Source organism: Kitasatospora sp. NPDC056731 (genome assembly GCF_040687675.1).
GTDB lineage: Bacteria > Actinomycetota > Actinomycetes > Streptomycetales > Streptomycetaceae > Kitasatospora.
In genome coordinates this window covers 1-101081 of sequence record NZ_JBFBNR010000032.1, presented here as the reverse complement: position 1 = coordinate 101081, position 101081 = coordinate 1, and the positions used below count along the sequence as shown (strand labels likewise).

General features: G+C 72.5%; 88 protein-coding genes, 5 tRNA genes and 1 pseudogene. 76 read left to right on the top strand and 18 right to left on the bottom strand.

Annotated elements, in window-relative coordinates; all coding sequences use genetic code 11:
• Positions 1–50: 50 nt before the first annotated feature.
• From AB0R04_RS27980 to AB0R04_RS27970, 3 genes are all read right to left on the bottom strand, one after another.
• Positions 51–476: a DUF742 domain-containing protein gene (locus AB0R04_RS27980; RefSeq protein ID WP_063347718.1), complete on the bottom strand. Its 426-nt coding sequence runs from the start codon at positions 474–476 to the stop codon at positions 51–53.
• A gap of 165 nt (positions 477–641) precedes the next feature.
• Positions 642–1055, bottom strand: coding sequence for a roadblock/LC7 domain-containing protein (locus AB0R04_RS27975; protein WP_030057391.1), 414 nt, complete (start codon positions 1053–1055; stop codon positions 642–644).
• A gap of 10 nt (positions 1056–1065) precedes the next feature.
• A complete protein-coding gene (locus AB0R04_RS27970; protein WP_363375970.1) occupies positions 1066–4905 on the bottom strand; it encodes a nitrate- and nitrite sensing domain-containing protein in 3840 nt (1279 codons plus the stop codon).
• Positions 4906–5495: 590 nt separating this feature from the next.
• Here AB0R04_RS27970 and AB0R04_RS27965 point away from each other — a divergent pair.
• The 8 genes from AB0R04_RS27965 to AB0R04_RS27930 all read left to right on the top strand — a co-directional run bounded on the left by AB0R04_RS27965 (position 5496) and on the right by AB0R04_RS27930 (position 9085).
• Entirely contained in the window at positions 5496–5768 is a 273-nt protein-coding gene (locus AB0R04_RS27965; RefSeq protein ID WP_347878533.1) for a hypothetical protein, read from the top strand.
• A 243-nt stretch (positions 5769–6011) separates the two neighbouring features.
• Positions 6012–6812: a fumarylacetoacetate hydrolase family protein gene (locus AB0R04_RS27960; protein WP_063347716.1), complete on the top strand. Its 801-nt coding sequence runs from the start codon at positions 6012–6014 to the stop codon at positions 6810–6812.
• On the top strand, positions 6805–8328 hold the full coding sequence (gene gltX / locus AB0R04_RS27955; protein WP_363375967.1) for a glutamate--tRNA ligase: 1524 nt from the start codon (positions 6805–6807) through the stop codon (positions 8326–8328). Before AB0R04_RS27960 ends, gltX begins: the two co-directional genes overlap by 8 nt.
• Positions 8329–8580: 252 nt before the next feature.
• Positions 8581–8652, top strand: a tRNA-Gln gene (locus AB0R04_RS27950).
• Between the two features lie 37 nt (positions 8653–8689).
• Positions 8690–8762 (top strand) — tRNA-Glu (locus tag AB0R04_RS27945).
• 27 nt (positions 8763–8789) lie between these two features.
• Positions 8790–8862, top strand: a tRNA-Glu gene (locus AB0R04_RS27940).
• Positions 8863–8888: 26 nt separating this feature from the next.
• A tRNA-Glu gene (locus tag AB0R04_RS27935) sits at positions 8889–8961 on the top strand.
• A gap of 49 nt (positions 8962–9010) precedes the next feature.
• A tRNA-Gln gene (locus AB0R04_RS27930) sits at positions 9011–9085 on the top strand.
• Positions 9086–9190: 105 nt separating this feature from the next.
• On the opposite strand, the gene AB0R04_RS27925 is transcribed toward AB0R04_RS27930, so the two are convergent.
• On the bottom strand, positions 9191–9904 hold the full coding sequence (locus AB0R04_RS27925) for an IclR family transcriptional regulator (protein WP_063347714.1): 714 nt from the start codon (positions 9902–9904) through the stop codon (positions 9191–9193).
• Positions 9905–10136: 232 nt separating this feature from the next.
• On the opposite strand from AB0R04_RS27925, the gene leuC reads away from it, so the two are divergent.
• From leuC to AB0R04_RS27905, 4 genes are all read left to right on the top strand, one after another.
• A complete protein-coding gene (leuC, locus tag AB0R04_RS27920; protein WP_363375965.1) occupies positions 10137–11573 on the top strand; it encodes a 3-isopropylmalate dehydratase large subunit in 1437 nt (478 codons plus the stop codon).
• 5 nt (positions 11574–11578) lie between these two features.
• Entirely contained in the window at positions 11579–12175 is a 597-nt protein-coding gene (gene leuD, locus AB0R04_RS27915; protein WP_063347712.1) for a 3-isopropylmalate dehydratase small subunit, read from the top strand.
• A 340-nt stretch (positions 12176–12515) separates the two neighbouring features.
• Positions 12516–12704, top strand: coding sequence for a hypothetical protein (locus AB0R04_RS27910; protein WP_079135607.1), 189 nt, complete (start codon positions 12516–12518; stop codon positions 12702–12704).
• Positions 12705–12837: 133 nt separating this feature from the next.
• Entirely contained in the window at positions 12838–13554 is a 717-nt protein-coding gene (locus tag AB0R04_RS27905; protein WP_063347711.1) for an HU family DNA-binding protein, read from the top strand.
• 206 nt (positions 13555–13760) lie between these two features.
• Here AB0R04_RS27905 and AB0R04_RS27900 read toward each other — a convergent pair whose 3' ends face one another.
• Both AB0R04_RS27900 and cofC read right to left on the bottom strand, forming a co-directional pair.
• The gene (locus AB0R04_RS27900; RefSeq protein ID WP_063347710.1) at positions 13761–13982 is read right to left on the bottom strand and encodes a hypothetical protein; all 222 of its coding nucleotides are present in this window, start codon (positions 13980–13982) and stop codon (positions 13761–13763) included.
• Positions 13983–14038: 56 nt separating this feature from the next.
• A complete protein-coding gene (gene cofC, locus AB0R04_RS27895; protein WP_363375962.1) occupies positions 14039–14722 on the bottom strand; it encodes a 2-phospho-L-lactate guanylyltransferase in 684 nt (227 codons plus the stop codon).
• Positions 14723–14953: 231 nt separating this feature from the next.
• Here cofC and AB0R04_RS27890 point away from each other — a divergent pair, with 231 nt between their 5' ends.
• From AB0R04_RS27890 to AB0R04_RS27880, 3 genes are all read left to right on the top strand, one after another.
• Positions 14954–15778, top strand: a complete 825-nt coding sequence (locus tag AB0R04_RS27890) for a lysophospholipid acyltransferase family protein (protein WP_363375960.1) — start codon at positions 14954–14956, stop codon at positions 15776–15778.
• Between the two features lie 14 nt (positions 15779–15792).
• Positions 15793–16776 carry an NAD(P)H-dependent glycerol-3-phosphate dehydrogenase gene (locus tag AB0R04_RS27885; RefSeq protein ID WP_079135606.1) on the top strand — a complete coding sequence of 328 codons (984 nt, stop codon included), beginning with the start codon at positions 15793–15795 and terminating at the stop codon, positions 16774–16776.
• A 90-nt stretch (positions 16777–16866) separates the two neighbouring features.
• Entirely contained in the window at positions 16867–18012 is a 1146-nt protein-coding gene (locus AB0R04_RS27880; RefSeq protein ID WP_363375958.1) for a D-alanine--D-alanine ligase family protein, read from the top strand.
• 66 nt (positions 18013–18078) lie between these two features.
• Here the strand turns inward: AB0R04_RS27880 and AB0R04_RS27875 are convergent, their stop codons facing one another.
• Positions 18079–18597 (bottom strand): DUF3515 domain-containing protein, encoded by a 519-nt coding sequence (locus AB0R04_RS27875; protein ID WP_363375955.1) that lies wholly within the window; start codon positions 18595–18597, stop codon positions 18079–18081.
• A gap of 20 nt (positions 18598–18617) precedes the next feature.
• A complete protein-coding gene (locus AB0R04_RS27870) occupies positions 18618–18851 on the bottom strand; it encodes an Lrp/AsnC ligand binding domain-containing protein (protein WP_363375953.1) in 234 nt (77 codons plus the stop codon).
• 206 nt (positions 18852–19057) lie between these two features.
• On the opposite strand from AB0R04_RS27870, the gene AB0R04_RS27865 reads away from it, so the two are divergent.
• The 3 genes from AB0R04_RS27865 to thiD all read left to right on the top strand — a co-directional run bounded on the left by AB0R04_RS27865 (position 19058) and on the right by thiD (position 22066).
• The gene (locus tag AB0R04_RS27865; RefSeq protein WP_063347704.1) at positions 19058–20023 is read left to right on the top strand and encodes a thiamine-phosphate kinase; all 966 of its coding nucleotides are present in this window, start codon (positions 19058–19060) and stop codon (positions 20021–20023) included.
• Between the two features lie 196 nt (positions 20024–20219).
• Positions 20220–21245 (top strand): 6-phosphofructokinase, encoded by a 1026-nt coding sequence (locus AB0R04_RS27860; RefSeq protein WP_063347703.1) that lies wholly within the window; start codon positions 20220–20222, stop codon positions 21243–21245.
• Between the two features lie 23 nt (positions 21246–21268).
• Positions 21269–22066 (top strand): bifunctional hydroxymethylpyrimidine kinase/phosphomethylpyrimidine kinase, encoded by a 798-nt coding sequence (thiD, locus tag AB0R04_RS27855; protein ID WP_063347702.1) that lies wholly within the window; start codon positions 21269–21271, stop codon positions 22064–22066.
• Between the two features lie 181 nt (positions 22067–22247).
• Here thiD and rpmB read toward each other — a convergent pair whose 3' ends face one another.
• Positions 22248–22433, bottom strand: a complete 186-nt coding sequence (gene rpmB / locus AB0R04_RS27850; RefSeq protein ID WP_014138233.1) for a 50S ribosomal protein L28 — start codon at positions 22431–22433, stop codon at positions 22248–22250.
• Positions 22434–22732: 299 nt separating this feature from the next.
• Between rpmB and AB0R04_RS27845 the strand changes: the two genes are divergently transcribed.
• The 10 genes from AB0R04_RS27845 to mutM all read left to right on the top strand — a co-directional run bounded on the left by AB0R04_RS27845 (position 22733) and on the right by mutM (position 32698).
• A complete protein-coding gene (locus tag AB0R04_RS27845; RefSeq protein WP_363375948.1) occupies positions 22733–24364 on the top strand; it encodes a DAK2 domain-containing protein in 1632 nt (543 codons plus the stop codon).
• A gap of 51 nt (positions 24365–24415) precedes the next feature.
• Complete coding sequence (gene recG / locus AB0R04_RS27840; protein WP_363375946.1) at positions 24416–26632, top strand: ATP-dependent DNA helicase RecG; 2217 nt, start codon at positions 24416–24418, stop codon at positions 26630–26632.
• Positions 26633–26737: 105 nt separating this feature from the next.
• Entirely contained in the window at positions 26738–27271 is a 534-nt protein-coding gene (locus AB0R04_RS27835; protein ID WP_063347699.1) for a hypothetical protein, read from the top strand.
• 144 nt (positions 27272–27415) lie between these two features.
• A complete protein-coding gene (rsmD, locus tag AB0R04_RS27830) occupies positions 27416–28000 on the top strand; it encodes a 16S rRNA (guanine(966)-N(2))-methyltransferase RsmD (protein WP_063347698.1) in 585 nt (194 codons plus the stop codon).
• A 49-nt stretch (positions 28001–28049) separates the two neighbouring features.
• Entirely contained in the window at positions 28050–28541 is a 492-nt protein-coding gene (gene coaD / locus AB0R04_RS27825) for a pantetheine-phosphate adenylyltransferase (protein WP_063347697.1), read from the top strand.
• 207 nt (positions 28542–28748) lie between these two features.
• On the top strand, positions 28749–29963 hold the full coding sequence (locus tag AB0R04_RS27820; RefSeq protein ID WP_363375941.1) for an ATP synthase F0 subunit B: 1215 nt from the start codon (positions 28749–28751) through the stop codon (positions 29961–29963).
• 172 nt (positions 29964–30135) lie between these two features.
• On the top strand, positions 30136–30780 hold the full coding sequence (locus AB0R04_RS27815; RefSeq protein WP_063347695.1) for a DUF177 domain-containing protein: 645 nt from the start codon (positions 30136–30138) through the stop codon (positions 30778–30780).
• A gap of 2 nt (positions 30781–30782) precedes the next feature.
• Positions 30783–30956, top strand: a complete 174-nt coding sequence (rpmF, locus tag AB0R04_RS27810) for a 50S ribosomal protein L32 (protein ID WP_030056747.1) — start codon at positions 30783–30785, stop codon at positions 30954–30956.
• 20 nt (positions 30957–30976) lie between these two features.
• On the top strand, positions 30977–31768 hold the full coding sequence (rnc, locus tag AB0R04_RS27805) for a ribonuclease III (protein WP_079135603.1): 792 nt from the start codon (positions 30977–30979) through the stop codon (positions 31766–31768).
• A 51-nt stretch (positions 31769–31819) separates the two neighbouring features.
• Positions 31820–32698: a bifunctional DNA-formamidopyrimidine glycosylase/DNA-(apurinic or apyrimidinic site) lyase gene (mutM, locus tag AB0R04_RS27800; RefSeq protein ID WP_363375938.1), complete on the top strand. Its 879-nt coding sequence runs from the start codon at positions 31820–31822 to the stop codon at positions 32696–32698.
• 44 nt (positions 32699–32742) lie between these two features.
• Here mutM and AB0R04_RS27795 read toward each other — a convergent pair whose 3' ends face one another.
• A complete protein-coding gene (locus AB0R04_RS27795; protein ID WP_063347692.1) occupies positions 32743–33663 on the bottom strand; it encodes a hypothetical protein in 921 nt (306 codons plus the stop codon).
• A gap of 293 nt (positions 33664–33956) precedes the next feature.
• Between AB0R04_RS27795 and AB0R04_RS27790 the strand changes: the two genes are divergently transcribed.
• The 5 genes from AB0R04_RS27790 (at position 33957) to ftsY (ending at position 41476) form a co-directional block, all read left to right on the top strand.
• Complete coding sequence (locus AB0R04_RS27790) at positions 33957–35315, top strand: hypothetical protein (RefSeq protein ID WP_363375935.1); 1359 nt, start codon at positions 33957–33959, stop codon at positions 35313–35315.
• 119 nt (positions 35316–35434) lie between these two features.
• The gene (locus tag AB0R04_RS27785; RefSeq protein WP_063347690.1) at positions 35435–35734 is read left to right on the top strand and encodes an acylphosphatase; all 300 of its coding nucleotides are present in this window, start codon (positions 35435–35437) and stop codon (positions 35732–35734) included.
• A gap of 402 nt (positions 35735–36136) precedes the next feature.
• A complete protein-coding gene (locus tag AB0R04_RS27780; protein ID WP_063347689.1) occupies positions 36137–36340 on the top strand; it encodes a hypothetical protein in 204 nt (67 codons plus the stop codon).
• Between the two features lie 190 nt (positions 36341–36530).
• The gene (gene smc, locus AB0R04_RS27775; protein WP_363375931.1) at positions 36531–40178 is read left to right on the top strand and encodes a chromosome segregation protein SMC; all 3648 of its coding nucleotides are present in this window, start codon (positions 36531–36533) and stop codon (positions 40176–40178) included.
• A gap of 47 nt (positions 40179–40225) precedes the next feature.
• Complete coding sequence (ftsY, locus tag AB0R04_RS27770) at positions 40226–41476, top strand: signal recognition particle-docking protein FtsY (protein ID WP_363375928.1); 1251 nt, start codon at positions 40226–40228, stop codon at positions 41474–41476.
• Positions 41477–41688: 212 nt separating this feature from the next.
• On the opposite strand, the gene AB0R04_RS27765 is transcribed toward ftsY, so the two are convergent.
• Positions 41689–42366, bottom strand: a complete 678-nt coding sequence (locus tag AB0R04_RS27765; protein ID WP_363375925.1) for a bifunctional DNA primase/polymerase — start codon at positions 42364–42366, stop codon at positions 41689–41691.
• Between the two features lie 605 nt (positions 42367–42971).
• Between AB0R04_RS27765 and AB0R04_RS27760 the strand changes: the two genes are divergently transcribed.
• From AB0R04_RS27760 to ftsH, 7 genes are all read left to right on the top strand, one after another.
• The gene (locus AB0R04_RS27760) at positions 42972–44426 is read left to right on the top strand and encodes a hypothetical protein (protein WP_363375923.1); all 1455 of its coding nucleotides are present in this window, start codon (positions 42972–42974) and stop codon (positions 44424–44426) included.
• A gap of 309 nt (positions 44427–44735) precedes the next feature.
• The gene (locus AB0R04_RS27755; protein WP_363375921.1) at positions 44736–46160 is read left to right on the top strand and encodes an ammonium transporter; all 1425 of its coding nucleotides are present in this window, start codon (positions 44736–44738) and stop codon (positions 46158–46160) included.
• The gene (locus AB0R04_RS27750) at positions 46157–46495 is read left to right on the top strand and encodes a P-II family nitrogen regulator (RefSeq protein WP_063347683.1); all 339 of its coding nucleotides are present in this window, start codon (positions 46157–46159) and stop codon (positions 46493–46495) included. The genes AB0R04_RS27755 and AB0R04_RS27750 overlap by 4 nt, the downstream gene beginning before the upstream one ends.
• Before the next feature lie 216 nt (positions 46496–46711).
• Positions 46712–49144: a [protein-PII] uridylyltransferase gene (locus AB0R04_RS27745; RefSeq protein WP_363375918.1), complete on the top strand. Its 2433-nt coding sequence runs from the start codon at positions 46712–46714 to the stop codon at positions 49142–49144.
• Positions 49145–49344: 200 nt separating this feature from the next.
• The gene (gene ffh, locus AB0R04_RS27740) at positions 49345–50910 is read left to right on the top strand and encodes a signal recognition particle protein (protein ID WP_063351120.1); all 1566 of its coding nucleotides are present in this window, start codon (positions 49345–49347) and stop codon (positions 50908–50910) included.
• A gap of 59 nt (positions 50911–50969) precedes the next feature.
• Positions 50970–51512: a GNAT family protein gene (locus AB0R04_RS27735; RefSeq protein ID WP_363375916.1), complete on the top strand. Its 543-nt coding sequence runs from the start codon at positions 50970–50972 to the stop codon at positions 51510–51512.
• Positions 51513–51682: 170 nt separating this feature from the next.
• Positions 51683–53626, top strand: coding sequence for an ATP-dependent zinc metalloprotease FtsH (gene ftsH, locus AB0R04_RS27730; RefSeq protein WP_363375913.1), 1944 nt, complete (start codon positions 51683–51685; stop codon positions 53624–53626).
• A gap of 182 nt (positions 53627–53808) precedes the next feature.
• On the opposite strand, the gene AB0R04_RS27725 is transcribed toward ftsH, so the two are convergent.
• Positions 53809–54513, bottom strand: a complete 705-nt coding sequence (locus tag AB0R04_RS27725) for a methyltransferase domain-containing protein (RefSeq protein WP_363375910.1) — start codon at positions 54511–54513, stop codon at positions 53809–53811.
• 394 nt (positions 54514–54907) lie between these two features.
• Here AB0R04_RS27725 and proS point away from each other — a divergent pair, with 394 nt between their 5' ends.
• From proS to AB0R04_RS27635, 18 genes and pseudogenes are all read left to right on the top strand, one after another.
• Positions 54908–56320, top strand: a complete 1413-nt coding sequence (gene proS, locus AB0R04_RS27720; RefSeq protein ID WP_063347678.1) for a proline--tRNA ligase — start codon at positions 54908–54910, stop codon at positions 56318–56320.
• A gap of 398 nt (positions 56321–56718) precedes the next feature.
• On the top strand, positions 56719–57297 hold the full coding sequence (locus AB0R04_RS27715) for a hypothetical protein (protein ID WP_063347677.1): 579 nt from the start codon (positions 56719–56721) through the stop codon (positions 57295–57297).
• 656 nt (positions 57298–57953) lie between these two features.
• Positions 57954–58382, top strand: coding sequence for a 30S ribosomal protein S16 (rpsP, locus tag AB0R04_RS27710; RefSeq protein WP_063347676.1), 429 nt, complete (start codon positions 57954–57956; stop codon positions 58380–58382).
• Between the two features lie 2 nt (positions 58383–58384).
• Positions 58385–58624, top strand: coding sequence for an RNA-binding protein (locus tag AB0R04_RS27705; protein ID WP_063347675.1), 240 nt, complete (start codon positions 58385–58387; stop codon positions 58622–58624).
• Positions 58625–58754: 130 nt separating this feature from the next.
• Positions 58755–59414 carry a ribosome maturation factor RimM gene (rimM, locus tag AB0R04_RS27700; RefSeq protein ID WP_363375906.1) on the top strand — a complete coding sequence of 220 codons (660 nt, stop codon included), beginning with the start codon at positions 58755–58757 and terminating at the stop codon, positions 59412–59414.
• A 35-nt stretch (positions 59415–59449) separates the two neighbouring features.
• Positions 59450–60268, top strand: coding sequence for a tRNA (guanosine(37)-N1)-methyltransferase TrmD (gene trmD / locus AB0R04_RS27695; protein ID WP_363375977.1), 819 nt, complete (start codon positions 59450–59452; stop codon positions 60266–60268).
• Positions 60269–60422: 154 nt separating this feature from the next.
• Entirely contained in the window at positions 60423–60773 is a 351-nt protein-coding gene (gene rplS / locus AB0R04_RS27690; protein WP_063347674.1) for a 50S ribosomal protein L19, read from the top strand.
• Positions 60774–60850: 77 nt separating this feature from the next.
• A complete protein-coding gene (gene lepB, locus AB0R04_RS27685; RefSeq protein ID WP_363375904.1) occupies positions 60851–61795 on the top strand; it encodes a signal peptidase I in 945 nt (314 codons plus the stop codon).
• A gap of 166 nt (positions 61796–61961) precedes the next feature.
• Positions 61962–62819, top strand: coding sequence for a signal peptidase I (lepB, locus tag AB0R04_RS27680; protein WP_363375901.1), 858 nt, complete (start codon positions 61962–61964; stop codon positions 62817–62819).
• 240 nt (positions 62820–63059) lie between these two features.
• Positions 63060–64076, top strand: a complete 1017-nt coding sequence (lepB, locus tag AB0R04_RS27675) for a signal peptidase I (protein WP_363375898.1) — start codon at positions 63060–63062, stop codon at positions 64074–64076.
• Between the two features lie 145 nt (positions 64077–64221).
• Positions 64222–64977, top strand: coding sequence for a signal peptidase I (gene lepB, locus AB0R04_RS27670; RefSeq protein ID WP_363375895.1), 756 nt, complete (start codon positions 64222–64224; stop codon positions 64975–64977).
• 112 nt (positions 64978–65089) lie between these two features.
• Positions 65090–65563 (top strand): NUDIX domain-containing protein, encoded by a 474-nt coding sequence (locus AB0R04_RS27665; RefSeq protein ID WP_363375893.1) that lies wholly within the window; start codon positions 65090–65092, stop codon positions 65561–65563.
• A 55-nt stretch (positions 65564–65618) separates the two neighbouring features.
• On the top strand, positions 65619–65945 hold the full coding sequence (locus AB0R04_RS27660; protein WP_030056781.1) for a DUF2469 domain-containing protein: 327 nt from the start codon (positions 65619–65621) through the stop codon (positions 65943–65945).
• Between the two features lie 252 nt (positions 65946–66197).
• The gene (locus AB0R04_RS27655; protein ID WP_363375975.1) at positions 66198–66680 is read left to right on the top strand and encodes a YraN family protein; all 483 of its coding nucleotides are present in this window, start codon (positions 66198–66200) and stop codon (positions 66678–66680) included.
• 1 nt (position 66681) lies between these two features.
• Positions 66682–68274: pseudogene (locus AB0R04_RS27650) on the top strand (YifB family Mg chelatase-like AAA ATPase); the annotation flags it as partial.
• Between the two features lie 284 nt (positions 68275–68558).
• The gene (dprA, locus tag AB0R04_RS27645) at positions 68559–69725 is read left to right on the top strand and encodes a DNA-processing protein DprA (protein ID WP_363375890.1); all 1167 of its coding nucleotides are present in this window, start codon (positions 68559–68561) and stop codon (positions 69723–69725) included.
• Between the two features lie 351 nt (positions 69726–70076).
• Positions 70077–71027, top strand: coding sequence for an RNA polymerase sigma factor WhiG (gene whiG, locus AB0R04_RS27640; protein ID WP_363375887.1), 951 nt, complete (start codon positions 70077–70079; stop codon positions 71025–71027).
• A 285-nt stretch (positions 71028–71312) separates the two neighbouring features.
• Positions 71313–71897, top strand: coding sequence for a helix-turn-helix domain-containing protein (locus tag AB0R04_RS27635; protein WP_063351115.1), 585 nt, complete (start codon positions 71313–71315; stop codon positions 71895–71897).
• A gap of 48 nt (positions 71898–71945) precedes the next feature.
• On the opposite strand, the gene AB0R04_RS27630 is transcribed toward AB0R04_RS27635, so the two are convergent.
• Positions 71946–72293, bottom strand: coding sequence for a M23 family metallopeptidase (locus AB0R04_RS27630; RefSeq protein WP_363375884.1), 348 nt, complete (start codon positions 72291–72293; stop codon positions 71946–71948).
• Between the two features lie 932 nt (positions 72294–73225).
• Between AB0R04_RS27630 and rpsB the strand changes: the two genes are divergently transcribed.
• From rpsB to rlmN, 6 genes are all read left to right on the top strand, one after another.
• A complete protein-coding gene (gene rpsB, locus AB0R04_RS27625) occupies positions 73226–74143 on the top strand; it encodes a 30S ribosomal protein S2 (RefSeq protein ID WP_363375882.1) in 918 nt (305 codons plus the stop codon).
• A 129-nt stretch (positions 74144–74272) separates the two neighbouring features.
• Positions 74273–75112, top strand: coding sequence for a translation elongation factor Ts (gene tsf, locus AB0R04_RS27620; protein WP_063347667.1), 840 nt, complete (start codon positions 74273–74275; stop codon positions 75110–75112).
• A gap of 261 nt (positions 75113–75373) precedes the next feature.
• Positions 75374–76138 (top strand): UMP kinase, encoded by a 765-nt coding sequence (gene pyrH, locus AB0R04_RS27615; protein ID WP_063347666.1) that lies wholly within the window; start codon positions 75374–75376, stop codon positions 76136–76138.
• A 98-nt stretch (positions 76139–76236) separates the two neighbouring features.
• A complete protein-coding gene (gene frr, locus AB0R04_RS27610; protein WP_063347665.1) occupies positions 76237–76794 on the top strand; it encodes a ribosome recycling factor in 558 nt (185 codons plus the stop codon).
• A 293-nt stretch (positions 76795–77087) separates the two neighbouring features.
• Entirely contained in the window at positions 77088–78272 is a 1185-nt protein-coding gene (locus AB0R04_RS27605) for a phosphatidate cytidylyltransferase (RefSeq protein WP_107453025.1), read from the top strand.
• A 132-nt stretch (positions 78273–78404) separates the two neighbouring features.
• Positions 78405–79505 (top strand): 23S rRNA (adenine(2503)-C(2))-methyltransferase RlmN, encoded by a 1101-nt coding sequence (rlmN, locus tag AB0R04_RS27600; RefSeq protein ID WP_063347664.1) that lies wholly within the window; start codon positions 78405–78407, stop codon positions 79503–79505.
• A gap of 117 nt (positions 79506–79622) precedes the next feature.
• Here the strand turns inward: rlmN and AB0R04_RS27595 are convergent, their stop codons facing one another.
• The 4 genes from AB0R04_RS27595 to AB0R04_RS27580 form a co-directional block, all read right to left on the bottom strand.
• Entirely contained in the window at positions 79623–80780 is a 1158-nt protein-coding gene (locus AB0R04_RS27595; protein ID WP_363375878.1) for a hypothetical protein, read from the bottom strand.
• Between the two features lie 27 nt (positions 80781–80807).
• A complete protein-coding gene (locus tag AB0R04_RS27590; RefSeq protein ID WP_363375877.1) occupies positions 80808–81563 on the bottom strand; it encodes an ATP-binding cassette domain-containing protein in 756 nt (251 codons plus the stop codon).
• A gap of 211 nt (positions 81564–81774) precedes the next feature.
• Positions 81775–83169 (bottom strand): aspartate aminotransferase family protein, encoded by a 1395-nt coding sequence (locus tag AB0R04_RS27585; protein ID WP_063347661.1) that lies wholly within the window; start codon positions 83167–83169, stop codon positions 81775–81777.
• A complete protein-coding gene (locus AB0R04_RS27580; protein WP_030243538.1) occupies positions 83166–83639 on the bottom strand; it encodes an Lrp/AsnC family transcriptional regulator in 474 nt (157 codons plus the stop codon). The genes AB0R04_RS27585 and AB0R04_RS27580 overlap by 4 nt, the downstream gene beginning before the upstream one ends.
• 301 nt (positions 83640–83940) lie before the next feature.
• Here AB0R04_RS27580 and AB0R04_RS27575 point away from each other — a divergent pair, with 301 nt between their 5' ends.
• The 3 genes from AB0R04_RS27575 (at position 83941) to AB0R04_RS27565 (ending at position 88195) form a co-directional block, all read left to right on the top strand.
• A complete protein-coding gene (locus AB0R04_RS27575; RefSeq protein ID WP_363375874.1) occupies positions 83941–85386 on the top strand; it encodes a gamma-aminobutyraldehyde dehydrogenase in 1446 nt (481 codons plus the stop codon).
• A 182-nt stretch (positions 85387–85568) separates the two neighbouring features.
• Positions 85569–86927, top strand: coding sequence for an aspartate aminotransferase family protein (locus AB0R04_RS27570; protein ID WP_363375871.1), 1359 nt, complete (start codon positions 85569–85571; stop codon positions 86925–86927).
• Positions 86928–86995: 68 nt separating this feature from the next.
• Positions 86996–88195, top strand: coding sequence for a spermidine/putrescine ABC transporter substrate-binding protein (locus AB0R04_RS27565; protein WP_063347658.1), 1200 nt, complete (start codon positions 86996–86998; stop codon positions 88193–88195).
• Between the two features lie 53 nt (positions 88196–88248).
• Here the strand turns inward: AB0R04_RS27565 and AB0R04_RS27560 are convergent, their stop codons facing one another.
• Complete coding sequence (locus AB0R04_RS27560) at positions 88249–89904, bottom strand: PucR family transcriptional regulator (protein WP_363375869.1); 1656 nt, start codon at positions 89902–89904, stop codon at positions 88249–88251.
• A gap of 356 nt (positions 89905–90260) precedes the next feature.
• Between AB0R04_RS27560 and AB0R04_RS27555 the strand changes: the two genes are divergently transcribed.
• From AB0R04_RS27555 to AB0R04_RS27515, 9 genes are all read left to right on the top strand, one after another.
• Positions 90261–91772 carry a gamma-aminobutyraldehyde dehydrogenase gene (locus AB0R04_RS27555; protein WP_363375867.1) on the top strand — a complete coding sequence of 504 codons (1512 nt, stop codon included), beginning with the start codon at positions 90261–90263 and terminating at the stop codon, positions 91770–91772.
• Positions 91773–91839: 67 nt separating this feature from the next.
• On the top strand, positions 91840–93090 hold the full coding sequence (locus tag AB0R04_RS27550) for a spermidine/putrescine ABC transporter substrate-binding protein (RefSeq protein WP_363375864.1): 1251 nt from the start codon (positions 91840–91842) through the stop codon (positions 93088–93090).
• 49 nt (positions 93091–93139) lie between these two features.
• Positions 93140–94282, top strand: a complete 1143-nt coding sequence (locus AB0R04_RS27545) for an ABC transporter ATP-binding protein (protein ID WP_363375862.1) — start codon at positions 93140–93142, stop codon at positions 94280–94282.
• Positions 94279–95208, top strand: coding sequence for an ABC transporter permease (locus tag AB0R04_RS27540; RefSeq protein ID WP_350882859.1), 930 nt, complete (start codon positions 94279–94281; stop codon positions 95206–95208). The genes AB0R04_RS27545 and AB0R04_RS27540 overlap by 4 nt, the downstream gene beginning before the upstream one ends.
• Entirely contained in the window at positions 95208–96011 is an 804-nt protein-coding gene (locus tag AB0R04_RS27535) for an ABC transporter permease (RefSeq protein WP_063347652.1), read from the top strand. Before AB0R04_RS27540 ends, AB0R04_RS27535 begins: the two co-directional genes overlap by 1 nt.
• 63 nt (positions 96012–96074) lie before the next feature.
• The gene (locus tag AB0R04_RS27530) at positions 96075–97469 is read left to right on the top strand and encodes an FAD-dependent oxidoreductase (protein ID WP_363375858.1); all 1395 of its coding nucleotides are present in this window, start codon (positions 96075–96077) and stop codon (positions 97467–97469) included.
• A 172-nt stretch (positions 97470–97641) separates the two neighbouring features.
• Positions 97642–98073, top strand: coding sequence for a hypothetical protein (locus tag AB0R04_RS27525; protein ID WP_363375855.1), 432 nt, complete (start codon positions 97642–97644; stop codon positions 98071–98073).
• A gap of 71 nt (positions 98074–98144) precedes the next feature.
• Positions 98145–98945 carry a nucleotidyl transferase AbiEii/AbiGii toxin family protein gene (locus AB0R04_RS27520; RefSeq protein WP_363375853.1) on the top strand — a complete coding sequence of 267 codons (801 nt, stop codon included), beginning with the start codon at positions 98145–98147 and terminating at the stop codon, positions 98943–98945.
• A 333-nt stretch (positions 98946–99278) separates the two neighbouring features.
• Positions 99279–100802, top strand: a complete 1524-nt coding sequence (locus AB0R04_RS27515) for a CoA-acylating methylmalonate-semialdehyde dehydrogenase (protein WP_363375850.1) — start codon at positions 99279–99281, stop codon at positions 100800–100802.
• Positions 100803–101081 lie beyond the last annotated feature (279 nt).

Genomic DNA, 101081 nt, shown 5'->3' with positions numbered 1-101081 from the left:
CCGCGACGACGATCTTCGCGGAGGTGGTGGCGCGGGTGGGGGCGGCCGCGTTAGAGCTTGCGAAGTCCACTGAGGACCCTTTCGAGCAGCGTGACATCGGGCGTTCCGCCCGACTCGCCCGCGGCGGCGGGCTGGTGGATGGCGACGAGGCCGGCCTCGGCCAGGTCGGCCACGAGGATGCGGGCCACACCGAGCGGGACGCCGGCCAGTGCGGAGATCTCCGCGATGGACTTGACCTCACGGCAGAGGTTCACGATCCGGGCGTGCTCGGGCAGCAGGCCGCCGGTCCGTTCGGCGTTGCCGGTGGTCGAGATCAGGGCCTCGATGGCGAGCTGGTACCGGGGCCGGGTGCGGCCACCGGTCATCGCGTACGGGCGGACCAGCGGCTGCTGCTCGTAGCCGTCGGACTGCTGCCCGCCGTAGCCGCTGCCGTACCCGTTGCCGTACGAGCCGGCGGGTGTCGAGGGCGGGGTCATGGGTCCTCCTTGTGCTGCAGCCTTGGGCAGCCGGTTCCAGCTGGGGCGGTGCCAGCTGAGGCGGGATCAGCTGCCTGAGGGTAGCTGAGGGTGAGACGCCGGGGCCGGTCGGGTCGGACCCGGCGGGGGAGGTGGGACGGTGGACGGATCCCGCTCGGACTCCGGTCAGTGCAGGAGACTGCCCTGGAGTTCCGCGCGGAGTGCGGGGGTGAGGACGGCGCCGGCGCGGTCGACGAGGAGGGCCATCTCGTAGCCGACGAGGCCGATGTCGGAGTCGGGGGAGGCGAGTACGGCGAGGGCGGAGCCGTCGCTGACGGCCATGAGGAAGAGGAAGCCTCGTTCCATCTCGACGACGGTCTGGTTGACCTCGCCTCCTTCGAAGATCCGGCTGGCGCCGGAGGTGAGGGAGGTGAGGCCTGAGGCGACGGCTGCGAGCTGGTCGGCGCGGTCGCGGGGGAAGCCCTCGGACATGCACAGCAGGAGGCCGTCGGCGGAGACCACCACGGTGTGGGACACCCCGGGGGTGTTGTCCACGAAATTGGTGATCAGCCAGTTCAGGTTCTGTGCGGCCTGGCTCATCTGATTCAACTCAACGCTCCTGGTGATCTGCGCCGTTGCCGTCGGTCCGGCCCCCGAAACTATCGAATCCGGGCTGCTGGGCACCATGCTGGGAGCCCGGCTGGTTGGCCTGTTCGGCCCCGGCCCGGCGGCCCTGCTGGATGCCGCGGCGCAGGTTGGTCAGCCGGCCGCGGACCTCTTCGGGGGCCCGGGAGACCTGCGGACCGGTCAGCGGCGAGGCCTCGGCGGTGCCTGAGACCAGGTTGGCCTGCGGGGTCCGCCGGGGGAGACCGGACATCGTGACGCCGCTGGTCGAGGGCTCGCGGACCTGCTCGGCGCGGCGCCAGCGCTCGTCGTTCGCGGACGGGCGCCAGGGGGCGTCCCCGGTGCCGGGCTGCGGTTGCTGGCCCTGCGGCTGCTGGCCCTGCTGAGGGGCCTGGGGCTGCGGGGCCTGGGCCTGCGCGGGCTGCGCGGCCTGCTGCGGGGCCTGGGGCTGCTGGGCCTGGGCCGGCCGGCCCTGTCGGCGCTGCGGGTCGGACGGCTGGAACTCCGGCGCCGAGGTGCCGGGCCGGCGCGGCTGGTACGTCCGCGGCCGCGCCTCCTGCCCGCCCTCCTGCGGGTACCACGGCTGCTCGGCCGCACCCCCGGACGGGCCGGTCGGCAGCGCCATCGGCTCCGGCCGGGCCTGCTCCTGGCGCACCGGCTCGGGCCGGGCCTGCTCCTGACGGACCGGCTCCGGACGCGCCGGGTTCGGCAGCACCGGCTCCACCAGGCCGAGGCCCAGCGGGTCACGCGGGTCGATCTGGCTGGCCTCGAAGCGCGGCCGGGCGAACTGCTGGGTGCTCTCCATCGGCGCCGGCTCGGCCGACGGCAGCGGCTGGGCCTGCTGCTGCGGCGGCAGCTGCGGCTGGCGGTCGCGCTGCGGCGCGTCCGGGCCGGGGCGCTGCGGGCGGCGCTGGCCCTGCGGACCGGGCTGGCCCTGCGGGCCGCCCTGACCGGGGCCGCCCTGGCCCTGCGGGGCCGGCCGACGCTGCGGCAGGCCCTCCTGCGGGCGGTTGCCCGGGCGGGCGCCCTGCTGCTGCGGAGCGCCGCCCGGCCGGCCCGGCCGGCCGTGCTGCGGCTGCTCGCCGGTCCGGGGGCCCGGACCGCCGTCGAACTCGCCACCCGGGCGCGGCCGTTCCTGGCCAGGGCGGCCCTGGGCGGGCTGCTGCTGACCGGGGTGGCCCTGGGCGGGCTGCTGCTGGCCGCGGCGGGGCAGGCCGCCGGGGCCGCCCTGCGCCGGGCCCGGCCGGTTCGGGCCGCGCTGCGGCAGGCCGCCCTGCGGGGACTGCTGGGGCTGCGGGGACTGCGGGGACTGCTGGGTCGGCTTCTGGCCCTGGGGCTGGGGCTGCGGGGCCTGCCGGCCCGGTCCCTGGGGCCCCTGGGGCTGCTGGCCCGGGCCCGGCTGGCCCGGCTGGACGGGGTTCTCGCGCAGCGACTTGCCGACCTGGCGGGTCGGCAGGCCGCCGGCCCGGCCGCCGGGCGCGGCAGGCGCACCCGGTCCGGCCGGAGCACCCGGAGCACCCGGAGCACCCGGAGCACCCGGAGCGTTCGGTCCGGTCGGAGCACCGGGGCCGGTCGGGCCGGTCGGGCCGCCCTGGCCGAGCTGCGGGCGGCCGCCCTGCGGGGCACCGCCGGCCGGGCCCTGGCCGAGCGCGGCCGGGCCGCCCTGGCCGGGCGGCACCTGGCGCTGCTGGCGCGGCGTCGGGGCGACCCCGCGCTGCTGCTTGGCCTGGGCGGGGCCGGGCCGGGCGGGGCCGCGGCGGTCGGCGGAGTTGGTGACGTCGACCGGGAGCATGACCAGCGCGGTGGTGCCGCCGGAGTCGCTGGGGCGCAGCTGGATGCGGATGCCGTGTCGCAGGGACAGGCGGCCGACCACGAAGAGGCCCATGCGACGGGAGACCGAGACGTCCACCGTCGGCGGGTTGGCGAGGCGCTCGTTGATCTCGGCGAGGTCGTCGGGGCTCAGGCCGATGCCGGTGTCGTGGATCTCGACCAGGACGCGGCCGTCGGGCAGCGCGTGGCCGGTGACCCGGACGCGGGTCTGCGGGCTGGAGAACGAGGTGGCGTTCTCCAGCAGCTCGGCGAGCAGGTGGACGAGGTCGTTGACGACGCGGCCGGCGACCTCGGCCGACGGCACGGCGGCGAGTTCGATGCGCTCGTACTGCTCCACCTCGGAGGCGGCGGCGCGGAGCACGTCGACCAGCGGGACGGGCCTGGTCCAGCGGCGGCCAGGGTCCTCACCGGCGAGGACGAGGAGGTTCTCGCCGTTGCGGCGCATGCGGGTGGCGAGGTGGTCCAGCTTGAAGAGGTTGGCCAGCTGGTCCGGGTCGGCCTCGCGGCTCTCCAGTTCGGAGATGAGCGACAGCTGGCGCTGGATGAGGCCCTGGCTGCGGCGCGAGAGGTTGGTGAACATCGCGTTGATGTTGCCGCGCAGGAGGGCCTGCTCGGCGGCGAGGCGGACGGCCTCGCTGTGCACCATGTCGAAGGCGTGCGCCACGTGGCCGATCTCGTCGGTGGAGTCGACGGCCACCGGTTCGACCGTCGTGTCGACGTCGTGCGGGTCGCTCTCGGAGAGGGTCTTGACCAGCTCGGGCAGGCGGCGCTCGGCGACGTCCTCGGCCGCGGCCTGCAGCCGGGTCAGCGAGCGCACCATCGAGCGGGCGATCAGACCGGCGCCACCGAGGGCGACGAGCAGCACCAGGGCGATGGCGGCACCGATGATGATGGCCTCGGTGTCGGCCTGGGACTGGAGGTCCTGGGCCTTGCCGTCGAGGTCCTCGATGAGCTTGGACTCGATCCGGCGCTCGGCGGTGATCTTGGCGCTGGCCTTCTCGTACCAGTCCTTGTAGGTCACCGGGTCGGTCTGGTGGATACCGCTCGGCTGGAGGATCGAGCGCGCGTACCGGTCGGCGTCGGCGATCACCGAGTTGTAGCTGAGCTGGCCGCGCAGGTTGTCCAGGTCGTGCGCGGTGTAGATGTTGTTGAAGCTGGTGAGCGAGTTGTCGTACGAGGTGCGCAGGCGGATGCCGAAGGACTCGTCGCTGGGGCTGAGGTCGGGGCCCTTGGGGTTGGCGAGTGCGGCGCCGATCAGGGCGCGCTGCTGCGAGGTGGCGTTCTTGGCCAGCGAGAACTGCTGCAGCGAGCGGGTCGCGACGAGCAGGTCCGTGTTGTTCGACGCGAGCGCGATGTCCTGGGTGATGGCCAGCAGGTCGCGGATGATCACGTCGTAGGCGGTGATCGTCGACTGGATGTTCTGGTTGTTCTGGTACGGCGTGTTGCGCGCGTCCGAGATCGAGTTCAGGTCCCTGCGGATCTGGAACAGCAGCGCCTTCCCGCCCGAGAGTTCGAGGTTCTCGAACTTGTCCGAGGACGCGGTGAAGGTGCGGCTCAGGTCGTCGGTGGCCCTGCGGGCGGTGACGATGTCGTCGTCGAGCGGGTCGTTGGGGCGCGCGGTGATGTAGCCGGCGCTGATGTCGCGCTCGGTCTGCAGGGCGTCCGCGAGGTTGGTCGCCTTCTTGGCCAGGTCGGACAGGTTGGCCATCTGGGAGAGCTGCTGCGAGTTCTGCATCGAGGCCTGGATCCGCAGGCCACCGAGGACCAGGGAGACCAGGACGGGCAGGGCGAGCAGGGCGATCAGTCGGGTCCGGATGCGCCAGTTGCGCATCGCGAGCCGGCTCAGACCGGTGGCCCGCCGCCGGGTCAGGGTGGTCCGGAGCTTGTCCCGGGCGGACTTCCGTTCCTGGCCGTCGTCCTCCGGGTGGCCGGGGGCCTCGGGGACCACCGGCTCGGCCGGGCCGCCGGGAGCCGCCGCCTGCTGGGGGGCTGCCACGGGCTCGTGCGACTCCGGGTTACCCGCGGCGCCGCTACCCCTTTTGAAACGTCCCTGCACTGGCGTCGCAACCTCTGGACCGGGCGTCCCGCCGCGTCGCCGCGGACCGGACGGTGTCGAGTTTCCTTCCGCTCCCCGGCTGGTCCGGGTGAGCGCGTCGCCGGGGTGGACTTCTCCCTACCCACGGTCCGTGGCATTCCAGCACAGCCGGGGAATCCCAACAAGGGCCGCCAGGACACGCCGCGCGGCGCTACCGAACGCGTGCGTGACTTCACTGACTGTGCCGTAACAGGACCGGAATACCGCATTTTTCGGACACTCGCCGGATACATGCCAACCCGGCCCGAGATCGAAAAGAGTCACAGACCTTCCGGAATGACCGTTATCGGAGATATGCCGGAAAATACCGTTGCGGCGATATGTCGGATATCTGCAATTCGCTCATGAATTTGTGATCAAAATCACAGTCTAATGTGTAGCTTTGGTCACGGTCCCTGTGGAATGAGATCTCGTAACCTGGCTGTCTCCGGAGCACGGCCCCGATCAGCCTGCCCAGAACCCCTCCGAATCATTCGGAATCAATCAGGCCGGTGACGATCCGCCGCGATCCGACCGGCCGCGACCACGAGGTGCTCTCGATGTCCCAGGCGAAGAAGGCCGCCACCAAGTCCACGCTGCCCTGCCGCTCCACGGCGAACCCGCGCCGGACGACGCTGGCCTCGGTCGCGGACTTCAGCACGATCCCGGGCGCCCGCAAGCCCGAGGACGCCGTCACCTACGGCACCGAACTGCCGGCCAGCACCGCCAACCCGCGCCGCACCCAGCTGATGGTCGCCCCGGCGCCCGTCGTCGTGCAGGACTGACCCGACCCCGCTCCGACAGGGCGTCGCGGCCGAGCCACCGAGGGCGGCCGCGGCGCCCTGCGGCGTTCCCGGGCGGTTGCCGGGGCTCGCGGCCCGACCGCGCTGAACAGGGCAAAGCGGTCAGCCGGGGCCCCACGCGATAGCCTGGACGACGATTGACGGGGCCGCGCCCACCGTGGGCGAGGCGCCCACCAGCGCCCGGGCGCGCCCCGGGCGGTCGACGAAGCGAGGGGTATCCCAGCCGTGCGCATTGCCAGGTTTTCCGTCCGGGAAGGGAGCCCTGCCGCCGGCAGCGTCTCCTTCGGCGTGGTGGAGGGCGACCCTTCCCAGCCCGACTCGCTGGTCGTCCACGCGCTGGCCGGCCACCCGTTCGGCCAGCCCCAGCCGACCGGCGAGAGTTACCGCTTCCAGGACGTCCGGCTGCTCAGCCCGATGCTCCCCAACAAGATCGTGGCGGTCGGCCGCAACTTCGCGGCGCACGCCGCCGAACTGGGCAACGACGTCCCGGACGTGCCGCTCACCTTCTTCAAGCCGTCCACCTCGGTGATCGGCCCGACCGAGAACATCGCGTACCCGCCGTTCTCCTCGGACGTCCAGCACGAGGCCGAACTCGCCGTGGTGATCGGCCGGATGTGCCGCGAGGTGCCGCTGGACCGGGTGCCCGAGGTGATCCTCGGCTACACCTGCGCCAACGACGTCACCGCCCGGGACGTGCAGAAGCGCGAGGGCCAGTGGGCCCGGGCCAAGGGCTTCGACACCTCCTGCCCGCTGGGCCCGTGGATCGAGACCGACCTGGACCCGGCCGACCTCGCCGTCACCTGCACGGTCAACGGCGAGCTCCGGCAGGCCGGCCGCACCTCCCAGATGGTCCGCTCGGTCGCCGAGCTGATCGTCCACATCTCCGAGGCCATGACGCTGCTGCCCGGCGACGTCATCCTCACCGGCACGCCCGCAGGGGTGGGCCCGCTCAACGTCGGCGACGAGGTCGCCGTCTCCATCGAAGGCATCGGCACTCTCACCAACAAGGTGATCAAGCGTGGCTAGTGAAAAGCTCAGCGGCTCCGCCGCGGGCAACCCGGCCGTCCGGGTTCGTTTCTGTCCGTCCCCGACCGGGAACCCGCACGTGGGCCTGGTCCGCACGGCCCTCTTCAACTGGGCCTACGCCCGCCACAACGGCGGCACGCTGGTCTTCCGGATCGAGGACACCGACTCGGCCCGCGACTCCGAGGAATCGTACGACCAGCTGCTCGACGCGATGCGCTGGCTCGGCTTCGACTGGGACGAGGGCCCGGAGGTCGGCGGCCCGCACGAGCCGTACCGCCAGTCCCAGCGGATGGACATCTACGCCGACGTCGCCCGCCGCCTGCACGAGGCCGGCCACGCCTACCACTGCTACTGCAGCACCGAGGAGCTGGACGCCCGCCGCGAGGCCGCCCGCGCGGCCGGCAAGCCCTCCGGCTACGACGGCCACTGCCGCGAGCTGACGGACGAGCAGGTCGCCGTCTACAAGCTGGAGAAGCGCGAGCCGATCCTGCGCTTCCGGATGCCCGACCGCACCCTCAGCTTCGACGACCTGGTGCGCGGCACGCTCACCTTCGAGCCGGAGAACGTGCCGGACTACGGCATCGTCCGGGCCAACGGCGCCCCGCTGTACACCCTGGTCAACCCGGTGGACGACGCCCTGATGGGCATCACCCACGTGCTGCGCGGCGAGGACCTGCTCTCCTCCACCCCGCGGCAGATCGCCCTGTACGCCGCGCTCGCCGAGATCGGCGTCGGCGACGGCACCACCCCGCGCTTCGGCCACCTGCCGTACGTGATGGGCGAGGGCAACAAGAAGCTCTCCAAGCGTGACCCGCAGGCCTCGCTCAACCTGTACCGCGAGCGCGGCTTCATCCCCGAGGGCCTGCTCAACTACCTGTCCCTGCTGGGCTGGTCGCTGGCCGACGACCGCGACCTGTTCGGCATCGACGAGATGGTCGCCGCCTTCGACATCGCCAAGGTGAACGCCAACCCGGCCCGCTTCGACCTGAAGAAGTGCGAGGCGATCAACGCCGAGCACGTCCGCAAGCTGGCCCCGGAGGACTTCGTCCGCCGCCTGGTGCCGTACCTGCAGGCCCCGGGCCTGCTGCCGGCCGAGCCGACCGCCGAGCAGCTGGACCTGCTCGCGAAGATCGCGCCGCTCACCCAGGAGCGGATGGTCGTGCTGAGCGAGATCGTGAACATGGCCGGCTTCCTGTTCGTCGACCCGGCCGACTTCACCGTCGACCCGGACGACGCTGCCAAGGCGCTGACCGCCGACGCCCGCCCGGTGCTGGAGGCCAGCGTCAAGGCGCTGGAGGCGCTCGCGGACTTCAGCCCGGAGCCGATCCAGGCCGCGCTGCGCGAGGCGCTGGTGGACGGGCTGGGCATCAAGCCCAAGTTCGCGTTCACGCCGCTGCGGGTCGCCGTCACCGGCCGCCGGGTCTCGCCGCCGCTGTTCGAGTCGATGGAGCTGCTCGGGCGCCCCGAGACGCTGCGCCGGCTGAACTCCGCCCTGGAGGCCCTGCCGGCCGCCTGAGCGGGCCGCTGAGCAGGCTGCGGGCCCGGCCTCGTGCCGGGCCCGCAGCCTGCCCGGACGTCACCGCCGGGACGTCACCGCCAGGTCGCCCGGCCGCTGCCTGGGGTTATCGATTTTGGAGCCGGGGCCGGCGTCGGGTAATGTTCTTTCTGCGCCGCCCGGGAGGGAACGGACGAGGGAGCGAAACCCTCCGCCCGGCCCCGAACGAGAGGCGCAACGCCTGAGAAGGACCCGACAGGGGTTCAACTCTGGTGGGGTATGGTGTAATTGGCAGCACGAGTGATTCTGGTTCATTTAGTCTAGGTTCGAGTCCTGGTACCCCAGCGCAGTACGCAAGTCCAGCAGTACAAGTGAAGAACAAGCCCCCGTTGTGTAGCGGCCTAGCACGCTGCCCTCTCACGGCAGTAGCGCCGGTTCGAATCCGGTCGGGGGTACTGATCCCGCAAGGGATCACCTGGAAAGCCCCCGTTGTGTAGCGGCCTAGCACGCTGCCCTCTCACGGCAGTAGCGCCGGTTCGAATCCGGTCGGGGGTACTGATCCCGCAAGGGATCGCCAGGAAGCCCCCGTTGTGTAGCGGCCTAGCACGCTGCCCTCTCACGGCAGTAGCGCCGGTTCGAATCCGGTCGGGGGTACTTCAGAGCATGAAGCCGGTGGGTTATCCCATCGGCCCTTGCTTTGCGTTGGGGTATGGTGTAATTGGCAGCACGAGTGATTCTGGTTCATTTAGTCTAGGTTCGAGTCCTGGTACCCCAGCCAGAAATTCAAGGCCCCGGTTTCCGGGGTCTTTTTTTGTATTTCCCCGAGCATTCCGAAGGGCCCCGCGCGGTGGTGCTGCGCGGGGCCCTTTCCGGATGGCGGCGGTCAGCCGCGGCGGAGGGCCTCGGTGAGCCGGTTCGCGGCCTCGATGATGGCCTGGGCGTGCAGGCGGCCCGGGTGACGGGTCAGCCGCTCGATCGGGCCGGAGACGGAGACGGAGGCCACCACGCGGTTGGAGGGGCCGCGCACGGGAGCGGAGACGGACGCGACGCCCGGCTCGCGCTCGCCGATCGACTGGGCCCAGCCGCGCCGGCGGACGCCGCTGAGCGCGGTGGCGGTGAAACGGGCGCCCTGGAGGCCGCGGTGGAGCCGCTCGGGCTCCTCCCAGGCCAGCAGGACCTGGGCGGCCGAGCCGGCCTTCATCGGCAGGGTGCTGCCGACCGGGACGGTGTCCCGCAGGCCGGAGAGCCGCTCGGCGGCGGCTACGCAGATCCGCATCTCGCCCTGGCGGCGGTAGAGCTGTGCGCTCTCGCCGGTGACGTCGCGCAGGTGGGTCAGGACCGGGCCCGCGGTGGCGAGCAGCCGGTCCTCGCCCGCCGCGGCGGAGAGTTCGGAGAGACGGGGGCCGAGGATGAATCGCCCCTGCATGTCCCTGGTGACCAGACGGTGGTGTTCGAGTGCGACGGCGAGCCGGTGGGCCGTGGGGCGCGCCAGGCCGGTGGCGGCGACCAGCCCCGCCAACGTGGCGGGGCCCGACTCCAGTGCGCTCAGCACCAGAGCGGCCTTGTCGAGAACGCCGACGCCGCTAGAGTTGTCCATGCGCTAAGACTGCAGTCTCATTCCGCGAGACGCAAGTTCAATCTTCCGGGAAAAGCGCCACCCTGGATGCAGCAGCCCGGGAGACATCCAGGATGCGACCTCACCAGAGTGTCCGCATCGTGGACAGCGATCCGGCGTGCAGGTCGCGCGAACGCGCCCGCCACAGGGCGGCGGGAGCTCCGACCTCGACGACACGAGAAGGCCGGCAACGCGGCCGGCTGGAGGGAATCCGATGGGACGGACACTCGCAGAGAAGGTCTGGGACGACCACGTCGTGCGGCGCGCGGAGGGAGAGCCCGACCTGCTCTTCATCGACCTCCACCTGCTCCACGAGGTGACCAGCCCGCAGGCCTTCGACGGGCTGCGGCTGGCCGGCCGGACGGTCCGCCGCACCGATCTGACGATCGCCACCGAGGACCACAACACCCCCACCGTGGACATCGACAAGCCGATCGCCGACCCGGTGTCCAAGGTGCAGTTGGAGACGCTGCGCCGCAACGCCGCCGAGTTCGGCGTCCGGATCCACTCGCTCGGCGACATCGAGCAGGGCGTCGTGCACGTGGTCGGCCCGCAGCTGGGCCTGACCCAGCCCGGCATGACCGTGGTCTGCGGCGACTCCCACACCTCGACCCACGGCGCCTTCGGCGCACTGGCGTTCGGCATCGGCACCAGCCAGGTCGAGCACGTGCTGGCCACCCAGACGCTGCCGCTGGCGCCCTTCCGGACCATGGCCGTCACGGTCGAGGGCGAACTGCCCGAGGGCGTCACCGCCAAGGACCTGATCCTGGCCGTGATCGCCAAGATCGGCACCGGCGGCGGCCAGGGCTACGTCCTGGAGTACCGCGGTTCGGCGATCCGGGGCCTGTCCATGGAGGCCCGGATGACCATCTGCAACATGTCCATCGAGGCCGGCGCCCGGGCGGGCATGATCGCCCCGGACGAGACCACCTTCGACTACCTCAAGGGCCGTCCGCACGCCCCGCAGGGCGAGGACTGGGACGCCGCCGTCGCGTACTGGTCGACCCTGGGCACCGACGAGGACGCGGTCTTCGACCACGAGATCTTCATCGACGCGGCCGCGCTGACCCCGTTCGTCACCTGGGGCACCAACCCCGGCCAGGGCGCCCCGCTGGGCTCCGACGTGCCGGACCCGGCCTCCTTCACCGACCCGCAGGAGCGCGCGGCCGCCGAGAACGCCCTCGCCTACATGGGGCTGGAGGCTGGCACCCCGCTGCGCGAGGTCACCGTCGACGCCGTCTTCGTCGGCTCCTGCACCAACGGCCGGATCGAGGACCTGCGCGCCGCCGCCGCCGTCGTGGAGGGCCGCCGGATCGCCGACGGCGTACGGATGCTGGTCGTCCCCGGCTCCGTCCGGGTCGCCCTGCAAGCCGTGGAGGAGGGCCTGGACAAGGTGTTCACCGCGGCCGGCGCCGAGTGGCGCCACGCGGGCTGCTCGATGTGCCTGGGCATGAACCCCGACCAGCTCGCCCCCGGCGAGCGCTGCGCCTCCACCTCGAACCGCAACTTCGAGGGCCGGCAGGGCAAGGGCGGCCGGACCCACCTGGTGTCCCCGCAGGTCGCCGCCGCGACCGCCGTCCTGGGCCGTCTGGCCGCACCGTCCGATCTGCCCTCCGACCTGGCGGACACCAACGTGGCTGTGGAGGCCTGAGAACCATGGAGAAGTTCACCACCCACACCGGCCGGGCCGTTCCGCTGCGGCGCTCGAACGTGGACACCGACCAGATCATCCCGGCCCACTGGCTCAAGAAGGTCACCCGTTCCGGTTTCGAGGGCGGCCTTTTCGAGGCCTGGCGCAAGGACGAGTCGTTCATCCTCAACCGGCCCGAGCGGCAGGGTGCCACGGTCCTGGTGGCCGGCCCGGAGTTCGGCACCGGCTCCTCCCGCGAGCACGCCGTCTGGGCGCTGCAGAACTACGGCTTCCACGCGGTCATCTCGTCGCGCTTCGCGGACATCTTCCGTGGGAATTCCCTGAAGAACGGACTGCTGACGGTCGTCCTGCCGCAAGAGACCGTGGAACGGCTCTGGGCGCTCACCGAGAGTAACCCTTCGGCCGAGATCACCGTTGATCTGGAAGCCCGCGAAGTCCGGGCCGAGGGCGTCACCGCGTCTTTCGAACTGGACGACAACGTCCGGTGGCGGCTGCTCAACGGGCTGGACGACATCAGCATCACCCTGCGGAACGAGGCCGACATCGCGACCTTCGAAGCGACCCGTCCGGCCTTCAAGCCCCGTACTCTGCCGGTTGCCTGAGATCCCCTCAGAACAAGCATTCTGGCGATCCACCGGATGGCCCGCCTCCCCTTCGGGGGGGCGGGCCATCCGCCGTTCCGGAGCACGAGTTAGCGCCGCGGCCCACCCCGGATTGCCCATTTGGCTTTGCCGGAGAGGGCCCCGCGCAAGTACAACTGCGGGTAGATGGCACAATCAGTACATGCACCGGCACCATGAACCTCCGTACGCGGGCGGCGAACCCGCGGCTCCGGAGTCCGTGGGCCGGGGATCCGAACGCCGAATTGACGATCGGCCGGACGTCGCCTCCGCACCAGCTGAGGGGCCGGACGACCAGGAAGTCGCAGCGCTCTACGCGCTTGTGGCCGAGCGGTTGAAGCAAGCTCACGCCCGCGTGCATGCGCTGAACGTGTCTGCCGATGCAAAGACCGCTCTCTCCCGTCAACTCCTCATCGTCACCGAGACCGCCAAGCGCGATCTTCCGGAGGCGGCAAGGCGGTTGAGTCGCTTTGTACATGACCTCGACGAGGGGCGCCCGCCCGTCGCCTGAGGTCGCCGACGCGCAAATCCATTGCGACACTAGGGTGATTCGCGCGTTTGGTAATTGAAAGTCCGCAGATACATACCTAACGTGCGAAAAGAACGGATGGAATCATCCGGCGCCCGTTTCCGAAGGGGAAGACGTGAACAAGGCTCAGCTTGTCGAAGCGGTGGCCGAGCAGCTGGGCGGTCGCAAGGCTGCCGCAGAGGCCGTCGACGCAGTGCTCGACACCATGGTCCGTGCCGTTGTGGCCGGTGACCGGGTTTCGGTCACTGGTTTCGGCACCTTCGAGAAGGTGGAGCGCTCCGCGCGCTTCGCCCGCAACCCGCAGACCGGCGAGAAGGTCAAGGTCAAGAAGACCTCGGTGCCCCGCTTCCGTCCCGGCCAGGGCTTCAAGGACCTGGTCAGCGGCAGCAAGAAGCTGCCGAAGGAAGGCCCCTCGGTGAAGAAGGCCCCCAAGGGCTCCCTCACCCCGGGCAAGAGCGGCGTCGCCGCGACCCCGGCCGCCAAGCGCGCCGCGACCAAGCGTGCCGCCACGGCCGCCGCCGCCGCTGCTCCGGCCAAGAAGGCCGCCGCCAAGAAGGCGACCACCACGGCCGCGGCCAAGAAGACCACCGCGACCGCGACCAAGAAGACGGCCGCCGCCGCCAAGAAGGCGACCACCACCGCCGCCGCGAAGAAGACCACCGCGACCGCGACCAAGAAGACGGCCGCCGCCGCCAAGAAGGCGACCACCACCGCCGCCGCCAAGAAGACCACCGCGACCGCCAAGAAGGCGACCGCGACGGCCAAGAAGACGGCTCCGGCGAAGAAGACCGCCACCCGCAAGACCACCGCGCGCAAGACCTCTGCCAAGTAGTCCCGCGCAGCGGTCCTCGGACGGCCTTCGGCAGAGAGCCGCGGCACCCCCCCTCCGTGAATTGCGGAGACCGGGTCGCCGCGGCTCTTTCGATTTCCGGGCGCTTAGTCAGGATTCTCCGACCGACGGTGACCAGGCACGAACGCGAAGGCGGGCGTGCCGGACGGCGGGGGCGGAGCAGCGGGGGGACGGTCAGCGGAGGACGGTCAGCCCGCGGCGGGGTCGGGGAAGGTCTGCAGCGTCACGAAGACCACCCGGCGGGCCTCGCCGGCGCCCTCGGTGCGGATCCGCACCCGCTGGCCCGGCCGCAGCAGCCGCAGACCGCCGGCGTCGAAGGCGGCCGCGTCGAACGGCACCGGGGTCCCGTCGTCGAGCAGCACGGAGCCGGCCCGGGTGGCGGGGTCGAAGGTGAACGCGGTGGCCTGCATGGCAGCAGCATAGCGAGCGGCCCCGACCGGCCGGGCGGCGTCCCGCGGGGCGGCGGTCAGGCCCGTGCCAGCCGGGCGAACAGGGCGCTGGTGTACGGGCCGAGGCCGAGCGCCGCGGCCTCGCCGAGGTCCGCGCCGGTGTCGACGTCCCGGCGTACCGACTCCACGTCCGCCAGGCGCAGTTCGAGTGCTCCGCCGGCCGCGTGCCGGGCCCGCGAGCCGTCCCCGAAGGCGGGCGAGAGCGGGCGGCCGGGGGTGCAGGCGAGCAGCGTGGTGCCCAGGCCGGGGGAGTCCGGCAGGAAGGCCCGGCCGTCCGGTGGCACCGCGCCCAGCACCCGGGCCAGTTCGACCGGGCGCAGGGCCGGCAGGTCCGCCGAGAGGGCGGCCAGCGGCGAGCGCGGGGCGAGTGCCAGTGCGGCCGCCGCGCCGTGCACCAGTGCCTCGTTGAGGCCCTCGCCGGGTTCGTCGGCGACCACCACCGCGCCCAGCGCCGCCAGCCGGGCGCCGGCCGCCGCGTCCCGGGTGACCACCAGGACCCGGGCGACGCCCGGGGTGGCCAGCGCGGCGGTGGCGGTGTCGAGCGCGAAGGACAGCGCGAGGTCCGCCCGGTGCGGCCCGGCGTACGGGGCCAGTCGGCTCTTCGCGAGGGCGAGCGGCTTGAGCGGCAGCACCAGCGACCAGTCGGTGGTGGGTGCGGGGGGCGCGACGGGCCCGTTGGGGCGTACGGTGTCCTGGGTCATCGGCGTCATTGTGACGCCGGTCCCGGAGCCCTCGCCAGGCCGTCCGATCTGTGCGGACGTGCGTTTGATCACGCCTGCCGGGCGGGTTGGTGCGGTCGCTCGACAGCCGGTGAGCAGCCGGGCGAGACTGTTCCGCACCCGTGATCCGGGCACCGGTCCCGTACCGGTGCGCGACACCGGGAGGTTATGACCGCGGCACCCCACGTGCCGCTCGGATGAGGAGGACCTGGGGTGGCCCGCCGCTCGAACGCCAAGTTCGGCAACGCCGACTACGGCATCTGGTACCGCTTCGCGGCCGTGCTGGTGAAGCCGGTGACGACCGCGCTGGTGAAGCCCGACTGGCGGGGCTGGGAGCACCTTCCGAAGGAAGGCGGCTTCATCGCCGCGGTGAACCACAATTCGATCATCGACCCGGTGATCTACGCGCACTGGCAGTACAACAGCGGCCGTCCGCCGCGCATTCTCGGCAAGTCCTCGCTGTTCTCGATTCCCTTCATCGGATTCATGCTGCGCAAGACCGGCCAGATTCCGGTCTTCCGCGAGTCCACCGATGCCGCGCAGGCTTTCCGGGCCGCTATCGACGCCGTCAACGGCGGCCAGTGCGTGCAGTTCTACCCGGAGGGCACGCTCACCCGGGACCCGGACCTGTGGCCGATGACCGGCAAGAGCGGCGTCGCCCGGGTCGCGCTGATGACCGGCGCGCCGGTCATCCCGGTCGCGCACTGGGGAGCGCACGAGATCATCCCGCCGTACGGCCGGCCGGGCTTCGGGAAGGGCAAGTTCAACCTCTTCCCGCGCCACCGGGTCACCGTGGCGGCGGGGCCCGCGGTGGACCTGAGCAAGTACCGGGGCCAGGAGCTCACCGCCCAGGTGCTGGGCGACGCCACCGAGGACATCATGACGGCGATCACCGCCGTGCTGGCCGACGTCCGCGGCGAGGAGCCGCCGGCCGAGCGCTACGACATGCGCAAGGCCGCCCGGAACCGCGCCGCCGCGGCCGCCGCCGAACGCCGGCGCGCCAAGGGCGGAAACGACGACGAGGAGGGCGGCCGGTGACCCGCTGCGCAGTGATGGGGACGGGCTCCTGGGGCACCGCCTTCGCGATGGTGCTGGCCGACGCGGGCAGTGACGTCGTCCTGTGGGCCCGCCGCCAGGAACTCGTCGACGCCATCAACACCACGCACGAGAACCCGGACTACCTGCCGGGCGTGCCGCTGCCGGGCTCCGTCCGGGCCACCACCGACGCCGCCGAGGCGCTGGCCGGCGCCGACTTCGCCGTCCTGGTGGTGCCCTCGCAGACGCTGCGCGACAACCTGGCCGCCTGGACGCCGCTGATCGAGCCGCAGACCGTGCTGGTGAGCCTGATGAAGGGCATCGAACTCGGCACCGCCAAGCGGATGAGCGAGGTGATCGACGAGGTCACCAAGGTCGGCCCGGAGCGCGTCGCAGTGGTCAGCGGGCCCAACCTGGCCCGGGAGATCGCCAACCGGCAGCCCGCCGCCAGCGTCGTCGCCTGCGCGGACGAGGCGGTCGCCAAGCGGCTCCAGGCGGCCTGCCACACGCCGTACTTCCGCCCGTACACCAACACCGACGTGCTGGGCTGTGAGCTCGGCGGCGCGGTCAAGAACGTGATCGGCCTGGCGGTCGGCATGGCGGCCGGCATGGGGCTCGGCGACAACACCAAGGCGACGCTGATCACCCGCGGGCTGGCCGAGACCACCCGGCTCGGCGAGGTGCTCGGCGCCGACCCGCACACCTTCGCCGGGCTCGCCGGGATGGGCGACCTGGTCGCCACCTGCTCCTCGCCGCTGTCGCGCAACAACACCTTCGGCATGAACCTGGGCCGGGGCATGTCGCTCGCGGAGACCATCGCGGCGACCCGGCAGACCGCGGAGGGCGTCAAGTCCTGCGAGTCGGTGCTCGACCTGGCCCGGCGCAACGGCGTCGACATGCCGATCGTCGAGGCGGTGGTGGACGTCGTGCACAACGGGCGGCCCACCCAGGAGGCGCTCCAGGCCCTGATGTCCCGTTCGGCGAAGGCCGAGCGGCGCTGAGCGGCGCTGACGGCGCGGCGGTGGTCCGGGGCGGTGGCCGGGGGCGGCTGACGCCCCGGAAACCCTTCGCACGGTAGTCTCAAACCCGATATGAGCATCGAACAGTCCTCCCCGAACCCGTCCGCTGCGAAGCCGCGCGTCGCGCTGGTCTTCGGCGGACGCAGCTCCGAGCACGGCGTCTCGGTGGTCACCGCCGGCAGCGTGCTCAAGGCGATCGACCGCGAGAAGTACGAGGTGCTCCCGATCGGGATCACCCCCGAGGGCCGCTGGGCGCTGGTCAGCGACGAGCCCGCCCGGATGGCCATCACCGACGGCCGGATGCCGGACGTCACGGGCGTCGCCGAATCCGTGGACGGGCAGGTCGCGCTGCCGATCGCCCCGGGCGACCGGGAGGTCGTCCTGAGCGAGCCGGGAAGCACCCCCAAGGCCCTCGGCGAGGTCGACGTGGTGTTCCCGCTGCTGCACGGCCCCTGGGGCGAGGACGGCACCCTGCAAGGCCTGCTGGAGCTGTCCGGCGTGCCCTACGTCGGCAACGGCGTGCTCTCCAGCGCGGTCGGCATGGACAAGGAGTTCACCAAGCGGATCCTGGCCTCGCACGGCCTGGGCGTCGGCCGGTACACCATCGTGCGGCCGCGCGACTGGGAGAGCGAGGCCGGCCGCGCCGCGGTGCGCGAGCGGGCCGCCGAACTCGGCCTGCCGCTGTTCGTGAAGCCCTGCCGGGCCGGTTCCAGCATGGGCATCACCAAGGTCAAGGACCTCGCCGACCTCGACGCCGCGATCGAGGAGGCCCGCCGGCACGACCCCAAGCTGATCATCGAGGCCGGCGTGAGCGGCCGCGAGATCGAGTGCGGCGTGCTGGAGACCGAGGACGGCCCGAAGGCCAGCCTCCCGGCCGAGGTGCTGGTCGGCGACGGCTTCGACTTCTACGACTTCGAGGCCAAGTACATCGACTCGTCCGAGGTGCAGATCCCGGCGAAGCTCGACGACGGGCAGACCGCCGAGATCCGCCGCCAGGCGGTGGCCGCGTTCGACGCGCTCGGCTGCGAGGGCCTGGCCCGGGTGGACTTCTTCCTGCTGGAGGACGGCACCTGGATGGTCAACGAGATCAACACCATGCCCGGCTTCACCCCGATCTCGGCCTACCCGAAGATGTGGGAGGCCACCGGGCTGTCCTACCCGGAGCTGATCGACCGGCTGCTCCAGGCGGCGCTGCGCCGCTCGACCGGCCTGCGGTAGCCGCACGCGAACGACGGAGGGCGGGCCGGGAAGCTCCCGGCCCGCCCTCTCGGCGCCCTCGCGGGGTCAGCCCGGGACGGTGGCCTTCACCGCGCCGGTGAGGGCGGCGGCCGGGTCGAAGGGGTTGGCCGCGGCCCCGGCCGGGACGGTCACCTCGACGTAGGCGGCGCGCATGGTCGTCACGAAGCGGTAGCCGCCGTCGGTGAGCTTCTGCGACCACCAGGTGACGTCGTCCACGGTCGGCGACCAGTCCTTGGCGTGCTCGCCGTCCAGTTCCTCCGGACGGTCGATGCCGCAACGCAGCACCGTGCGGGGCGAGCTGGCCCACGCGGCCACGTACGGAGAGGCGGGCGACGGGTCCTTGCGGGCGTGGCCGAGCAGCTCCTGCGGCAGGGCCGCGGCCAGCGCGCGGCAGTACTCGGCCGCCTTGCCGCCCGGCCGGGGGGCCGCCACCGATTCGTCGGCGGAGCCCCAACTGCCGAGCAGCACGACGACCGTGCAGGTCAGGGCGAGCGGCAGGGCCAGCCAGCGGACGGGCGCCGGCAGTGCCGTCAGTGCCCGGGGGATTCGGAGTTCTCTGGCCACCCGCCGATGGTAGCCGGGCCTTACAGGTGCACCACCGGACAGGTGAGGGTGCGGGTGATGCCCTCCACCTGCTGGACCTTGGCCACCACCAGGCGGCCCAGGTCGTCCACGGTGTCGGCCTCGGCCCGGACGATGACGTCGTACGGGCCGGTGACGTCCTCGGCCTGGAGGACGCCGGGAATCTCGGAGATCGACTGGGCCACGGCGGTGGCCTTGCCGACCTCGGTCTGGATCAGGATGTATGCCTGTACCACGGGGACCTCCGGCGGCCGGTTACGGGGATCGCCGCCGTGAGCGCCCGGACGGTCGTCGGGGTGGGAACGGGCTCACCGGCAGTCTGATCACCACGCTACCGCGCGGTGGGCCGGGGAGGGGAGACCCCGACACCCCGGAAGGGCGTACGCTGCGCGCGGGGGCGCGACGGGGACGAGTTCAGTATGGACATGCGAGAGGACGGCAGATGCAGGGGACCGTGGGCGAGCTCGGCGAGTTCGGTCTCATCAGGGAGCTGACCGCCCGGGTGCCGCTCACCGACGCGGTCGACCTCGGCCCCGGTGACGACGCCGCGGTGGTGAAGGCCCCGGACGGCCGGGTGGTGGCCACCACGGACGTCCTGATCGAGAACCGGCACTTCCGCCGGGACTGGTCCACCGCCTACGACGTGGGCCGCAAGGCCGCCGCCCAGAACCTCGCCGACGTGGCCGCCATGGGAGCGGTGCCCACCGCGATACTGCTCGGCCTGGTCGCCCCCGCCGACCTGCCCACCACCTGGGCCACCGAGCTGATGGACGGGCTGCGCGACGAGTGCCAGGTGGCCGGGGCGACGGTGGTCGGCGGCGACGTGGTGCGCGGCGACACCGTCACGCTGGCCATCACGGCGCTCGGCGACCTCCAGGGGCGCGCGCCGGTGACGCGCGCCGGTGCGCAGGTCGGCGACGTGGTCGCGGTGACCGGCTGGCTCGGCTGGTCGGCCGCCGGACTCACCGTGCTGCAACGCGGCTTCCGCTCCCCCCGCGCCTTCGTCGAGGCGCACCGTCGGCCCGAGCCGCCGTACCACGCGGGCCCGGCCGGCGCCGAGTTGGGCGCGACCTCGATGATCGACGTGAGCGACGGACTGGTCGCCGACCTCGGCCACGTGGCCCGGGCCAGCGCGGTGGACATCGACCTGAAGGCCGCCGACTTCGACGTCCCGGCGCAGATGGCCGACATCGGACAGGCGGTCGGGGTGGACCCGTTGGTCTGGGTGCTGTCCGGCGGCGAGGACCACGCGATCGTGGCGACCTTCCCGCGCGGGGTCCAACTCCCGGCCCGCTGGCGGGTGGTGGGCGAGGTGACCGGCCGCCCCCGGGGTAGCCGCAGCGGCCGGGTGACGGTGGACGGCGCGCCCTGGGACCGGGTCGGCGGCTGGGACCACTTCGCCGAGTGACGGGCGGCCGCGCCGATTGTCGTACGGCACACGGCGGGTGACCCCCGGACACCGGCGCGCGGCGGGCGGCGCGTGACCCCCGCACTCGCGGCGCACGGGCTTCGCGGGTCCGTTTTGCGTAGGCTGGCGACAACCGAGCCCGCCCGCCGTCTGGTGTGGGTGGTCTGAACCACTGCGAGCGGGAGCGCACCCAGTCATGCGTATCGGTGTACTGACCAGCGGCGGCGACTGCCCCGGCCTCAACGCGGTGATCCGTTCCGTCGTGCACCGGGGCACGGACGTGCACGGCGACGAGATCGTCGGCATCCTGGACGGCTTCCTCGGCCTGATCGAAGGCCGCACCCGGCCGGTCTCGCACGACGACGTCACCGGCCTGCTCACCCTCGGAGGCACCGTCCTGGGCTCCGCCCGGGTGCAGCGCGAGCGGATCTCCTGGGCGGTGGAGAACGCGAAGACGCTGGCCCGGGACATCGGCATCGACGCGCTCATCGCGATCGGCGGCGAGGGCACGCTGACCGCCGCCAGGCTGTTCAGCGACGCCGGACTGCCGGTCGTCGGGGTGCCCAAGACCATCGACAACGACATCAACGCCACCGACGCCACCTTCGGCTTCGACACCGCGGTGCACGTCGCGACCGAGGCGATCGACCGGCTCAAGACCACCGCGGAATCCCACCAGCGCGTCATGGTCGTCGAGTTGATGGGTCGTCACACCGGCTGGATCACCCTCACCGCGGGCATGGCCGGCGGCGCGCACGGCATCCTCATCCCGGAGAAGCCCTTCGACATCGAGGCGGTGGCCCGGATGGTCGACGACCGCTTCGACCGCGGCAAGAAGTTCGCCATCATCGCCGTCGCGGAGGGCGCCGCCCCGATGCCCGGCACCATGCGCTTCGACCACGGCGAGGTCGACCAGTACGGCCACCGGACCTTCGGCGGGATCGGCAACCGGCTCGCCCACGAACTGGAGAACCTGCTCGGCAAGGAGGCCCGCCCGGTCATCCTCGGGCACACCCAGCGCGGAGGCACCCCGACCGCCCGGGACCGCGTGCTCGCCACCCGCTTCGGCTGGCACGCCGTCGAGGCCGTCCACCAGGGCGCGTTCGGCCACTTCACCGCGCTGCGCCGGACCGGGATCGAGCTGGTGCCGATCGCCGACGCGGTGACCCGGCTGAAGACGGTGCCGGAGGACCGCTGGGTGGAGTCCGAGGCCGTGCTCTGAACGTGCGCAGGTAGGTTGACCTCATGGTTTCGACTGCCCCTCCCCGCGTGCTCACCGTCGCCGGCTCCGACTCCGGCGGTGGCGCCGGCATCCAGGCCGACCTCAAGGCGATGCTCGCCCTCGGCGTCCACGGCATGAGCGTGATCACCGCCGTCACCGCGCAGAACTCGCTCGGCGTCCAGGGCTACTGGGAGCTGCCCGCCGAGGCCGTCCGGGCGCAGTTCCGCAGTGTGGTCGACGACATCGGGGTGCAGGCCGTGAAGACCGGCATGCTCGCCTCGATCGAACTGGTCGAGACCGTCTCCGAACTGCTGGCCGGGGTGGACGCCCCGGTGGTCGTCGACCCGGTCGGCGTCTCCAAGCACGGGGACGCCCTGCTGGCCGCCGAGGCCGTCGCCACCGTCCGCGAGCGGCTGCTGCCGGTCGCCACCCTGGCCACCCCCAACCTGCACGAAGTGACCCAGCTCACCGGCCGGACCGTCGAAGGCGAGGGGCAGATGCTGGACGCCGCCAAGGCGTTGCTCGACCTCGGGCCGCGCTGGGCGCTGGTCAAGGGCGGCCACCTGGAGGGCGAGGCCGCGGACCTGCTCTACGGCGGGCCCGGCGAGGTGCACTGGTACCGGGCGCCGCGCTACGACAACCGGCACACCCACGGCACCGGTTGCACCCTGGCCAGCGCGATCGCGGCCGGGCTGGCCAAGGGCGAGTCGCTGCCGGAGGCGGTCGGCTCGGCCAAGGCGTACATCACCGGCGCGATCGCCGGTGGCTTCGCGCTCGGCGCCGGGATCGGCCCGGTCGACCACGCCTGGCGCTGGCGCTGACCCGGCCGGTGGGCGGGCCCCCGGGCCCGCCCACCACCACGGGTGTGGCGGGAAACACGGGTGCGGTGGGACAGCAGCGGCGGGAAAGTGGCGGCCGGAAAGCGCGGCAGGAAAAACAGTGAAGCCGGTTCATCCGAGGATGAACCGGCTTCACTGGAGGACCGGCATGCCGGTCTGCGCGTCAGCGCGAGACCTTACCGGCCTTGATGCACGAGGTGCAGACGTTGAGCCGCTTCGGCGTCCGCCCAATCACAGCGCGCACCGTCTGAATGTTGGGGTTCCAACGACGGGGGGTACGGCGGTGCGAGTGGGAGATGCTGTTGCCGAAGCCCGGCCCCTTGCCGCAGACGTCGCAGTTGGCAGCCACAGGAGTCACTCCAAGACTTCAGATCATTTACGTTCGACAACCCCGCTGGACCAGCGGAGCACTCGCGTGAACCTGACCGGACCGAGGGGTGAGCCTGGATTGTTCCAGGCAACCGGAAGAGCATACAACGCCTGTTCCGGTTCAACGAAACTACCATGTCCGGCAGGGTGATCGCTCCGGTCGCCGGTCCGGGCGACCCTCCCCGGCCCCCGATAACCTGCCGGTATCACCCCTCGCCGCGGCCTTGGCCGTGCTGCTGCCCCGCAGGCCGTCGCGGCGTCCCACCCGGAGGAGACCTGGTGCTGCACACGCTCGACGCCCCGGCCGTGCGCACCTGGTGCCAGCTCGCCCTGCGTGCGCTCGGCCAGGCCCGCGAGGAGATCGACGCGCTCAACGTCTATCCCGTCCCGGACGGCGACACCGGCACCAACCTCTACCTGACCGTCGAGTCCGCCGCCGCCGAGGTGGAGAGCCGCTTCGCCGACCCCGCCGCCGACCCGGCCCCCGGCCTGGCCGACACCGCACGGGCGATGGCCCGCGGCGCGCTGATCGGCGCCCGCGGCAACTCCGGGGTGATCCTCGCCCAGTGGCTGCGAGGCACCGCCGAGACGCTCGCCGAGGGCGGCGGCGCCGACCAGCTGCGGGCCGCCCTGCAACGGGCCGCCGACTCCGCCTACCAGGCCGTCGCGGAGCCCGTCGAGGGCACCCTGCTGACCGTCGCCCGGGTCGCCGCCCGGGAGGCCGTCCGGGCCGGGGACGGGCTCGCGCAGGTCGCCGACACCGCCTACCGGGCCGCCCGGGACGCGCTGCGGCACACCCCCGAACAGCTCGCCGTGCTGGCCGAGAACGGGGTCGTGGACGCCGGCGGGCGCGGCCTGGTCGCCGTGCTCGGCGCGCTCGCCGACGCCGTCGCCGGGCAGCAGCCGATGGGCCCGGTCGCACTGCGCGGGGACGTCCGGGCGGTCGAGAGCTGCGCGGTGCACCTGAGGCCGCCGGGCCCCGGCCACCCCGCGTTCGAGGTGATCTACCTGCTCGACGCGCCCGACGAGGCCCTGCCCGCGCTGCGCGAGCGGCTCGGCGCGCTCGGCGACTCCCTGGTGGTCGGCGGCGGCGACGGCCTGTGGAACGTGCACGTCCACGTGGACGACGCGGGCGCCGCCGTCGAGGCCGGGGTCGAGGCCGGGCGGCCGCACCAGATCCGGATCACGCACTTCGCCGAGGCCGCCGCCCGGGCCGGCAGCGCCGCCGAGCGCGGCGAACGCCGGGAACGGGCCCGCGCGGTGCTCTGCGTGGTGTCCGGCGGGGGGCTGGCCGAGCTGTGCGAGCAGGCCGGTGCCGTCGCCCTGCACGCCGACCCGGACCGCCCGCCGGCCAGTGCCGAACTCGCCGCCGCCGTGCGCCGCTCGGCCGCCCGCGAGGTCGTCCTGCTGCTCAACGACCCCGAACTGCGCGCCGCCGCCGGGGCCGCCGCCGACCAGCTGCGCGAGGAGGGCGTGCGGATCGCCGTGCTGCCGACCCGCTCGCCGGTGCAGGGCCTGGCGGCGCTCGCGGTGCACGAGGGCGGTCGCCGCTTCGACGAGGACGTGGTCGCCATGACCTCCGCGGCCGGCGCCACCCGGTACGCCGAACTCGCCGTGGCCGAGGGGGAGTCCTGGACGATGGCCGGGGTCTGCCAGGCCGGGGACGTGCTCGGCCTGATCGACGGCGACGTCGCGGTGATCGGCACCGGGCTGGCCGAGGTCGGGGCGAGCGTGCTGGACCGGATGCTCGGCGCGGGCGGCGAACTCGTCACCCTGGTCCTCGGCGAGGGAGCCGACGAGGCGCTCGCCGACCGCCTGGTGACGCACGCCCGGCACCGGCGGCCCGAGGTCGACGCGGTGGTCTTCCACGGCGGCCAGGAGTCCGCGCCGCTGCTCATCGGGGTGGAGTAGGGCACGCCGCGGGGCCCGGAATGTCGGCCCCGTGGTGTAGACAGGGGCCTGATGGGCGCTCTCGATGAACCACTGACCAAACTCGTCGGCGACCGCACCGCGAAGGTGCTCGCCGACAGCCTCAAGCTGCGCACGGTCGGGGACCTGCTGCACCACTATCCGCGCCGCTACGTCGAACGCGGCCAGCTCACCAGCCTGGACGAGCTGGAGATCGACGAGCACGTCACCGTGCTGGCCCGGATCGAGAAGGTCACCCTGATCCCGTTCCGCGGCCGCAAGGGCGACCGGCTGGAGGTCGTCGTCACCGACGGCCGCAGCCGGCTCTCGCTGGTCTTCTTCAACCAGGGCTGGCGGCAGAAGGAGCTCAAGTCCGGCGCCCAGGGCCTGTTCGCGGGCAAGGTCGGCGTCTTCAACCGCAGCCGCCAGCTGGTCTCGCCGGACTACCAGCTGCTCGACGAGGAGGCCGGGTCGGACGCCGCCCGGCAGTTCGCCGGCCGGCTCATCCCGGTCTACGGCGCCAGCGCGCAGATGCCCAGCTGGAAGCTGTCGATCTGCATCGAGACGGCCCTCACCAAGCACCTGGGCGACGTCGGCGAGCCGCTGCCCGCCGAACTGCGCGAGCGGCACGGGCTGATCCCGCTGCCCGAGGCGCTGGAGCTGATCCACCGCCCACGCGGCCAGGCCGACCGCGAGCTCGCCCAGAGCCGGCTGCGCTGGGACGAGGCCTTCGTCCTCCAGGTCGCCCTGGCCCAGCGCCGGGCCGCCGAGTCCGCGCTGCCCGCCGTCCCGCGCCGGGCCCGCGCGGGCGGCCTGCTGGACGCCTTCGACGCCCGGCTGCCGTTCACCCTCACCGAGGGCCAGCAGAAGGTGTCCGCCGAGATCGCCGCCGACCTCGCGAGCGAGCACCCGATGCACCGGCTGCTCCAGGGCGAGGTCGGCTCCGGCAAGACCCTGGTCGCGCTGCGCGCCATGCTCGCCGTGGTCGACGCGGACGGCCAGGCGGTGCTGCTCGCGCCCACCGAGGTGCTGGCCCAGCAGCACCACCGCTCGATCGTCGAGATGATGGGCGACCTGGCGGAGGGCGGCATGCTCGGCGGCTCCGACCTCGGCACCCGGGTGGTGCTGCTGACCGGCTCCATGGGCGTCCCGGCCCGCCGCCAGGCGCTGCTCGACATGGCCTGCGGCGACGCGGGCATCGCCATCGGCACCCACGCGCTGATCGAGGACAAGGTCCAGTTCCAGGACCTCGGCCTGGTCGTGGTCGACGAGCAGCACCGCTTCGGCGTCGAACAGCGGGACGCCCTGCGCGCCAAGGGCGAACAGCCGCCGCACCTGCTGGTGATGACCGCCACCCCGATCCCGCGCACCGTCGCGATGACCGTCTTCGGGGACTTGGAGACCTCCGTCCTCGACCAGCTGCCGGCCGGCCGCTCGCCGATCTCCACCCACGTCGTCCCCGCGCTGGAGAAGCCCAACTTCCTCACCCGGGCCTGGGAGCGCGTGCGCGAGGAGGTCGCCAAGGGCCACCAGGCGTACGTGGTCTGCCCCCGGATCGGGGACGAGGAGCCCGCCGCCGAGCCGAAGAAGAAGCGGAAGGCGGCCGAGGAGGACCTGGAGGACGTCGCCGACGCCGGTGCCGGGAGCGACGAACGGCGGCCCCCGCTCTCGGTGGTGGAGACCGCCGGGAAGCTGGTCGAGGGGCCGTTGCAGGGCCTGCGGGTGGAGATCCTGCACGGCCGGCTGGCCCCGGAGGCCAAGGACGAGGTGATGCGCCGGTTCACGGCCGGCGAGGTGGACGTGCTGGTCGCCACCACCGTCATCGAGGTCGGCGTCAACGTCCCCAACTCGACCGCGATGGTCATCATGGACGCCGACCGCTTCGGCGTCTCCCAGCTCCACCAGCTGCGCGGCCGGGTCGGCCGCGGCAGCGCCGCGGGCCTGTGCCTGCTGGTCAGCGACATGCCCGCGGGCAGCGCCGCCCGGGCCCGGCTGGACGCGGTGGCCAGCACCCTGGACGGCTTCGAGCTGTCCCGGATCGACCTCGAACAGCGCCGCGAGGGCGACGTGCTGGGCCAGGCGCAGTCCGGGGTGAAGTCCTCGCTCAAGGTGCTCTCGGTGCTGGAGGACGAGGAGGTCATCCTCACCGCCCGGACGGAGGCCACCCGGCTGGTCGCCGAGGACCGCGAGCTGGCCGCCCACCCGGAGCTGCGCACCGCGCTGGAGAGCCTGCTCGACGAGGACCGCGCGGCCTACATGGAGAAGGGCTGAGCGGCCGCCGCCGGCCCCGGAATTGTCAGACCCCCGCGAGAGAATGAAGGTGTTCAGGGCGCACCCCCAAGGTGCGTACCTGGCACGACATTTGGGGGTCCTGCCATGGCATTCCGTCATCTCAACGAGCTCCCGCTGGGCGACAAGGTCTTCCGGATCGAACTCGCCAGCGACGACGACCGCGAGGTCACCCTCACCCTGACCGGCTGGCGCGAGGGGGCGGCCGCCCAGCCGCTCGCCTCGGGCAAGCTCCGCCTGCCGGTCGAGGACGTCGCCTCGCTGCGGATCGCGCTCAACCGCGCGCTGCGGGCGCTGGCGATCGTCGCCGACGTCTCCGAGCCCATCCCCGACCGCGACGTGCTGCGCGAGCTGTACCCCGGCCACGGCGCCCCCTGGGTCCCGCAGCACGAGGAGGAGCTGGTCCGGCGCTTCCACGACGGCGAGACCATCGCCCGGATCGCCGCCCGCTTCGGCCGCACCCCCGACTCCGTCCGCACCAAGCTGCGCGAGCTCGGGCACGACCCGCGCCGCCCTGAGTTCTGCCCGCCCGACGGCTGCCTGTCCTGGTCCCGCTACGCCTCGCCGGCGCTGCTCGGCGCGGCCGCCCCGGTCCCGCCGGCGGGCTCCGAGGCGAGCTGAAAGGCGAGCTGAAAGGCGCCCCGAGGCCGGCTGGGACGGGCTCCGGGGCGAGCTGAGCCGTGACCCCGAGGCCCCACCGATCCGTCGGTGGGGCCTCGACCCGTATAGCGTGGTCGGGCAGCGACGAAAGGACCTTCCCCCACCATGACCCGCGTGATCGCCGGGCTGGCCGGCGGCCGCCGGCTGGCCGTACCGCCAGGCCGGGGCACCCGCCCGACCTCCGACAAGGCCCGTGAGGCGATGTTCTCCACCCTGGAGGCGCTGCGCGGCACCCTGCACGGGGCCCGGATGCTCGACCTGTTCGGCGGATCGGGCGCGGTCGGCCTGGAGGCGCTGTCGCGCGGCGCCGAGCACGTCCTGCTGGTCGAGGCGGACGGCCAGGCGGCCCGGGTGATCCGGGAGAACGTCCGCACGATCGGCCTGCCCGGCGTGGAGGTGAAGGCCACCAGGGCCGAGCAGGTGCTCGCGGGCCCGCCCCCGCAGACCCCGTACGACCTGGTCTTCCTCGACCCGCCGTACGCCGTGACGGACGACGAGCTGCGCGAGATGCTGATCACACTCCTGGCCGGGGGCTGGCTCGCGGAGGACGCACTCGTCACCGTGGAGCGCAGCACCCGTGGCGGCGAGTTCGGCTGGCCCGAGGGCTTCGAGGTGCTGCGCTCGCGCCGCTACGGCGAGGGCACGCTCTGGTACGGTCGCGCCGCCGCCGAGACCAGCCAGCACGAGTAGCGGGCCGAGGCCCGCAGCAGCCGTCACCCCCCGAGGGAGCACCCACGCCATGCGCCGCGCCGTCTGTCCCGGTTCGTTCGACCCGATCACCAACGGTCATCTCGACATCATCGGGCGGGCCTCGAAGCTGTACGACGTCGTGCACATCACGGTCCTGATCAACCGCAACAAGCAGGGCATGTTCAGCGTCGAGGAGCGGATCGGCCTGATCGAGGAGGTCACCGCGGACTTCGGGAACGTGGTGGTCGAGTCGTACCACGGCCTGCTGGTGGACTTCTGCCGGGAGCGCGGGATCCCCGCGATCATCAAGGGCCTGCGCGCGGTCAGCGACTTCGACTACGAGTTGCAGATGGCCCAGATGAACCACGGCCTGTCCGGGGTGGAGACGCTGTTCGTGCCGACCTCCCCGACGTACAGCTTCCTCTCCTCGACGCTGGTCAAGGAGGTCGCCTCGTACGGCGGGGACGTCTCCCACCTGCTGCCGGAGACGGTGCACCGGCGGCTGGTCGAGCGGATCGCGGAGCGCAAGGCCCAGCAGTAGGCGGGAGCGTCGGTGGCCGCGGGGCGGCCGTCCGTTTCTGCCGGTTCGTCATGACTTGTCCGGTGGCCGGTCGACCGGTTCGGCTCGGGCGTTGTGACCTCGCCGCGCGGTGGCCGTACAGTCTGTATTCCTGCCCCTGCGGTGAGGTTCACCGCGTCGGGCCTGCCTCCGCCGGACCGTCGGCGGCACACGGAAAGACGAAGCCCCGTGGACGTGCAGAACAAGGTCGACGAGATCGTCGCGGCGGTCGAGAACGCCCGCTCGATGCCGATGTCGGCCTCCTGCGTGGTGAACCGGGCCGAGCTGGTCGGCCTGCTCAACGCCCTCAAGGCGGAGCTGCCCGCCGAACTCGCCCAGGCCCAGTCGATGATGGCCGACCACGAGCAGGTGGTGGCCGGGGCCCAGGCCGAGGCCGACCGGATCATCCAGGGTGCACACGCCGAGCGCGGCTCGCTGATCTCGGACACCGAGGTGGTCCGCCGGGCCCAGGCCGAGGCCGACCGGATCCTCGCCGAGGCCCGTGGCGAGGTCGAGGCCAAGCGCGCCGAGGCCGACGACTACGTGGACAGCAAGCTCGCCAACTTCGAGGTCGTGCTGACCAAGACGCTCGGCGCCGTCGGCCGCGGCCGGACCAAGCTGCGCGGTGACTCCAGCGTCTTCGAGACCGACTTCGACGGCGAGACGGACGGCGAGGAGTTCCAGCCGCAGCGGATCACCCCCAGCCCCGAGGTCGACGAGTACGTCGATGTGAAGCTCGCCACGCTGGAGAACGTCCTCAGCGCCACCCTGGAGGCCGTCGGCAAGGGCCGCGACAAGCTGCTCGGCAAGCGGCCGATCGACGAGCTGGGTGCCTACCTGGCCGCCGCCGACGAGGCGCAGCAGGCCAAGGAGCGGGCCGAGGCGGTGGCCGCCGGCTTCGCCACCGACGGCGACGCCAACGGCGACGACATCGCCTGGTACCGCGAGGACGTCCCGCAGCAGCAGACCTGGCCGGAGCAGACCCCGGCCGCGGCGGGCTGGCAGGCCCCCGGCGTCGACCAGTACGCGGCCGCCCAGCAGCAGGGCGGGCAGCAGCAGGGGCAGTACGCCGAGGTGTACGCCGGCGGCTACGACCCGGCCGGCCAGGGCGACCCGTACGGTGCCCAGTGGGGGCACCAGCAGCAGGGCGCCGCGGACGGCTACCCGCAGCAGCAGCCGGACTACGCGGCCCAGCAGCAGCACGGGGACTACGGCTATCCGCAACAGCAGCAGCCGGGTTACGGCGCGCAGCAGTACGACGCCTACACCTACCCGCAGCAGCCCGCCGCCCCGCCGGCCGTGCCGCAGCAGCAACAGCAGCAGCAGCCGGGCCTGGACGAGACCAGTTTCTTCGACACCAGCATGATCGACATGACCCGGCTCCGGGAGCTGGGCGGCCGCTGAGCCGGCCCCGCGCGGGCCCGGCGCGAGCTCCTGACGGGAGCGAAGTTGGGCCTGGCGGGAGACTCCGGTAGGCTGACCACTCCGGCCTTTTCGTGTCGGACTGTCGGCTTGCCCGCGCACCGCTGGTGCGGAGGCACCGCGATCGAAGATTCCCCATGGAAGTCAGGACACCTTGAACCGCCTCGACCACCGCGACCCCCTCGTGTTCGACACGCACGAGCTGGGACGTCGCCCGGGCTCGCTGCGCAAGGTGTCCCGCACTCTGGAGGCCCCCGCGGGCCTGGGGATCATCGACGTGATCGGCGTCCCCGAGAAGAGCGAGCTCCGGCTGGAGCTCCGCCTGGAGTCCGTGGTCGAGGGCGTGCTGGTCACCGGCACCGCCGAGGCCCAGGTCGAGGGCGAGTGCGCCCGGTGCCTGGAGCCCGTCGAGGACGACCTCGACGTCGACTTCCAGGAGCTGTACTACTACCCGGAGTCCGACGAGCGTCACCGCGCCCGGACCGCCGGGGCCGAGGACCTCGACGAGGACTCGGAAGAAGATACTTACCGTCTGGAGGGCGACTTCTTCGACCTCCAGCCGGTGCTGCGTGACGCGGTGGTGCTCGCACTGCCGCTGCAGCCGGTGTGCCAGGAAGACTGCCTGGGCCTGTGCTCCGAATGCGGAGCGCGCCTGAGCGACGACCCGACGCACCACCACGACGCCGCCGACCCCCGGTGGGCGGCTCTGCAGGGACTCTCCGCCGCCCCCGGCGACGAGGGTGACGGGATCAAGAACAGCGACACCCGTGAGGGTCTCGCCGAGAACCAGGAGAAGTAGCCGTGGCTGTTCCGAAGCGGAAGATGTCGCGCAGCAACACGCGCCACCGTCGGTCCAACTGGAAGGCCGTTGTTCCGGCCCTCGTGGCGTGCGACCGCTGCCACGAGCCGAAGCTGGGTCACATCGCGTGCCCGAGCTGCGGCACGTACAACCGTCGCCAGGTCCTCTCGGTCTGATCGGCGGGGTGCACGGATCGATGTCGGACGGTAACTCCACCCGCAAGGCGTCCTCCGCCCCGAAGGGTTCCTCTTTGGGCGGTGGCAGGGCCGGTGGGCCGGCTTCGACCGAATACGACGTCCTGGAAGGGCGCCTCGGGTACACACTCGAGCGCGCCCTTCTGGTGCGTGCCCTGACCCACCGCTCGTACGCGTACGAGAACGGGGGCCTGCCCACCAACGAGCGCCTGGAGTTCCTCGGCGACTCGGTGCTGGGCCTCGTGGTGACCGACACCCTCTACCGCGTCCACCCGGACGTGCCGGAGGGCACGCTCGCCAAGCTGCGCGCCGCGGTGGTGAACTCCCGCGCGCTCGCGGACGTCGGCCGGGGCCTGGAACTCGGCACGTTCATCCGGCTCGGCAAGGGCGAGGAGGGCACCGGCGGCCGCGACAAGTCGTCGATCCTCGCCGACACGGTCGAGGCCGTGATCGGAGCCGTCTACCTGGACCAGGGTCTGGACGCGGCCACCGAGTTCGTCCACCGGCTGTTCGACCCGCTGATCGAGGAGTCCTCCCAGCTGGGCGCAGGCCTGGACTGGAAGACCAGCCTCCAGGAGCTCACCGCCTCGGTGGGCATCGGGGTGCCCGAGTACGTGGTCATGGAGTCCGGTCCGGACCACGAGAAGACCTTCACCGCGGCGGCCCGGGTGGCCGGCGAGGACTTCGGCAGCGGCGTCGGCCGTTCGAAGAAGGAGGCCGAGCAGAAGGCCGCCGAGAGCGCCTGGCGGGCGATCAAGGAGAAGTACGCCGACCGGCTGCCCGCCGGGGCGTGAGGGAGCAGTAGCCTTCCTCCTGCTGATCCCTTCCGCAGGAGGCCTGTTCCCGTGCCCGAACTTCCCGAGGTCGAGGTCGTCCGCCGCGGTCTGGCGAACTGGGTCGCCGGGCGGACCGTCGCCGACGTCCAGGTGCTGCACCCGCGCGCGGTGCGCCGCCAGCCCGCCGGCGCCGCCGACTTCACCGCCCGGCTGACCGGCACCACCCTCGGCACCGCGCAGCGGCGCGGCAAGTACCTGTGGGTGCCGCTGGCGGGGTCCGGCGCGGGCTTCTCGCTGATCGGCCACCTCGGCATGAGCGGCCAACTCCTCGTCCAGGACCCGTCCGTACCCGACGAGACGCACCTGCGGGTGCGGCTGCGGTTCACCGACGGCGGGCGCGAACTGCGCTTCGTCGACCAGCGGACCTTCGGCGGCCTCGCAGTCGAGGAGGCCGAGGACGGCGACGCGGAGGGCACGCCGCTCTCCATCGCGCACATCGCCCGCGACCCGCTCGACCCGCGCTTCGACGACGCCGCCTTCGCGGCCGCGCTGCGGGCCAAACGCACCACCGTGAAGCGGGCGCTGCTCGACCAGACGCTGATCAGCGGGGTCGGCAACATCTACGCCGACGAGGCGCTCTGGCGCTCCCGGCTGCACTACGACCGCCCGACCGCGACGCTCACCCGCCCGCAGGCCGCCGAACTGCTGGCGAACGCCCGCGAGGTGATGACGGCGGCGCTCGCCGTCGGCGGCACCAGCTTCGACAGCCTGTACGTCAACGTGAACGGCGAGAGCGGCTACTTCTCCCGCGACCTCGACGCGTACGGCCGCGAGCACGAGCCCTGCCGCCGCTGCGGCACCCCGATCCGGCGGGCCGCCTGGATGAACCGCTCCAGCTACTTCTGCCCCCGCTGCCAGCGGGTGCCGCGGGTCCGCAGCGGGGGCTGACAGCAGGAGCAGGGAGCGGGGGCCGGGAGCAGGGGCAGGGGAGCTCAGTGCTTGGCGAGTTCCGGCTGGTCGGCCGCCGCCTCGCCGGGGGAGCCGTGGGTGTCCTGACCGAAGTAGGCGACCCCGACCGCGGACACCACCGCGAGCAGGAAGCCGACCACACCGAGCCAGCCCAGGCCGGACTTGGAGGAGTCGCCGAGCCAGAGCACGCCGATCGCGCCGGGCAGCACCGTCTCGCCGACCACCAGCGCTGCCGTCGCGCCGTTCACCGAGCCGATCTGCAGCGCCACGGTGTGCACGTACATGCCGCCGATGCCGCCGACCAGGATCGCGTACAGCGCCGGGTCGGAGAGCAGCTTGGCGAGGTCGAACGGGTCGATGCCGTTCAGGATGCGCACGCCGACGCCCAGCGCGCCGAAGCCCAGGCCGGAGAGCAGACCGGCGACGATCGCGCCCTTGGAGCCCATCCGCCGCACCAGCAGGCCGCCGCCGACCAGCAGCACGGTGGTGACCAGCAGCAGGCCCCAGTGGAAGGCCATCGACGCGTGGTGGCCGCCCTCCGGGCCGGCCGAGACGGCCAGCAGCACCAGCGCCGAGCAGAGCACGCCGATCGAGGCCCACTCCAGCTGCTTGAGCCGGATGCCGAGCAGCTTGATGCTCAGCACCGCGGTGATCACCAGGTTGGCGCTGATGATGGTCTGCGAGAGGAACAGCGGCAGCAGCCGCGCGGCCAGCGCGCCCAGCCCGAACCCGATCAGGTCGAGCACCGTGCCGACGATGAACTCCCAGGTGACGGCAGCCTTCGCGGTGGAGGACAGGCTCGGCCCGCCGTGCTCGGTGGTGGCGCCGGAGGCGCCCTTGGCGGCCTCCTCGCGCGCGGAGCGGCGGGATCCGACGGCCTGGAGGACTGAGCCGGTGCCGTAGCAGGCGGATGCCGCCACGGCGGTGACGAGGCCGATGATCACCGGGTGCTCCGATCGGGAGATGGGTCAAGAACAGGTAATGGGACCAGTGGTCCGGGACCACTATGCCCGTCCGCGCGGTACGGTCGGCGCACCGCCCGGAACACCCTGGGCCCGCCGGGACGTACGTCCGGGCGCCGGCCGCGGTTCCCGCGCACCGCCCGCGTCAGGGGCGAGTGGGGGAAACATCATCCCCGAGGAGGGGTGCGGCCCCGGCGGTCGGCGGGGAATCTTGTCACTACCAGTATGCGAAGGGTATGCCGTGCCTTGACGCCCGTCAGGGTAGCGTCGAGGGCATGAGAACCCTTGCACGACGTTCCCGGGGCGCCGGGCCGCTTGCCCTGGTGGCGGCGCTGCTGGGGCTGCTGCTCCTGCTCGCACCGACGGCCTCGGCCGCGGGCGGGCTGGACGACGCGGCCTCCACCCTGAAGCAGGGTCGGGTCTACGTCGACCCGGCGATGACCAGCCGATTCAGCCAGAGCCAGGCCGACGCCCTGACCGAGAAGATCAAGAAGGCCGACAAGCCGATCTTCGTCGCGGTCGTCCCGGCCAGCGCCCCCTACGGCGAGCGGACCGTCTTCAACGACCTGCGCACCAAGGTCGGCATCGACGGCGCCTACGCGATCTGGCGCGGTGACCAGTTCGCGGCCAGGGCCGACCTCGGCGCGATGGCGAAGGGCAGCGCCGAGCGGATCGCCGGCGCCGCCTTCCGCTCCCACAACGGCGACATCGACGCCACCCTGAACGAGTTCGTCGACAGCGCCGCCCCGCAGGCCAAGGGCACCGGGGTGAACCACAGCACCTCGATCGCCTGGGTGGTCATCCCGGTCGTGCTGCTCGCGCTGGCCGGTGCCGGCGTCTTCCTCCTCTTCCGCCGCGCCAAGGCGCGCAAGGAGGAGCAGGCCCGGGCCGAGCTGGAGCAGCTGCGCCGGGTGGTCGACGAGGACATCACCGCCTTCGGCGAGGAGCTGGACCGGCTCGACTTCAACCCGGCCGCGACCGACGCCGACGACACCCAGCGCACCGACTACACCCACGCCCTGGACTCGTACGAGAAGGCCAAGCGGCTGATGGACGAGGCCAAGCGGCCGGACGACGTCAAGCCGGTCACCGAGGCACTGGAGGACGGCCGGTTCGCGCTGGCCACCCTGGCCGCCCGGCGGGAGAAGCGCCCGGTGCCCGAGCGCCGTCCCCCGTGCTTCTTCGACCCGCGCCACGGCCCCTCGGTCAAGGACGTCGACTGGGCCCCGGCCGACGGCGCCGCCCGCACCGTCCCGGTCTGCCGGTCCGACGCGGACCGGCTGGCCGCCGGCCTCGACCCGGCCATCCGCACCGTCGAGACCGAGCACGGCCCGCAGCCGTACTGGAACGCCGGCCCGGCCTACGCCCCCTGGGCGGGCGGCTACTTCGGCGGATTCGGCGGCGGCCTGCTGCCGGGCCTGCTGGTCGGCACCATGCTCGGCTCGATGATCAGCAGCCCGGCCTACGCCGCGGCGCCGATGATGGACCAGGGCTACCAGGACCAGCACGAGGGCGGCGACTTCACCGGCGCCGACTTCAACTCCTCCGACTTCAGCGGTGGCTTCGGCGACGGCGGCGGCTTCGGTGGCGGGGACTTCGGTGGCGGCGGCGACTTCGGTGGCGGCGACTGGTGACCCGCTGAGCCCCACCGCGACACCCCTGCGGCCCCGCCGGACTTCCTCCGGCGGGGCCGCTCCGCGTGGTCGACGGCCCCGTGGAGCTGTGACCGTCGGACACGCCTTAGGCTCGGGGCATGCACGGTCGCGACGCCCACAGTGAGGAACCGGTCCGGGTGACCGCCTGGGTCCGGGGGAAGGTCCAGCAGGTCGGGTTCCGCTGGTGGACCAGGGCACGGGCGCTGGAGACCGGCCTGACCGGCTACGCGAGCAACCTCGGGGACGGCCGGGTGCAGGTGGTCGCCGAGGGACTGGCCGCCGACTGCGAACTACTGCTGGACCTGCTGCGCGGCCCGGGAACCCCGGGCGAGGTCAGCGGCGTCACCGAGATCTGGACGGCCGTGGGCCCCGGCTACGAGGGCTTCGAGATCCGCTGAGCCCGGCCACACCCGCGCGGGCCGGAACTGATCCGCAACTGCCGGTGTCATGCGGTTGCCATTCGGGCAGACTCGTGGTTGACTCCGCATCGAACGATGATCCACGAGCAGCTGGTGGACCCGGCCCGAGGCCCCCAGGCGTGACGACACCGCCAGGCAGGTGACAGGGTCGCGGTAGCGTGCGGTGATCGTGTTGACCCTTTCCGTCTTTGGTGAGACGCTGGAAACCCGCGCACACGACCGCGTTTTCCCGGCAGGCGTCTGCCCTCGTGAGCCCAGCTCACGATGGTTGAGCCGTAAGTGCCCAGCCAGCACTACCGGTGACGCGCCGCGCGTGCGTCCCCCTTCCCCCTAGACCTGTACCGTTCCGGTTCGGTCACTCAGCGTGGAGGACCATTCATCATGGCAAAGGCGCTTCTCGGGTACGTCGGCGGCCCCGACCCGCGAATGCTCTCCGAGATGCGACGGCTTCAGCAGCGCGTCCAGGACCTTGAATCCGAGCTCCTTCGGATGCAGGCCGAGAACGACGCGCTCGCCGCTGTCGCTGACGGGCACTCGCTGCTCAACAGCATCGATCTGGATCAGCGGGAGCCGGCTCTCACCTGAGTCCCGCCCGGTCCTCGCAGATCGACGCCGCTGTGCACTGAGCCGCTCCGAAAGGGACGCAGCTTGCAAGGGACGCCCGGTTGTGGCGTCCCTTCGTCGTGTCCGGGCCCGGGACGCGCGGCCCGCCGGGGATACAGTCGCCGTTGACGACAGGCCCCGGGCCCTGGCGAGCGACGAGGAGACCGGCCGCGTGCACCTGAAGAGTCTGACGCTGCGCGGGTTCAAGTCCTTCGCCTCCAGCACCACCCTGCGCTTCGAGCCCGGCATCACCTGCGTGGTCGGCCCGAACGGCTCCGGCAAGTCGAACGTCGTCGACGCGCTGTCCTGGGTGATGGGGGAGCAGGGCGCCAAATCGCTGCGCGGCGGCAAGATGGAGGACGTCATCTTCGCCGGGACCAGCGGGCGCGCCCCGCTCGGCCGGGCCGAGGTCAGCCTCACCATCGACAACGCCGACGGCGCCCTGCCGATCGACTACTCCGAGGTGACCATCACCCGGACCATGTTCCGCAACGGCGGCAGCGAGTACGCGCTCAACGGCGAGACCTGCCGCCTGCTGGACATCCAGGAACTCCTCTCCGACTCCGGCATCGGCCGCGAGATGCACGTCATCGTCGGCCAGGGCCAGCTGGACTCCGTCCTGCACGCCGACCCGATGGGCCGCCGCGCCTTCATCGAGGAGGCGGCCGGCGTCCTCAAGCACCGCAAGCGCAAGGAGAAGGCGCTGCGGAAACTGGACGCGATGCAGGTCAACCTCAACCGCGTCCAGGACCTGGTGGCCGAACTGCGCCGCCAGCTCGGACCGCTCGGCCGGCAGGCCAGGATCGCCCGCCGCGCCGCCGGCATCCAGGCCGACCTGCGCGACGCCCGGCTGCGGCTGCTCGCCGACGACCTGCTGGCCCTCCGGCAGGCCGTCGAGGCCGAGATCGCCGACGAGCTGGCACTGCGGCTGCGCCGCACCACCGTCGAGCAGGAACTGGCCGGTGTCGTCCAGCGCGAGGCCGTGCTGGAGGCGCAGGTCCAGCAGCTCGGCCCGAGCCTGGAGGCCGCCCGGCAGACCTGGTACCGGCTCTCCGCCCTAGCCGAGCGCACCCGCGGCACCATCGGACTGGCCGAGGCCCGCGCCCGGCACGCCGCCGCGGGCGGGCAGACCGAGGAGCGGCGCGGCCGCGATCCCGAGGAACTGGAACGGGAGGCCGCGCGGGTCCGCGAGGACGAGGCCGCGCTGGCCGAGGCGCTGGAGGAGGCGCAGTACGCGCTGGCCGAGGCGGTCGAACGCAGAAGCGAACTGGAGCGCGGGCTGGCCACCGAGGAGCGTCGCCTGCGGGACGCCGCCCGGGCCATCGCGGACCGCCGGGAGGGCCTGGCCCGGCTGCAGGGGCAGGCCGCCGCCGCCCGCTCCAAGGCGGCCTCCGCCGAAGCCGAGATCGGCCGGCTGACCGAGGCCGGCGGCGAGGCGCTGCTGCGGGCCGAGGCCGCCCAGGCCGAGTACGAGGAGCTCCAGCGGCAGGTCGGCGGCCCCGCCGGGGACGACGAGCAGGCCGAGGCCGCCCACCAGGAGGCCCGGGAGCGGCTCGCCGCCGTCGAACGCGACCTCGCCGCCGCCCGGGAGGCGGCCGGCGCCGCCGAGCGCGAACGGGCCGGGCTCACCGCGCGGCACGAGGCGCTCTCCCTCGGACTGCGCCGCAAGGACGGCACCGGCGCCCTGCTCGACGCGGGGGAGCGGCTGAGCGGACTGCGCGGTCCCGCGGCCGCGCTGCTGCGGATCGCCCCCGGGTACGAGGTGCCGGTGGCGGCGGCGCTCGGCGCGGCCGCCGACGCGGTCGCCGTCGACTCGCCCGGCACCGCCGCCGAGGCGCTGCGGCTGCTGCGCGCCGAGGACGCCGGCCGGGCCGCGCTGCTGATCGAGGGTGCCGGCCGGGCCGCGCTGCCGATCGCGGGTGCCGGTGAACCGCTCGCCGGCGTCGGGGAGTTGCCGGACGGAGCCCGCTGGGCCGCCGAACTCGTCCACGGGCCGGCCGGGTTGGTCGGCGCCGCGCGGGGCCTGCTGGCCCGGGTGGCGGTCGTCGACACCCTCGACGAGGCGCTGCGGCTGGTCGCCGACCACCCCGGGCTGACCGCCGTCACCGCCGCCGGGGACCGGCTCGGCGCCGACTTCGCGCAGGGCGGCTCCGACGGTGTGCCGAGCCTGCTGGAGATCCGGGCGGCGGTCGAGGAGACCGCCCGGGCGATCGCCGAACTCACCCTCCGTTGCGCCGAGTCGGCCGTACACCTGGCCGAACTCGCCGAGCAGCGAAGGGAGTCGGCCGCCGCCGTGGAGCAACTCGCCGAGCAGCGGCGGCGGCAGGAGAAGGAGCGTGCCCAGGTGGCGGGCGCGCTCGGCCGCCTCGGCGGGCAGGCCAGGGCCGCCGCCGGCGAGGCCGAGCGGCTGTCCGTCGCCGCCGCGCGGGCCGACCAGTGGCTGGCTGAACTCCTCGCTGCCGCAGAGGAGTTGGCCGAACGCCTGGCCGCGGCCGAGGACTCGGAGGATGCCGGGGAGGACGAGCCGGACACCGCCGAGCAGCAGCGGCTGGCCGAGGCCGCCACCGGCTCCCGGCAGGCCGAGCTGGAGGCCAGGCTCGCGGTGCGCACCCACGAGGAGCGGGTCCGCGCGCTCGCCGGCCGGGCGGACCAGCTGGACCGGGCCGCCCGCGCCGAGCGCGAGACGCGCGCCCGGGCCGCCGAGCGCCGCCGACGCGCCGAGCACGATGCCGGGGTGGCGAACGCCGTCGCGGCGGGCGCCCGGCAGCTGCTGGCCTGCCTGGAGGTGTCGCTGTCCCGCGCGGACGCCGGGCGGGCGGCGGTCGAGCAGGCCCGCGCCGAGCGCGAGACCGAACTGCGGGCGCACCGCGAGCACGGCCGCGGCCTCAAGGAGGAACTGGACAAACTGGTCGACGCCGGCCACCGGGACGAGGTGCTGCGGGCCGAGAAGCGGCTGCGGATCGAGCAGCTGGAGGCCCGGGCGCTGGAGGAGTTCGGCATCGACGGCGGCGAACTGCTCGCCGCCTACGGGCCGGACCAGCCCGTCCCGCCGTCGACCCCGGAAGAAGGAGGGGAGCCGGGGGAGCCGCGCCCGTACGACCGGGCCGAGCAGGAGAAGCGGCTCAGGGCGGCCGAGAAGGCGTACCAGCAACTGGGCAAGGTCAACCCGCTGGCGCTGGAGGAGTTCGCGGCGCTGGAGGAGCGCCACCAGTTCCTCGGGGAGCAACTGGACGACCTCAAGCGCGGCCGGCGCGACCTGCTGGACATCGTCCGGGAGGTGGACGAACGGGTCGAGCAGCTGTTCGCCTCGGCGTACCACGACACCGCCGCCCAGTTCGAGGGCGTCTTCGCCCGGCTGTTCCCCGGCGGCGAGGGGCGGCTGGTGCTGACCGACCCCGACCACATGCTCACCACCGGCGTCGAGGTGGAGGCCCGCCCACCGGGCAAGAAGGTCAAGCGGCTGTCGCTGCTGTCCGGCGGCGAGCGCTCGCTGACCGCGGTGGCACTGCTGGTGGCGATCTTCAAGGCCAGGCCCAGCCCGTTCTACGTGATGGACGAGGTGGAGGCGGCGCTCGACGAGACCAACCTGCGCCGGCTGGTCGGGATCATGGAGGAGCTGCGGGAGAGCTCCCAGCTGATCGTGATCACCCACCAGAAGCTGACCATGGAGTCCGCGGACGCCCTCTACGGCGTGACCATGAAGGGCGACGGCATCTCACAGGTGATCAGCCAGCGGCTGCGCGTCGGGGCACCTCCCGGCCGCCGGTCCGGAGGAGGACACCGGGAGCGGCCGGAGGCCGTCCGTACCGCATCGGCGTAGGGCGGCTGCGGTCCATCCGGGCTCCGGTCGCGGATACTGGAGCAGTTATGGAATACGTGATCCTTGCCGTAGTCATCGCCGTGGTCGCCATCGGCGCGATCGCCGGCCTCGTCGTTTCCGGCAGACGACGCCAGCAACTGCCCCCGAAGTCGCAGTCGCCGGTCATCACGGCGCCGCCGACCACCCCGCAGGAGCCCCAGGTCGGCGAGGAGGCCGCGCCGCCGACCGAGGAGCCCCGCCGCACCGTCGAGGAGGTGCAGCTCCCCGAGCTCGAGGCTCCGGCCGAAGCCTCGACCGGAGCCCCGGCCACGGCCCCGACCGAGGTCGAGGTCGAGGCCGCCGAGGCCGAGACGGCGCCCGCCGTCGAGGTCCCCGAGCCCACCGCGGGCCGGCTGGTCCGGCTGCGCTCCCGGCTCTCCCGCTCGCAGAACTCGCTCGGCAAGGGCCTGCTCTCGCTGCTCTCCCGCGAGCACCTGGACGAGGACACCTGGGAGGAGATCGAGGAGACCCTGCTGACCGCCGACGTCGGCGTGGCCCCCACCCAGGAGCTGGTCGAGCGGCTGCGCACCCGGGTGAAGGTGCTCGGCACCCGGACGCCCGACGAACTGCGCGCCCTGCTGCGCGAGGAGCTCGTCGAGCTGATCGGCAAGGACGCCGACCGCACCGTCCGCTCCACCAAGCACGCGGAGGGGCCGGCCGTGGTCCTGGTGGTCGGCGTCAACGGCGTCGGCAAGACCACCACCACCGGCAAGCTCGCCCGCGTCCTGGTCGCCGACGGCCGCAAGGTGGTGCTCGGCGCCGCCGACACCTTCCGGGCCGCCGCCGCCGACCAGCTGCAGACCTGGGGCGAGCGGGTCGGTGCGCGCACCGTGCGCGGACCGGAGGGCGGTGACCCGGCCTCGATCGCGTTCGACGCGGTCAAGGAGGGCATCGCCGAGGGCGCCGACACCGTGCTGGTGGACACCGCCGGCCGGCTGCACACCAAGACCGGCCTGATGGACGAGCTGGGCAAGGTCAAGCGGGTCGTCGAGAAGCACGGCCCGGTGGACGAGGTGCTGCTGGTGCTGGACGCCACCACCGGCCAGAACGGCCTGATCCAGGCCCGGGTGTTCGCCGAGGTGGTCGACATCACCGGCATCGTGCTGACCAAGCTGGACGGCACCGCCAAGGGCGGCATCGTGGTCGCGGTCCAGCGCGACCTGGGCGTGCCGGTCAAGCTGGTCGGCCTGGGCGAGGGTGCGGACGACCTGGCGCCGTTCGAGCCGGGCGCGTTCGTGGACGCGCTGATCGGGGACTGAGGCCCCGTACGCACGAAGGGTCCGCTCCGCGAGGGGCGGGCCCTTTCGCGTTGCCGCCCGGGACCGGAGGGGTGCCCGGGACCGGAGGAGCGTGCCGAGGCGGAGGAGTTCGTCGACTCGGAGGAGCGCGCCGAGGCGGAGGAGTTCGTCGACTCGGAGGAGCGCGCCGAGCTGGAGGGGCGCACGCCGAGGCGCGTGGGGCGCGCTGAGGCCTACGAGGCGAGCCAGGCGGGTTCGGCGGTGCGCTCGCGGCCGCGGTGGCAGGCGTAGGCGAGGGTGCCGAGCAGCAGCCGGGCCTCGGGCGGGCAGCCGGCGTTGTCGCGGGTGGGGCGGCGCAGCCAGCGGACCGGGCCGAGCGCGCCGAGCACGGTGGGCGGGGCGGCGACGTAGCTGCCCTCGCCGTGGCAGGTGAGGTCGAGCGCGGCGTCGTCCCAGCCCATCCGGTAGAGCAGGTCGGGCAGCCGACGGGCGGCGCCGGCGGCGACCAGGAACTGCAGCCGGCCGGTGGGCGCGGCGAGCACCGGGCCGACCTGGGTGCCCATCCGCTCCAGCCGGACCAGCGCCTGCAGTCCGGCCTGCTCGGGGACGTCCAGGACGTCGAAGGCGCGGCCGGTGGGGAACAGCACCGAGCCCCCGGCGAGCGCCTCCTGGGACCGGTCCTCGCCGCCGGGTACGGGATGCAGGCCGGGCGCGGCGCAGCGGTCGGAGCCGCAGGGACAGCGGGTCGGGGCGGTGGCGGAGCCGGCCGGGGCGCCGGTGGCGACCGTCCAGCCCCAGCGGCCGGTGTACTCCGCGGCGGCTTGGGACGCGGTGACCTTGGTGCGGCGGCGCGCGCCCAGTGGCGTCAACCGCAGGTGTCCCAGTCGAAGTTCGCCGAACAGGTTGTCCATGCCTCCCCCAACAGGTTCCCGTCGCCGATGGTTACGGGATGGTGACTGTGTGTTGATTGTCCGTTGCGTGGTGCGTTGTGCGGTGGCGGCGTGCAGCGCCCGGTGTGCGCCTGTCGTGGTGGTGCGCCTCGAGCGCCGCCTTGTGGCTGGCGGCACCGATGCCGGATCGTGGGGTGGGCGAGGCGGCCGCCGATCAGGGTGGGCGGCGAACTCGCCTGTGACTGCGGTGGGTTGCCGGGGCTGCCGGGTTTCGCCGGTGGCCTGGGCGGCCCGCATATGCCGGGCCGTCGGACCTACCTAGTGAAGCGCGTGGGCCGTGGCTTCGGTTCACTCGTGGGGGTGGCGAAAGGTGGCGTTTCGCCAGGGCCGCTCCCGTGGGCGCCGCGCGGGGCATTACGTTCAGCACACGGACGTCTTCGTGGAATCGACTCCGGTCCGCCAGGGCGCGGGAGTTGGGAACCTGACGGTCCGTCCGTAACGATGGCACACCAGTGCGAGAGCGTGGTACGGCAACACCTCAGGCACGGCACGTCTGGCAAGGGCCCGAAACCGTCGGGCGTCACGATCGGGGCCCCGAGGGGGCCGGGCGGGATGGGGACGTTCCCATGGCAGAGAAGCAACCCAACGAGAAGCTGACCACCTGGTTCGCCCGCAGCGGCTGGTCCAAGGGCGAGCTGGCCCGCCAGGTCAACCGCCGGGCCCGGCAGATCGGCGCCCACCACGTGTCCACCGACACCTCACGGGTGCGCCGCTGGCTCGACGGCGAACAGCCCCGCGAGCCGATTCCCAAGATCATGTCAGAGCTCTTCTCCGAGCGCTTCGGCTCGGTGGTCTCGATCGAGGACCTCGGCCTGCGCGCCGCGATCCCGGTCTCCACCGTGGGCGGCGGCGTCGACCTGCCGTGGAGCGCGCCGCAGACCGTCCAGCTGATCAGCGACTACTCCCGCAGCGACCTGATGCTCAACCGCCGGGGCTTCCTCGGCACCTCGCTCGCGCTGACCGCCGGCGCCGCGCTGATCGAGCCGATGCAGCGCTGGCTCACCCCCGGCCCGACCGGCGCCCCCACCCCGATCCTCGCCGCGGCCAACGGCGGCGACCCGTTCACCGGCCGGCTGTCCGAGCCCGAGCTCGAACTGCTGGAGCAGACCACGGTCATGTTCCGGCAGTGGGACGCGCAGAACGGCGGCGGGCTGCGCCGCAAGGCCGTCGTCGGCCAGCTCCACGAGGTCACCGACCTGCTCCAGGAGACGTACAACGAGAACACCACCCGGCGGCTGTTCCGGCTCACCGCCGAACTCGCCCACCTGGCCGGGTGGATGTCGTACGACGTCGGGATGCACCCGAGCGCGCAGAAGTACTACGTGCTGGCCCTGCACGCCGCCAAGGAGGCCGGGGACCGCCCGTTCGGCGCACTCATCCTCACCGACATGAGCCGCCAGATGATCCACCTCAACCGGGGCGAGGACGCCCTGGAGCTGATCCACCTGGCGCAGTACGGCAGCCGGGACACCGCCAGCGCGCGCCAGCAGTCCCTGCTGTACGCGATGGAGGCGCGCGCCTACGCCACCATCGGCGAGGTGAACCGCTGCGCCCGGGCCGTCCGGCTGGCCGAGGACACCTTCACCGACATCCGCGAGGGGGAGGCGGAGCCGGACTGGCTGAAGTTCTTCTCGCCGGCCGAGCTGAACGCCGAGAACGCGCACTCCTTCCGCGACCTCGCGTACCACTCCGACAACGCCCAGCTGTACGCCTCGATGTCCGCGCCGGTGATGGAGCGCGCGGTCGACCTGTTCCGCCAGGACGGCGATCACGTGCGCTCGTACGCCTTCAACCTGATCGGCATGGCCAGCGTCCACCTGCTGCAGCGGGAGGCCGAGCAGGCCGCGGTGATGGCCGAGCAGGCGGTGGACATCGCCACCAAGGTGCGCTCGGAGCGGCTGAACTCCCGGGTCCGCAAGACCACCGAGGCCGCGGCCGCCCGGTTCAAGGGCGTGGACGCGGTGAGCCGGCTCAAGGAGCGCGTCGTCCAGGACATCCCCGAGTACGTCTCGGTGGTCTGAGCACCCCGAGCCCGTGGGCCGCGGACCCGGCCCGAGGACCCCGCCGACCGTGACGGCCGCCGCCGCCACGGTCGGTGGCCGTCGTGCCACCGGCCGTCCCGTTCGGCGGCACGGTAACCCGTTCGGCCCTGCGGCACGGCCGTCGTTCACGCAGGTGTAACCCGGGCGTCGCACGCGTCACGGCCGCGAAACAACGAGCCGCACTGGCCGAAACCAGCCTTCGGCACTCTCCTCTTCATCGCCGACACCCCGGGTGGCACGGGACGGGTAATCCGGGTTTGGATCGGCTTCCACGCAGAGGAGACGCCGATGCCGGACGGCTTCAGCGCGGGCGACACCGCCTTCGTGCTCATCAGTGCGGCCCTGGTCATGGTGATGACCCCGGGCCTGGCCTTCTTCTACGGGGGCATGGTCAGGGCCAAGAGCACCCTGAACATGCTGGCGATGAGCTTCCTCTCGCTCGGCATCGTCAGCGTGCTCTGGGTCCTCTACGGGTACTCGCTCAGCTTCGGACCCGACTCCTTCGCCGGTCTCATCGGCAACCTGGACTTCCTCGGGATGCGCGGCATCGGCCTGAACGACCTCACCGGGACCATCCCGGTCACCGCGTTCGCCACCTTCCAGCTGATGTTCGCGATCATCACCCCGGCGCTGATCAGCGGCGCGATCGCGGACCGGGCCAAGTTCGGCGCCTGGGGCCTGTTCATCGCGCTCTGGGTGACCGTCGTCTACTTCCCGGTCGCGCACTGGGTGTTCTTCTTCGACGGCGGCCACGGCGGCTGGCTGGGCGACCGCAACGGCGTGATCGACTTCGCCGGCGGCACGGCCGTGCACATCAACGCGGGCGTGGCCGGCCTCGCGCTCTGCCTGGTGCTGGGCAAGCGGGTCGGCTTCAAGAAGGACCCGATGCGCCCGCACAGCCTGCCGCTGGTGATGCTCGGCTCCGGGCTGCTGTGGTTCGGCTGGTTCGGCTTCAACGCGGGCTCGGCGCTGGCCGCCAACGGCGTCGCCGCGATGGCGATGGTCAACACCCAGGTCGCCACCGGTGCGGCGCTGGTCGGCTGGCTGGTCTACGAGAAGCTCAGGCACGGCGCGTTCACCACGCTGGGCGCCGCCTCCGGCGCGGTGGCCGGCCTGGTCGCGATCACCCCGGCCTGCGGCTCGGTCAGCCCGCTGGGCGCGGTGGCGATCGGCCTGATCGCCGGCGCGGTCTGCGCCGCCGCGGTCAGCCTCAAGTACCGCCTCGGCTTCGACGACTCGCTCGACGTGGTCGGCGTGCACGCGGTGGGCGGCGCGATCGGCTCGCTGCTGATCGGCCTGTTCGCCACCGGCGGGGTCGGCCAGACCGCCAAGGGCCTGTTCTACGGCGGCGGGCCGGCGCAGCTCGGCAAGCAGGCGATGGGCGTGGCCGTGGTCGCGGCGTACTCCTTCGTCCTCTCCTGGCTGCTGGCGAAGGCGATCGACAGGACGGTCGGCTTCCGGGTCGCCGAGGAGGTCGAGGTGGCCGGCATCGACCAGGCCGAACACGCCGAGTCCGCCTACGATTTCAGCGCGGTGGGCGCGGGCCTGGCGCGGGCCCTGCCGGGCCTGGTCGGTGCCGCGGCGGCCGCGAGGTCCGCGGAGAAGCCCGCCACCGGGAAGACCGCCGCCGAGCCCGCCGCCAAGGCTGCTGGGAAGGCCGCCGACAAGACCACCGCCGAGCCCGCCGAGAAGACCGAGGTCGACGCCCGATGAAGCTCATCACCGCCGTGATCAAGCCGTACCGCCTGGACGAGGTGAAGGCCGCCCTACAGGCCTTCGGGGTGCACGGCCTGACCGTCACCGAGGCCAGCGGCTACGGCCGCCAGCGCGGCCACACCGAGGTCTACCGGGGCGCCGAGTACACCGTGGACCTGGTCCCCAAGGTCAGAATCGAGGTGCTGGTCGAGGACGAGGACGCCGACGAGCTGATCGAGGTCCTGGTGAAGGCCGCCCGGACCGGCAAGATCGGCGACGGCAAGGTCTGGAGCGTCCCGGTCGACACCGCCGTCCGGGTCCGCACCGGCGAGCGCGGGCCGGACGCCCTCTGAGGGACCTTCGCCGAGGGCCCTTCGTCGAGGGACCTTCGCCGAGGGCCCCGAACCGTAGGACGCGCCGCAGGCGGGCCCGCCGCCCCCGAGGGGTCGCGGGTCCGCCGACGGCGCATCGGCGCCGGGCCGCCCGCAGGCCGCCCGCGGACCTCCCAGCGGCCGCTCGCAGGCCGTCCGGCGCCGCCCGCTCAACCGCACGACGGACGGGACCACGCCATGACCACCGAGACCAGCCCTCCCGACTACGGCGCCTCCCGGGCCGCGCTGCTCGCCGGCCCCGGCCCGGCCGGGCGGCCCCGCCGCGCGGCTCTCGCCCGGCTCACCGACGACTGGCTGGCCGGTCTGCTCGCCGCCGGCGGCCCGCCCGGCGGCCCGCCCGGCGTCGCGCTGGTCGCGGTCGGCGGCTACGGGCGCGGCGAGCTGTCCCCGCGCAGCGACCTCGACGTCCTGCTGCTGCACGACGGCCGGCTCGACCCCGACCTGCCCGAGCGGATCTGGTACCCGGTCTGGGACGCGGGCGCCGCGCTCGACCACTCGGTGCGCACCGTCGCCGAGGCCCGGTCCGTCGCCGCCGCCGACCTCAAGGCCCAGCTCGGCCTGCTGGACGCCCGCCACCTCGCCGGGGACCAGGCGCTCACCGCCGCCCTGCGCTCCGCCGTGCTCACCGACTGGCGCGCGAGCGCCCCCGCGCGCCTGCCGGAGCTGCGCGACCTCGGGCGGGAGCGGGCCGAGCGGCACGGCGAGCTGTCGTTCCTGCTGGAGCCCGACCTCAAGGAGGCCCGCGGCGGCCTGCGCGACGCCGTCGCGCTCAACGCCGTCGCCGCGACCTGGCTCGCCGACGCCCCCCGGGACGGCCTGGACGCCGCCGCGCTGCGGCTCGCCGACGTCCGCGACGCGCTGCACCTGGCCACCGGCCGGGCCACCGAGCGGCTCGGCCTCCAGGACCAGGACCAGGTCGCCGAACGGCTCGGCGTGCTGGACGCCGACACCCTCCTGCGCCAGGTCTACGAGGCCGCCCGCACCATCGCCTACGCGAGTGACGTCACCTGGCGGGCGGTGGACCGGGTGCTCGCCGCCCGGTCCGGCCGGGGCCGCCGGGCCGCCCGGCTGGCCTTCCCGTTCACCGGCGCCGGGCGCGGCGCGGGCGCGGTGGCCCGGGGCACGGTCGCACGCCGGCCGCTCGCCGAGGGCGTGGTCGAGCAGGACGGCGAGGCGGTGCTCGCCCAGGGCGCCCGCCCGGCCGCCGACCCGGTGCTGCCGCTGCGCGCCGCGGCCGCCGCCGCGCAGAACGGGCTCACCGTCTCGTACGCGACGGTGCGCCGGCTGGCCGCCGAGTGCCGCCCGCTGCCGGTGCCCTGGCCGGACGAGGCGCGCGAGCAGCTGGTCACCCTGCTGGGCGCGGGCGAGGCGGCCGTCCCGGTGTGGGAGGCGCTGGAGGCGGAGGGACTGGTCACCCGGCTGCTGCCGGACTGGGAGCGGGTGCGCTGCCGTCCGCAGCGCAACGCCGTGCACCGCTGGACGGTCGACCGGCACCTGGTGGAGACGGCGGTGCGGGCCGCGGCGATGACCCGCCGGGTGGCCCGGCCGGACCTCCTGCTGGTCGCCGCGCTGCTGCACGACATCGGCAAGGGCTGGCCCGGCGACCACAGCGAGGCCGGCGAGGTCATCGTCCGTGACGTCGCCGCCCGGATGGGCTTCGGCCCCGAGGACACCGAGACCTTGGCGGTGCTGGTCCGCCACCACCTGACCCTGGTCGACACCGCGACCCGACGGGACCCGGACGACCCGGCCACCGTCGAGGCGATCACCAAGGTGGTCGGCACCGCGGCCCAGCTGGAGCTGCTGCACGTGCTCACCGAGGCGGACGCGCTGGCCACCGGCCCGGCCGCGTGGAGCGGCTGGCGGGCCTCGCTGGTGGACGGCCTGGCGGCCCGGGTCGCCGCCCGGCTGGCCGGCGCCTACGCCGCGCCGGTGGAGGCCGCGCCGACCGCCGCGCAGGAGCGGCTCGCGGTGGAGGCCGCCCGGACCGGCGGGCCCGCCCTGTCGCTGCTGGCGCAGTCCGAGGGGGCGGACCCGGGCGCCGAGCCGATGGGCGTCGAGCTGACCCTGGCCGTCCCGGACCGGCCCGGACTGCTCGGCACCGTCGCCGGGGTGCTCGCGCTGCACCGGCTGGCCGTCCGTTCGGCCGGCCTGCGCGAGCTGGACCCGATCGGCGCCGGCCCGGTGCTGCTGCTGTCCTGGCGGGTGGCCGCCGAGTTCGGCGAGCTGCCGGAGGCCGCCCGGCTGCGGGCCGACCTGCGCCGGGCGCTGGACGGCTCGCTGGACGTCGCGCGCCGGCTGGCCGAGCGGGACGCCGCCGCCCCGCGCCGCCGGGGCATCCCCACCCCGCCGCCGGTGGTCGCGGTGGCGCCCGCGGTGGCCTCGGCGACCGCGACCGTCCTGGAGGTCCGCGCGCACGACGCCCCGGGGCTGCTGCACCGGATCGGCCGGGCGCTGGACGGGGCGGGCGTGCGGGTGCGGACGGCGCACGTCTCGACGCTGGGCGCGGAGGCCGTCGACTCCTTCTACCTGACCGACGGGGCGGGTCGGCCGCTCGCCGCCGGGCGGGCGGGGGAGGTGGTGGCGGCGGTCCGGGCGGCGCTGGGCTGAGTCGCGCCGGGGCCCGCCGGATTCCGCCGGGGGTCGGTCCGCCGGGGTCCGCCGACGTCTGCCGAGGCCTGTTCCAAGGCCTGTTCCGAGGCCCGTTCCGAGGTCGTGGCAACCCGGGTGGAGACCATACCCGGGGCGGCCGGATACCCTGGTGGGCGACGACCGTACCGATACCGATGCCGCAGAGGACCCGCGACGACGTGTTCGACACTCTTTCCGATCGCCTCGCAGCGACGTTCAAGAACCTCCGGGGCAAGGGCCGCCTGAGCGAGGCGGACATCGAGGCCACCGCCCGCGAGATCCGCATCGCGCTGCTGGAGGCGGACGTCGCGCTGCCGGTCGTGCGGGCCTTCATCAAGCAGGTCAAGGAGCGGGCGGCCGGCGCCGAGGTCTCGGGCGCGCTCAACCCCGCGCAGCAGATCATCAAGATCGTCAACGAGGAGCTCATCGCGATCCTCGGTGGCGAGACCCGCCGGGTCCGGTTCGCCAAGAGCGGCCCGACGGTGATCATGCTCGCCGGTCTGCAGGGTGCCGGTAAGACCACCCTCGCGGGCAAGCTCGGCCACTGGCTGAAGAGCCAGAAGCACACCCCGCTGCTGGTCGCCTGCGACCTCCAGCGGCCCAACGCCGTCAACCAGCTCCAGGTGGTCGCCGAGCGCGCCGGTGTGGCCTTCTACGGCCCGCAGCCGGGCAACGGCGTCGGCGACCCGGTGCAGGTGGCCAAGGACTCGATCGAGTACGCCAAGCAGAAGCAGTACGACGTCGTCGTCGTCGACACCGCCGGACGCCTGGGCATCGACGCCGAGCTGATGCAGCAGGCCGCGGACATCCGCGCCGCGGTCAACCCGGACGAGGTCCTGTTCGTCGTCGACGCGATGATCGGCCAGGACGCGGTCACCACCGCGCAGGCCTTCCTCGACGGCGTCGACTTCACCGGTGTCGTGCTCTCCAAGCTCGACGGCGACGCCCGCGGCGGTGCCGCCCTGTCGGTCGCGCACGTCACCGGCCGGCAGATCATGTTCGCCTCCAACGGCGAGAAGGTCGACGACTTCGACGCCTTCCACCCCGACCGGATGGCCTCGCGCATCCTCGGCATGGGTGACGTCCTCTCGCTGATCGAGAAGGCCGAGCAGACCTTCTCGCAGGAGGAGGCCGAGAAGATCGCCGCCAAGCTGCGCGGCGGTCCGAAGGCGTTCACCCTGGACGACTTCCTGTCGCAGCTGGAGCAGGTCCAGAAGATGGGCTCGATCTCCAAGCTGCTGGGGATGCTGCCCGGGATGGGCCAGATCCGCGACCAGATCAACAACATCGACGACAAGGACGTCAACCGGGTCGGCGCGATCATCAAGTCGATGACCCCGGCCGAGCGCGCCGAGCCGGAGCTGATCAACGGCTCCCGCCGGGCCCGCATCGCCAAGGGCTCGGGTGTCCAGGTCGGTGAGGTGAAGAACCTGGTCGAGCGGTTCTTCGACGCCCGCAAGATGATGTCCGCGATGGCCTCCGGCAAGGGCGTGCCCGGCATGCCGGGGATCCCGGGCATGGGCGGCGGCGCCAAGAAGTCCGGCAAGAAGGCCCCGCAGGCCAAGGGCAAGCGCAAGAGCGGCAACCCGCTCAAGCGGGCGCAGGAGGAGGCCGCGGCCGCCCAGCGCCGCGCGCTCGGCCCGGGCGGCGACCAGGACCCGGCCGGCGGCGGCGCGTTCGGCCTCGGCGCGGGCAAGGGCCCGGCCGACTTCGAGCTGCCCAAGGAGTTCAAGGACCTGCTGTAGACCGGTCCGTCGTTCGAGCGGCCCGCCGTCCGGGATCTTCCGGGCGGCGGGCCGCTCGCATGCCCGATGATGGTGGTGTGCGAGTGACGATCAGGGCCCCGCGGGCCGAGGACAAGGACGTGTACGCCGAGGCGGTCCGACGGTCCGCCGACCACATCGGGCGGTGGAACCCGGTCGAGCCGGACGGCCTGGCCGAACTGCTGGACCGCCAGGGGCCGGGCCTGCGCACCTTCCTGATCGTCGACCGGGACACCGGCGGGCTGGTCGGCAAGGTGAACGTCGCCAACATCGTGATGGGCCGGTTCTGCAACGGCGCGCTGGGCTACGACGCGTACCTGCCGTTCGCCGGCACCGGACGGATGACGGAGGGGCTGCGGCTGGTCCTGGACCGCTGCTTCGCCCCGCAGTCGGCCGGCGGGCTGGGCCTGCACCGGCTGGAGATCAACGTGCAGCCGGACAACGAGCGGTCGGTCGCGATGGCCAAGCGGCTGGGCTTCCGGCACGAGGGCTTCACCCCCCGGATGCTGTTCCTCCAGGGCGACTGGCGGGACCACGAGCGGTTCGCGCTGACGGCCGAGGAGTGGCCGGGCGCCGAGGCGTAGCCACGGGCGGGGCGCCGAGGCCTCTGAGTCACGGGCGGGGCTCCGGGCGCAGGCACTGACGGGGCGGCGGGGATCAGGCACTGGCGGCGGCCCGTCGCGGCTGGTCAGGGGCGTGCTCGGCGCGGCGTTTCGGGTGGCTCGCCCGAGCCCGCGTCCGTATCGTCCGATGGGTGACCGAACCCGTGCCGCCGCGCCAGACCCCCGACCAGCCCTGGCGGTCCGAGGGCGCCCCGCCCCCGCCGCCGCCCCGCCGCCGGATGCCCGGCGGCTGGATGGGACTCGCCCTCACCGCGCTCGTGGTGTTCCTGATCTCCGACCTGCTGCTGTCCTTCTTCGGCAACGCCGGCGCCACCACGATCTCCTACACCGAGTTCAACAACCAGCTGAACAAGGGCAACATCACCAAGATCTACTCCAAGGGCGACGCGATCGAGGGCACCCTCAAGAGCGCCCAGCCCAAACCGGACGGCGGCAAGGGCGACTACACCGACTTCGCGACCCAGCGGCCGTCCTTCGCCAACGACAACCTGTGGACCACGCTGCAGCAGCAGGGCGTCGAGGTCACCGCCACCTCCCCGGTGGTCCAGCAGCGCAGCTTCCTCGCCAACCTGCTGATCTCGCTGGCCCCCATGGTCCTGCTGATCCTGATCTGGGTGCTGCTCGCCCGCCGGCTGGCCGGCGGGCTGGGCGCCGGCGCGCTCGGCCGCAAGGCCCCGCCCAAGCCGGTCACCGCCGACCAGGGCAAGCGCACCACCTTCGCCGACGTGGCCGGCATCGACGAGGTCGAGGCCGAACTCACCGAGGTGGTCGACTTCCTGAAGAACCCGCAGCAGTACCGCAGGCTCGGCGCCAAGATGCCGCGCGGCGTGCTGCTGAGCGGCCCGCCCGGGACGGGCAAGACCCTGCTCGCCCGGGCCGTCGCCGGCGAGGCGGACGTGCCGTTCTTCTCCGCCTCCGCCTCCGAGTTCATCGAGATGATCGTCGGCGTCGGCGCCAGCCGGGTCCGCGAACTGTTCGCCGAGGCCCGCAAGGTCGCCCCGGCGATCATCTTCATCGACGAGATCGACACCATCGGCCGCCAGCGCGGCGCGGGCGGCGGCATGGGCGGGCACGACGAGCGCGAGCAGACGCTCAACCAGATCCTCACCGAGATGGACGGCTTCACCGGCTCCGAGGGCGTCATCGTGATCGCCGCGACCAACCGCGCGGACGTGCTCGACCCGGCGCTGCTGCGCCCCGGCCGGTTCGACCGGCGGATCACCGTCAGCCCGCCCGACCGGGACGGCCGCGCCGCCATCCTGCGCATCCACACCCGGACCGTCCCGCTGGCCGGCGATGCCGACCTCACCCGGCTGGCCAAGGTCACCCCAGGGATGACCGGCGCCGAACTCGCCAACCTGGTCAACGAGGCCGCCCTGCTGGCCGTCAAGCGCAAGCAGGACGCGGTGAACGAGCGGGACCTCTCGGACGCCCTGGAGAAGGTCCAGCTCGGCGCCGTCCGGCCGCTGGTGATGCCGCAGGAGGAGCGTGAGCGCACGGCCTACCACGAGAGCGGGCACGCGCTGCTGGGCATGCTGCAGCCCGGCGCCGACCCCGTCCGCAAGATCACCATCGTGCCGCGCGGCCGGGCGCTCGGCGTCACCCTGTCCACCCCGGAGAACGACCGCTACTCGTACACCGAGCCCTACCTGCGCGGCCGGATCATCGGCGCGCTCGGCGGGATGGCGGCCGAGCAGGTGGTCTACGGGGTGATCACCACCGGAGCGGAGAGCGACCTGGAGCAGGTCACCAACATCGCCCGCGGGATGGCCGGCCGGTGGGGGATGAGCGAGCGGGTCGGCCGGTTGACCGCGGTGCCCGCCGACCCGCAGGGCGCCTACGGGCTCTCCGCCGCGCCGACCACCCTCGACGCGGTGGACGAGGAGGCCCGGCGGATCGTCGCCGAGTGCTACGAGCACGCGGTACGGCTGCTGACCGAGGAGCGGGCCCGGCTGGACGCGCTGGCGGCGGCGCTGCTGGAGGCGGAGACGCTGGACGAGGAGCAGGCGTACCGGGCGGCCGGGGTGCCGCGGAAGGGCTCCGGCTCCGACGGGAAGTCGCTCGACCAGGCGTGAACCGGCGGGCCGGGGGCGCTCGCCGTGCGGGCGGGCGCCCCCGGTTTCGTCGCTGTCGGATCTGTTGTCGCCCGGGGCCGTCCGATTGCTGCCGGGGGGTCTCGTTCCCGGTGCCGCCGGGGGCTCGCTCGGGCGTCGCCGTGGGCCCCGTTCCCCGCGCCGTCGGGGCCGGTCGGCCGCCGCTACCGGGGCCGTTCGGCGACCAGGTAGCGGAAGACGTTCTCCATCCGGACCGAGCCGTCCGCGCGCAGGTACGGCTGCAGCGCCTCCTCCAGCTCCTTGGCGACCAGCGACGCGCCGGAGAACTCCTCGGCCGCCTCGAAAAGACCGGTGGAGAGCAGGCCGCGCACCGCGCTGTCCAGGTCCGCGTAGGCGAACGGGCAGCTCACCCGCCCGCTGCCGGCCGGGCGCAGGCCGGCCGGGGCGAGCAGGTCCTCCAGCGTGCCGGGCGTGCTCAGCTCGAACGGGTCGCGCGCGGTGGTCCGGCCCGCCCGCCGCCGCGCCACGTCCAGCACCGGGGCGCTCTGGCAGCGCTCCGGAGGGCCCCAGGCGGCCAGCACCACGTGCCCGCCCGGGAGGGTCAGCCGGGCGGCCTCGACGACCACCGGACCCGGCTCGGCGCAACCGGGCAACTGCTCGAAGACCGTCACCAGCGAATGGGCCGAGCGGGGGACGGCCGCGGTCGGCCGGGCCCCCGCGCACACCCGCAGCCGGCGGCCATGGGCCAGCTCGCGCAGCTCGTCCCGCGGCTCCTGGCCGGTGACCTGGGCGCCGCGCCCGGCGGCGAGCAGCAGCGCCAGTCCGGACCGGCAGCCCAGGCCCAGCACGCTGGTCGCCGGGCCGACCTCCAGCCGGTCGTGGACCGCCTCGTAGAGCGGCACCAGCATGCGCTCCTGGATCTCCGCCCAGTCGCGCGCCCGCGCGGGCCGCGCCGCCCCGGGCTGCGGGTGGTGCGGTCGTGCGCCTGTCGGTCGTACGGTCGTGCCGGTCGTCCGAGCTGAAGCCATCGCGGCCTCCCATCCGGTCCTTCGGTGTGCTGCTACGGCTCCCCCAAAGTCCCGCCCCACTCCAGCGAACAGCGGGTCGGGCCCGGCGTCCAGAGGGGTGCAGGGTGGTGCGCGCGTGTCGCGGTCGTGCGCCCCCTGCGGTCGGCGGGTGCCGCCGTCTGCTGCCGGCGGGTGCGCGGTCGTCCGTCCGGCGGGTGCGGTGGTCGTCCGTCCGGCGGCCGCCGGCGTGTTATCGATTCGAAGTCAGGGGGCCGCGCCCCGTACCATTCGGGCCATGGCTAAGGCACCCGTTCTCACCCCTCAGGCGGAAGACTTCCCGCGCTGGTACCAGGACCTCATCAACAAGGCCGAGCTGGCCGACAACGGTCCGGTGCGCGGCACCATGGTCATCCGACCGTACGGCTACGGCCTGTGGGAGCGGATGCAGCAGGAGATGGACGCGCGGATCAAGAAGGCCGGCGCGCAGAACGCCTACTTCCCGATGTTCATCCCGCAGTCCTACCTGACCAGGGAGGCCGAGCACGTCGAGGGCTTCGCCCCCGAGCTCGCGGTGGTCACCCACGGCGGCGGCAAGCAGCTCGACGAGCCGGTCGTCGTCCGGCCCACCTCCGAGACGATCATCAACGAGTACTTCTCGAAGTGGGTGCAGAGCCACCGCGACCTGCCCCTGCTGATCAACCAGTGGGCCAACGTGGTCCGTTGGGAGCTGCGCCCGCGCGTCTTCCTGCGCACCACCGAGTTCCTCTGGCAGGAGGGCCACACCGCCCACGCCACCTACGAGGACGCCCGCGCGTACGCGTCGATGATCCACACCCAGGTCTACGGCGACTTCATGACGAACGTGCTCGGCATCGACGTCGTGCTCGGCCGCAAGACCGCCAAGGAGCGGTTCGCCGGCGCCATCAACACCCTCACCCTGGAGGGCATGATGGGCGACGGCAAGGCGCTGCAGATGGGCACCAGCCACGAGCTGGGCCAGAACTTCGCCAAGGCGTTCAACACGACCTACCAGCTCCAGGGCGCCGAGCGCGAGCACGTCTGGCAGACCTCCTGGGGCGTCTCGACCCGCATGGTCGGCGGCCTGATCATGTCCCACGGCGACGACAACGGCCTGCGGGTGCCCCCGAGACTGGCCGCCGTCCAGGCCGTCGTGCTCGCCATCAAGGGCGACGACGCGGTCATCGCCAAGGTGCGCGAGATCGGCGCCACGCTGGAGGCCGCCGGTGTCCGGGTGGTCGTCGACGACCGCACCGACACCCCGTTCGGCCGCCGCGCGGTGGACTGGGAGCTCAAGGGCGTGCCGCTGCGCATCGAGGTCGGCCCGCGCGACCTCGAGAACGGCACCGCGATGCTGGCCCGCCGGATCCCCGGCGGCAAGGAGCCCGTCTCCATCGACTCCCTGGCCGCGCTGGTCCCGGGCATCCTGGAGGAGGACCAGGCGCTGCTGCTGCGCCAGTCCCGCGAGCGCCGCGAGGCCCGTACCGTCGACGTCAAGACCATCGAGGAGGCCGCCGAGGCCGCCGCGACCGGCTGGGGCCGGATCTCCTGGGCCGACCTCGGTCCGGAGGGCGAGGCCAAGCTCGCCGAGCAGGGCGTTTCGGTGCGCTGCATTGTCGCGGCCGACGGCTCGGTGCCGCTGGCGGACGACCAGGACGGCAATATCGCGATCGTCGCCCGCGCGTACTGATGCCTGTTACCAGCAGGTAATGACCGTTGGCGGCGACATTTGCCCGGAATGCGGATGAGTAAGAATCCGGTAACTGTCCGAGAGGCGCCCCGACCGCGGACATCCCTACTGGCCGGTCAACTGCCGGTATTAACGCAATAGCGGTACGGTGTACGGCCCGTGGCCCTGTCAACTCGACGGGCCCACGGGCCGTACGTCCAGGGGGCGACAGCCCGCCCCCGGGCGGAATTCACGAGGCCCGCCGAGCTGCGGCGGGCCGAAACCGGCAGGGGGTTGGTCTTGCATCAGATCCGGAACGCGCAATTCGCGCGCGACCATGCATTCCTGGGAGTTCCCTGGGAATTCCCGAAGAACGAGAACATGCGGAACATCGGCTCGCACTCCATCGTTGGTCTAGCGTGAGCACGACACAGCCCCTCGTCCTCGCGGCCGAACTGGCCGCCGCCTGGAGTGACATCCAGGCCCACCACCAGGACCTCCCCGACCTGGCCTCGCCCGAGGCCCTGATCGGCGAATCCTCCTCGGCCTGTGGCACCCGGCTCGGTTTCGAGCGGCTCCTCCACGAGGCTGCCCACGGTCTGGCCGCGGCCCGGGACATCCGGGACACCTCGCGAGCCGGCCGCTACCACAACCGGCGCTTCCTGCTGCTCGCCTCCGAGCTCGGCCTGGCGCACCCGGTCGAACCGCACGCGAGCAGCGGCTTCTCCCAGGTGACCATGCTCAAGGAGACCCAGGAGCGCTACGCGGAGACCATCGAGCGACTGGACCGCGCCCTCGGCGCGCACCAGGAGGCGGTGGCCGGCGACGGTACGACGCGGGCCTTCCGCGGCCCGGCCGCCCGGCACGGTTCCTCCGGGGGCGGCGTCCGGGTCAAGGCGGTGTGCGGCTGCGGACGGAACGTCCGGGTCGTGCCGTCGGTGCTCGCCCAGGCGTCCATCGTCTGCGGCGCGTGCCAGCAGCCGTTCAAGATCTCATGACCGATCGGTCCACCGGGACACCGGAGGGCTGGGCGGTCGTCGGATCGGACGACCGGCGCGTCGGATGACCGGGGTGGCGGAAGACCGTCCTGCCGGGCGACCGGTGCGGCGGAGGACTGCTGGACCGGGAGATCGCTGAACCGGAAGACCGTTGGACCGGGAGATTGGTTGGGCCCGGAGATCGGTCAGACCGGGAGATCGGTTGGACCCGGAGATCGGTTAGGCCGGGAGATCGGTTAGGCCGGAACACCAGAAGACGGGGAAGGCCGGCGGACGGCTGTGCGGGCAGCGGATCCGGCCGGAACGAGCGGTACATCGGTGAGTTCGTGGGCGGACCGGGAGCGAGGGCTCCCGGTCGCGCCTTGTGAACGGGCCTGCGGAGGCAGTCGGGGGGCGGCCGCCGGAGGGTCTCGCGCGGCCCGCGGACAGCCGGGCGCGCGGCGCCGGGGTGCGGCTGAGAAGCAGCCGGGATGCGTCCCGCGGATGGCCGAGCGAAGGCGGTTCGCGCCGGTATGGCAGAATGGACAGCTGAGTACTCGGCAGCCGAGCAGGACCCCTCTCTCCTACGGCTGGCGTGTCCCTTGAACGGCCCACGGCGCAACCCCACGCGACGGCGCGGCCGCTCACCCACGTCAACACCAGGAGAATCCACTCCCGTGGCAGTCAAGATCAAGCTCAAGCGTCTCGGCAAGATTCGCTCCCCGCACTACCGCATCGTCGTCGCCGACTCGCGCACCAAGCGTGACGGCCGCGCGATCGAGGAGATCGGCATCTACCAGCCGACCTACAACCCCTCGAAGATCGAGGTCGACACCGACCGCGCTCAGTACTGGCTGTCCGTCGGCGCCCAGCCGACCGAGCCGGTGCTCGCCATCCTCAAGCTGACCGGCGACTGGCAGAAGTTCAAGGGCCTCCCGGCCCCGGCGCCGCTGCTGGTCGCCGAGCCCAAGGTCGAGGACTTCTCGCACCTGTTCGCGAAGGCCGTCGCCGGCTTCGAGGACGCCACCACCGGTGTTGCCATCACCCCGAAGGCCAAGAAGTCGGACAAGGTCGAGGCTGAGGCCGACGCCGCCGCCGAGGCCTGAGCGTGATCGAGGACGCCCTCGACCACTTGGTGAAGGGCATCGTCGAGCACCCCGACGACGTGCAGGTGCGCTCGCGCAACCTGCGTCGGGGCAACACCATCGAGGTGCGAGTGCACCCCGATGACCTCGGCAAGGTGATCGGCCGGGGTGGCCGCACGGCGCGCGCACTGCGCACCGTCGTCGGCGCCCTCGGCGGTCACAACGTCCGGGTCGACCTGGTCGACGTGGACAACATTCGCTGACACAGCTGCTCGTTCAGCCGTCAGGGCTTGTGAGGCCGACCGGGACGCATGTCGTCCCGGTCGGCCTTTTCGCGTTTCTCGCGCTTTCCGCATTCCGTCCCGCTCTAGGAACTCCAGGAGAACGATCACCGTGCAGCTCGTCGTCGGCAAGATCGGCCGCGCCCACGGCATCAGGGGGGACGTCAGCGTCGAGGTCCGCACCGACGAGCCGGAGCTCCGGCTCGGCCCCGGTGCCGTCCTGTTCACCGACCCCGCGTCGGTGGGACCGCTGACCATCGAGTCCGGCAAGGTGCACAGCGGCCGGCTGCTGCTGCGCTTCGCCGGCGTCAAGGACCGCAACGCGGCGGAGGCGCTGCGGGGCACGCTGCTCATCTCCGAGGTCGACCCGGAGGAGAGCCCCGAGGACCCGGAGGAGTACTACGACCACCAGCTGATCGGCCTGGACGTGGTGCTGCTCGACGGCACCCTCGTCGGCGAGCTGACCGAGGTCGTCCACCTGCCGTACCAGGACCTGCTCACGGTGGAGAAGGCCGACGGGACGGAGGTGCTGGTGCCCTTCGTCCGCCAGATCGTGCCGACCATCGACCTGGAGAACCAGCGCGCCGTGATCACCCCGCCGGTCGGCCTGATCGAACCCGAGCAGGCCGAGGTCGCCCGTGGCGCTTCCGCCGAGGGCGAGGAGGCTGAGGACACCGAGGACACCGAGGACGCTGAGGGCGTCGAGGTTGTCGACGGCGCCGAGGTTGTCGAGGGCGCGGCCGGTGCCAAGGGCACGGAGGGGTCGAAGTGACGGTGGAGGAGGGCGTCGCGCAGGTCCAGAACGGGATGCGGATCGACGTCGTCTCGATCTTCCCCGAGTACCTGGAACCACTGAACATCTCGCTGGTCGGCAAGGCCCGCTCCCGCGGCCAGCTGGACGTGCACGTCCACGACCTGCGCGAGTGGACCCACGACGTGCACCGGACGGTGGACGACAGCCCGTACGGCGGCGGCCCCGGCATGGTGATGAAGCCCGAGCCGTGGGGCGAGGCGCTGGACTCGGTGGTCGCCGGCGGGCCCGAGGGCCAGCTGCCGACGCTCGTCGTGCCCACCCCCAGCGGGCGGCCGTTCACGCAGGAACTCGCCCAGGAGCTGGCGAGCCGCCCCTGGCTGGCGTTCACCCCCGCCCGGTACGAGGGCATCGACCGACGGGTCATCGAGGAGGCGGCCACCCGGATGCCGGTGGTCGAGGCCTCGATCGGCGACTACGTGCTGGCCGGCGGCGAGGTCGCCGTGCTGGTGATGGTCGAGGCGATCGCCCGGCTGCTGCCCGGGGTGCTCGGCAACGCCGAGTCCCACCGGGACGACTCCTTCGCGCCCGGTGCGATGGCCGACCTGCTGGAGGGCCCGGTCTACACCAAGCCCGCCGAGTGGCGCGGCCGGACCGTGCCGGACGTGCTGCTCAGCGGAAACCACGGCCGGATCGCCCGCTGGCGGCGGGAACAGGCCTTCGCCCGGACCCTGGCGAACCGCACCGACCTGGTCGAGCGCTGGCGCTACGGCGCCTTCGACAAGAAGGACCGGGAGGCGCTCAGCATCCTCGGCCTGGCCTGGGACGAGGAGCTCGGCCGATTTCGGTCCGTGGCCGTTGGTGTGGAAGAATAGGCCGCTGTTGTCTGTCGCTGGGCCCCCTTCGTAGGGGCCACGTGGACCGGCGCCCTCGCCACGGGGGGATCGTCGTCAGCCGATGCGGCCCGCAGCAAACCCCATTGTGACGAACTTCCGTGGGCGGCCCGTGGCGCCTGCGATGGAGAGCAACATGAGCAACAAGCTCGCTGCTGTCGACGCGGCCTCGCTGCGTAGCGACATTCCGGCCTTCCGCGCCGGTGACACCCTGAAGGTCCACGTCCGGGTCATCGAGGGCAACCGCTCCCGTGTCCAGGTCTTCCAGGGCGTCGTCATCCGCCGCCACGGCGCCGGCGTCGGTGAGACCTTCACCGTTCGCAAGGTCAGCTTCAACGTCGGCGTGGAGCGCACCTTCCCGGTGCACACCCCGGTCGTCGAGAAGATCGAGGTCGTGACCCGCGGTGCGGTTCGCCGCGCCAAGCTGTACTACCTGCGTGACCTCCGCGGCAAGGCCGCGAAGATCAAGGAGAAGCGCGACCGCTGATCCACCGTCCCCCGGCCTCGCCGGGGGATCGGATCGCTCCGAGGGGCCGGGCCACCGCACGGTAAGCTCAGCCCCCGATGAGCACGCACGAACCACCCGCGGACCGCGACGGCAGTCCCGCACCCACCGGTGCGGACTCGCTGTCGCGGTCCGCGGTCGTTTCCGGGGTCGTCCCGGGGCCCGGCGGGGAGGGATCCGGCCCCGGTGGGGATCCGCGGGCGGACGCCGGGGGTGCGCCGGAGGGCGAGGTCGCGTCCGAGGACGAGAACGCGCCAGAGGGTGAGAGCGCGCCAGAGAGTGAGAACGCACGGGGGGATGAGAGCGCACCGGGGGATGAGGAGCCGGGCCACTCGCGCTCGCGCGACCTGCTGCTGCTCGTGGGGATCTGCCTGCTGGCCCTGCTGCTGGTGAACGCCTTCGTCGCGCGCCCGTTCTCGGTGCCGTCCGGGTCGATGGAGGAGACCCTGCGTCCGGGCGACCGGCTGATCGCGAACCAGCTCGCCTACGCCTTCGGCGGCCACCCCCAGCGAGGCGACGTCGTGGTCTTCGACGGGACGGGCTCCTTCCTTCCGGAGTCGGGCGGGCCGACCGGCTTCCGGGACGGGCTGAGCTCGCTCGGCCGGGACCTCGGGCTGGCCCCGGCCGGGAACACGGTCTACGTCAAACGGGTGATCGGCGTCGGCGGGGACCGGGTGACCAGCACCGGTCCGGGCGGGCCGATCACCGTCAACGGGGTGCCGATCGACGAGTCCTCCTACCTGGCCCCGGGGGACCAGCCGTCGAGTGTGGCCTTCGACGTGGTGGTGCCGACCGGCAAGCTCTGGGTGATGGGGGACCACCGCAGCGCCTCCCGTGACTCGCGCGACCACCTCGGCGAGCCCGGCGGCGGCTTCGTGCCCGAGAGCAGGGTGATCGGCCGGGCGGACTGGGTGGTCTACCCGTTCTCGCGCTTGACCGGCCTGGACCGGCCCGCGGCCTTCGCCGCGACTGCGGGAACGGGCGGTCATGGGGAGCAGGGGTAGCAGAGGCAGGGACCGGCTGGCGGACCGCCCGGGCCCGGAGCCGGATGCCGGCGGACCGGTCGGCGCCGGATCAGCAGGTGCCGGACCCGCGGATGCCGGATCTGACGGTGCCGGATCTGACGGTGCCGGGCCAGGAGGCGCCTCCCCCGGGGGTGCGGGCCCGGCCGTGGTGCTGCCCGTCCGGGGCCGGGCCGATCGCCGCCGCAGCGCCCGACGCGCGGCCCGGCGGCGCAAGCGGTCGCTGCTGCGGGAGTTCCCGCTGATCATCGTGGTGGCGCTGCTGGTCGCGCTGGTGATGAAGACCTTCCTGCTCCAGGTGTTCGTGATCCCCTCCGGCTCGATGGAGCAGACCATCCAGGTGGGGGACCGGGTGCTGGTGGACAAGCTGACCCCCTGGTTCGGCAGCGAGCCGCAGCGCGGCGACGTGGTGGTGTTCAAGGATCCGGGCGGCTGGCTGGAGAACGACCACAAGCCGTCCGACGACGGTCCGGTGCTGGGGGCGGCCAAGCAGGTCCTCACCTTCGTCGGGCTGCTGCCGTCGGACAGCGAGCAGGACTTGATCAAACGGGTCATCGGCGTCGGCGGGGACACCGTGGAGTGCTGCGACGCGCAGGGGCGGTTGAGCGTCAACGGCACGCCGGTGGACGAGCCGTACCTCGCGCCCGCCAACCCGCCGTCCCGGCAGCCCTTCAAGGTGCAGGTGCCGCAGGGGCGGCTCTGGGTCATGGGCGACCACCGGGACGTGTCCGCCGACTCCCGCTTCCACATGGGGAACCCGGGGCAGGGGACCATCCCGCTGAGCGGTGTGGTCGGCCGGGCCTTCATGAACGCCTGGCCGCTGGACCGCCTCCATCAACTTGACGTGCCGAGTTCACTCTCCTCGTTGGCGCGGGCTCCGCAGGCGCGCGGAACTGCGCCGGAATCCGTGGGCGTTGGGCCGGTTCCGATGGAACCTCCGCTCGTTATGGGTGTGTTGGGCATCTTTCCGGCCGTCGTTCGCCGGTCAGGGCGGCCGCCCGAGTGAGCCGGGCCGGGCGTCTCGCGGCCGGGCCGCGCGCGTGGGACCGCGAGCCGGATGCCTTGGAGTGATAGAGAAGTGCAGGTGCGGCCGGGAGGTCCCGGTCGTGCGTCGAGGCTGTGCTGGTGTCAGGGGAGCCCGTGATGGGCAGTCCCGAAGCGTCCATGGTCGTGGTGAGCGTGGTGCCCGCTGTGCGGCACTGTGAGCGCGGGCGCTCGGGCGTCCGCACAGCAGGGAGGAGACGTTGTGGGGGATGTGGTGATCGGCGCCCGCTCAGGTGCCGGCGAGCCCGAAGGCTCTGGCGGTCGAGCGGCCCGGTCCGCTGAGTCCGGTGCGTCCTCGGCCTCGGTCGAGGACGCGGCGGCCCAGACCGCCGACGAGCCTGGCGACGGGACGGAGGGCCCCCCCGGGGGCTCTTCGGAGTCCCACCGGCCCGACGCCGAGTCGGCGGACCAGTCGGAGTCGCAGGCCCCCGGCAAGCAGCGCAAGCAGCGTTCCTTCTGGAAGGAACTGCCGATCCTGGTCGGCATCGCGCTGGTCCTGGCGCTAGTGATCAAGACCTTCTTCGTCCAGGCCTTCTCCATTCCGTCGGAGTCGATGCAGAACACGTTGCAGGTCGGTGACCGTGTCCTGGTGGACAAGCTGACCCCCTGGTTCGGCGCGGAGCCCGAGCGCGGTGAGGTCGTGGTGTTCCACGACCCGGGTGGCTGGCTGAACGACGAGCCGACCCCGCAGAGCAGCAACTCCTTCGTCCGGGGCGTCCAGGACGTGCTCAGCTTCGTCGGTCTGATGCCGTCGGCCAACGAGAAGGACCTGATCAAGCGGGTCATCGCGGTCGGCGGGGACACCGTCGAGTGCCAGGGCACCGGGCCGGTGAAGGTCAACGGCGTCGCGCTCAACGAGCCGTACGTCTACCAGGGCAACACCCCCTGCGGTGACCACCCGTTCGACCCGGTGAAGGTGCCCAACGGCCGGATCTGGGTGATGGGCGACCACCGCGCCGACTCGCTGGACTCCCGCTTCCACATGGACCAGCCGGGTGGCGGCACCGTTCCGGTGGGCAACGTGATCGGGCGGGCCTTCGTCGTGGCCTGGCCGGTCGGTCACTGGTCGACGCTCTCGGTGCCGAACACCTTCGACCAGAAGGGCCTGGCGGCGGCCGCGCCTCTGGCGCCTCCCGTGGCCGGCGCGGTGGGCGCGGTCGCGCTGCTTCCGCTGGTGCGTCGGGTGCGGGAGCGGAGGGACGGCCGGAAGGACTCCTGAGCTCCACCGGGTTCTCCTCAGCCCTTGCGCGGGCCGTGGTACCGACGAGTAATCTGCTCGGACGTGCCACGGCCCGTCGGCTTTTCTGCCGGTGCCCCCGGCGTGCCATTGGTGTTCTCCGGTCGGCCAGAGGTGGACGGTTTCGATGAGCGGTGTCGTTGAGCAGACGGCCGACCACCCGGCTTCGCCCGCCCGTCCGGGCCGCCGGCCCGCGGCGGTGCTGCAGGGCGTCGCGCTCGCGCTCGGGCTGGTGCTGATGATCGGCGGCTTCGCCTTGATCGCGATCGACTACCGGCCGTACAGCATCCCGACCGCCTCGATGTCCCCCACGCTTCGGATCGGGGACACCGTGCTCGCCCGGAAGATCGGCGGCGGGGCCGTCGGCCGGGGGGACGTGGTGGTCTTCCGGGACCAGGACTGGGGTGGCGAGCTCATGGTCAAGCGCGTGGTCGCGGTCGGCGGGGACACCGTCGCGGCCACCGGCAACGACCACCGGCTGACGGTCGACGGACAGGTGGTGGAGGAGCCGTACCTCGCGGCGCAGGGCCCGCAAGGCTCCTCGTTCAGTGTCACGGTGCCGCCGGGGCGGCTGTTCCTGCTCGGCGACAACCGGCTGGGCTCGCTCGACTCCCGCACCCACCTGGAGGTCGACGGCGGGACCGTCCCGGCCGGCGCGGTGGAGGCCAGGGTCGAGGCCACCCTGATGCCGTTCGGCAGGACGGGCGACCTCGGCCGGACCGCGGCCTTCGACGGGCTTCCCGGACCGAAGGCCGGTGCGCCCGGGCCGCTGCAACCGGCCGCCTTCGCGACCGTTGCGGGCGCGGCGCTGATCCTCGTGACTTCGGCGGTGGGCGGGGTGGCGGGCCTGGCCCGCCGGCTCAGCCGGGGGCGCAGCTCCTGATCGCGGTCGTCGCGGCCCGGGCCGCTCTGCCGAACATCGCCCCGGACGGCGGCGCCGGGTGGCAGGATCGGTAGCGCCACCGACGCGAACGGAAGGAGCGTGGAGCGCTGCCATGACGGCACAACGGCGCAGGGCGGCGCGGATCCTGCTGCTGGACGGGCAGGACCGCATCCTTCTCTTCCTGGGCTCCGACCCGGCGACGCCGGGGGAGGCGTGGTGGTTCACGCCCGGCGGCGGCTTGGAGCCCGGGGAGGACGTGCGGGAGGCCGCCGCGCGGGAACTCGCGGAGGAGACCGGCCTGCGGGGTGTGGACCTGGGGCCCTTGGTGGCGTACGGCACGGTGTCGTTCTCCTTTCAGGGACGGCGTTACGAGCAGGATCAGTGGTTCCATCTGGCTCGGACCACGGAGACGGGTCTCGACCACTCGGGGATGGGCGAGGAGGAACACGCCCAACTGCTCGCGGCGCGCTGGTGGACGGTCGAGGAGCTGAGGGGGACCGCCGAGACGGTCTACCCGGTCGGATTGGCGGACTTCCTGGAGCGACTGCTGGCCGAGGGCCCGCCGGTCGCCCCGGTACGGCTCTGAGCGTGGGTGCGGTGGTCCACAATGGGTGGACGTGACAAGTTGAGGGGACGCCTGGATGAGTGCCGAAGATCTCGAGAAGTACGAGACCGAGATGGAGCTCAAGCTCTACCGGGAGTACCGGGACGTCGTCGGCCTGTTCAAGTACGTGATCGAGACCGAGCGACGGTTCTACCTCACCAATGACTACGAGTTGCAGGTGCACTCGGTGCAGGGCGAGGTCTTCTTCGAGGTGTCGATGGCGGACGCGTGGGTCTGGGACATGTACCGGCCGGCCCGGTTCGTCCGTAAGGTCCGGGTGCTGACCTTCAAGGACGTGAACATCGAGGAACTCGCGAAGAGCGATCTGGAGCTGCCCTCGGACGAGTCCGGCTTCGGGAACTGACGTTGGACCGCTCGGACCCGCGTTGTCCAGCGGAATTTCGCGCGATCGGGGCGTCTCACTCCTGCGGGTGACAAAAGTTATCCACAGGCCCGAGTTATCCACAGGGAAACGGAAATTCCCGGCCTCGCCGTGCGCGACGGTGCAACCTCCACGTCGGAGGTGGTCACCGTGCAGAACACGATCACGCAGGACCAGGCCGTACCGGGTGCGGCCGTACTGGACCAGGCCTCAGCGGCCACAGCGGCCGGAGCCGTGCGGGACGGCACGAAGGACGGCACCGGGCCGGGCCCGGGTCGCAGTACCGGCGGTCGCAGTACCAACAACGGGCTCGGCCGCTACGGCGAGCGGGTCGCCGCCCGCCGTCTCACGGAGGCCGGGCTCCGCATCCTGGACCGCAACTGGCGCTGTGTCGAGGGCGAGTTGGACATCGTCGCCCTCGACGGCGACACCGTGGCGGTCTGCGAGGTGAAGACCCGCTCCGAGCGGGGCTTCCAACAACCCAGCGAGGCCATCGGCCAGGCCAAGGCCGCCCGGTTGCAACGCCTGGCGGAGCGCTGGATGGCCGAGCGCTGGCCCGGCCACTTCGCACGGCTGGCCGGTCCCGGGTACGACCCCGGGCCCACGGACCCGCACTGGCCGCCCGCTCCGCCCGGGGGCGTGCGGATCGACCTGGTGGCCGTGGTCAACCGGGCCCGGGGTGCGGCCCTGGTCGACCACCTGCGGGGGGTGGTCTGAGATGGCCTTCGCCCGTACCTGTTCCGTCGCGCTGGTCGGCGTCGACGGAGTGATCGTCGAGGTCCAGGCCGATCTGGAGCCAGGGGTGGCCGCGTTCACCCTGGTCGGCCTGCCCGACAAGGCGCTGTCCGAGGCCCGCGACCGGGTGCGCGCGGCCGTGGTCAACAGCGGTGAGGCCTGGCCGCAGCGCAAGCTGACCGTCGGGCTCAGCCCGGCCTCGGTGCCCAAGAGCGGCAGTGGCTTCGACCTCGCGGTGGCCTGCGCCGTCCTGGCCGCGGCCGAACGGCTCGACCCCTCCTCCATCGCCGAGCTGCTGATCATCGGCGAACTGGGGCTGGACGGCCGGGTGCGGCCGGTCCGCGGGGTGCTGCCGTCGGTGCTGGCCGCAGCCGACGCGGGATACCAGCGGGTCGTGGTCGCGGAGCAGACCGCGCCCGAGGCCTCGCTCGTCCCGGGCGTGACTGTGATCGGCGTCCGCAGCCTGCGGCAGCTGGTCGCCGTCCTGACCGGCGCGCCCGCGCCGGAGGAGCCGCCCGACCCGATCGCCGGCCGGCCGGATCCGCTGATGGCCGGCCTGATGCTGCCCAGCGCCGGCGTCCGAGGGCTGGTCGACGACAAGGCGGCGCGCCTCGATCTGGCCGACGTGGCCGGACAGTACGAGGCCCGGCGCGCCCTGGAGATCGCCGCTGCCGGCGGTCACCACCTGTATCTCAAGGGCCCACCGGGCGCGGGCAAGACGATGCTGGCGGAGCGGCTGCCCTCGCTGCTCCCGCCACTGACCCAGAAGGAGGCTCTGGAGGTCACCGCCGTGCACTCGGTGGCCGGGCTGCTCCCGGTCGGGCGCCCGCTCATCGACACGGCGCCGTACTGCGCCCCGCACCACTCCACGACGATGCCGGCGATCGTTGGCGGCGGCAGCGGCCTGCCGAGACCGGGGGCGGTCTCGCTGGCCCACCGGGGCGTGCTGTTCCTGGACGAGGCGCCGGAGTTTCCGGTCCGGGTGCTCGACTCGCTGCGCCAGCCGCTGGAGTCGGGCGAGGTGGTGATCGCCCGCTCGGCCGGTTCACTCCGGCTCCCGGCCAGGTTCCTGCTCTGCCTGGCCGCCAACCCCTGCCCGTGCGGCCGCCATTCACGGCGGGGTGAGGGGTGCGAGTGCACCCCTGCGATGGTCAGCCGCTACCAGGGGCGGCTCTCCGGGCCGCTGCTGGACCGGGTCGACCTCCAGGTCCAGGTCGCCCCGGTGACGAGGATCGAACTCATGGAGCGGGACACCACGGCGGAGAACACCGAGACCGTCGCGGCCCGGGTGCTGGCCGCGCGGGAACGGGCAGCGGCCCGGCTGGCGACCACCCCGTGGCGGACCAACGCGGAAGTCCCGGGCCACGAGCTGCGGACCCGCTGGCAGCTCGCCCCCGGCGCACTGAACGATGTCGCCCGCCAGTTGGAGCGCGGGCTGCTGACCGCCCGGGGCCTGGACCGGGTGCTCCGGGTCGCCTGGACGGTCGCCGACCTCGCCGGTCGTGACCGGCCGGACCAGCGGGACGTCCGCACCGCACTGGTCCTGCGCACCGGCGTCGAGCAGGGGCTGCCGCTGGCCGAGCGGGTCTACGGCCGACTCGGTGGCATCCCGGCCCAGCGCGTCGGCCCGGTCGACGAGCCGCCCGAAGGGCAGAGCCGGTCGGGCCGGTTCGAGAAGCCCGATCGTCCCGATTGTCCCGACCCGGAGAGCCCTGACCCGGAGAGTCCTGACCCGGAGAGTCCTGGTCCGCCGGACCGCCCCGATGCCCTTGGCCGGTCCACCCGGTCCGGCTCCGTCAAGCGGTCCGGGAAGCGCGACCAGCATCCGGCGGACGAGGGCGGTGAGGTATGAACCCGATGATGACGCACCTTCAGCCGCCCGGCCGGGCCGAGTCCGAGTCCGGTCCCGATCCGGAGCGCCTCGCCCGCGCGGTGCTCAGTCGGCTGAGCGAGCCCGGGGACGCGGTGGTCGGCCGGTGGCTCGGTCAGCTCTCCGCAGTCGACGCCGTCCGGGCGATCCGTGACGGGACGGTGCCCGCACACCCCGGGCTGGACGGGCCCCGGCTGGCCGGCTACCAGGCGAGACTCCCCGGTCTGGACCCGGCCGAGGACCTGGAACGGGTACGAGCCGTCGGTGGACGCTTCATCATTCCGGGGGACACGGAATGGCCCAGCCAACTGGACGATCTGGGCGACGGACGCCCGATCGGGCTCTGGACGATCGGCACGGGCTCGCTGCGGCTGCTCGCGCTCCGCTCGGTGGCGATGGTCGGCTCCCGGGCCTGCACGGCCTACGGCGCCCACGTCGCGGGGGAGCTGTCGGCCCAACTGGCCGAGCGAGGTTGGGTCGTGGTGTCCGGAGCCGCCTACGGGATCGACGCGGCCGCCCACCGAGGGGCGCTCTCCGTCGGCGGGATGACGATCGCGGTGCTCGCCTGTGGGGTCGACGTGGCCTACCCGAAAGGGAACGCCGAATTGATCCGGCGGATCGGCGCCCAGGGGCTGCTGGTCAGTGAACTCCCGCCCGGGGAACACCCGAACCGCTTCCGCTTCGTGCTCCGCAACCGGGTCATCGCGGCGCTCACCCGGGGCACGGTGGTGGTCGAGGCGGCGATGCGCAGCGGCGCGCTGAGCACGGCCAGACGGGCGCGGGACCTCAACCGCCACACCATGGGCGTCGCCGGCCCGGTGACCTCGGAACTCTCGGCCGGGGTGCACGCCCTGATCCGCAGCGGCGGCGCCACGCTGGTCACCGACTCCGCCGAGATCGCCGAACTGATCGGGGCGATCGGGGACGACCTGGCGCCGCAGCGCAGCGGCCCGGTCCTGCCCCGGGATCTGCTGGAGCCGGCGGTGGCCCGGGTGCTGGAGGCTGTCCCGGCGACGGCGGAGGGCGCGCCGATCGAGCGGTTGGCCCGGCAGTCCGGACTCCCGCCGGACGAAGTGCTGCAGCGGCTCTACGAGTTGGGCTCGCTCGGTTACGTCGAGCGGCACGGCGCGCACTGGCGCCTGGTGCGGAGGAGGTGACGGTCGGGACGAAGCGCACATCCGTGTCGTGGGGAGGGGCCGTGGGGAGGGAGTGTCGGAATCGCCCGGTTGACCTGCTGATCCGGTTCGTCCGTTCGCGTGCCCGGATCCGGTGACGTGAACGCCACCGGATCGGGGGACGACCGAGTGGCGGTAGCGCATTGCAGCGAGTCGGTCACGCTACGCTCCACATGCCTTCCCTATCAGCACATGACTCGGCAGAACGGCGCAGACCAACGCATGCCCACACACATTCCCGGACACAGAGTGACCGGTGGCGCCCGGTCCTCGGGAGGGCCGCGGACCGAGCGGCGCCCCGTGACTGAGTTCCCGCCCAAGGCGACGGGGACAATGGGGGGCCTGTCGCGCCAGGGCGGCCGGCCGACGGCGGTGCCGGGCCAGCCCGCCGACGCGGTCGGCGCCGCCACCGGCGACGGCGCAGCCCGCCCGATCACTGCCGGTGCCCTGCCGCCGGACGGCACCCCCCCGTCCGACCCGGAGCAGGGGCCGGGGCCGGGCGGTCCAGGCCCCGGAGCCCAGGGGCGCACCGCGCTCGAAGAGCTCTGGCGCTCCTACAAGGAGACCGGCGACCAGCGGCTGCGCGAGCAGCTGATCCTGCACTACTCGCCGCTCGTCAAGTACGTGGCGGGGCGGGTCGGGGTCGGCCTGCCCTCCAACGTCGAGCAGGCCGACTTCGTCTCCTCGGGGGTCTTCGGGCTGATCGACGCGATCGAGAAGTTCGACGTCGACCGCGCCATCAAGTTCGAGACCTACGCGATCAGCCGGATCCGCGGTGCGATCATCGACGAACTGCGTGCCCTGGACTGGATCCCGCGCTCGGTGCGGCAGAAGGCGAAGGCCGTCGAGCGGACGTACGCGACGTTGGAGGCCCGGCTGCGCCGTACGCCGCACGAGCCCGAGGTCGCGGCCGAGATGGGCATCGCGATCGAGGATCTGCATGCGATCTTCAGCCAGCTGTCCCTGGCCAACGTGGTGGCCCTGGACGAACTGCTGCACCCGGTGGGGGAGGGCGGCGACCGGCTGAGCCTGATGGACACCCTGGTGGACCACGGTGCCGACAACCCGGTCGAGGTGGCCGAGGACCGCGAGCTGCGCAGGCTGCTGGCCCAGGCGGTCAACACCCTCCCCGAGCGGGAGAAGACCGTGGTGACGCTCTACTACTACGAGGGCCTCACCCTCGCCGAGATCGGCCAGGTGCTGGGGGTGACGGAGAGCCGGGTGAGCCAGATCCACACCAAGTCCGTCCTCCAGCTGCGCGCCAAGCTGTCGGACATCCGGTAGCGCGGTCCGGGACCGTCCCGTCCCGGCCGACCTCCGGGTCGCGACCCCGGCCACGTTGCCGGTCCGCGCCTGCCCGGCCGCATCCCGGGCCGCACCTGCCCGGCCGCACCTGCCCGGCCGTAACCCTGGGCCGTTACTCCGGGCTGGATCCTCGGGTTGCGCGCCCGCTCGCACGCCTCGCCGCGCGCCTGCGCGCTCTCGCTCCCCGCTCAAATGCGCGGCGCCGTACCGGCCGCAGGTAGGGCTCCGTACAGTGGGAGCGTGCCGAAGATCCGAGCGGCCACGGTGGCCGAGCATCGCCAGCTGCAGCGTGCAGCCCTCCTTGACGCTGCCCGCACCCTGCTCACGGAGGGCGGCATGGAGGCGCTGACCTTCCCCGCGCTCGCTGCGCGCACCTCCTTGGCGCGCTCCTCGGTCTACGAGTACTTCCGCTCCCGGGCCGCCGTGGTCGAGGCGCTCTGCGAGGTGGACTTCCCGCTCTGGGCGGCCGAGATCGAGGCCGGGATGGAGAGCTGCGACAGCGCGGCCGACCGGATCGAGGCGTATGTCCGTGGCCAGCTGGCGTTGGCCGCAGACCCGCGCCACCGGGCGGTGGTGGCGATCTCCGCGCTCGAACTCGACGAGGCCGCGCGCGAGCGCATCCGGGCGGCGCACGGCAAGCTGGTCGGCCTGGTCGTCCGGGCCCTGGAGGATCTCGGTCACGCGCAGCCTCGGCTCGCTGCGGCGTTGCTTCAAGGGGTCGTGGAGGCGGCCGTGCGCCGGGCCGAGCAAGTGGCCGCGGGGGAGCGTGCCGGGTGCGCGGCCGAGCGCCCCGAGCTGATCGCGGACGCCGCCGTGGCCATGGCCCTGCACGGCCTCGACCGGGCCTGAGCCGCCGTCCGGCTCGGTTCGTTTGGTTCGTTCGGTTCATCTGATTCATCAGGTGCGCCCGGCGCCGCCCAGCGGCAGCAGCCGGGCCGCTCCCGCGCCGAACAGGGCCAGCGGGTCGAGGTAGCGCCCGCCGCGCAGCAGCCCCCAGTGCAGGCAGTCCCGTGCTGGGCAGTGCCGTCCGTCGGGGGCGAGCCGCCCGATCACCTGTCCGGCGCGCACCTCGGTGCCGACCGGGGCGGTGCCGGCGACGGGCAGGTAGGTGGTCCGCAAGGGGGGTGACCCCGAGCCGGGGTGGGTGACGGTCACCACTGGGCGCCCCGCCACCAGCCCGGAGAACGTGACCACCCCGGCGGCAGCCGCCCGCACCTCCGCCCCGGGCGCGGCGGCGAGGTCCACTCCCCGGTGTCCGGCGGCCCACGGCGTGGCCGGTGGCTCGAACCGCCCGAGCACCCCGCCGAGCCCGCCCACCGGCCAGGCCCGCGCACTGCCCGAACCGGTCCGGCCGCTCTCGCCGCCCCCGTCAGTACCTCCGCCGCCCCCGCTCGGACCTGGGCCGACACCCCCGCTGAGAGCGGCGCCCCGCCCCGCACCGCCCGAGACCAGTAGCACCAGTGCCGCCAGCACGGCGACCAGCCCCCGCAGCACACGAAACGAGCCCGGCCCCAACCGACCCAGCCCCAATCGGTCAAGCCTCAACCGGTCCGGCCCCGAGCAGGCCGGACCGGCGGCGGACGGAGCCGGGCATTCGGCGCGAGCGGTCATGCCCCGAGGCTTGCTGCGCGGCCGCCCCGGCGCCACCCACTTCCGGACTCCTGTGGACAAACCGCCCTCGTGGCCCGATCCCGTCCCTCCAGCGGGTGTACGGATGCCGCCATCCGGTGTACAAGCACCGCAGCAGCAGCACTCCCAAGGCCCGGCCGCCCCGCCTCGGCTCCGCCTCCGCCCAGCTCCCGCCAGCGCGGACCCGCCCGTCCAGGGCCCCCGCCAGTCGTGGAGTCGCCCGCCCCGCGGCGCTTCCCGTACACTTCACACGCGACCCGGTCCGCCGGGTCGACTTCGCACGCCCCGCCACCGGTGGACGGACGCGGCCCGGCCGCTGCCCCCGCCAGGTGCGAGTGCCGCTCGGTCCGCCGAGCCCGCCTGGTCCCCGGACCGTGCGGGTTCAAGCGGCTCGGCACGTTCGGGGCGTCAGGCGTGGCTGTCACCTGGCTGCCACGGACAAACCGAGCCTGACCCGGCCGGACGCACCGCGCGAGCGGGGAGCGCCACCGCGCGAACCCGCCGTCCGTTGCGCGACCGCCGGGCCGTAACACCTGAGGAGCACGGCTATGGCCGTCGTCACGATGCGGGAGCTGCTGGAGAGCGGCGTCCACTTCGGTCACCAGACCCGCCGTTGGAACCCGAAGATGAAGCGCTTCATCATCACGGAGCGCAACGGCATCTACATCATTGACCTCCTGCAGTCGCTGAACTACATCGACCGCGCCTTCGAGTTCATCAAGGAGACCGTTGCCCACGGCGGCAGCGTCCTCTTCGTCGGCACGAAGAAGCAGGCCCAGGAGGCCATCGCCGAGCAGGCCACCCGCGTGGGCATGCCCTACGTGAACCAGCGCTGGCTCGGCGGCATGCTGACCAACTTCTCGACCGTCTACAAGCGCCTGCAGCGCCTGAAGGAGCTCGGCGAGCTGGACTTCTCGGACGTGGCCGGTTCCGGCCTCACCAAGAAGGAGCTCCTGGTCCTCCAGCGCGAGCACGACAAGCTGGAGAAGACCCTCGGCGGTATCCGCGACATGCAGCGCGTTCCCAGCGCCGTGTGGATCGTGGACACCAAGAAGGAGCACATCGCGGTCGGCGAGGCCCGGAAGCTCAACATCCCGGTCGTCGCCATCCTCGACACCAACTGTGACCCCGACGAGGTCGACTACAAGATCCCGGGCAACGACGACGCGATCCGCTCCGTCACCCTGCTGACCCGCGTGATCGCCGACGCCGTGGCCGAGGGCCTGAAGTCCCGCGCCGGTGTCGCCAAGGGCGACGTCAAGGCCGAGCCGGGCGCCGACCAGCCGCTGGCCGACTGGGAGAAGGACCTCATCGAGGGCGAGAAGAAGGCCGAGGAGGCCCCCGCCGCCGCCGAGGCTCCGGCCGCTGAGGCCCCCGCCGCCGAGGCTGAGGCCGTCGAGGCCCCCGCCGCCGAGGCCCCCGCGGCCGAGGCTGAGGCCACCGAGGCGCCGGCCGAGCAGGCCTGACGTACCAAGGGTGAGGGGCACCCGCCGGTACGACACCGGTAGGTGCCCCTCTCTCCCGCGCCGGGACCGAATCATCGGTCCCGGCGTCTCCCCACGCAGACACGCGAGACGCGAGAAGAGATTCACACCATGGCGAACTTCACCGCCGCGGACGTCAAGAAGCTCCGTGAGCTCACCGGCGCCGGCATGATGGACTGCAAGAAGGCCCTGGACGAGGCCGAGGGCAACGTCGAGAAGGCCGTCGAGCTCCTGCGCATCAAGGGCCAGAAGGGCGTTGCCAAGCGCGAGGGCCGTGACGCCTCCAACGGCGCCGTCGCCGCGCTGATCGCCGAGGACAAGAAGTCCGGCGTTCTGGTCGAGCTGAACTGCGAGACCGACTTCGTCGCCAAGGGTGACAACTTCGTCAAGGTCGCCGACGCGATCGCGGCTCACGTGGCCAAGACCGCCCCGGCCGACCTGGATGCCGCCCTGGCGTCCGAGATCGAGGCCGGCAAGACCGTCCAGCAGTTCGTCGACGAGGCCAACGCGACCCTGGGCGAGAAGATCGTCTTCCGTCGCTTCGCCCAGTTCGACGGTGACGGCTTCGTCGCGGTCTACCTGCACAAGACCAGCCCCGACCTGCCGCCGGCCGTCGGCGTCCTGGTCGAGCTGGACAAGGAGAACGCCGAGGTCGCGAAGGACGTCGCGCAGCACATCGCCGCGTTCGCGCCGAAGTTCCTGTCCCGCGAGGAGATCCCGGCCGAGGACCTCGAGAACGAGCGCCGCGTCGCCGAGGCCACCGCGCGTGAGGAGGGCAAGCCCGAGGCTGCCCTGCCGAAGATCGTCGAGGGTCGCGTCACCGGCTTCGTCAAGGAGAACTCCGTCCTGGAGCAGGCCTTCGCGAAGGACAACAAGAAGACCGTCGCCAAGGTCCTCGAGGAGAACGGCGTCGCCCTCAAGCGCTTCGCCCGCTTCCGCGTCGGCGCCTGAGCCACGTTCCACCTGGTCCCCGGCACCCTTACGCTGGGAACCGCCCCCGCCCGTTGACCAGGGCGGGCGGAACGCCGAACGGGCTCACCCAGTGCCAACCGTCCACGGGCGGGCCGCGTCGGCACCATGAACGACGAGGAGGCCATTGCCGTGCAGGACACCGAACCGGTTCCCGCGGCAGTGGCCTCCTCTCGCGTACGCGCAGGCCGGGCATCCGCACACCCGCGCCTGTGAGCCAGTAGGTGCAAAAAGGAGAAGTCCATGCAGGAGACGCAGGAGACCGCGCAGGACCCCAAGGCCGGCTCGCGCCGCCGGGTGCTGCTCAAGCTGTCCGGTGAAGCCTTTGCCGGTGGTGGCGGACTCGGCGTCGACCCGGACGTCGTGCACGCGATCGCCCGGGAGATCGCCACCGTCGTCCGTGCCGGTACCGAGGTCGCGGTGGTCATCGGCGGCGGCAACTTCTTCCGGGGCGCCGAGCTGCAGGTCCGCGGCATGGACCGGGCGCGCTCCGACTACATGGGCATGCTCGGCACCGTGATGAACTGCCTGGCGCTGCAGGACTTCCTGGTCAAGGAAGGCATCGAGACCCGGGTCCAGACCGCGATCACCATGGGCCAGGTCGCCGAACCGTACCTGCCGCTGCGGGCCGTCCGGCACCTGGAGAAGGGCCGTGTGGTGATCTTCGGCGCCGGTATGGGCATGCCGTACTTCTCGACCGACACCACCGCCGTCCAGCGGGCCCTGGAGATCCACGCCGACGTCCTGCTGATGGGCAAGAACGGCGTGGACGGCGTCTACGACTCGGACCCCCGGACCAACCCGGACGCGGTGAAGTTCGACGCGCTGGAGTACTCCGAGGTCATCACGCGCGACCTCAAGGTCGCCGACCTCACCGCGATCACGCTGTGCAAGGACAACAACCTCCCGATGCTGGTCTTCGAGCTGCTGGCGGAGGGCAATATCGCGCGCGCGGTGAAGAGTGAGAAGATCGGCACACTCATCAGCCAGGATTCTGTCCGGGCCTGAGCAGCAATCAGCCGTACGGGACGGCGCCGTCGCCGTGACCGGCCTCGACGCCGACACCGGTCGGGACAATCGCAGATGAACCGGACAGGGAGATCACAGTGATCGAAGAGACCCTCCTCGAAGCCGAGGAGAAGATGGAGAAGGCCGTCGCCGTCGCCAAGGACGACTTCGCCGCCATCCGCACCGGCCGTGCCCACCCGGCGATGTTCGCCAAGATCGTCGCCGAGTACTACGGCACCGTGACGCCGATCAACCAGCTGGCCTCGTTCTCGGTGCCGGAGCCCCGGATGGCGGTCGTCTCGCCGTTCGACAAGACCGCGCTGAAGGCGATCGAGCAGGCGATCCGCGACTCCGACCTGGGCGTCAACCCGTCCAACGACGGCTCCCTCATCCGGGTGGTGCTGCCCGAGCTGACCGAGGAGCGCCGCCGGGAGTTCATCAAGGTGGCCCGGGGCAAGGGCGAGGACGCGAAGGTCTCGATCCGCGCGGTGCGCCGCAAGGCCAAGGACGCCATCGACAAGCTGGTCAAGGACGGCGAGGTCGGCGAGGACGACGGCCGCCGCGCCGAGAAGGAGCTCGACGACACCACGGCCAAGTACGTGGCCGCCGTCGACGAGCTGCTGAAGCACAAGGAAGCCGAGCTGCTCGAAGTCTGATGAACGACGCCCCTGACGCCCCTGGCTACTGGGGCCCGTCCGACCAGCAGTTCCAGCCCTACCGCCCGGCGCCGCAGCCCCGGCCGCAGGCTCCTCTGCAGCAGGCGCACCCGGCGCCGGGGTACGGCGAGTACCCGGTGCCGCCGCAGGCCCAGGGCTACCCCGGTCACCCGGGCGGCCGGGCCGCCCACCCGGGTGCGCCGGGCGGCGCGCCGGGTGGCCCCGGCCACCGTTCGGATCACTCGCAGCAGCCTCCGGTGTACTGGGGCGGCGACGCGGAGGAGACTCAGGTCATGCCTCCCGTACCGGCGGGCCCCGGCCCATTCCCCGGCGTGCCGGACCAGGGCCCGCCGGCGGGCTCCGGTCGGCCGGGTGACCCCGCCGCCGGTCAGTCCAGGGAGGCCGGTCGGCTGAGCGGCCCGCTGTTCCGGGACGACCGGTCCGAGGCGGCGGTGCCGGGTGTGACGGAGACGGTCGTGCTGCGCGCGATAACCGATGACGCCACCCCCGGCCGCGGCGCCCCGCCGCGCCCCGGTGCCCCGGTGCCTCCCGCGCCGCCGTCGACCTACCCGGCGGCCGGGCAGCCCCACTTCGTGCCGTCGTCCCATCCAGGGCAGGAGACACCCGTGGCCGCCCAGTCCGCCCCGCAGCCGCAGCCGCGCAAGCAGCGCGGTGGCCGTAACCTCCAGGCCGCGATAGGCGTGGGGGTCGGTCTCGGTGTGGTGATCATCGCCTCGCTGTTCGTGGTGAAGGCGCTGTTCCTGTTCGTCGTGATGGCCGCGGTGTCGGTCGGTATCTGGGAGCTGACCAGCCGGCTCGCCGAGCGCAAGCAGATCAAGGCGCCGCTGGTGCCGCTGGTCGCAGGCGGCATCGCCATGATCGCCACCGGCTACTGGGCCGGGGTGCAGTGGGCCGCGGCCTCGCTCGCGCTGACCGGGCTGGCGGTGATGGTCTGGCGGATGGCCGAGCCGCCGGAGGACTACCTGCGGGACATAACGGCCGGGGTGTTCACCGCCTTCTACGTGCCGTTCCTGGCCACCTTCGTGGCGTTGATGCTGGCGGCCGACGACGGTCCCCAGCGGATCGTGCTGTTCCTGATCGTCACGATCTGCAGCGACACGGGCGCCTACGCCGTGGGCTACAAGTTCGGCAAGACCAAGCTCGCCCCGACGATCAGCCCCGGCAAGACCCGTGAGGGCCTGGCCGGCGGCATCGGCCTGTCGATGCTGGCGGGCGCCGTGCTGATGGAGCTGATCATCGACGGCGGCAGCTGGTGGCAGGGCCTGATCCTGGGCGGCTGCGCGGCGGTCACCGCGACCCTGGGCGACCTGGGCGAGTCGATGATCAAACGAGACCTCGGCATCAAGGACATGGGCACGCTGCTGCCCGGCCACGGCGGCATCATGGACCGGCTGGACTCGCTCCTGCCGACCGCCCCGGTGGTCTGGCTGCTGCTGGCGGCCTTCGTCGGCAGTTAGGGCCTGTCCGGCCGTAGGACGCCTCAGAACCTGTCCTCCGGCCGCGAGCGGCGGAAGGGCCCCGGACGCCTGCGCGTCCGGGGCCCTCGCACGTCCTGGCCTGCTCCCGGCGTCTGCGACACTGGATGAACCATGCCTAAGCCCGGAGAACTCACCTTTGTCGCGCCGCGCGGCGCCAAGCCCCCGCGACACCTCGCCGACCTGAGCCCCGCCGAGCGCAAGGAGGCCGTCGCCGAGCTGGGCGAGCAGCCGTTCCGCGCCAAGCAGCTCTCCAACCACTACTTCGGCCGGATGTCGAACGACCCGGAGGGCTGGACGGACATCCCCGCCGCCAGCCGGGAGAAGCTCACCGGGAGCCTGCTGCCGGAGCTGATGTCGGTCGTGCGGCACGTGTCCTGCGACGACGACACCACCCGCAAGACGCTCTGGAAGCTCTTCGACGGCACGCTCGTCGAGTCGGTGCTGATGCGCTACCCGGACCGGGTCACCATGTGCATCAGCTCGCAGGCGGGCTGCGGCATGAACTGCCCCTTCTGCGCGACCGGCCAGGCCGGGCTGACCCGCAACCTGTCCACCGCCGAGATCGTCGAGCAGATCGCCGCCGGGATGCGCGCGCTCAAGGCCGGCGAGATCCCCGGTGGCGAGGCGCGGCTGTCGAACGTGGTCTTCATGGGCATGGGTGAGCCGCTGGCCAACTACAACCGGGTGCTGGCCGCGATCCGCCGGCTGACCGACCCGGCGCCGGACGGTTTCGGCCTGTCCCAGCGCGGTGTCACGGTGTCGACCGTCGGCCTGGTCCCGGCGATGAACCGGCTGGCCGACGAGGGCCTCAGCTGCCGCCTGGCGCTGTCGCTGCACGCCCCGGACGACGAGCTGCGCGACGAGCTGGTGCCGGTGAACACCCGCTGGAAGGTCGCCGAGGTGTTGGATGCCGCGTGGAACTACGCGGAGAAGTCCGGCCGGCGGATCTCCATCGAGTACGCGCTGATCAAGGACATCAACGACCAGGCGTGGCGGGCGGACCTGCTCGGCCGGCTGATCAAGAACCACCGGGTGCACGTCAACCTGATCCCGCTGAACCCGACGCCGGGCTCCAAGTGGACCGCCTCCCGGCCCGAGGACGAGCGCGAGTTCGTCCGCCGGCTCCAGTCGCACGGGGTGCCGACGACCGTCCGCGACACCCGGGGCCAGGAGATCGACGGCGCCTGCGGTCAGCTCGCCGCGGCGGGCTGAGCCGGCGGGTCAAGGCAAACCGGCAGGTCAACGCAAGCCGGCGGGTCAACGCAAGCCGGCAGGCCAACGCAAACCGACGGGCCAACGCAAACCGGCAGGTCGGCGACAGCCGTAAGGTCAGCGCAGGCCGGCGGCCGCCAGTGCGGCGGTCGCCCCGCCGGTCACCAGCAGCGTGGTGCCCACCGCCAGGGTGCGCAGCGCGACCGCGCCGAACAGCAGCCGGGGCGAGGTGCCGAGGCGCAGCAGCACGTCGGTGACGTCCCGGCGGTCGGTGCGGACCTCGGCCAGCCGGGTGACCACGGCGGCGGCCGCGCAGCCGAGCACCAGGCAGGCCTCGACGGCGGGCAGCGCGTCGGCGCTGTCGGGCGTGCCGATCCAGTAGCGGATGGTGGTGAGCACCAGCGCGAGGGCAAGGGTGAGCACGGCCAGCGGAGGGCCGAGGCGGCGGGCCTGGGCGGTGAGTCCGCGGCCGGCCAGCAGCCGCAGCGGGGTGGGCCGGCCGAGCGCGAGCAGCCGCCCGGTCCAGGACAGCAACGGGCCGGTGAGCAGGGCGAGTCCGACCGCGCTGGCGGACCAGCCGCCGAGTGCGGCGGTGCTGGTGCTGCCGAGCCCGGCGGGCAGGTGGATCGGCCGGCCGTCGGCGGCGGCGCCGGGCCGCAGGGCGATGAGTTCGAGGGCGAGGCCGATCACGGCGAGCCCGACGGGCAGGGCGACCCGCAGGGCGCCGAAGCCGGTGCCGCCGCGGGTGCGGGTGCGGCCGCCGGGCAGGTACTCGGTGGGCGGGACGGCGCAGGCCGCGGCGATCCCGGCGGTGAGCGGGACCAGGGCGAGCAGGGCGACCGGCGCGACGGTCGGCAGCGGTACGCCCATGCCGAGGTCGCGGGCGAGCGCGGGCCCGGCGATGTCGTTGCGCAGGACCAGGAAGACCAGCAGGGTGAGCACGCTGCCGAGGGTGCAGGCGAGCACGACCTCACCGGCGATCAGGGTGCGGATCCGGCCGGAGCCGGCTCCGGCGGCGCGCAGGCCGGTGATCCGTTCGGGCCGCTGGGCGGGTACGGCGCGGGCGGCGACGGCCGCGAACCAGGCGACGGCGGCGAGCGGGGGCAGGCACCAGAGCAGTCGCACCAGCGCGTCCTCGCCGCCGAGCGGGTCGCTCATCGCCCGGCCGAGGGAGCGCAGCAGGAAGGCGGAGACCACGGCGGCGGCCAGCACGGTGAGCAGCCAGCGGCCGAGGTCGGGCACCCGGTAGCCCCGGGCCAGACGGAGATAGAACACGTCGACTCTTTCAGCGGCTCGGCGTCGTCAGCGGCGGGTGGCCGAGACGGCGGACGCGCCGGCCGCGCCCGGGACGGCGTGCCCGCGCGGGACGGGGGCGGCGGGGGCGGTGAGCCGTCCGTCGACGAGGGCGACGGCGCGGTCCGCGAACCGGACGAGCTCGGGGTCGTGAGTGGCCAGGACAAGGGTGAGCTGGTGTGACCGGGCCGCGCTGGTCAGTATCCGCAGGACCTGGTCGGCGGCCTCGCGGTGGAGCGGGGCGGTGGGGTCGTCGGCGAAGACGACGGGCGGCAGCGGGGCGAGGGCGCGGGCGACGGCGATCCGCTGGCGCTGGCTCTGGAGCAGCCGGTCGGGGCGCTGCCGGGCGACCTCGCCGACGTCGAGGCGTTCCAGCCATTCGTCGGCGGCGGTGTAGGCGGCCTTGTTGCCGGCGCCGGCGAGCAGCAGCGGCAGGGCAACGTTCTCCCGGGCGGTCAGTTCGGGTACCAGGTGGGGTTCGGAGCCGACGAAGCCGAAGCGGTCGCGGCGCAGCCTTTCGCGCCCGGCCCGGCCGAGGGTGTGGACGGGCGCGCTGTTGAACCAGACCTCGCCCTCGTCGACGGTGAGGAGGGCGGAGAGGCAGCCGAGGAGGGTGCTCTTGCCGGAGCCGCGCGGGCCGGTGACGGCGAGCACTTCGCCCTCGCGGACGCCGATCGAGATGCCCCGTAGGGCGGGGGTGCCGTGATGGGACTTGACGATCCCCCGGGCCCACAGCACGTCGTTGTCAGGCGGTGCCGCTGACATGAGGTTCCATCCTGGGTGGCCGCAGGGATATGACAGTCGTCAGATTAGAACGACTGGGGCCTGGTGCGGTTGCGGCGCTCTGGTCCATCGCGGGCAAATCACCCGCAATCAGGCATGTTTGATCGGCCGGCAGCGCCGGAAAACGCCGAAGGGCGGTCCCGGGGGAGTGGGACCGCCCTTCGGCGGAGGGTGGGGAAGGAGGATCAGGGGGTCAGATCTTCGCCCACGCGTCGGTGAGGCTGGTCCGCAGGATCTGCTCGATCTCGTCGAAGGTCGACTGGTTGGAGATCAGCGGCGGGGCCAGCTGGATGACCGGGTCGCCACGGTCGTCGGCGCGGCAGTACAGGCCGTTGTCGAAGAGGGCCTTCGACAGGAAGCCGTAGAGGACGCGCTCGACCTCGTCGTCGTTGAACGACTCCTTGGTGACCTTGTCCTTCACGAGCTCGATGCCGTAGAAGTACCCGTTGCCGCGGACGTCGCCGACGATCGGCAGGTCGCGCAGCTTGTTCAGGGTGCCCAGGAACGCGGCCTCGTTGTCGAGGACGTGCTGGTTCAGGCCCTCGCGCTCGAAGATGTCGAGGTTGGCCAGCGCCACCGCGGAGGAGACCGGGTGGCCGCCGAAGGTGTAGCCGTGCAGGAAGGTGTTGTCACCCTTGTAGAACGGCTCGGCGAGGCGGTCCGAGATGATCGTGGCGCCGATCGGGGAGTAGCCCGAGGTCATGCCCTTGGCGCAGGTGATCATGTCGGGCTGGTAGCCGAACTTGTCGGCGCCGAACATGGTGCCCAGGCGGCCGAAGGCGCAGATGACCTCGTCCGAGACCAGCAGCACGTCGTGGCGGTCGCAGATCTCGCGCAGGCGCTGGAAGTACCCGGGCGGCGGCGGGAAGCAGCCGCCGGCGTTCTGCACCGGCTCGACGAAGACGGCGGCGACGGTCTCGGCGCCCTCGTTGAGGATGGCCACCTCGATCTCGTCGGCGCACCAGCGGCCGTAGGCCTCGGGGTCGACCGTGCCGTCCGGGCCTTCGAGGAAGGCGGGGGCGCGGTAGATGTTGGTGTTCGGGGCCTTGTGGGTGCCTGGCACCAGCGGCTCGAACGGGGCCTTCAGGCCCGGCAGGCCGGTGATCGACAGGGCGCCCTGCGGGGTGCCGTGGTAGGCGACGGCGCGCGAGATGACCTTGTACTTGGTCGGCTTGCCGGTCAGCTTGAAGTACTGCTTGGCGAGCTTCCAGGCGGTCTCGACGGCCTCGCCGCCACCGGTGGAGAAGAAGACCTTGTTCAGGTCGCCCGGGGCGTAGTTGGCCAGGCGCTCGGCCAGCTCGACGGCCTTCGGGTGGGCGTAGCTCCACACCGGGAAGAAGGCGAGCTCCTTGGCCTGCTTGGCGGCGGCCTCGGCCAGCTCCTCGCGGCCGTGGCCGGCCTGGACGACGAACAGGCCGGCGAGGCCGTCGAGGTACTTGCGTCCCTTGTCGTCCCAGACGTAGGTGCCTTCGCCCTTGACGATCGTCGGCACGGGGGAGTTCTCGTACGACGACATGCGGGTGAAGTGCATCCACAGGTGGTCGTAGGCGGTCTTGGAAAGGTCCTTCTGCGCCGGGTCGGCTGTCATCGGGTGCCCCAGGTGTAGGTCTGTTTCCGGAGCTTCAGGTAGACGAAGCTCTCGGTGCTCCGCACGCCGGGAAGCGCGCGGATGCGCTTGTTGATCAGTTCGAGCAGGTGCTCGTCGTCCTCGCAGACCAGTTCGGCCAGGAGGTCGAACGAGCCTGCGGTGCAGACGACGTAGTCGACCTCGTCGAGGGCGGCCAGCGCGTCGGCGACGGGCTCGATGTCGCCTTCGACCCGGATGCCGACCATCGCCTGGCGGGTGAAGCCGACGGTGAGCGGGTCCGTGACGGCGACGATCTGCATCACGCCCTGGTCGAGCAGCTTCTGGACGCGCTGGCGCACGGCCGCCTCGGACAGGCCGACGGCCTTGCCGATGGCGGCGTACGGGCGGCGTCCGTCCTCCTGGAGCTGCTCGATGATCGCCTTGGAGGCGGCATCGAGGGGAACGCTCGCGTTCCGGTCGCGGTTGGCCACGCCGCCACTGTGCCTGATCGTTCCCCTGTTCGCAAGCGAGGAATCTGCTGATTTCGTCGTGATCTTGGAATCCGGGTACGGATTTCATCGCCTACATGTACTGCGCCTGTCGATACCAGCAGTCATGCGGCTACCCTGGCACGGTACGCGCGCAGCCCCGCAGCGCAGCGCGCGTTCCCCCAAACCAGTGGACCGCGCCGTCCAGGGCCCGGCCACCCGACACCCTTCGTGCGCCGGACCCGCCGACGTACCATGGCGCCGGAATCTGCAACGCCGCAGGCCCAGACCGAGGAGAGACCCCGTGAGCGACCTTCGCACGCTGCGCAACTACATCAACGGTGAGTTCGTCGACGCGGCGGACGGCCGCACGCTCGACATCGTCGACCCCACCACCGGTGAGGCCTACGCGACGTCCCCGCTGTCCGGTGCCTCCGATGTGGACGCCGCGATGGCCTCGGCCGCCGCCGCCTTCCCGGTCTGGCGCGACGCCACCCCGAGCACCCGCCAGAAGCTGCTGCTCAAGATCGCCGACGCGGTCGAGGCCCGGGCCGACGAGCTCGTCGAGGCGGAGGTCCGCAACACGGGCAAGCCGCGCGGGCTGACCCTCTCGGAGGAGATCGGTCCGATGGTGGACCAGATCCGCTTCTTCGCCGGTGCCGCCCGCATGCTGGAGGGCAAGGCCGCCGGGGAGTACATGGACGGGATGACCTCGATCGTCCGCCGCGAGCCGGTCGGCGTCTGTGCCCAGGTCGCGCCGTGGAACTACCCGATGATGATGGCCGTCTGGAAGTTCGCCCCGGCCATCGCCGCGGGCAACACCGTCGTCCTGAAGCCCTCGGACACCACCCCGGCCTCCACCGTCCTGCTCGCCGAGATCATCGGCGGCGTCCTCAAGGACCTGGAGCTGCCGGCCGGCGTCTTCAACGTGATCTGCGGCGACCGCGAGTCCGGCCGGCTGATGGTCGAGCACAAGACCCCGGCGATGGCCTCCATCACCGGTTCGGTCCGGGCCGGCATCCAGGTCGCCGAGTCCGCCTCCAAGGACGTCAAGCGCGTCCACCTGGAGCTGGGCGGCAAGGCCCCGGTCGTGGTCTTCGAGGACGCCGACATCGCCGAGGCCGTCGAGGGCATCTCGGTCGCGGGCTACTTCAACGCCGGCCAGGACTGCACCGCCGCCACCCGCGTGCTGGTGCACGAGTCGATCCACGACGCCTTCGTCGAGGCGCTGGCCAAGGCCGCGGCCGAGACCAAGACCGGCGGCGTGGACGACGAGGACGTGCTGTACGGCCCGCTGAACAACGCCAACCAGCTGAAGCAGGTGGCCGGCTTCATCGAGCGGCTGCCCGCCCACGCCAAGATCGAGGCCGGTGGCCACCAGGTCGGCGAGAAGGGCTACTTCTACGCCCCGACCGTCGTCTCCGGCCTGCGGCAGGACGACGAGATCATCCAGAACGAGGTCTTCGGCCCGGTCATCACCGTGCAGAAGTTCACCGACGAGGACCAGGCCGTCGACTACGCCAACGGCGTCGACTTCGCGCTGGCCTCCTCGGTGTGGACCAAGGACCACGCCCGCGCCATGCGGATGTCGCGCCGACTGGACTTCGGCTGCGTCTGGATCAACACCCACATCCCGCTGGTCGCCGAGATGCCGCACGGCGGCTTCAAGAAGTCCGGCTACGGCAAGGACCTCTCCGCGTACGGCTTCGAGGACTACACCCGGGTGAAGCACGTCATGACCGCGATCTAGCGGGTCGTGACGGTTGAGCGCTGTATGACGGCGATCTGATCGCATGTCCATCGTGTGAACGGACAATGGGCCCGGGTCCTTTCGACCCGGGCCCGGTGTCTTTGCATCCTGTCGGCCGTTCGCGTGACCGGCTGACAAGATGAAACTGCACTTCGGGGCCGCGACTCCCTAGCCTTACCGGCATGAGCATCCCCACCGCTGACTCAGCCGCCGGCCAGGCGGTCAAGGCCGCCGACCGCGCGCACGTCTTCCACTCGTGGTCCGCCCAGGCGCTGATCGACCCCCTCGCGGTGGCCGGCGCCGAGGGCTCGTACTTCTGGGACTACGACGGCAACCGCTACCTCGACTTCTCCTCGCAGCTGGTCAACACCAACATCGGTCACCAGCACCCGAAGGTGGTCGCCGCGATCCAGGAGCAGGCGGCGAAGCTCTGCACCATCGCCCCCGGCTTCGCGGTCGAGGCGCGCAGCGAGGCCGCCCGGCTGATCGCCGAGCGCACCCCCGGCGACCTCGACAAGATCTTCTTCACCAACGGCGGCGCCGAGGCGGTCGAGAACGCCGTCCGGCTGGCCCGGCTGCACACCGGCCGGCAGAAGGTCATGTCCGCCTACCGCTCGTACCACGGCGCCACCGCCAACGCGATCGCCCTCACCGGCGACCCGCGGCGCTGGGCCAACGAGACCGGCGTCTCCGGCGTGGTGCACTTCTGGGGCCCGTACGCCTACCGCTCCAACTTCCACGCCGAGAACGAGGCGCAGGAGTGCGAGCGCGCGCTGGAGCACCTGGAGCAGGTGATCGCCTTCGAGGGCCCCGGGACGATCGCGGCGATCATCCTGGAGACCGTGGTCGGCACCGCGGGGATCCTGATCCCGCCGGCGGGCTACCTGGCCGGGGTGCGGGAGATCTGCGACCGCTTCGGCATCGTGTTCATCCTCGACGAGGTGATGGCCGGCTTCGGCCGCACCGGCGAGTGGTTCGCCGCCGACCACTGGGGCGTCACCCCGGACCTGCTGACCTTCGCCAAGGGCGTCAACTCGGGCTACGTCCCGCTGGGCGGCGTGGCGATCAGCGCCGAGATCGCCGCCACCTTCGCCGAGCGGGCGTTCCCGGGCGGGCTCACCTACTCCGGCCACCCGCTGGCCTGCGCCTCGGCCGTCGCCACCATCACCGCCATGGCGGAGGAGGGCATCGTCGAGAACGCCAAGCACATCGGCGAGACCGTGCTCGGCCCCGGCCTGCGGGAGCTGGCCGAGCGGCACCCCTCGATCGGCGAGGTCCGCGGCCTCGGCGTGTTCTGGGCGCTCGACCTGGTGAAGGACCGCGGGACCCGCGAGCCGCTGGTCCCGTACAACGCGGCCGGCCCCGCCAACGCGCCGATGGCCGAGCTGGCCGCCGCCTGCAAGCAGCGCGGGCTCTGGCCGTTCGTCAACATGAACCGCCTCCACGTCGTCCCGCCGTGCACCGTCACCGAGGAGGAGGCCAAGACCGGTCTCGCGGTGCTCGACGAGGTGCTGTCGCTCGCCGACGTGCACACCGTCTGACGTACCGACCGGACGGCCCCGGGTGTCGCGCACGCCCGGGGCCGTCCCACGCTCCGGAGGCCTTCCCCATGCCCAGCAGCACCACCCCGACCCGCCCCCACAACTCCCGTACGATCCGCCGGCGTTCGGTGCTCGGCGGGGCCGCGCTGCTCGGCGCCGGCACGCTGACCGGCTGCGGCATCCCGTCCGCGTACGTCGCCGAGGACCGCCGCTCGGTCCAGGACCGCTCGGACCGCGAGCAGCGGCTCGCCTTCTCCAACTGGACCCAGTACATCGACACCGACGACCAGGGCCACCGGCCGACCCTGGACGCCTTCACCGAGCGGACCGGCATCGCGGTCACCTACACCGAGGACATCAACGACAACGACGAGTTCTTCGGAAAGATCAGCCCGGTGCTCACCCAGGGCGCCGACCCCGGCCGGGACCTCATGGTGGTCAGCGACTGGATGGCCGGCCGGTACGTCTCGCTCGGCTGGGTGCAGGCCATGGACCGGGCCAACCTGCCCAACGTCACCGCCAACCTGGACCCGCAGCTCGCCGACCCGGCCTTCGACCCCGGGCGTCGGCGCAGCGTGCCCTGGCAGTCCGGGATCACCGGCATCGCGTACAACCGCAAGGCGCTCGGCCGGGAGCTGAAGTCGACCGCGGACCTCTGGGCGCCCGATCTCAAGGGCCGGGTCACCCTGTTCGCCGGGCTGGACGAGGCGCTCGGGCTGCTGATGCTCGCTCAGGGTGCGGACGTCTCCCGGTTCGGCGAGGACGACGCGCACCGGGCGATGGATACCGTGCAGAAGATGGTCGACACCGGCCACATCCGCCGCTTCACCGGCAACGACTACACCAGCGACCTCGCCTCCGGTGCCGCCGTCGCCTGCCAGGCCTACTCCGGCGACGCCGTCCAACTGACCGCCCAGAACCCGGACATCGAGTTCGTGGTGCCGCAGGAGGGCGGCGAGCTGTGGGCGGAGAGCCTGATGATCCCCAATCGGGCCCGGCACAAGCGCAACGCCGAGCTGCTGATCGACCACTACTACCAGCCCGAGGTGGCCGCCGAACTCGCCGCGTTCGTCCAGTACATCTGCCCGGTGCCGGCCGCCCGCGAGGTGCTGGCGGCCAGCGGCGACAAGGACAAGGCCGAACTGGCGGAGAACCCGCTGCTCTTCCCGACCGACGAGATGCGCGCCCGGCTGCACACCATGCGCGACGTCACCTCGGCGGAGCGGCCCGAACTGCACAAGGTCTGGGGGCGCATCACCGGCGTGTAGGCCACCGGCGGTCAGCGGTCAGCGGTCAGCGGTCAGCGGTCAGCGGTCGGCGGTCAGCGGCGGACGGCGTCCAGGGCGAGCAGCGCCACGTGCAGGGAGAGGCAGGACTCCACCTGGTCGAGGTCGACGCCGAGGATCCGCTCGACCTTGTGCAGGCGGTCGTAGAAGGACGGCCGGGACAGGTGCGCGGCGTCGGCCGCCGCCGACTTGTTCCGGCCCTGCTCCAGGTAGATCCGCAGCATCTGCACCAACTGGCCGTTGTGCTCGGCGTCGTGGGCCAGCAGCGGGCCCAGCTCCCGCTCCACGTAGGTCTGCAGCCGGGCGTCGTCGCGCAGCAGGTGGAGCAGGCCGCGCAGCCGGACGTCCGGCAGCCGGTAGTACGAGGCGGCCCGGCCGCCGGGCGCGTCGTGCAGGGCCGCGTCGGCGACCTGGGTGGCCTCCAGCAGGGTGCGCCGGGCGTCCCGGACGGAGCCGACCGAGGAGCCGACCGCGACCACCGGGGCCGGTGCGGCGGCGGCGTCGTCCCGGCCGGCCTCGGCCGACATCCGGCGCAGCGTGGCCGAGAAGGCGTCCAGGGCGGCGTGCTCGTCCTGCTGGGTGCCGAGCGTGATCAGCACGCCGACGCCCTCGTCGTCCAGCGCGCCGACCAGGGCGGAGAGCCGGCAGGCCCGGACGGCTCCCGCGGCGAGCTCGGTGAAGTCGCGCAGCCGGGCCTGCGCCTCCAGGGCGGCCGGGATCGGGCCGCGCCGCTGCCGCAGCACCACCCCGACCAGCCGGCGGCCCTCCAGCGGGACGCCGAGCGCCTGGGCGCGCAGGGCCACCTCGGAGACGGTCAGCGCGTGGGTGAGGATGCCGGACAGCAGGGTGCGGTGGGTCTGCCGCTCCAGGCTCTCCCGGTCGCGCACCACCAGCCGGTTGAGCGCCAGAGCGGAGGCGCCGCGTTCCAGCAGCATGGTGTGCGGGTGGGCCTCGGTCTCGGGCAGCGGGCCCGGATCCTGCACCAGCACCAGTCGGCCCCAGTCCTGGCCGCGGGCGCCGACCGTGGTCACCAGCCAGCCGCTGCGCGGGTCGTGCCCGGTGCGGCCGGGCGGGCGGACCCCGCGGGAGCGGCGCTCCCAGTCCTCCAGCAGTTCGACCTCCGGGCGGCCGGCGGTGTCGTGGGCGAGCACCTGGTGCGCGAGGTTCTCCAGGACAACCGGCGCGCCCGCCATCCGGGCCACCTGGCGGATCACCTCGGGCGGCTCGGCGCCCTCCACCACCAGCTCGTTGAACACCTGGTGGACGGCCTCGGAGACGCGCAGCTGCTCCAGCTGGGCGTTGACCACCAGCGCGTGCACGGCCTCGGTGACGGCGACGAAGCGCAGCTCGCGGCGGAGCGTGATCAGCGGCAGGCCGCGCTGTTCGGCGGCGTGCACCAGGGCGCGGGGCAGCGAGTCGAAGTAGCGCCGGCCGTACTCGACGACCAGTCCGGCGACCCCCACCTCGTCCAGTTCGCGGACGTAGCGGGCCAGGCCCTCGCGGTCGTCGGGCAGCGCGATGCCGGTGGTGAGCACCAGTTCGCCGCCCTGGAGCATCCCGGCGACGTCGGGCAGTTCGCTCACGTGGACCCAGCGGACCGGCCGCTCCAGGTGGTCGGCGCCGGCGACGACCTGGGGCAGGCCGCGCCGCATCACCTCCAGGTCGAGCACACGGGCGACGGTGGGGAGCATCGCGGGCCTCCAGGGCCTTGAGGGACCAGAGTGTCAGGTAAATCATCCATCGCGGCGACGACCTGTCGCCCTCGGTGAACCCTTGCACCCTGTAAGGCCCTACCCGCCGAGGTTGTCGGAGTGACCCTTGTCACGCCGGGGCGGCAACGGGCATGGTCAGCGGGTCGGCTGTGGCGAAAAACAGACCTCACGCCGGAATCCATCGCGTTGCCGGAATGCAACAGCGGAATCCCTTGTCCGGAGTCCGCCGGACTGCCAGGATCGCGCAACCCCGGTGATCAGCCGGTCGGATTCCCCCACCGCACAACCGTGAGAATCGCCGTGGCAGTCGACCCACCGGCACTTGGAGGAACCAGATGGACCTGACCGACTTCGGCGCGGGCGCGCAGTACATCGCGGGCCGTCGGACCCGGGGGAGCGGCGAGCCCTTCCAGGTCGTCAACCCCGCGGACGGCAGCGTGGTCGAGCAGGTCGCCCTGGCCACCACCGGCGAGGTCGACGCGGCCGTGGCCGCCGCGAAGGCGGCCCTGCCCGGCTGGTCCCGCGCCACCCCCGGCGCCCGCTCCGAGGCGCTGACCGCACTGGCCGCCGTCCTGGCCTCGGCGAGCGCCGACCTCGCCCGGGTGGAGACCGCGCAGACCGGCAAGCCGGTCAAGCTGGCCACCGAGTTCGACGTCCCCGGCACCATCGACAACGTGGCGTTCTTCGCCGGCGCCGCCCGCAACCTGGAGGGCAAGGCGGCCGGCGAGTACTCCGGCGACCACACCTCCTACGTGCGCCGCGAGGCGATCGGCGTGGTCGGCTCGATCTCGCCGTGGAACTACCCGCTGCAGATGGCCGCCTGGAAGGTCCTGCCGGCGATCGCGGCGGGAAACACCATCGTGCTCAAGCCGTCCGAGCTGACCCCGCTCACCTCGCTGATGTTCGCCCGGGCCTGCACCGAGGCGGGCATCCCCGACGGCGTGGTCAACGTGGTCACCGGCGCCGGACGCACCACCGGCGAGCACCTGGTCGCGCACCCGGACGTCGCCATGGTGTCCTTCACCGGCTCCACCCCGGTCGGCCGCAGGGTCGCCGAACTCGCCACCGCGAGCGTCAAGCGCACCCACCTGGAGCTCGGCGGCAAGGCCCCGTTCGTGGTCTTCGACGACGCCGACCTCGACGCCGCCGTGCACGGCGCGGTCGCCGCCTCGCTGATCAACGGCGGCCAGGACTGCACCGCCGCCACCCGCGCGTACGTCCAGCGCCCGCTGTACGACGCGTTCGTGGCCGGCGTGGCCGAGCTGTACGCCGCGATCCGGATCGGCGACCCGCTCAACCCGCACACCGACCTCGGCCCGCTGGTCTCGTACACCCACCGGGACCGGGTGGCCGGCTTCGTCGAACGCGCCCGCTCCTACGCCACCGTGGTCACCGGCGGCCGCGCCCCGGAGAAGGGCCACGACGGCACCGACCTCACCCGCGGCGCGTACTACGCGCCCACCCTGATCACCGGCGCCGCCCAGGACAGCGAGGTGGTCCAGGGCGAGATCTTCGGCCCGGTGCTCGTCGTGCTGCCCTTCGACACCGACGACGAGGGCCTGCGGCTGGCCAACGACACCCCCTACGGCCTGGCCGCCTCCGCCTGGACGGGCAACGTGCACCGCTCGCTGCGCGCCACCCGGGAGATCGCGGCCGGGTGCGTCTGGGTCAACGACCACATCCCGATCATCAGCGAGATGCCGCACGGCGGCTACAAGGCGTCCGGCTACGGCAAGGACATGTCCCAGTACTCGCTGGACGAGTACACCCAGGTCAAGCACGTCATGTTCGACACCACCGCGGTGGCCCGCAAGGACTGGCACCGCACCGTCTTCGGAGACAGATAACCCCTGCCCAGGGGCGCCGCCCCCAGGGCGCCCCGATTCGACCTCTTACCCCCAGGAGGCCCGTTCCATGGCGTTCAACGAGTTCACCGACGGTCTGCCCGAACCGGTCCGCAAGGCCTGGGAACGCAGCCTGACCAGCGGCCGGGCCGCGATCGGCCGCCGCACCCTGCTGCGGGCCGCCGCGCTGACCGCCGGTGCGGGCACGCTGGCCGCCTGCGGGATCCCGGCGGCCAGGACCGTCGGCGGCGACTCGACCGCCAACGCCGCCAAGGACCTCTCGGACACCGAGAAGGTGGTCAACTTCTCCAACTGGCCGCTGTACATCGACACCGACGAGAAGGACAAGCAGAAGCACGGCACCCTGGACGCCTTCACCGCGGCCACCGGCGTCAAGGTCAGGTACAACGAGGACGTCAACGACAACGTCGAGTTCTTCGGCAAGGTCAAGCCGCAGCTCGCGGCCGGCCAGGACACCGGCCGCGACCTGATGGTCCTCACCGACTGGATGGCCGCCCGGATGATCCGGCTCGGCTGGGCGCAGAAGCTCAACCCGGCGAACGTCACCACCGCGATCACCACCATCGACTCCCGCTTCCGCGCCCCCGACTGGGACCCGGGCCGGCTGTACTCCTACCCGTGGGCCGGCATCCAGGTCGTCATCGCCTACAACAAGAAGGCGACCAAGGGGAAGGAGGTCACCAGCGTCTCCCAACTGCTGGACGACCCCGACCTCAAGGGCCGGGTCACCTTCCTCTCCGAGATGCGCGACAGCATCGGGATCACCCTGCTGGACCTGGGCAAGGACCCGGCGAAGTTCACCGCCGACGACTACGACGCCGCCGTCGCCCGGCTGCAGAAGGGCGTCGACAGCAAGCAGATCCGCCGCTTCACCGGCAACGACTACGGCCAGGAGCTGTCCTCCGGCGACATCGCGGCCTGCGTCGCCTGGGGCGGTGACCTGATCCAACTGCGCGCCGACAACCCGGACATCGAATTCGTCATCCCGGAGAAGGGCTACGTCTCCTCGACGGACAACATGCTGATCCCGGCCCGGGCGCAGCACAAGGCGAACGCGGAAAAGCTGATCGACTTCTACTATCAGCCGAAGATCGCGGCGCAGCTGGTCGCGGGCATCGGCTTCGTCTCCGCCGTCACCGGGATGAAGGACGAACTCGCCGCCCTCGCCCCGGACAGCGCGGCCAACCCGCTGGTCGTACCCACCCCCGAGATGGCGGCCAAGTCGCACGTGTTCCGCACCCTCACCGAGACCGAGGAGAGCGACTTCGAGCAGAAGTTCTCCAAGCTCATTGGCGCCTGACCCCCCCCACGCGCGGCCCACTCCCGGCAGAGAACCCAGGAAGACACCCATGACAGACCAGCAGCGCGACGCGGCTGCCGGCGGCGACGTCCGCCTCACCGGCATCGGCAAGACCTACGGCGCCTTCACCGCCGTCCACCCGCTCGACCTCACCGTCCCGCAGGGCTCCTTCTTCGCCCTGCTCGGCGCCTCCGGCTGCGGCAAGACCACCACCCTGCGCATGATCGCCGGCCTGGAGGAGCCCACCAGCGGCACCGTCCTGATCGGCGGCCAGGACGTCACCGCCCTGCCCCCGTACAAGCGGCCGGTGAACACCGTCTTCCAGAGCTACGCGCTCTTCCCGCACCTCGACATCTTCGAGAACGTCGCCTTCGGCCTGCGCCGCCGCGGCCGCAAGGACGTCAAGAAGCAGGTCGAGGAGATGCTGGAGCTGGTCGAACTCGGCCAGTACGCCCGGCGCAAGCCGCACCAGCTCTCCGGCGGCCAGCAGCAGCGCGTCGCCGTCGCCCGCGCCCTGATCAACCACCCCCAGGTGCTGCTCCTCGACGAGCCGCTCGGCGCACTCGACCTCAAGCTCCGCCGCCAGATGCAGCTGGAGCTCAAGCGGATCCAGACCGAGGTCGGCATCACCTTCGTGCACGTCACCCACGACCAGGAGGAGGCCATGACGATGGCCGACACCATCGCGGTGATGAACGGCGGCCGGGTCGAGCAACTGGGCGCCCCCGCCGAGCTGTACGAGAACCCCGCCACCACCTTCGTGGCCAACTTCCTCGGCCAGTCCAACCTGCTGCCCGCCGAGGTCACCGGCACCGACGGCGGCGACCTGCTGCTCACCGCGGGCGGCGTCCGCCTCGCCGTGCCCAAGGCGCGCTGCGCCACCGAGGCCAGGCAGGTCCACCTGGGCGTGCGCCCGGAGAAGATCACCATCGCGCACGCCTCCGCCGAGGTCGCCGACGGCCGCAACCGGCTGGCCGGCACCGTCCTCGACTCCAGCTTCATCGGCGTCTCCACCCAGTACGTGGTGCGCACCGACGGCGGCCAGGAGGTCACCGTCTTCGAGCAGAACATGGAGCGCGACGCCCGGATCGTCCCCGGCGCGCCCGTCCTGCTGCACTGGAACCCGGCGCACTCCTTCGCCCTGGACGCCGCGCAGGCGATCGACGCGGGCACCGCGGAGGAGGCCGCATGACCACCACCACCCCGGCCGCCCCGTCACAGGTCATACCGCTCGCGGAACCGGCACGGAAGCCGAAGCGCAAGCTCACCGCGTACTGGCTGCTGCTGCCCGGAATCGCCTGGCTCGTCGTCTTCTTCGCCGTCCCGATGGTCTACCAGGCGTCCACCTCGCTGCAGACCGGCTCGCTCGAAGCGGGCTTCAAGGTCACCTGGCACCTCGCGACCTACTGGGACGCCCTGGTCGAGTACAAGTGGCACTTCGTCCGCTCGTTCTCCTACGCGGGCATCGCCACCGTGCTCTGCCTGGCCGTCGGCTACCCGCTCGCGTACACGATCGCCTTCAAGGCGAGCAAGCGCTGGCGCAACGTCATCCTGATCCTGGTCATCGCGCCGTTCTTCACCAGCTTCCTGATCCGCACGCTGGCCTGGAAGACCATCCTGTCCGACGGCGGGCCGGTGGTCGGGGTGCTCAACACCCTGCACGTCCTGGACGTCACCAACGCGCTCGGCCTCACCTCCGGCGACCGGGTGCTCGCTACGCCGCTCGCCGTGGTCTGCGGTCTCACCTACAACTTCCTGCCGTTCATGATCCTGCCGCTGTACACCTCGCTGGAGCGGATCGACCCCCGCCTGCACGAGGCGGCCGGCGACCTGTACGCCCGGCCGTTCACCACCTTCCGCAAGGTCACCTTCCCGATCTCGCTGCCCGGGGTGGTCGCCGGCACCCTGCTCACCTTCATCCCGGCCTCCGGCGACTACATCAACGCCCAGCTGCTGGGCTCGCCGAGCGAGCAGATGGTCGGCAACGGCATCCAGAAGCAGTTCCTGAACGTGCTCGACTACCCCACGGCTGCCGCACTGAGCTTCATCCTGATGGCCCTGATCCTGGGCATGGTGACGGTCTACATGCGCAAGGCCGGGACGGAGGAACTGGTCTGATGTCCCGGATTACCAAGTGGATACGCGCCCACCTGGTGGTGCTGGCCGGCGTGCTGGCCCTCGCCTACCTGGTGCTGCCCAACCTGGTCGTGCTCGCCTTCTCGTTCAACAAGCCGGTCGGCAAGTTCAACTACGAGTGGAACGAGTTCTCCACCGACGCCTGGACCAACCCCTGCGGCGTGGCCGACATGTGCCAGTCGCTCTCGCTCAGCCTGCAGATCGCGGTGCTCGCCACCATCGGCGCCACCGTGCTCGGCACCATGGTCGCCTTCGCACTGGCCCGCTACCGCTTCCGCGGCCGCTCGGCCACCACCGCGATGATCTTCCTGCCGATGGCCATGCCCGAGGTGGTCATGGCCGCCTCGCTCGGGACCCTGTTCCTCAACATGCGCATCCCGTTCGGCTTCACCACCATCCTCATCGCGCACATCATGTTCTGCCTCAGCTTCGTGGTGACGGCCGTCAAGGCCCGCGTGATGAGCATGGACCCGAGGCTCGAACAGGCCGCCCAGGACCTCTACGCGACCCCCACCCAGACCTTCCTGCGGGTCACCCTGCCGCTGGCCGCCCCCGGCATCGCGGCGGGAGCGCTGCTCAGCTTCGCGCTCTCCTTCGACGACTTCATCATCACCCAGTTCAACTCGGGCCCGACCACGGTCACCTTCCCGATGTTCGTCTGGGGCGCGTCGCAGCGCGGCATCCCGGTACAGGTGAACGTCATCGGCACCGCGATGTTCATCGCCGCCGTCGCGCTGACCGTCGCCGGCCAGTGGCTGGGAAACCGCCGGAAGGCCACCGCCTGACGTACGGTCGGGTGTGGTGGCCGAACAAACCATCGCCTAAGTACAGAAAGTGGCTGATAATGCATGGACTCCGCCCGCGCACTCAGTGACGCCAGGCCCACCCCCTTCTGGCTGGAGGACCCGGGCCGGCCGGCGGCGCTGCCCGCCCTGGTCGGCGACACCACCTGCGACCTGCTGGTCGTCGGCGGCGGTTACTCCGGCCTCTGGACCGCCCTCATCGCCAAGGAACGCGACCCCTCGCTGGACGTCGTGCTGGTCGAGGGCAACGAGGTCGGGTGGGCCGCGTCCGGGCGCAACGGCGGATTCTGCGCGGCCAGCCTCACCCACGGCTTCGGCAACGGCCTGCAACGCTGGCCCGCCGAACTCGCCCAGCTGGAACGCCTCGGTGCCGCCAACCTGGACGGCATCGAGGCCACCCTCAAGCGCTACGGCATCGACGCCGAGTGGGAGCGCACCGGCGAGATCGACGTCGCCACCCAGCCGCACCAGGTCGAGGAACTCCACGAGATCGCCGAGGCCGTCGCCCGGTACGGCTTCGACATCACCGTCCTGGACGCCGACGAGCTGCGCGCCGAGGTCGACTCGCCGACCTTCCTCGGCGGCCTCTGGGACAAGGAGGGCGTGGCGATGGTCCACCCCGCCAAGCTCGCCTGGGGCCTGCGGGACGCCTGCCTGGGCCAGGGCGTGCGGATCTTCGAGCACACCCGGGCCACCGACCTGCGGGAGTACGGCAGCGGCATGGCCGTCCGCACCCCGTACGGACGGGTCTTCGCCCGGCGCGTCGCACTCGGCACCAACGTGTTCCCGTCGCTGGTCAAGAGGGTCCGGCCGTACATCGTGCCGGTGTACGACTACGCGCTGATGACCGAGCCGCTCAGCGACGAGCAGCTCGCCGCGATCGGCTGGCGCGGCCGGCAGGGACTCGGCGACAGCGCCAACAAGTTCCACTACTTCCGGCTCTCCGCCGACAACCGGATCCTGTGGGGCGGCTACGACGCCGTCTACCACTACGGCGGCCGCGTCCGGCACGAGTACGACCAGCGGCCGGAGACCTTCCGTACGCTGGCGAACCACTTCTTCCGCTGCTTCCCGCAGCTGGAGGGCCTGCGGTTCACCAACGCCTGGGGCGGCGCCATCGACACCTGCAGCCGGTTCTCGGCGTTCTTCGACACTGCCTACCGGGGCAAGGTCGCGTACGCGGCCGGGTACACCGGGCTCGGCGTCGGCGCGACGCGCTTCGGCGCCGAGGTGATGCTCGACCTGCTGTCCGGCGAGCGCACCGAGCGCACCTCGCTGGACATGGTGCGCAGCAAGCCGCTGCCGTTCCCGCCCGAGCCGGTGCGCTGGGCCGGGATCGAGATCACCACCCGCTCGCTGGAGCGCGCGGACCGCAACGGCGGCCACCGCAACCTCTGGCTGCGCACGCTCGACCGCATGGGGCTCGGTTTCGACAGCTGACCTCGTCGTCCGTGAGCTGACCTCGCCATCCGTGCTATCCGTGTTATCCGTGCTATCCGTGTAAGAGAGACCCGCCGTCCGCCTCTCCTTGGTGACGGCGGGTCTCGGTCTCCCCGCCGCGTCCCGACCAGGGCGACCCGACCAGAACCAGCGGCAAGAAGCGGGGACAGACATGGAGAGCACCGGACTGCACTGGCTCGCCCAGGTGGCAGCGGACCCGGAGGCCTTCCGGGAGCAATGGGAGCGCACCGGGCTGGGGCTGATGCTGCTACCGGCCGGCCGCCGCTGGGACGTCCTCTCCGTCCCCGGACGGCTCGGGCGCCCGGCCCTGGAGATCTTGGACACCGGCTCCTGCGGCCCCGTCCTCACCGACTTCGGGGACGAACACGTCAGCTTCCTGGTCCCCGTCGGCACCGCCGCCCGCTGGATCGGCACAGGCGTGCGCAGCGCGGGGGAGGGCACCTGGATCGTCGTCCCGCACCCCGAGCGCCGCAGCCGCGGGGTCCGCTGGCTCGTCCCGCCCGACGGCTCCGGACGGCTCAACGACCCGGTGCTGCTGGAGCTCGCCCTGCACGAGGCCGCGGCCGGGCTCAGCGGCTGGTGATCGCCCGCCCCGGGCTCCGGGCCCAGGGCGGCGGTGGCGCGCGGGGCGGGCGGTCGCGTCAGACTGGAAACGTGACCACCGCCCCGGACGCCGTCGACGCGCCCCTTCGACCGGGCCACACCCAGCTGCGCCTCGCCGCACTGGCGGCCCCCGTCTGCGACCGGTACGGGCTCGCCCTGGCCGGTGGGCACGCGCTGCGCGCCCACGGCGTCGCGGCCTGCCCGCAGGACGGACTCACCCTGGTGACCGGCGGGGCCGACCTACCGGAGGTGGCCGCCGCGCTGGGCGAGGCCTACCGCGCGGCCGGCGGCGGGGTCGCCGAACGCCCGGGCACGCCGCGGCTGGAGCAGCTCACCGTCCGGCTCGCGCTCGGCGGGCGGTCGCACTCGGTGGAGCTGCGGAAGGAGCCGCTGGCGCACCGGCCGGTGCGCTTCGACCTCGCCGCGCCCCCGCCCGGCGAACCGGCGGCGGTCCTGCCGGTGGCGCTGCCGGTCGCCCTGCCAGTTGTGCTGCCGGTCGTCGCCCTGGAGGACGCCGCCGCGCTCACCACCGCGCTGCTGGTGGACAGGGGCATGCCGCGGGACCTGGTCGACGTGCACGCCCTCACCGACTGCTACCGGGAGGGCGAACTCATCGCGCTGGCAGGCGAATTGGACGCGGACTTCCAGCCCGCGGCGCTCGCCGACCGGCTGGAGACGCTGGCCGAGGCGGCGGACGGCCGGTTCCGGGCCCGGGGTGTCGCGGCACGCGCGGTCGGCGGGCTGAAGCGGTGGGCGCTCGCCTGGGCCCAGGACCTGCGGCTGGACCTGCTGGAGACCCAGGAGGCGGCCGACGGTCTGCACGACCCGTACCTGGAGGACGAGGAGTCCTGAACGCGGGGTGGCGGCGCTTCGTCCTCGCGCGTTCGTCTTGGCGCGTTCGTCCTGCCGCGTTAGTCCTGGCGCGTTCGTCTTGCGGGGTCGTCTTTGCGGGTCCGGCTTCACACGTTCGTTCGCGCCCCCTCACCCATTCGGCCGAGCAACCGGACGACCTGTAAGGCTGAATCCGCGATCCCCGTCAGCCTGTTCGTTGAGGCCTGGCGCGGCGAGCACCAGACTGGAGACGAACGCGGTAGCCCCGTGAATCCCGTCGCCCGGCCCACTCGCGGGCGGCGCCAGACAGGACCGGCGGCAGGACGCCGCCCGGGACTTCGGAGGCAGACGGACTTGAGCAAGCACATCACTCACTGGATCGGCGGCGAGCCCGTCGCCACCGCCGGCGCGGCGCCCCGCCGCGGTGACATCTTCGACCCGGCCACCGGCCAGGTCGCCGGCCAGGTCGACTTCGCCGGGATCGCCGAGGTCGACCAGGCCGTGGCCGCCGCCGCCTCGGCCTTCGCCGAGTGGCGCACCGCCTCGGTCGCCAAGCGCACCACCGTGCTGTTCGCCTTCCGCGAGCTGCTGAACGCCCGCCGCGACGAGCTGGCCGCGATCATCGTGTCCGAGCACGGCAAGGTCCACTCCGATGCGCTCGGCGAGATCGCCCGCGGCCTGGAGGTCGTCGAGTACGCCTGCGGCATCCCGCAGCTCGTCAAGGGCGGCTTCACCGAGCAGGCGTCCACCGGCGTCGACGTCTACTCGATCCGCCAGCCGCTCGGCCCGGTCGCGATCATCTCGCCGTTCAACTTCCCGGCCATGGTGCCGATGTGGTTCTTCCCGCTCGCCATCGCGGCCGGCAACACCGTCGTCCTGAAGCCCTCGGAGAAGGACCCGTCCGCCGCCAACTTCCTCGCCGAACTGTGGAAGGAGGCCGGCCTGCCGGACGGCGTCTTCAACGTCGTGCACGGCGACAAGGCCGCCGTGGACCGCCTGCTGGAGCACCCGGACGTCAAGTCCGTCAGCTTCGTCGGCTCCACCCCGATCGCCCGCTACGTCTACGAGACCGGTACGCGTTACGGCAAGCGCGTGCAGGCCCTGGGCGGCGCCAAGAACCACATGCTGGTCCTGCCCGACGCCGACCTCGACCTGGCCGCCGACGCCGCCGTCAACGCGGGCTTCGGCGCGGCCGGCGAGCGCTGCATGGCCGTGTCCGTCCTGGTCGCGGTCGACCCGATCGGCGACGAGCTGGTCGACAAGATCAAGCAGCGGATCGCCACCCTGAAGGTCGGCCCCGGCTGCAACGGCGACTCCGAGATGGGCCCGCTGGTCACCGGCCAGCACCGCGACAAGGTCACCTCCTACGTCGAGTCCGGGATCGCCGACGGCGCCGAGCTCGCCGTGGACGGCCGCAAGCACCCGGTCACCGCCGAGGACGAGAACGGCGCCCCGACCTCGGACGGCTTCTGGCTCGGCCCCACCCTGTTCGACCACGTGAAGCCGGGCATGTCCGTCTACAACGACGAGATCTTCGGCCCGATCCTCTCCGTCGTGCGCGTCGCCTCCTACGACGAGGGCCTGGCGCTGATCAACGCCAACCCGTACGGCAACGGCACCGCCCTCTTCACCAACGACGGCGGCGCGGCCCGGCGCTTCCAGTTCGAGGTGGAGGTCGGCATGGTCGGCATCAACGTGCCGATCCCGGTCCCGGTCGCCTACTACTCCTTCGGCGGATGGAAGGCCTCCCTGTTCGGCGACGCCCACGCGTACGGCCCGGACGGCGTGCAGTTCTTCACCCGCGGCAAGGCCGTGACCCAGCGCTGGCTGGACCCCTCGCACGGCGGCATCAACCTCGGTTTCCCCACCAACAGCTGATCCCCCCGCCCCGCGGTCGTGCCGGCCGGACCCCTCTCCCCGGGGTCCGGCCGGCCCTTTGCACCCCGTTTGCATCCGGTCGCGATCACGCGTAGAGTTCTTCGAGCTGCCTGGCTGGGAGCACCGGACACGCATTGGCGCGGACGGTCCCGGGGTAGCCAATCCTTTTGAAACACCATTTCCTGGTTCGGGCTGGGTCGCGTCTTGTCGCGGCTTGGTTCTTATTCGGCGTGTTCGTTTTATTGGATTGCGGCCGATTCGCTTTTCGGAGCAGGGATC

Coding starts and splice junctions, on each gene's coding strand:
- AB0R04_RS27980 (WP_063347718.1), bottom strand. CDS start 476: ATGACCCCGCCCTCGACACCCGCCGGCTCGTACGGCAACGGGTACGGC.
- AB0R04_RS27975 (WP_030057391.1), bottom strand. CDS start 1,055: ATGAGCCAGGCCGCACAGAACCTGAACTGGCTGATCACCAATTTCGTG.
- AB0R04_RS27925 (WP_063347714.1), bottom strand. CDS start 9,904: ATGGACAACTCTAGCGGCGTCGGCGTTCTCGACAAGGCCGCTCTGGTG.
- leuC (WP_363375965.1), top strand. CDS start 10,137: ATGGGACGGACACTCGCAGAGAAGGTCTGGGACGACCACGTCGTGCGG.
- leuD (WP_063347712.1), top strand. CDS start 11,579: ATGGAGAAGTTCACCACCCACACCGGCCGGGCCGTTCCGCTGCGGCGC.
- AB0R04_RS27900 (WP_063347710.1), bottom strand. CDS start 13,982: ATGCAGGCCACCGCGTTCACCTTCGACCCCGCCACCCGGGCCGGCTCC.
- cofC (WP_363375962.1), bottom strand. CDS start 14,722: ATGACCCAGGACACCGTACGCCCCAACGGGCCCGTCGCGCCCCCCGCA.
- AB0R04_RS27885 (WP_079135606.1), top strand. CDS start 15,793: ATGGGGACGGGCTCCTGGGGCACCGCCTTCGCGATGGTGCTGGCCGAC.
- AB0R04_RS27880 (WP_363375958.1), top strand. CDS start 16,867: ATGAGCATCGAACAGTCCTCCCCGAACCCGTCCGCTGCGAAGCCGCGC.
- AB0R04_RS27865 (WP_063347704.1), top strand. CDS start 19,058: ATGCAGGGGACCGTGGGCGAGCTCGGCGAGTTCGGTCTCATCAGGGAG.
- AB0R04_RS27860 (WP_063347703.1), top strand. CDS start 20,220: ATGCGTATCGGTGTACTGACCAGCGGCGGCGACTGCCCCGGCCTCAAC.
- thiD (WP_063347702.1), top strand. CDS start 21,269: ATGGTTTCGACTGCCCCTCCCCGCGTGCTCACCGTCGCCGGCTCCGAC.
- recG (WP_363375946.1), top strand. CDS start 24,416: ATGGGCGCTCTCGATGAACCACTGACCAAACTCGTCGGCGACCGCACC.
- AB0R04_RS27835 (WP_063347699.1), top strand. CDS start 26,738: ATGGCATTCCGTCATCTCAACGAGCTCCCGCTGGGCGACAAGGTCTTC.
- rsmD (WP_063347698.1), top strand. CDS start 27,416: ATGACCCGCGTGATCGCCGGGCTGGCCGGCGGCCGCCGGCTGGCCGTA.
- coaD (WP_063347697.1), top strand. CDS start 28,050: ATGCGCCGCGCCGTCTGTCCCGGTTCGTTCGACCCGATCACCAACGGT.
- rnc (WP_079135603.1), top strand. CDS start 30,977: ATGTCGGACGGTAACTCCACCCGCAAGGCGTCCTCCGCCCCGAAGGGT.
- AB0R04_RS27790 (WP_363375935.1), top strand. CDS start 33,957: ATGAGAACCCTTGCACGACGTTCCCGGGGCGCCGGGCCGCTTGCCCTG.
- AB0R04_RS27785 (WP_063347690.1), top strand. CDS start 35,435: ATGCACGGTCGCGACGCCCACAGTGAGGAACCGGTCCGGGTGACCGCC.
- AB0R04_RS27780 (WP_063347689.1), top strand. CDS start 36,137: ATGGCAAAGGCGCTTCTCGGGTACGTCGGCGGCCCCGACCCGCGAATG.
- ftsY (WP_363375928.1), top strand. CDS start 40,226: ATGGAATACGTGATCCTTGCCGTAGTCATCGCCGTGGTCGCCATCGGC.
- AB0R04_RS27765 (WP_363375925.1), bottom strand. CDS start 42,366: ATGGACAACCTGTTCGGCGAACTTCGACTGGGACACCTGCGGTTGACG.
- AB0R04_RS27760 (WP_363375923.1), top strand. CDS start 42,972: ATGGCAGAGAAGCAACCCAACGAGAAGCTGACCACCTGGTTCGCCCGC.
- AB0R04_RS27755 (WP_363375921.1), top strand. CDS start 44,736: ATGCCGGACGGCTTCAGCGCGGGCGACACCGCCTTCGTGCTCATCAGT.
- AB0R04_RS27750 (WP_063347683.1), top strand. CDS start 46,157: ATGAAGCTCATCACCGCCGTGATCAAGCCGTACCGCCTGGACGAGGTG.
- AB0R04_RS27745 (WP_363375918.1), top strand. CDS start 46,712: ATGACCACCGAGACCAGCCCTCCCGACTACGGCGCCTCCCGGGCCGCG.
- AB0R04_RS27735 (WP_363375916.1), top strand. CDS start 50,970: ATGCCCGATGATGGTGGTGTGCGAGTGACGATCAGGGCCCCGCGGGCC.
- AB0R04_RS27725 (WP_363375910.1), bottom strand. CDS start 54,513: ATGCTGGTGCCGCTCTACGAGGCGGTCCACGACCGGCTGGAGGTCGGC.
- proS (WP_063347678.1), top strand. CDS start 54,908: ATGGCTAAGGCACCCGTTCTCACCCCTCAGGCGGAAGACTTCCCGCGC.
- trmD (WP_363375977.1), top strand. CDS start 59,450: ATGCGGATCGACGTCGTCTCGATCTTCCCCGAGTACCTGGAACCACTG.
- rplS (WP_063347674.1), top strand. CDS start 60,423: ATGAGCAACAAGCTCGCTGCTGTCGACGCGGCCTCGCTGCGTAGCGAC.
- lepB (WP_363375904.1), top strand. CDS start 60,851: ATGAGCACGCACGAACCACCCGCGGACCGCGACGGCAGTCCCGCACCC.
- lepB (WP_363375895.1), top strand. CDS start 64,222: ATGAGCGGTGTCGTTGAGCAGACGGCCGACCACCCGGCTTCGCCCGCC.
- AB0R04_RS27665 (WP_363375893.1), top strand. CDS start 65,090: ATGACGGCACAACGGCGCAGGGCGGCGCGGATCCTGCTGCTGGACGGG.
- AB0R04_RS27660 (WP_030056781.1), top strand. CDS start 65,619: ATGAGTGCCGAAGATCTCGAGAAGTACGAGACCGAGATGGAGCTCAAG.
- dprA (WP_363375890.1), top strand. CDS start 68,559: ATGACGCACCTTCAGCCGCCCGGCCGGGCCGAGTCCGAGTCCGGTCCC.
- whiG (WP_363375887.1), top strand. CDS start 70,077: ATGGGGGGCCTGTCGCGCCAGGGCGGCCGGCCGACGGCGGTGCCGGGC.
- rpsB (WP_363375882.1), top strand. CDS start 73,226: ATGGCCGTCGTCACGATGCGGGAGCTGCTGGAGAGCGGCGTCCACTTC.
- tsf (WP_063347667.1), top strand. CDS start 74,273: ATGGCGAACTTCACCGCCGCGGACGTCAAGAAGCTCCGTGAGCTCACC.
- pyrH (WP_063347666.1), top strand. CDS start 75,374: ATGCAGGAGACGCAGGAGACCGCGCAGGACCCCAAGGCCGGCTCGCGC.
- AB0R04_RS27605 (WP_107453025.1), top strand. CDS start 77,088: ATGCCTCCCGTACCGGCGGGCCCCGGCCCATTCCCCGGCGTGCCGGAC.
- rlmN (WP_063347664.1), top strand. CDS start 78,405: ATGCCTAAGCCCGGAGAACTCACCTTTGTCGCGCCGCGCGGCGCCAAG.
- AB0R04_RS27590 (WP_363375877.1), bottom strand. CDS start 81,563: ATGTCAGCGGCACCGCCTGACAACGACGTGCTGTGGGCCCGGGGGATC.
- AB0R04_RS27585 (WP_063347661.1), bottom strand. CDS start 83,169: ATGACAGCCGACCCGGCGCAGAAGGACCTTTCCAAGACCGCCTACGAC.
- AB0R04_RS27570 (WP_363375871.1), top strand. CDS start 85,569: ATGAGCATCCCCACCGCTGACTCAGCCGCCGGCCAGGCGGTCAAGGCC.
- AB0R04_RS27565 (WP_063347658.1), top strand. CDS start 86,996: ATGCCCAGCAGCACCACCCCGACCCGCCCCCACAACTCCCGTACGATC.
- AB0R04_RS27560 (WP_363375869.1), bottom strand. CDS start 89,904: ATGCTCCCCACCGTCGCCCGTGTGCTCGACCTGGAGGTGATGCGGCGC.
- AB0R04_RS27555 (WP_363375867.1), top strand. CDS start 90,261: ATGGACCTGACCGACTTCGGCGCGGGCGCGCAGTACATCGCGGGCCGT.
- AB0R04_RS27550 (WP_363375864.1), top strand. CDS start 91,840: ATGGCGTTCAACGAGTTCACCGACGGTCTGCCCGAACCGGTCCGCAAG.
- AB0R04_RS27545 (WP_363375862.1), top strand. CDS start 93,140: ATGACAGACCAGCAGCGCGACGCGGCTGCCGGCGGCGACGTCCGCCTC.
- AB0R04_RS27540 (WP_350882859.1), top strand. CDS start 94,279: ATGACCACCACCACCCCGGCCGCCCCGTCACAGGTCATACCGCTCGCG.
- AB0R04_RS27535 (WP_063347652.1), top strand. CDS start 95,208: ATGTCCCGGATTACCAAGTGGATACGCGCCCACCTGGTGGTGCTGGCC.
- AB0R04_RS27530 (WP_363375858.1), top strand. CDS start 96,075: ATGGACTCCGCCCGCGCACTCAGTGACGCCAGGCCCACCCCCTTCTGG.
- AB0R04_RS27525 (WP_363375855.1), top strand. CDS start 97,642: ATGGAGAGCACCGGACTGCACTGGCTCGCCCAGGTGGCAGCGGACCCG.